General features: G+C 40.2%; 109 protein-coding genes, 1 pseudogene and 1 other annotated feature (1 of these 111 running past the window's edge). Of the genes and pseudogenes, 92 read left to right on the top strand and 18 right to left on the bottom strand.

Translation table 11 applies throughout. From position 1 onward, the window contains the following. The 3 genes from I6N95_RS09100 to I6N95_RS09090 form a co-directional block, all read left to right on the top strand. Positions 1 to 1,009, top strand: the 3' portion of a protein-coding gene (locus tag I6N95_RS09100) for a cupin domain-containing protein (protein ID WP_209526839.1). 155 nt of this gene lie to the left of the window's left edge; only the last 1,009 of its 1,164 coding nucleotides appear in the window; its start codon lies beyond the left edge, outside the window; its stop codon occupies positions 1,007 to 1,009. Positions 1,010 to 1,074: 65 nt separating this feature from the next. Further along, positions 1,075 to 1,704, top strand: coding sequence for a flavodoxin family protein (locus tag I6N95_RS09095; protein ID WP_209526838.1), 630 nt, complete (start codon positions 1,075 to 1,077; stop codon positions 1,702 to 1,704). Between the two features lie 37 nt (positions 1,705 to 1,741). Beyond that, positions 1,742 to 2,443 (top strand): YoaK family protein, encoded by a 702-nt coding sequence (locus I6N95_RS09090; RefSeq protein WP_209526836.1) that lies wholly within the window; start codon positions 1,742 to 1,744, stop codon positions 2,441 to 2,443. Positions 2,444 to 3,340: 897 nt separating this feature from the next. On the opposite strand, the gene I6N95_RS09085 is transcribed toward I6N95_RS09090, so the two are convergent. Further along, a complete protein-coding gene (locus tag I6N95_RS09085; RefSeq protein WP_209526834.1) occupies positions 3,341 to 3,598 on the bottom strand; it encodes a hypothetical protein in 258 nt (85 codons plus the stop codon). Positions 3,599 to 3,934: 336 nt separating this feature from the next. Between I6N95_RS09085 and I6N95_RS09080 the strand changes: the two genes are divergently transcribed. Together I6N95_RS09080 and I6N95_RS09075 are read left to right on the top strand one after the other, a co-directional pair. After that, on the top strand, positions 3,935 to 5,119 hold the full coding sequence (locus I6N95_RS09080; RefSeq protein ID WP_209526832.1) for a choloylglycine hydrolase family protein: 1,185 nt from the start codon (positions 3,935 to 3,937) through the stop codon (positions 5,117 to 5,119). Between the two features lie 535 nt (positions 5,120 to 5,654). Beyond that, complete coding sequence (locus I6N95_RS09075; protein WP_209526830.1) at positions 5,655 to 7,145, top strand: helix-turn-helix domain-containing protein; 1,491 nt, start codon at positions 5,655 to 5,657, stop codon at positions 7,143 to 7,145. 245 nt (positions 7,146 to 7,390) lie between these two features. On the opposite strand, the gene I6N95_RS09070 is transcribed toward I6N95_RS09075, so the two are convergent. Next, entirely contained in the window at positions 7,391 to 7,648 is a 258-nt protein-coding gene (locus tag I6N95_RS09070) for a hypothetical protein (RefSeq protein ID WP_209526829.1), read from the bottom strand. A 557-nt stretch (positions 7,649 to 8,205) separates the two neighbouring features. On the opposite strand from I6N95_RS09070, the gene I6N95_RS27695 reads away from it, so the two are divergent. The 10 genes from I6N95_RS27695 to I6N95_RS09020 all read left to right on the top strand — a co-directional run bounded on the left by I6N95_RS27695 (position 8,206) and on the right by I6N95_RS09020 (position 20,347). Further along, entirely contained in the window at positions 8,206 to 9,369 is a 1,164-nt protein-coding gene (locus tag I6N95_RS27695) for a DUF998 domain-containing protein (protein WP_209526826.1), read from the top strand. Positions 9,370 to 9,884: 515 nt separating this feature from the next. Then, positions 9,885 to 11,405, top strand: coding sequence for a helix-turn-helix domain-containing protein (locus tag I6N95_RS09060; RefSeq protein ID WP_209526824.1), 1,521 nt, complete (start codon positions 9,885 to 9,887; stop codon positions 11,403 to 11,405). Positions 11,406 to 11,981: 576 nt separating this feature from the next. Next, positions 11,982 to 15,326, top strand: coding sequence for an isopeptide-forming domain-containing fimbrial protein (locus I6N95_RS09055; RefSeq protein WP_209526822.1), 3,345 nt, complete (start codon positions 11,982 to 11,984; stop codon positions 15,324 to 15,326). A 13-nt stretch (positions 15,327 to 15,339) separates the two neighbouring features. Continuing rightward, positions 15,340 to 15,648 (top strand): LPXTG cell wall anchor domain-containing protein, encoded by a 309-nt coding sequence (locus I6N95_RS09050; protein WP_209526820.1) that lies wholly within the window; start codon positions 15,340 to 15,342, stop codon positions 15,646 to 15,648. Beyond that, positions 15,638 to 16,441 carry a WxL domain-containing protein gene (locus I6N95_RS09045; RefSeq protein ID WP_209526818.1) on the top strand — a complete coding sequence of 268 codons (804 nt, stop codon included), beginning with the start codon at positions 15,638 to 15,640 and terminating at the stop codon, positions 16,439 to 16,441. The genes I6N95_RS09050 and I6N95_RS09045 overlap by 11 nt, the downstream gene beginning before the upstream one ends. Positions 16,442 to 16,468: 27 nt before the next feature. After that, positions 16,469 to 17,287, top strand: a complete 819-nt coding sequence (locus I6N95_RS09040) for a WxL domain-containing protein (RefSeq protein WP_209526816.1) — start codon at positions 16,469 to 16,471, stop codon at positions 17,285 to 17,287. A gap of 96 nt (positions 17,288 to 17,383) precedes the next feature. Then, positions 17,384 to 18,481: a WxLIP family cell surface protein gene (locus tag I6N95_RS09035; RefSeq protein ID WP_209526814.1), complete on the top strand. Its 1,098-nt coding sequence runs from the start codon at positions 17,384 to 17,386 to the stop codon at positions 18,479 to 18,481. Positions 18,482 to 18,496: 15 nt separating this feature from the next. After that, complete coding sequence (locus I6N95_RS09030; RefSeq protein WP_209526813.1) at positions 18,497 to 19,165, top strand: hypothetical protein; 669 nt, start codon at positions 18,497 to 18,499, stop codon at positions 19,163 to 19,165. Between the two features lie 9 nt (positions 19,166 to 19,174). Next, entirely contained in the window at positions 19,175 to 19,789 is a 615-nt protein-coding gene (lepB, locus tag I6N95_RS09025; protein ID WP_209526811.1) for a signal peptidase I, read from the top strand. Positions 19,790 to 19,819: 30 nt separating this feature from the next. Continuing rightward, positions 19,820 to 20,347 (top strand): hypothetical protein, encoded by a 528-nt coding sequence (locus I6N95_RS09020; protein WP_209526809.1) that lies wholly within the window; start codon positions 19,820 to 19,822, stop codon positions 20,345 to 20,347. Between the two features lie 111 nt (positions 20,348 to 20,458). On the opposite strand, the gene I6N95_RS09015 is transcribed toward I6N95_RS09020, so the two are convergent. From I6N95_RS09015 to I6N95_RS09005, 3 genes are all read right to left on the bottom strand, one after another. Continuing rightward, positions 20,459 to 20,668, bottom strand: coding sequence for a hypothetical protein (locus I6N95_RS09015; protein ID WP_209526808.1), 210 nt, complete (start codon positions 20,666 to 20,668; stop codon positions 20,459 to 20,461). 4 nt (positions 20,669 to 20,672) lie between these two features. Further along, positions 20,673 to 20,867, bottom strand: coding sequence for a hypothetical protein (locus tag I6N95_RS09010; RefSeq protein ID WP_209526806.1), 195 nt, complete (start codon positions 20,865 to 20,867; stop codon positions 20,673 to 20,675). A 630-nt stretch (positions 20,868 to 21,497) separates the two neighbouring features. Next, on the bottom strand, positions 21,498 to 22,262 hold the full coding sequence (locus tag I6N95_RS09005; RefSeq protein ID WP_209526804.1) for a DeoR/GlpR family DNA-binding transcription regulator: 765 nt from the start codon (positions 22,260 to 22,262) through the stop codon (positions 21,498 to 21,500). A 181-nt stretch (positions 22,263 to 22,443) separates the two neighbouring features. Between I6N95_RS09005 and I6N95_RS09000 the strand changes: the two genes are divergently transcribed. The 27 genes from I6N95_RS09000 (at position 22,444) to I6N95_RS08870 (ending at position 51,633) form a co-directional block, all read left to right on the top strand. Continuing rightward, positions 22,444 to 22,833: a hypothetical protein gene (locus I6N95_RS09000; RefSeq protein ID WP_209526803.1), complete on the top strand. Its 390-nt coding sequence runs from the start codon at positions 22,444 to 22,446 to the stop codon at positions 22,831 to 22,833. Between the two features lie 24 nt (positions 22,834 to 22,857). After that, complete coding sequence (locus I6N95_RS08995; protein WP_209526801.1) at positions 22,858 to 25,656, top strand: sigma-54-dependent transcriptional regulator; 2,799 nt, start codon at positions 22,858 to 22,860, stop codon at positions 25,654 to 25,656. A gap of 165 nt (positions 25,657 to 25,821) precedes the next feature. Further along, positions 25,822 to 26,250, top strand: coding sequence for a mannose/fructose/sorbose PTS transporter subunit IIA (locus tag I6N95_RS08990; protein WP_209526798.1), 429 nt, complete (start codon positions 25,822 to 25,824; stop codon positions 26,248 to 26,250). Continuing rightward, positions 26,247 to 26,738: a PTS sugar transporter subunit IIB gene (locus I6N95_RS08985; RefSeq protein ID WP_209526796.1), complete on the top strand. Its 492-nt coding sequence runs from the start codon at positions 26,247 to 26,249 to the stop codon at positions 26,736 to 26,738. Before I6N95_RS08990 ends, I6N95_RS08985 begins: the two co-directional genes overlap by 4 nt. A gap of 19 nt (positions 26,739 to 26,757) precedes the next feature. Further along, positions 26,758 to 27,564, top strand: a complete 807-nt coding sequence (locus tag I6N95_RS08980) for a PTS mannose/fructose/sorbose transporter subunit IIC (RefSeq protein ID WP_209526793.1) — start codon at positions 26,758 to 26,760, stop codon at positions 27,562 to 27,564. Positions 27,565 to 27,581: 17 nt separating this feature from the next. Next, positions 27,582 to 28,412: a mannose/fructose/sorbose PTS transporter subunit IID gene (locus I6N95_RS08975; RefSeq protein ID WP_209526792.1), complete on the top strand. Its 831-nt coding sequence runs from the start codon at positions 27,582 to 27,584 to the stop codon at positions 28,410 to 28,412. Positions 28,413 to 28,427: 15 nt separating this feature from the next. Next, a complete protein-coding gene (gene hxlA / locus I6N95_RS08970) occupies positions 28,428 to 29,063 on the top strand; it encodes a 3-hexulose-6-phosphate synthase (RefSeq protein ID WP_209526790.1) in 636 nt (211 codons plus the stop codon). A 1-nt stretch (position 29,064) separates the two neighbouring features. Next, positions 29,065 to 29,631 carry a 6-phospho-3-hexuloisomerase gene (gene hxlB / locus I6N95_RS08965; protein WP_209526788.1) on the top strand — a complete coding sequence of 189 codons (567 nt, stop codon included), beginning with the start codon at positions 29,065 to 29,067 and terminating at the stop codon, positions 29,629 to 29,631. 179 nt (positions 29,632 to 29,810) lie between these two features. After that, entirely contained in the window at positions 29,811 to 30,131 is a 321-nt protein-coding gene (locus tag I6N95_RS08960; RefSeq protein ID WP_209526786.1) for a PTS sugar transporter subunit IIB, read from the top strand. Then, positions 30,131 to 30,469 carry a PTS lactose/cellobiose transporter subunit IIA gene (locus I6N95_RS08955; protein WP_209526784.1) on the top strand — a complete coding sequence of 113 codons (339 nt, stop codon included), beginning with the start codon at positions 30,131 to 30,133 and terminating at the stop codon, positions 30,467 to 30,469. The genes I6N95_RS08960 and I6N95_RS08955 overlap by 1 nt, the downstream gene beginning before the upstream one ends. Then, positions 30,462 to 31,706: a PTS sugar transporter subunit IIC gene (locus I6N95_RS08950; protein ID WP_209526782.1), complete on the top strand. Its 1,245-nt coding sequence runs from the start codon at positions 30,462 to 30,464 to the stop codon at positions 31,704 to 31,706. Before I6N95_RS08955 ends, I6N95_RS08950 begins: the two co-directional genes overlap by 8 nt. Next, positions 31,707 to 33,158: a glycoside hydrolase family 1 protein gene (locus tag I6N95_RS08945; protein ID WP_209526779.1), complete on the top strand. Its 1,452-nt coding sequence runs from the start codon at positions 31,707 to 31,709 to the stop codon at positions 33,156 to 33,158. It abuts the gene before it with no gap. 64 nt (positions 33,159 to 33,222) lie between these two features. Further along, positions 33,223 to 35,160 (top strand): BglG family transcription antiterminator, encoded by a 1,938-nt coding sequence (locus I6N95_RS08940; protein ID WP_209526778.1) that lies wholly within the window; start codon positions 33,223 to 33,225, stop codon positions 35,158 to 35,160. Between the two features lie 173 nt (positions 35,161 to 35,333). Beyond that, positions 35,334 to 36,344: a LacI family DNA-binding transcriptional regulator gene (locus I6N95_RS08935; RefSeq protein ID WP_245249327.1), complete on the top strand. Its 1,011-nt coding sequence runs from the start codon at positions 35,334 to 35,336 to the stop codon at positions 36,342 to 36,344. A 135-nt stretch (positions 36,345 to 36,479) separates the two neighbouring features. Next, positions 36,480 to 37,418, top strand: coding sequence for a ribonucleoside hydrolase RihC (rihC, locus tag I6N95_RS08930; protein ID WP_209526774.1), 939 nt, complete (start codon positions 36,480 to 36,482; stop codon positions 37,416 to 37,418). A 20-nt stretch (positions 37,419 to 37,438) separates the two neighbouring features. Beyond that, positions 37,439 to 38,812 carry a C4-dicarboxylate transporter DcuC gene (gene dcuC, locus I6N95_RS08925; RefSeq protein WP_209526772.1) on the top strand — a complete coding sequence of 458 codons (1,374 nt, stop codon included), beginning with the start codon at positions 37,439 to 37,441 and terminating at the stop codon, positions 38,810 to 38,812. Between the two features lie 12 nt (positions 38,813 to 38,824). Then, positions 38,825 to 39,313: a GNAT family N-acetyltransferase gene (locus I6N95_RS08920; protein WP_209526770.1), complete on the top strand. Its 489-nt coding sequence runs from the start codon at positions 38,825 to 38,827 to the stop codon at positions 39,311 to 39,313. 29 nt (positions 39,314 to 39,342) lie between these two features. Further along, positions 39,343 to 40,251 (top strand): ribokinase, encoded by a 909-nt coding sequence (gene rbsK / locus I6N95_RS08915; protein WP_209526768.1) that lies wholly within the window; start codon positions 39,343 to 39,345, stop codon positions 40,249 to 40,251. 133 nt (positions 40,252 to 40,384) lie between these two features. Then, complete coding sequence (locus tag I6N95_RS08910; RefSeq protein WP_209526767.1) at positions 40,385 to 41,770, top strand: metallophosphoesterase; 1,386 nt, start codon at positions 40,385 to 40,387, stop codon at positions 41,768 to 41,770. A 47-nt stretch (positions 41,771 to 41,817) separates the two neighbouring features. Beyond that, positions 41,818 to 42,056: a binding site (T-box leader), on the top strand. Between the two features lie 344 nt (positions 42,057 to 42,400). Further along, positions 42,401 to 44,053, top strand: coding sequence for a peptide ABC transporter substrate-binding protein (locus tag I6N95_RS08905; protein WP_209526765.1), 1,653 nt, complete (start codon positions 42,401 to 42,403; stop codon positions 44,051 to 44,053). 30 nt (positions 44,054 to 44,083) lie between these two features. Beyond that, positions 44,084 to 45,310 (top strand): peptidase T, encoded by a 1,227-nt coding sequence (gene pepT / locus I6N95_RS08900; protein WP_209526763.1) that lies wholly within the window; start codon positions 44,084 to 44,086, stop codon positions 45,308 to 45,310. Positions 45,311 to 45,463: 153 nt separating this feature from the next. Continuing rightward, complete coding sequence (gene ispE / locus I6N95_RS08895) at positions 45,464 to 46,321, top strand: 4-(cytidine 5'-diphospho)-2-C-methyl-D-erythritol kinase (RefSeq protein WP_209526761.1); 858 nt, start codon at positions 45,464 to 45,466, stop codon at positions 46,319 to 46,321. 176 nt (positions 46,322 to 46,497) lie between these two features. Beyond that, a complete protein-coding gene (locus I6N95_RS08890; protein WP_209526759.1) occupies positions 46,498 to 47,181 on the top strand; it encodes a metal ABC transporter ATP-binding protein in 684 nt (227 codons plus the stop codon). Next, positions 47,154 to 47,981, top strand: coding sequence for a metal ABC transporter permease (locus tag I6N95_RS08885; RefSeq protein ID WP_209526757.1), 828 nt, complete (start codon positions 47,154 to 47,156; stop codon positions 47,979 to 47,981). The genes I6N95_RS08890 and I6N95_RS08885 overlap by 28 nt, the downstream gene beginning before the upstream one ends. A gap of 225 nt (positions 47,982 to 48,206) precedes the next feature. Further along, positions 48,207 to 49,022 (top strand): pur operon repressor, encoded by an 816-nt coding sequence (gene purR, locus I6N95_RS08880; protein WP_209526756.1) that lies wholly within the window; start codon positions 48,207 to 48,209, stop codon positions 49,020 to 49,022. Positions 49,023 to 49,194: 172 nt separating this feature from the next. After that, entirely contained in the window at positions 49,195 to 50,568 is a 1,374-nt protein-coding gene (gene glmU / locus I6N95_RS08875; protein ID WP_209526755.1) for a bifunctional UDP-N-acetylglucosamine diphosphorylase/glucosamine-1-phosphate N-acetyltransferase GlmU, read from the top strand. Positions 50,569 to 50,658: 90 nt separating this feature from the next. After that, positions 50,659 to 51,633, top strand: a complete 975-nt coding sequence (locus tag I6N95_RS08870) for a ribose-phosphate diphosphokinase (protein ID WP_209526754.1) — start codon at positions 50,659 to 50,661, stop codon at positions 51,631 to 51,633. 146 nt (positions 51,634 to 51,779) lie between these two features. Here the strand turns inward: I6N95_RS08870 and mscL are convergent, their stop codons facing one another. Beyond that, positions 51,780 to 52,235 carry a large conductance mechanosensitive channel protein MscL gene (mscL, locus tag I6N95_RS08865; RefSeq protein WP_209526753.1) on the bottom strand — a complete coding sequence of 152 codons (456 nt, stop codon included), beginning with the start codon at positions 52,233 to 52,235 and terminating at the stop codon, positions 51,780 to 51,782. Between the two features lie 293 nt (positions 52,236 to 52,528). Here mscL and yfmF point away from each other — a divergent pair, with 293 nt between their 5' ends. The 16 genes from yfmF to I6N95_RS08785 all read left to right on the top strand — a co-directional run bounded on the left by yfmF (position 52,529) and on the right by I6N95_RS08785 (position 71,013). Then, entirely contained in the window at positions 52,529 to 53,791 is a 1,263-nt protein-coding gene (gene yfmF, locus I6N95_RS08860) for an EF-P 5-aminopentanol modification-associated protein YfmF (RefSeq protein WP_209526752.1), read from the top strand. Beyond that, a complete protein-coding gene (gene yfmH, locus I6N95_RS08855; protein ID WP_209526751.1) occupies positions 53,791 to 55,089 on the top strand; it encodes an EF-P 5-aminopentanol modification-associated protein YfmH in 1,299 nt (432 codons plus the stop codon). The genes yfmF and yfmH overlap by 1 nt, the downstream gene beginning before the upstream one ends. Beyond that, entirely contained in the window at positions 55,090 to 55,812 is a 723-nt protein-coding gene (gene ymfI / locus I6N95_RS08850) for an elongation factor P 5-aminopentanone reductase (protein WP_209526750.1), read from the top strand. Positions 55,813 to 55,836: 24 nt separating this feature from the next. After that, on the top strand, positions 55,837 to 56,715 hold the full coding sequence (locus I6N95_RS27690) for a RodZ domain-containing protein (protein ID WP_209526749.1): 879 nt from the start codon (positions 55,837 to 55,839) through the stop codon (positions 56,713 to 56,715). A gap of 28 nt (positions 56,716 to 56,743) precedes the next feature. After that, complete coding sequence (gene pgsA / locus I6N95_RS08840; protein ID WP_209526748.1) at positions 56,744 to 57,322, top strand: CDP-diacylglycerol--glycerol-3-phosphate 3-phosphatidyltransferase; 579 nt, start codon at positions 56,744 to 56,746, stop codon at positions 57,320 to 57,322. A gap of 107 nt (positions 57,323 to 57,429) precedes the next feature. Beyond that, the gene (locus I6N95_RS08835; protein WP_209526747.1) at positions 57,430 to 57,921 is read left to right on the top strand and encodes a hypothetical protein; all 492 of its coding nucleotides are present in this window, start codon (positions 57,430 to 57,432) and stop codon (positions 57,919 to 57,921) included. 160 nt (positions 57,922 to 58,081) lie between these two features. Further along, positions 58,082 to 59,335, top strand: coding sequence for a competence/damage-inducible protein A (locus I6N95_RS08830; RefSeq protein WP_209526746.1), 1,254 nt, complete (start codon positions 58,082 to 58,084; stop codon positions 59,333 to 59,335). Positions 59,336 to 59,509: 174 nt separating this feature from the next. Next, positions 59,510 to 60,553: a recombinase RecA gene (recA, locus tag I6N95_RS08825; RefSeq protein WP_209526745.1), complete on the top strand. Its 1,044-nt coding sequence runs from the start codon at positions 59,510 to 59,512 to the stop codon at positions 60,551 to 60,553. A 442-nt stretch (positions 60,554 to 60,995) separates the two neighbouring features. Further along, positions 60,996 to 62,558 (top strand): ribonuclease Y, encoded by a 1,563-nt coding sequence (rny, locus tag I6N95_RS08820; RefSeq protein WP_209526744.1) that lies wholly within the window; start codon positions 60,996 to 60,998, stop codon positions 62,556 to 62,558. 411 nt (positions 62,559 to 62,969) lie between these two features. After that, complete coding sequence (locus I6N95_RS27685; protein ID WP_209526743.1) at positions 62,970 to 63,536, top strand: LysM peptidoglycan-binding domain-containing protein; 567 nt, start codon at positions 62,970 to 62,972, stop codon at positions 63,534 to 63,536. A 188-nt stretch (positions 63,537 to 63,724) separates the two neighbouring features. Beyond that, positions 63,725 to 64,525, top strand: coding sequence for a TIGR00282 family metallophosphoesterase (locus I6N95_RS08810; protein WP_209526742.1), 801 nt, complete (start codon positions 63,725 to 63,727; stop codon positions 64,523 to 64,525). Positions 64,526 to 64,543: 18 nt separating this feature from the next. Further along, on the top strand, positions 64,544 to 64,951 hold the full coding sequence (locus I6N95_RS08805; RefSeq protein WP_245249326.1) for a YlbF/YmcA family competence regulator: 408 nt from the start codon (positions 64,544 to 64,546) through the stop codon (positions 64,949 to 64,951). Between the two features lie 15 nt (positions 64,952 to 64,966). Then, positions 64,967 to 67,534 (top strand): DNA mismatch repair protein MutS, encoded by a 2,568-nt coding sequence (mutS, locus tag I6N95_RS08800; protein WP_209526741.1) that lies wholly within the window; start codon positions 64,967 to 64,969, stop codon positions 67,532 to 67,534. Between the two features lie 56 nt (positions 67,535 to 67,590). Continuing rightward, positions 67,591 to 69,606, top strand: a complete 2,016-nt coding sequence (gene mutL / locus I6N95_RS08795; protein ID WP_209526740.1) for a DNA mismatch repair endonuclease MutL — start codon at positions 67,591 to 67,593, stop codon at positions 69,604 to 69,606. 257 nt (positions 69,607 to 69,863) lie between these two features. Further along, positions 69,864 to 70,250, top strand: a complete 387-nt coding sequence (locus I6N95_RS08790) for a YxeA family protein (protein ID WP_245249324.1) — start codon at positions 69,864 to 69,866, stop codon at positions 70,248 to 70,250. Between the two features lie 322 nt (positions 70,251 to 70,572). After that, positions 70,573 to 71,013, top strand: a complete 441-nt coding sequence (locus I6N95_RS08785) for a GNAT family N-acetyltransferase (RefSeq protein WP_209526739.1) — start codon at positions 70,573 to 70,575, stop codon at positions 71,011 to 71,013. 139 nt (positions 71,014 to 71,152) lie between these two features. Here the strand turns inward: I6N95_RS08785 and I6N95_RS08780 are convergent, their stop codons facing one another. From I6N95_RS08780 to I6N95_RS08765, 4 genes are all read right to left on the bottom strand, one after another. Beyond that, positions 71,153 to 72,265, bottom strand: a complete 1,113-nt coding sequence (locus I6N95_RS08780; protein WP_209526738.1) for a 5-methyltetrahydropteroyltriglutamate--homocysteine S-methyltransferase — start codon at positions 72,263 to 72,265, stop codon at positions 71,153 to 71,155. A 248-nt stretch (positions 72,266 to 72,513) separates the two neighbouring features. Then, entirely contained in the window at positions 72,514 to 73,473 is a 960-nt protein-coding gene (locus I6N95_RS08775; protein ID WP_209526737.1) for an acetylxylan esterase, read from the bottom strand. After that, complete coding sequence (locus tag I6N95_RS08770; protein WP_209526736.1) at positions 73,474 to 74,634, bottom strand: AGE family epimerase/isomerase; 1,161 nt, start codon at positions 74,632 to 74,634, stop codon at positions 73,474 to 73,476. Between the two features lie 10 nt (positions 74,635 to 74,644). After that, positions 74,645 to 75,961, bottom strand: a complete 1,317-nt coding sequence (locus I6N95_RS08765; RefSeq protein WP_245249322.1) for an MATE family efflux transporter — start codon at positions 75,959 to 75,961, stop codon at positions 74,645 to 74,647. 351 nt (positions 75,962 to 76,312) lie between these two features. On the opposite strand from I6N95_RS08765, the gene I6N95_RS08760 reads away from it, so the two are divergent. From I6N95_RS08760 to I6N95_RS08690, 15 genes are all read left to right on the top strand, one after another. Continuing rightward, positions 76,313 to 77,242 (top strand): glycoside hydrolase family 113, encoded by a 930-nt coding sequence (locus I6N95_RS08760; RefSeq protein ID WP_209526735.1) that lies wholly within the window; start codon positions 76,313 to 76,315, stop codon positions 77,240 to 77,242. Positions 77,243 to 77,325: 83 nt separating this feature from the next. Then, positions 77,326 to 78,639: an ABC transporter substrate-binding protein gene (locus I6N95_RS08755; RefSeq protein WP_209526734.1), complete on the top strand. Its 1,314-nt coding sequence runs from the start codon at positions 77,326 to 77,328 to the stop codon at positions 78,637 to 78,639. A 166-nt stretch (positions 78,640 to 78,805) separates the two neighbouring features. After that, positions 78,806 to 79,690, top strand: coding sequence for a carbohydrate ABC transporter permease (locus tag I6N95_RS08750; RefSeq protein WP_209526733.1), 885 nt, complete (start codon positions 78,806 to 78,808; stop codon positions 79,688 to 79,690). Beyond that, positions 79,690 to 80,547 (top strand): carbohydrate ABC transporter permease, encoded by an 858-nt coding sequence (locus I6N95_RS08745; RefSeq protein WP_209526732.1) that lies wholly within the window; start codon positions 79,690 to 79,692, stop codon positions 80,545 to 80,547. The genes I6N95_RS08750 and I6N95_RS08745 overlap by 1 nt, the downstream gene beginning before the upstream one ends. A gap of 13 nt (positions 80,548 to 80,560) precedes the next feature. Next, positions 80,561 to 81,151: a hypothetical protein gene (locus I6N95_RS08740; protein WP_209526731.1), complete on the top strand. Its 591-nt coding sequence runs from the start codon at positions 80,561 to 80,563 to the stop codon at positions 81,149 to 81,151. A gap of 12 nt (positions 81,152 to 81,163) precedes the next feature. After that, positions 81,164 to 83,386 (top strand): alpha-galactosidase, encoded by a 2,223-nt coding sequence (locus I6N95_RS08735; protein WP_347340543.1) that lies wholly within the window; start codon positions 81,164 to 81,166, stop codon positions 83,384 to 83,386. Between the two features lie 17 nt (positions 83,387 to 83,403). Next, positions 83,404 to 84,831, top strand: coding sequence for a glycoside hydrolase family 1 protein (locus I6N95_RS08730; protein ID WP_209526730.1), 1,428 nt, complete (start codon positions 83,404 to 83,406; stop codon positions 84,829 to 84,831). A gap of 79 nt (positions 84,832 to 84,910) precedes the next feature. After that, complete coding sequence (locus tag I6N95_RS08725) at positions 84,911 to 85,624, top strand: GntR family transcriptional regulator (RefSeq protein ID WP_209526729.1); 714 nt, start codon at positions 84,911 to 84,913, stop codon at positions 85,622 to 85,624. Between the two features lie 24 nt (positions 85,625 to 85,648). Next, entirely contained in the window at positions 85,649 to 86,527 is an 879-nt protein-coding gene (locus I6N95_RS08720) for an ROK family protein (protein WP_209526728.1), read from the top strand. Between the two features lie 924 nt (positions 86,528 to 87,451). Then, entirely contained in the window at positions 87,452 to 88,747 is a 1,296-nt protein-coding gene (locus I6N95_RS08715) for an ABC transporter substrate-binding protein (RefSeq protein WP_209526727.1), read from the top strand. Between the two features lie 30 nt (positions 88,748 to 88,777). After that, positions 88,778 to 89,671 (top strand): carbohydrate ABC transporter permease, encoded by an 894-nt coding sequence (locus I6N95_RS08710; RefSeq protein WP_209526726.1) that lies wholly within the window; start codon positions 88,778 to 88,780, stop codon positions 89,669 to 89,671. Next, complete coding sequence (locus I6N95_RS08705) at positions 89,661 to 90,488, top strand: carbohydrate ABC transporter permease (RefSeq protein WP_209526725.1); 828 nt, start codon at positions 89,661 to 89,663, stop codon at positions 90,486 to 90,488. Before I6N95_RS08710 ends, I6N95_RS08705 begins: the two co-directional genes overlap by 11 nt. 15 nt (positions 90,489 to 90,503) lie before the next feature. Next, positions 90,504 to 91,610, top strand: a complete 1,107-nt coding sequence (locus I6N95_RS08700; protein ID WP_209526724.1) for an ABC transporter ATP-binding protein — start codon at positions 90,504 to 90,506, stop codon at positions 91,608 to 91,610. Continuing rightward, a complete protein-coding gene (locus I6N95_RS08695) occupies positions 91,607 to 92,407 on the top strand; it encodes a sugar phosphate isomerase/epimerase family protein (protein WP_209526723.1) in 801 nt (266 codons plus the stop codon). The genes I6N95_RS08700 and I6N95_RS08695 overlap by 4 nt, the downstream gene beginning before the upstream one ends. Before the next feature lie 228 nt (positions 92,408 to 92,635). Next, positions 92,636 to 93,079, top strand: a complete 444-nt coding sequence (locus tag I6N95_RS08690) for a LysM peptidoglycan-binding domain-containing protein (RefSeq protein WP_209526722.1) — start codon at positions 92,636 to 92,638, stop codon at positions 93,077 to 93,079. Between the two features lie 376 nt (positions 93,080 to 93,455). Here the strand turns inward: I6N95_RS08690 and I6N95_RS08685 are convergent, their stop codons facing one another. Both I6N95_RS08685 and I6N95_RS08680 read right to left on the bottom strand, forming a co-directional pair. Further along, the gene (locus I6N95_RS08685) at positions 93,456 to 93,821 is read right to left on the bottom strand and encodes a TnpV protein (RefSeq protein ID WP_209526721.1); all 366 of its coding nucleotides are present in this window, start codon (positions 93,819 to 93,821) and stop codon (positions 93,456 to 93,458) included. A gap of 258 nt (positions 93,822 to 94,079) precedes the next feature. Then, the gene (locus tag I6N95_RS08680) at positions 94,080 to 94,871 is read right to left on the bottom strand and encodes a YusW family protein (protein ID WP_209526720.1); all 792 of its coding nucleotides are present in this window, start codon (positions 94,869 to 94,871) and stop codon (positions 94,080 to 94,082) included. A gap of 307 nt (positions 94,872 to 95,178) precedes the next feature. Here I6N95_RS08680 and I6N95_RS08675 point away from each other — a divergent pair, with 307 nt between their 5' ends. From I6N95_RS08675 to I6N95_RS08665, 3 genes are all read left to right on the top strand, one after another. After that, positions 95,179 to 95,709 (top strand): HdeD family acid-resistance protein, encoded by a 531-nt coding sequence (locus tag I6N95_RS08675; protein ID WP_209526719.1) that lies wholly within the window; start codon positions 95,179 to 95,181, stop codon positions 95,707 to 95,709. Between the two features lie 96 nt (positions 95,710 to 95,805). Further along, positions 95,806 to 96,093 (top strand): hypothetical protein, encoded by a 288-nt coding sequence (locus I6N95_RS08670; RefSeq protein WP_209526718.1) that lies wholly within the window; start codon positions 95,806 to 95,808, stop codon positions 96,091 to 96,093. A 198-nt stretch (positions 96,094 to 96,291) separates the two neighbouring features. Then, positions 96,292 to 97,311 (top strand): YeiH family protein, encoded by a 1,020-nt coding sequence (locus I6N95_RS08665; RefSeq protein ID WP_209526717.1) that lies wholly within the window; start codon positions 96,292 to 96,294, stop codon positions 97,309 to 97,311. A gap of 159 nt (positions 97,312 to 97,470) precedes the next feature. On the opposite strand, the gene I6N95_RS08660 is transcribed toward I6N95_RS08665, so the two are convergent. After that, the gene (locus tag I6N95_RS08660) at positions 97,471 to 98,205 is read right to left on the bottom strand and encodes a histidine phosphatase family protein (protein ID WP_209526716.1); all 735 of its coding nucleotides are present in this window, start codon (positions 98,203 to 98,205) and stop codon (positions 97,471 to 97,473) included. A gap of 172 nt (positions 98,206 to 98,377) precedes the next feature. Between I6N95_RS08660 and I6N95_RS08655 the strand changes: the two genes are divergently transcribed. Beyond that, positions 98,378 to 98,956, top strand: a complete 579-nt coding sequence (locus I6N95_RS08655) for a TetR/AcrR family transcriptional regulator (RefSeq protein WP_209526715.1) — start codon at positions 98,378 to 98,380, stop codon at positions 98,954 to 98,956. A gap of 446 nt (positions 98,957 to 99,402) precedes the next feature. Here the strand turns inward: I6N95_RS08655 and I6N95_RS08650 are convergent, their stop codons facing one another. Both I6N95_RS08650 and I6N95_RS08645 read right to left on the bottom strand, forming a co-directional pair. Beyond that, positions 99,403 to 99,816: a hypothetical protein gene (locus I6N95_RS08650; RefSeq protein ID WP_209526714.1), complete on the bottom strand. Its 414-nt coding sequence runs from the start codon at positions 99,814 to 99,816 to the stop codon at positions 99,403 to 99,405. Positions 99,817 to 99,822: 6 nt separating this feature from the next. Next, complete coding sequence (locus I6N95_RS08645) at positions 99,823 to 100,341, bottom strand: LytTR family DNA-binding domain-containing protein (protein ID WP_209526713.1); 519 nt, start codon at positions 100,339 to 100,341, stop codon at positions 99,823 to 99,825. A gap of 157 nt (positions 100,342 to 100,498) precedes the next feature. On the opposite strand from I6N95_RS08645, the gene I6N95_RS08640 reads away from it, so the two are divergent. The 5 genes from I6N95_RS08640 (at position 100,499) to I6N95_RS08620 (ending at position 105,238) form a co-directional block, all read left to right on the top strand. Beyond that, a complete protein-coding gene (locus I6N95_RS08640) occupies positions 100,499 to 100,648 on the top strand; it encodes a hypothetical protein (protein ID WP_209526712.1) in 150 nt (49 codons plus the stop codon). 22 nt (positions 100,649 to 100,670) lie between these two features. Then, positions 100,671 to 100,841: a hypothetical protein gene (locus tag I6N95_RS08635; protein WP_209526711.1), complete on the top strand. Its 171-nt coding sequence runs from the start codon at positions 100,671 to 100,673 to the stop codon at positions 100,839 to 100,841. 1,312 nt (positions 100,842 to 102,153) lie between these two features. Next, positions 102,154 to 103,341, top strand: a complete 1,188-nt coding sequence (locus tag I6N95_RS08630) for an MFS transporter (protein ID WP_209526710.1) — start codon at positions 102,154 to 102,156, stop codon at positions 103,339 to 103,341. A gap of 15 nt (positions 103,342 to 103,356) precedes the next feature. Then, positions 103,357 to 104,562, top strand: coding sequence for a MalY/PatB family protein (locus I6N95_RS08625; RefSeq protein ID WP_209526709.1), 1,206 nt, complete (start codon positions 103,357 to 103,359; stop codon positions 104,560 to 104,562). Between the two features lie 400 nt (positions 104,563 to 104,962). Then, entirely contained in the window at positions 104,963 to 105,238 is a 276-nt protein-coding gene (locus tag I6N95_RS08620) for a hypothetical protein (RefSeq protein WP_209526708.1), read from the top strand. A gap of 327 nt (positions 105,239 to 105,565) precedes the next feature. Here the strand turns inward: I6N95_RS08620 and I6N95_RS08615 are convergent, their stop codons facing one another. Then, positions 105,566 to 105,670 carry a putative holin-like toxin gene (locus I6N95_RS08615; RefSeq protein ID WP_430727530.1) on the bottom strand — a complete coding sequence of 35 codons (105 nt, stop codon included), beginning with the start codon at positions 105,668 to 105,670 and terminating at the stop codon, positions 105,566 to 105,568. A 648-nt stretch (positions 105,671 to 106,318) separates the two neighbouring features. Here I6N95_RS08615 and relB point away from each other — a divergent pair. Next, on the top strand, positions 106,319 to 106,549 hold the full coding sequence (relB, locus tag I6N95_RS08610) for a type II toxin-antitoxin system RelB family antitoxin (protein WP_209526706.1): 231 nt from the start codon (positions 106,319 to 106,321) through the stop codon (positions 106,547 to 106,549). 43 nt (positions 106,550 to 106,592) lie between these two features. On the opposite strand, the gene I6N95_RS08605 is transcribed toward relB, so the two are convergent. Further along, positions 106,593 to 107,555 carry a 1-phosphofructokinase family hexose kinase gene (locus tag I6N95_RS08605; RefSeq protein WP_209526705.1) on the bottom strand — a complete coding sequence of 321 codons (963 nt, stop codon included), beginning with the start codon at positions 107,553 to 107,555 and terminating at the stop codon, positions 106,593 to 106,595. A gap of 166 nt (positions 107,556 to 107,721) precedes the next feature. Between I6N95_RS08605 and I6N95_RS08600 the strand changes: the two genes are divergently transcribed. From I6N95_RS08600 to lacD, 6 genes are read left to right on the top strand one after another with little or no spacing between them, the layout of a single operon-like run. After that, a complete protein-coding gene (locus I6N95_RS08600) occupies positions 107,722 to 108,498 on the top strand; it encodes a DeoR/GlpR family DNA-binding transcription regulator (protein ID WP_245249321.1) in 777 nt (258 codons plus the stop codon). Continuing rightward, entirely contained in the window at positions 108,491 to 108,934 is a 444-nt protein-coding gene (locus I6N95_RS08595) for a PTS sugar transporter subunit IIA (RefSeq protein WP_209526704.1), read from the top strand. Before I6N95_RS08600 ends, I6N95_RS08595 begins: the two co-directional genes overlap by 8 nt. 15 nt (positions 108,935 to 108,949) lie before the next feature. Then, positions 108,950 to 109,228 (top strand): PTS galactitol transporter subunit IIB, encoded by a 279-nt coding sequence (gatB, locus tag I6N95_RS08590; protein ID WP_209526703.1) that lies wholly within the window; start codon positions 108,950 to 108,952, stop codon positions 109,226 to 109,228. Positions 109,229 to 109,243: 15 nt separating this feature from the next. Further along, on the top strand, positions 109,244 to 110,584 hold the full coding sequence (locus tag I6N95_RS08585; protein WP_209526702.1) for a PTS galactitol transporter subunit IIC: 1,341 nt from the start codon (positions 109,244 to 109,246) through the stop codon (positions 110,582 to 110,584). Positions 110,585 to 110,605: 21 nt separating this feature from the next. Beyond that, a complete protein-coding gene (locus tag I6N95_RS08580) occupies positions 110,606 to 111,646 on the top strand; it encodes a galactitol-1-phosphate 5-dehydrogenase (protein WP_209526701.1) in 1,041 nt (346 codons plus the stop codon). Next, positions 111,646 to 112,620 carry a tagatose-bisphosphate aldolase gene (gene lacD, locus I6N95_RS08575; protein WP_209526700.1) on the top strand — a complete coding sequence of 325 codons (975 nt, stop codon included), beginning with the start codon at positions 111,646 to 111,648 and terminating at the stop codon, positions 112,618 to 112,620. Before I6N95_RS08580 ends, lacD begins: the two co-directional genes overlap by 1 nt. A 65-nt stretch (positions 112,621 to 112,685) precedes the next feature. On the opposite strand, the gene I6N95_RS08570 is transcribed toward lacD, so the two are convergent. Further along, positions 112,686 to 113,669 carry a serine hydrolase domain-containing protein gene (locus I6N95_RS08570; RefSeq protein ID WP_209526699.1) on the bottom strand — a complete coding sequence of 328 codons (984 nt, stop codon included), beginning with the start codon at positions 113,667 to 113,669 and terminating at the stop codon, positions 112,686 to 112,688. Positions 113,670 to 114,067: 398 nt separating this feature from the next. Here I6N95_RS08570 and I6N95_RS08565 point away from each other — a divergent pair, with 398 nt between their 5' ends. From I6N95_RS08565 to I6N95_RS27820, 3 genes and pseudogenes are all read left to right on the top strand, one after another. Next, the gene (locus tag I6N95_RS08565) at positions 114,068 to 114,694 is read left to right on the top strand and encodes an Rpn family recombination-promoting nuclease/putative transposase (protein ID WP_209526698.1); all 627 of its coding nucleotides are present in this window, start codon (positions 114,068 to 114,070) and stop codon (positions 114,692 to 114,694) included. A 151-nt stretch (positions 114,695 to 114,845) separates the two neighbouring features. After that, positions 114,846 to 115,248: pseudogene (tnpA, locus tag I6N95_RS08560) on the top strand (IS200/IS605 family transposase). 19 nt (positions 115,249 to 115,267) lie between these two features. Then, positions 115,268 to 115,343 (top strand): helix-turn-helix domain-containing protein (locus I6N95_RS27820; protein ID WP_209527216.1); only part of this gene is annotated, 76 nt, incomplete at its 3' end.

The raw sequence follows: 115,343 nt of genomic DNA, 5'->3' as shown, positions 1-115,343 counted from the left end.
TTCTGATTCTCATCAACGTTTAGAAGAAGGGGGGTGGACAAGGGAAATCACCAATCGGGACTTCCCGATTTCCGAAGATGTCGCCGGTGTTAATATGAGTCTTGAGCCAGGTGCCTATCGAGAAATGCACTGGCACAAAGAAGCCGAATGGGGACTAATGTTGTATGGCAATGCTAGAGTAACTGGTATTGATGAATACGGCCGGTCATTTATAGATGATATCAAAGCAGGGGACTTATGGAACTTTGAAGCTGGTGTGCCTCATTCTATTCAAGCCTTAGATCAAGGTTGTGAATTTTTACTTGTCTTCAGTGAAGCAGACTTTTCTGAAAATAATACGTTCCTATTATCTGATTGGTTGGCACATACACCACCAGATATTGTGGCTGCTAATTTCAAGAAAACAGAAGCTGATATCGAATGTCTTCCTAAAGAAGAAAAATATATTTTCAAAGCTAATATTCCAGAGTCGATTGCCCAGGTGGAACGACCAAATATTAATGGAGAGATTCCCTCTCCTTTTACCTTACATATGGATACGGTAAAACCAATCGAATCGGAAGCAGGACGCGTCAGAATTGTTGACGTAAATACCTTCCCAGCAGCTACAACAATCTCAGCCGCCTTTGTTGAAGTTGAACCGGGAGGAATGAGAGAACTTCATTGGCATCCTAAAGCCGCAGAGTGGCAGTACTACATTCAAGGAAAAGCTAAAATGACTGTCTTTAATTCGGCTGGGCTTTCACGAACCTTTAATTATCAAGCGGGTGATGTTGGGGTTGTCCCAATTGTTGCCGGACACTATGTTCAAAATATTGGTGATGAACCATTAGTATTCGTAGAGATCTTTAAACACGCAGAATATTCAGATATTTCCCTCAACAAATGGTTAGGTTCTTCACCCTCTCAGATGGTGGCCGATCATTTGAACCTAACGAAACAAATGGCAGAAACCTTACCAAATCCTGATATACCAGAACCAGTTGTCTGGTACCATAAACCAGATTAACCAACTAAATCAGGCAAAATAGAGTATTAGCCGGCTACTCTATTTTGCCTATAGAGGTGAAATAGATGATAAATTTATTATATGTTTTTGATAGTGTTTTTCAAACGAATGTAGAAATTGCAAAAGAAGCAGCTAGTATTTTTGCTAATCAGTCGATTCATTACCGTATCAGGCGTATGGAACAAGTGAGGGGTGAAAGCTCTCAGCTCCCCTTTGCTGCGAAAAATCTGTCACATGACTATGAACTAGTAAGGAAAGAAGACATGGAATGGGCTGATAGCTATGTTATTGCTAGCCCCATTCATACAGGGATGATGTCCGCGGCTACCAAATACTTCATAGATTGTTATCATGAAGACGCAGTAAACGGAATATTTGTGGATAAACCCTTTACTGGGATTGTAACTGGCGGATTAGTTCATGGTGGAACAGAAAAGACCTTGGAACAATTGTATAGCGTGGCAATGCAGTGGGGCTGTTTGATCGTATCAACTAACTTGACATCTGGTTATCAAAATCCCTATGGTGTTAGCTTTATTATGAATCACGAGAAGCCTTACAACACTTTTTTTATCCGCTCCGCGTTAGAGGAGCATCTGATACCATTTATTGAATTAACGAGACATCTAAAGCATCAGAATAAAGACGAGAAGAAGACCAAAATTTTTAGAATTTCAGACGTTTTTGGTTACTAAGTGATAGAAGTAAAAGATACCGAAAGGAGTTATCGAGATGAATAGTATGGAAAAAACAAGATATCCGTTGATGGAAAGGCCGATGATTGCTTTTATTTTGGCCATTGCAGCGGGATCGATGGATGGTTATACCTATTTTACTGCTAAATCGTTTAGTACAGTGATGTCAGGAAATATTATTTTATTAGGGCAGACCCTCACTATGAGAGACATGACAAAGTTTAGTGCCATTGCTTTGACTATTCTTTGCTTTGGTCTAGGGTCAGCAGTGACCGCAATTTTACAAAAAAAATCGGAGAGTCGACATAAAACATGGACTTTTGAAATATTACTGATAGAGGGAGTTATTCTTTTTTTGCTCGGCTTTACAGGGATTAATCAACTTGTTGGTTTAACGTTTGTCTGCATGACCATTTCATTTTTAGCAGGCATGCAAGGGAACGCCTTTCACAAAATAGATGGTATGTTATATGGTAATGTAGCGGTCACTTTGGTCGTTCAATTAGCATTCAGTTATCTAGCGCAAGCCTTTTTTAGAAAAGAAAATGCTTTAAAAAACTCAGGTCTATTCTTTTTAGTCCTGCTAGGTTTCGCCTTTGGGGGATTTTTAGGCACCTTCTTAACTATTCACTGGGCAGAGAAAGCCTTATGGGTGACAGCTGGAATCTTACTTGTTGTAGCCTTAACGATTAAATTGATAAAAAACGAAGAAACACAAGAAGGGGTTGATCCAGTGTAAGTTTTAAGTTAATTTTTTAAGAAAATCAATCATTCGCTCTCAAAGAGAAAGTTGTTTGTTTTAGTCCGAGTTTACGCTTAATCAATTGTGCAGCATAGTCACTTCACTCTATATGGTCAGTCTTAGACTGTCAGTATTCTGGAATGATTGTTATGTTGCTTTTTATTGTGATTTTTAAGTATCCTATTACGTAGGTTTACTCATTAGGCTTACGGCTCAATTTAGTTTGTTTGGGCCATAGTTTCTTAGCGAAATTAGGGTTTGTCAATTTTGTTGGTGGTTCGGCCATTTACATGACCGCTGGCTTTGACATCCTAGCTAGTATTTTTATTTTAGGTAATCGAGCTGCCAAGGAAAATAAAAGATAGCGAGCCCAATAATTTGTTGGTTGTTGCAATCAGCTACTATGGTTGAGGTGGTTTTCGGCAAAAATTGACAAAATTCAATTTTTTGACTAGGTCGGTAGTAAGTTTGGACAAAGAGTCATTATCGGAACAAACCTACGTCGACTAGTTAACAAAAAAAAAGTGGAAATTAAATACGCGCCCTGACCTACTAAGAGGACTATGGCGCTATAAGCTATGGCTAAAAAAAGTATGTGTCATAGATTCTGCTTAAGGAATTGATTAGAACCCATTATTGAAGAGAGGCTGTACGATAAAGAAACAAACTTCATAATGTGGATTCATTAATTGTCCCCTACTAAACATTAGTTTATCCGAAATAATGTTTAATAAATTATTATTAATAGGTGGATTATTGGCTTTTAAAAAAATAAGCTAACCATTTACATCAGTAGTAATGACATGGTTAGGGGACAGGGGACTAGTTTAGGATTAGCAAGTTAAGTGAACTCTTATTTAATAAGAAGGGACAAACCTTTAGCATAAATGAAGTTTAGTTGATGAATATATCAAAATAAGCCTCAGTTTTTTTAAGTTCATTTGGATCATAAGTATTATATTTACCATTGTCATAAAGTAGTCTTTTTAGTTCATGAATGGCTTTTTTTTCTTCGTACCATTTTTTCATTTCCCGAGTTCTAGTAGTTTCCTGATGGGACGTTTCAATTTGACTTAAAGTCTCGTCTAACGCCATGATAGTCTCGGCAATAGACTCTAACACTAGGTTTGTCTTTTTTTCATATTCAGTCATCATAACCCCTCCTTCTTTTTTATTATACACCTTAATTTGACTGAATGATAGCAACGAATTTATATATATATGTTCATTTTTGTTTATTAAATATAGCATTAAAGAGTCTTTTTGACAAGTGTTTGACTGAGGGATTGGGTGAGGGAAAGCCGGTCCAGTTGATGTCAGTTATGGTTGGCAATAGTTAAATGAAGGTTGATTCAAGTTAGAACTACGTTGGTTAAAAACAATTTTAGATGGTTAAATTGTCTTGAAATAAGACAAATAACGGATTTACTGAGAAAATAAAGAGTTATAATTAAGTGTAAGATAAAAAAACAGAGGATGTGTTTAATTATGTGTACAAGTATTTTTACTCAAACAAAGGACAATAAACATTTATTAGCTAGAACGATGGACTACTCATTTCCATTAGACTTCAATGTTGTGTATCTACCTAGAGAATATGATTGGAAATCTGCGGCAGATAATGATGAACATCAAGCTAAATACGGTGTTTTAGGTGCAGGACGATCATTAGGGACTTCCTATTTTTTAGCAGACGGAGTGAATGAACATGGTCTAGCGATTGCAGAATTGTACCTGCCGCAAAAAGCTGTTTATCAAAAAGAGTTGGAGGATGATAAAATCAATCTAGCGCCCCATGAATTTATTACCTGGGCCTTAGGACAATTCAAATCAATCTCTGATTTAAAAAAAAGCTTACCTAAAGTCAATCTATTCAACGTTGCAGCGCCACTTATCGATACGATTACCCCTCTTCATTGGATTGTCACGGATACCACAGGGAACTGTATGGTAATTGAACCCACACAAAAAATGCTTCATCTAAAAGATAATCCTGTTGGGGTGATGACTAATACGCCACTTTTGGAATGGCATATTGAAAATTTAAGTAACTATCTAAATGTTCGACCAAAACAATATGAACCAGAAAAATTTGGTGAGTACATCTCCCATGCTTTTTCTCAAGGGACAGGGACCTTAGGTTTACCAGGGGGTTACACGCCACCAGAAAGATTTGTGCGAGCAGCGTTTTTCAAAGAGCATATTGATCAAGCTAAAACCGAATTAGAAGCTGTTACAAATGCCACTAAAATTTTATCAACCGTTCAAATTCCTAAAGGAATTGTCGTGACCGCGGATGGCAAAGAAGATTATTCGCAATACACAGGGATGATGTGTAATGATAGCAAAACCTATTATTATACCGATTATCACAATACTCGTATTTCAAAAATAGAGATGACAGAGGAACTACTGGCGAGGAGTCTCCCTAAAGTATTTGTGATAGATAAGGCTGAAGATATTAATATCTTGAATAAAAAAGAGAACTCCCCAGTGGAAAAAATCTCTGAGTTGAAACAAAAAAAGGACGTCGGTGAAGCTTTCGTAGACATGTTTAATCAAGAATTATTGATAGGTCTAAAAGCTGCTAAAGACGGACATTTAGATGAGGATGCCCATCAAGTTATTGACCAACTCGTTGAAGAATTAAAACAATTAAAAAGCAAAGGTTAAGCCCTAGAGTCCATAGTCTTAAACGGTACTAGTTTTTGTTTAGGTAGGCAGGATTTTAGTGGCAGTTGAATAAGGACCGACTTAGCTTGGAAGTTAAGTCACTAGAGCATGAGTTGGTGTGAGTATTAAGTGATAACCCGAACAATGCGATTTAGCTAAGTCGTGTTGTTTTTGGGGGTGGTCATTATCTAAGCCCAAATAGTCTTGAGTCAATCAAAATAAAAGGATTGTTAATGAGTAAAACAGCCTAAGATACTCTTTAATCTGAGACACAAATGAATCATTCGGGGGTACGGCTACCTGTTGTTATTCAAATAAACGAGTGAAAACGTTATCTTTGCTTTGGCGCGAATAAAGAAGTTTAAAATTAATAGGAAAGGAACCATCATGGTACAATAGTATAGGAAGCGAGATAATTCTCTTAGTTATCAGCCATAGTGATAAAGAGTTGCGGCTGAAAATTAAAAGAAAGCATCGCGTCTAAATGGACATCACATTATCTGATACTTAGAATGAGATATTTGGAGGAGAGCGTATGCACCATAAATTACAACAATTAGTCACGAATAAACATCAGGTATTGCTTCATATGATTGCGTATATTTCAGAAGAAGAGCGCTGGTATTCCGTACAAGAAATCAGTCAAGAAATCGGCTTAGTCGAGCGAAGTGTTCAACGCTATACTCAACTTTTATACGACCTGATAGCAGAATGTAACGAGGCAAATCAATCTTATTTTGTCCTACAAATGAAAAAAAATAGGGGAGTTAAACTATTGATCAAGCAACCGACAAATGTTCAATGTTTAACTGTCCATATTTATGAATCGGACAATACAGTTAAATTACTAATAGACCTACTATTTGGCTCTTATAATTCAACTCAAGAGTACGTAAGAAAAAAGGACTTGAATGCTCATTCAGTTAGACAATCATTAAGCAAGATTAAGGCGTTTCTACACACTGTTGAGTTAGATGTGTCAGTTAGTGGTTTTCGCCTTCTAGGAGACGAGTCCCAAATTAGAATGATTGGTTATAGTTTGTCTTGGATGCTGTTTCAATCAGAGCCATGGCCAGAAGCTTTTCATAAAGTGGATCCGTTTAAAATTAATTCGGCTATCGATTCACTGATAACAACTTTGCACCTAGATATAAGTCATGTGAGGAAACGAAAGTTATCTTACATGGTCGCGATTAATATTCTAAGGCTGAGACGAGGAGAGACCGTATGTTATCGTGCGGATTGGGAACCATATGTGCCTGTTGATAATATGTTTGAATTAAATAAAGCTGTTGAAAATCTATATCAAACGTTTCATATATACTCTCATGAAGAGGTTCGTTTTCTAGTATTAAATATCATGATGAAATCATTTGTCTATAAGGTTCCTCATTTCAAAAAGAAAATTCTTGAAAACCATAGGTCGACAGAATCAGATGTTTTAACTCTCACTAACTTAGCGATGCGTGAATTCGATGAGAAGATGTGTCCAATCATACCAGAGGATTATGAGTCAATCTATTTATATTTGTTTCGAAGTCACCTATCAGCAAAAGTTTATAAGCAAGCCGATTTTGATTATAGTGGTCACAGTTTTATGGACAGTATCTATGCCGATTTTGTCAACTACCATGAGCGTATGACGGCCTTTATTCATCAATTGTGGTTAATTAGTCAAAATAGTTTGTTTTTAGAAGAACGATATTTGATTCAAGTCTATATTATGGTCGTCTCGTATACACAGATGTCTTTAATCTTCGAGCCTCCCCTCAAAATTTCTTTGCAAACTGATTTATCCGATATTCATGAAATGCGTATCAGAGAATTCATTTGTGAACAATTTAAAAACAATTTTAATTTGAAGTTTTTAGAGACTGACCATTCCCAAATACCCGATCTTATCTTGACTAATTTAACGACAAATATAGTAGCTAACTCGACAATGGTTATTGATTATCCACTGAGTCATAGGGACTTATTTAACTTAAAAACAACCTTGTCTAAGTTAAAGAAACAGACAACTTAAGAGTAGCTCGAACTATCCAATTAAATAAAAGGAAAAAGGAGTCTAAGAAAAAAATTGCCCAGCTTCTGCTAAAAGTTGCTTCTTGTCAGTGACAAGAGGCATTTTCTTAGTGGTGATGACCTTTACCGCTATCATAATGTAGAGCCTGGGTTAATAATTAAAAAGACGATACCTTTTAGGAATCATCTCAAATAGCTATTAATGCTTGTTAATGTTCTTATGATGGTAAGTAAATTATCTAAGCGTCAGTTGATAAGTTTATCAAAATGGGCATCAATAGTTTTTAGCTCACTTTCATTGTAAGAAGAGTATTTTCCAATGTCGTGAAGAAGATGCTTCAGCTCTTGAATAGTTTTTTTTTCTTCATACCATTTTTTCATTTCTCGAGTTCTTAGACTTTCATTATTGGATAACTTGATCTGATCTAAAGCGTTATCTAACGCCAGGATTGCTTTAGCAATAGATTCAAGTACCTCTGTTTGATCATTTCTATCTTCTAGCATAATTAGACACTCCTCAGACTACGTATTTTCTTATCCATTATATGTCATAAATGCACTGAATGTAAGTGGTTACGTCATTTATTTATGATTATATAGTGGATTAGTCAACTTTCAGCCTTCATCAGGAAATGTGTTGTTTGAAACGAAAGAAAATAATTATACAAAAATAAAATATTATGGAAAGTGTAAGGATTTGGAAGAGGTACATTAATTTTTACATTAAGAAATAGCTTTATACGTATGAACTCATGCCTAAAAAAATCATGACAGGAGTTAAGGGATGATTAACTTGTTAATAATCGTTGAGTGAACCCCATTTATTTTAGAAGTTTTCTGCTCAAGGGAACCAGTCAAAGTTAGTTGTCATAACTGATATTAAGGCACAACTTACTATTAATTAGAAGAATAAGTTTTATGAATAGAAGAGGTGCTAAAGGTAATTGTAAAGAGAATAAAAAAATAACTGAATTCAGTCGTGTAAAATGACAGAACAACCCTAATTATGAGACATACAATCCTATATAATAAATAAAAAGTCATAATGGAGGAAGATGAAGGTGAAAAAAATTATTCTAGAGCTCCCATCAGAGCTGTCTAATTTAATCGATATAGACAACAACAATCAAATAAAACTAATGGTTGAAAATAATAAAGCTCAATTATTATTGGAGGATAATCTATATAAGCCGGTAGTCCCAATAATTAGTATTGTTGTACCCTCGATAATGACCAGCATTATTTTTTTCTGCTTTTTTTTCTTTAAGCGATTGCCCCAAATTAGTTTAACAGGCCCATTATCCATCGCGAGTCTAACCCTATCCCTCGGCTTATTAAGTGGGATGTGTAGCTTCATTCTCATTTTTGTGAAAGCAAAAAATAACAAAGTGGTCACTAAAGCAACAGACATATATTGGCGGAATCTTCCTAGTGTCATTTTATCGCTGTCGATTTCATTATGGCTATTTTTATTAGCTTTTTTCAAACTATTAGGATTGATGTTTAAAGAAAGTTCTTTTGATCTCTATACATCCATATTTCTATTTTTTATTTTTGTTAGTATCATCAATTATATCATGATTTATTTTGCTCTAATAATCTCGCCCTCACTTTTAATTAATTTAATGACTGTTGTCTTTATTTCAGGCATAGGTCTATCGATGATTACAAATCGTGATGACTTATGGTGGCGTAATAATTTTAGTTTCTTAGGTACTGCAGCAGCAAAAAATCGATGGGAATTTAATTTGACCCTAATCCTCACGTCCATTCTCATGATTGCTCTTATTGATTACATTTTTGTTTATTTAAATCAAGTTATTGCGACAAAAAAAAGGTTAACGACGTTAAAAATACTCTTGATATTAACAGCAGTCAACTTAGGCGCCGTAGGAACATTCCCATACAGTAGCCAAAGTTTTACTGGACAGGTTCATAACATGGTTGCCGCAAATTTAGTTTACCTCATCGTGCTCTTAATCATCAGTATTCGGTGGTTACTTCCGCAAATAAGTAAACCATTTTTAACGATATCATATTGGTTGGGTGGGTTGTTAGTTCTTTCTTGTGTCTTATTTCAAGTGGCTCATTACTTTTCACTAACGGCGTTTGAATTGATTTCATTTTTAATTGCCTTTACTTGGATATTATTATTACTAAAATCATTACAAAATTTAACATTGACCAATGAATTTAATGTTCCCTTCACTCGAATTGAGGATTAAAGCATAAAAAAATTAAGTGAGCCTGTCGGAAATAGCGAAGTAAGTAGTTATAACAAAAGAAATTTCTTGTTATTTAATTATGAGGTTCATCTTCATTATAAAGGGAGGAATAAAAAATGCATTCTAGTTAGAGAACCTTTAACTTTTTTGATAAGCACCACATCGAATAAGTAGGCTATCTATTTAATAAATTCATTTAGTAGAACTGAATTTATTGGGTATTAATGACAAAAGCAGCAACGGATTCTTTGAGGATATTTTTTGAAGGCCATGTTATCTAAAAAAATATTTCATATCGATATGCAAAAAATGAAAAGACAATCTAATTAGAAGCGTATAGAATTAACTTTGTTAAAAGATTCACATAGATTTGAACAGATTTTTAACGTAAAGTTCACAGACTTTTGTGTTGTAAAAATTCGATTTAATTTAATAATGAAAGATAGTTTTTTGGTTTAGTAGTGCCTTTTTCAGGAAGTTTGTGAACTATTTTATAATCATTGGAGGAGAATATAGTGAACCTTAAGCTACAAGAACTCGTAACGAATAAAAGACAAATACTACTTCAAATTATTAAACTTATTTCAGAGGAAGACCGATGGTACTCTATTCAAGAAATTAGTGTGGCGATTCAACTGGTAGAGAGAAGCGTGCAACGCTATGTAAATGATTTATATGATGTTGTCAACGATTGTAACGAACAGAAAAACGATCATTTTTGCTTGCAAATGAAAAAAAACAAAGGGATTAAATTGATTATAGAGCAGAAGGAAAATGCGGCTGTTTTAAAAAAATTTATCTATGAGTCGGATGAAACTATACAAATACTGATGGCTCTGTTATTTGAATCCTATCATTCAACATTTGATTATTCTAAAAAGGAGGATTTAGGCAGCCATACTATTCTGAATTCTCTTAATAAAATTAAGACATTTTTACAACCCCTCAATTTGACGGTCTCGACTAGAGATTTTTGTATTGTGGGAAGCGAAGCTCAGTTGAGAATTATCAGTAATAGTATTGCCTGGTATTTATTCAATTCTGATACATGGCCCAATATTTTTCATCAAGTCGATCAATCTAAAATTGACTCGGCAATTATTACGATGAGTGATTCGCTACATCTGGATATACCACCTATTCAAAAAAGAGAATTTACCTATATGGTAATTATCAATATATTAAGGTACCGAAAAGGGAAATCAATCGATTTTTTATCTGAATGGGAACAATATGTCCCCGTAGATAATCAATGTGAATTATATCGAATCATTGAATCTATGTATAAGTCATTTCATATTTATTCTCATTCTGAAGTTCGGTTTGTTCTTCTTAACTTAATGACAAAATCGTTTATATACGACGTCTCTTATTTAAAGAAAGAAATCATGGCTAATCTTTTGAAGAATAGTGCTGATGTTTTGACCACCACAGACTTATTTATGAAGGAATTTGACCAATTTTATCCAATACCTTTAAAAGATTATGATGATATCTATTTTTATATTCTTCGTGGCCATCTAGTAGGGAAAATCTATAAACAAGCAGATTTTAATTTTAGTGGTCATAGTTTGAAAAATGATATTCCACTAGAGTTTGCTACTTACTACACTCGAGCCAGTAGGTTTATTAATAAATTATGGTCAATCAGTCATGATGACTTTTTCTTAGAAGTAGACTATTTGATTGAATTATATTTTCTCGTATTATCTTTTACGGAATTAACCTCACTATTTGAGCAGACGGTTACATTATCTTTAGAATCGGATTTACCTGAAATTTGTGAAAAACATATAGAAGAATTTATTTGTAATCAATTTAAACACTACTTTAATGTCGTGTTTACAAAAGATAAAATGTTACAAAGACCTGACCTTATTTTAACCAACATTGCTTTAAACACTCAAAAATCAACACCTTCTTTAGTGATAGATTATCCTATTAGCGATAGAACGATGCTCGAAATAAAAGAAGTCTTGTGCAATTTTAATGATCGGAAAAAAAAGCGTTCTAATTTAATCATCAACATTGTCTAGAGGGGTGTCAATTAAGTGTGTAAATGGGGGAAGTAACACAATATCAAGGGAGGAACAATCACAGCGACAATTGTTCGTTAACGACGGTCTTCCAGCATTGCAGCCGTCACTTAGAAGGTGTTTAAGCGAGTCGTGATTTTATTGAAAAGGGATAGAAAATGTTCAATAAAGAGCCTATCTTTAGGCTAGATTCCCCCAATACCGTAAAGCTAAAGAGTTTAACTTCTTTTTGGCTTTTTTTGTATGCACTGAGAAATCGCTATTCTTTTAAAAGTCGAGGCACATGTTTATCTTAAAAATGACTATGACCATGCTGTACTAACTCTATTTATACTGTCTGATAATGCGTCACATTTCTTACTTAGAAAGTGTATAGGGTGCTTTATAATTAATTTCATGGAATCACTTAAAGGATGATCCTATTTCTTTTCGTCAAGTCCTAAGTTGGACTAAATGAATAGCGGCAATCGTGTGGGGAGTTAATTGAGAGGTGACTTATGTTCATTTAATTATTGATGTTAAGTTATTAGAGAAAGTGGTAATTGAAAGAGTACTCTTGAGAAAAGGAGGAGAACTATGAATATAGTAGTTAGGAAATTCAAGATTGTTTTTTTATCACTCATATGTTCAGTTGTAGTGTTTATTGCAGGTACGCCAAAAGTTGACGCTGTCGAAAAAGAGGTTTCAAATTGGGGAGACTTTCAATCGGCACTCGTAGACACTAGTGTCGATAAAATTACTATAACAGGCTCCTTCTCGGCAGGAACTGCATTAGGAACAGTGAGTCGGAAATTAACAATAGAAGGAAATGATCATTTAATTGGATTTGCTGCAAGAACTATCACCTTAGCTGCAGGATCTGATGTAGTGGTAAACAATCTCTATTTTACGGGGACATCAATGCTTTTTAATGGGCGGAATGCTAACTTGACCTTTACTGGTAATTTGAAAAGTGATCCAACAAATAATGCTAGGATTGCTAATTTTGATAATCGACAAGAAAGTTCAGTTGTTTTTGATCGAGCGAATGTGACTTATGACCAAACATCTAATACCACATCTGGTGTCATGGCTAAGCTGTTTACAATTACTAACCAGAGTGTAGTTAATTCCGACACAACGTCATTTTTTGAAACAACCGCTGATGACAGTGTGATTACTATTAACGAAGGGTCAAAAGTAACAACCAATAGCTATAAGAGTGGTAATAATATATCTGGCCAAGTTTGGAAATTTACAAATAAAGCGACAGCTACTATTCAAGGCGAAGGGACAGAATTTAATTCTTCAGGTAATGTTTATACTAGCGGGAATAACGGAGCGTTATTCACGATGGATTCGGATGATTCTCATATCAATGTTCTTGATGGTGCCAAGATGAATTTATACAGTGAGCGAACGACTGCCCTTGTTATGTATAGTCGTGGCGGTTCATTTAATGTGAAGAATAATGCTGAATTGAAATTTACATCAGACGGAAATTACAATGGATATGGCGGCACAATTCGCTTTAGAATACGTGGACAAAATGAATTTAATGTTGAAAATAAGTCGAAAATTGAGATTGTGAAAACGGGAAAAAGTAACAGCAGTCAAACCACCATTCTTCCACCTGCTATTAGGATGTCCGGTGCAGGTAATAAAGTAAATGTAAGTGGCGGTTCAGATTTTATCTTACGAAATGAAGGGAATCTCAGTGGGTCATACACTAACCCTGGTTCTGATAGTGCTAACCAAGGCATCCTATTTAATGCTGGGGCTGGCAATTCGTTCACACTAGTAGGAGAGGACTCTAGTGTGGACATCCAAGCGGATTATGGTGCTGCAATCGATGCTAAAGGGGCTGATTTGGATATAACGGCAGGAAAGGGAACTTACTTCGTAACACGTGGCGCGACCAATAGTCGAACTGCAGCTATATTTAACGCGGGAGTAATGAATGTGACGATGGATGAGCCCAAATATTTTGATTTTATTAACTATCGCGGTGTAGTTTTTGATAGCGATGCAGGCTCAACTTTTAACTCAACAAATTCAGATTTATCTGTTTGGAACGTCATGGAAAATCTGTCGGGTAATCCCTTTAAGTCTTGGACCTTGATTGATTATTTCTTAAATGGGACAAATTTTTCGAATGTTGTTTCTTCAAGTGACCCTAACTTTAGCTCAGAATTTGGTAATATGAATCACTATGGTAGGATGACTGCAAATAATCAAACAGCCCAGGTAGATAAAATTCGTATTCCAACTAATGCTGATAAATTTGTCTATGCACATGCGATTGTTCCAGAAGGGAAAACAGATGAACCAAGAAATGCCTTTACAGATGAAGTAAACATACGATTAGAAGTTGATAAGGCAGATGGAGCACTTTCTTTTGAAGGAATTGGGAAAACTATCGGTAAAACGGATGATTCTGATGGGGTGGCCATCTATGATGAACCTGCTGAAGCGGGTTGGGTAAAAATTCCAGTACCTAATGATCAATTTATTCAGACTAATGAGACAGTTAAAGTGATGGCAGCGTGGCGTGGAATGGCGGCTGAAAACTCAGGTAAGGTTTATATAAGCTCTCCGGAAGAGTTGACGAAAGAGATTGTAAAAACAATCAATGTCACACCACCTCATAAAGTGAAAACACAAACGGAACTTTCCAATGCGACAAAACAAATTAGTGGCACAAGTGACAGAGAAGGAGCGTCAGTTTTTTTAAAAGTGAACGGTGAGTGGTTGCTTAACAGCGATTTTGAAGTTGTTCAAACAACGGTGAAAGAAGGGAATTGGTTAGTCAATCTTCCTAGTTATCTTGAAAAAGAAGCATCACTAGATATTTATATTAAAGATCATACGGAGTTGCCGACGGATATACCCTATGTTTTACCAACGACTTACACGATGGAGCCAAATAATCAATGGGGAAATATCAGTGTTAATGTTGAGGAATATAATTCGTATGAAGGCTATCATGATGCGATTAAAGAGAGTCGTTTTGATCCAGCCCTGCGTTTAATAACGGTGGATGTTTTGCCCGATGCGCCTAAAATAACAAAAACATACACATCAACGGGAGGCAGTACAGTCCAAGTGGGAGACATATTAACGTACACCTTGACAGTCAAAAATGATAAGCCCGCTACTTTAGTAACGGATTGGAAAAATGTTGTTTTAACAGATCCTTTACCAGAAGGCCTGATTTTTAATAAAGAACAGGCCAATGTGATGATTAATGGTAGTGAGATAGATGATTCGGTCTATGCCTACGATGATGCGACAAGAACACTGACGCTTTCGGTGGGGAATTTAGACTCACAAGTATCAGCGGAAGTTAGCTTTGATGTCCAAGTGGCTATATCGTCAGTGGGCGGAGCCATCGTAAATAAAGCAACAGCTATCGGAAATTCACCAAGAGAAAAGAATTTTATCGTTGGTCCTGAAAATGTCGATCATGAGAAAGCAACCTATTCTGCCTCAAGTGAAGTAACGACGTCTGAAATTTTTGGTACGGTGAAACTTGTATCTGCTCCTAGTTTGTTTGATTTCGGAACAATGGAGTATCACGGTAGAGCCATTGAAAAAAAACAAGCGGAAAATTTAGCGAGTCAAGCGGGATTAGTGGTCTCTGACAGCCGCGCGAATCAATCTCAGTGGTCTCTTTCAGTTAAAGTCGAAACGCCGTTGACATCAACTAAGGATAAAGTTTTAGGAGATGCCTTGAGGTACAGGCGATCTGATTCGGATGAGCTAATCTTAACTGAGTCTGCTCAAGAAATTTATAAACGGGATGAAGGAGGTGATGCCATAATTAGCGATTCGTGGTCTGAAGATGGCAGTGGGTTAGGACTTTATATCTCAGCAAGCGATGCAGTAAATCTAGGTACCTATACTGGAGAGCTAGTTTGGTCATTGGAATCTAGTCCATAGAAGGGAGGAAACGATGAAAAAACTAAATAAATTCGTTTTAAGTAGTTTATTACTGTTCGCTTTCTCTTTCACCGTAAGTGGATTAGTCACGGCTGCATCTGATGCAGGGGGGAGTGCTTCGGTCAAAGGGAAAATTATCTTTTATGAAGGAGATAGATCACAACCTGAGAAACCGACTGACTCAGTTAAACCACCACTGCACCTTCCACAAGCAGGTGAAAAATCGGAAGGTTATCAGCAGTTAGGATTCTATTTGTTAGTTTTGTTAGGAGGCTTTCTGGTCATTAAAAAGTGTAAAGAGGTGGTAACGGATGACTATTAAGTTATATCGCAGAATGAGCCTAGGTCTTCTCCCCTTTTTATTACTCTTGCCAAAGTATATTGTTCAAGCTGATCAATTGACTGAAGACGGAAGTGTGACGGTTAAAGGGGCAGGAACCACGATACCGATGGATCCTGAGAAACCGGGTGAACCGGTGAACCCAGGTCCGGGCCCCTCAACAGAAGGTAGTTTAAGAATAGATTTTATTTCAAATTTAAATTTCGGACGAGCAGAGATAACCGAAAAAAAAAGACAATTTTTTTCTCAAGCACAGCTTTTTTACAGTGATACGAGTCCAAGAGGCTATTACATTCAAATTACAGATGAAAGACAACGTGCAGATGGGTGGACCCTTCAAGTGAAGCAAGAGTATCAGTTTAGAAATACAGTGATTGCACATAAGAGTGAACAAGAATTAAAGGGATCAGTCTTATCATTTGATAATGGCTGGGCCAATTCTCTTGGAGTAAGTGTCATGAAAGCTCCAATTGTGACTCGAGATACGATTGAATTAAATGCGATTGGTGAATCTTATGAAGTTGCGAAGGCAGAAAATAATACGGGAATGGGGATTTGGACCATTGAGTTTGGTGCCTCTGAGACTAATGATACAAATCAAAAAGTTACAATAAGCCCCTTAAAAGATACGAACAACGAACCTATCCTGGATTCTAATTATCAGAAACAGGCATATAGTAATTCAGCGGTAAGTTTGACAGTGCCAAAAGAAACCCGAATCTTCCCAGTAGAATATGAGACGGAGATAACTTGGACATTGGCCAAGTTGCCTTAATAGATAAAAAAATAGGAGGACTTTTAAATGAAAATTCAACAAGTATTAACAACAGTGGCAATAGCTTCTTTAGGACTAGTATTATTAGCACCGAGTGCTTTAGCAGCAACAGGTGTTGTAGGAGGAGATTTACCATCGGCTGGAACAGTGACGGTTAAGGAAGGTGAAGCAGGCGGTGGAGAAGATAAAAAAGATCCAGAAGATCCAGATAAAGAAGTTGAAACCGATCCAGGAGAAGTGACAGAAAATCCGGATACTGGTTCACTCATTATTCAAGCCGTCTCTAATTTAAGATTTGGCGACATCAAAACAGGTGTAACAGCTCAAACACCTTTTGCTAAACCAACGCTGGTAAAACCAGTTGACGACAGTGGTGTTGCAGGAGCCGCTGTTGAGCGTGGAAACTACATTCAATGGGCAGATATTCGTGGTGGTGAAACAAACTTTGGGTATACGCTATCTGCAGCATTAACACAACAGTTTATCAATGACGCCGATGCTGAGTTAACAGCAAGTACCATCTCATTTAATAACGGCATGATGAACTCCTCGGCTACATATGCCAACTGGGGGAATTTAGATAAAACATCATTCGTTTTGAGTGAAGATGGTGGTTCCCAAAATGTCGTAACGGCAGATAAGGGCACTAAACAAGGTAAGGGTGAATACTTTGTAGAATTTGGTCAATCAGCTGGTTGGGATGCGGCGAATCATCCGAATGCTGCGGGAACGGCTGATACAGCGGCAAGCTCTGTTCAATTAACTGTTCCTAAAGCGACAGCTTCGACGATGGCAGTTGGTGACTATGAAGGAATCGTCACATGGACACTAGCGGCAACGTTATAAACAAATTGATTAAAGGAATTAAAGGATATAGGGCGAGAGATCGCCTATATCCTTTATTAAAATAAGTCATTAAGACGAAGTGAAAGGATTTTTTTTATGAAAAATCGTTCAAAAATAACCATATTTTTATTGGTTTCAATTTTTTTATTTCTACTAATGAGTCAGCGGGTTTTGGCAGATAATGCAGAAGGTAATCCAGCAGGCGCTGTTGGTTTTACATACAGCATAGATTATCCAAATAACCAAATCCAAGAAGCAGGTTATTTTGATTTATTAATGACTGCTGGGCAGAAGCAAACTGTTAAAATGAAGTTATCTAATCCAGCAGCAGCAGAAGTAAAAGTTTTAGTAGGACTAAATGGGGCAAAAACAAATAAAAATGGAGTTGTCGAGTTCGGTGATACGGAGATTAAAAATGATAAATCGCTAAAATTTGCTTTTGAAGATATTGTTAAAGGTCCAGATGAAGTTATTTTGGCTCCTGGGGAGAGCAAGGATTTAGAGCTCGAGATAACCATGCCAAAAACAGAATTTGATGGAGTTATCCTTGGTGGCATCCGGTTAATTCGAGATGATTCGGCGGATCAAAAAGCAGGTGTTTCAGGTGCCCAAATTAAGAATAAATATCAATATATTATAGGTATGACACTCCAAGTCAATCAGCATAAAGTCGTGCCAGCATTAGTGCTAAACAGCGTATACGCCGATCAGTTCAATTACCAAAATACGATCTTTATTAACTTTTCAAATAGTAAAGCGGCAATGTTAAGCGACATGTCAATTGAAGTTCAAATTAGTAAACAAGGTGAAGGACAAGTACTATATGAGACGAAGAAAAATGGAATGCGTCTAGCTCCTAATTCATTTATCGATTTTCCCATCAGCATGCAAGGAGAACGAATGGTTGCAGGGAATTATAGTGCTCATATCTTAGTTCAAGGCTCTGATGATATCAGAGAAGAGTGGACCAAAGACTTTGAGATTACCAAAGAAGAAGCGGATAAGTTTAATACTCGTGATGTCGGTTTAGTAGCAGAAAAAGGAATTAATTGGCTGGTGATTGCTCTAATCGCAGGTGGTGCGATACTTGGTATTGGTCTAATTTATTGGTTGCTTTCCTTTGTAAAAATGAACCAAAAAAATAATAATAAAGTGTCAAAAAAAATCTCTAATCATCGAAAAAAATCAAGATAATGAAAAGAGGGAAACATGGTGGAAGAGCTAGAGCTAGTTTTAATCGGATTACTCACTGCCTTGATCGTGATGGTCTTCTTCTCTTTTTGGTTGTTTTTTCGAAATGTTCAAGTGACAAAAGACATTCAGCGTTTGAACGCTCGATCTACCAATAGCGGTCGTAAAAAGAAAAAAATACGCCAAACAATCGTCAAATTGAAAAGGATAAAGCATTCGAGAGTTAAAAAAATGATTATTTTAATGTCTCTTTCAGTGACCTTAATGGCAAGTTCATATGCTTTAAAAACGCACATCTCTAGAAGCCTGTCAGGAGAGAATGGAGATACTATGGCGCAAGCTTATTATCTGATTAGAAATTTTGAAGAACAGGTAGATTTAGCTGCAACAAAAAGTGAAGAAGAAGAGAAAGTCACCCGTAATATCAATTATTTGGCTACAACCATGGCGAGTTATGGCGTTTATACCGCTAGCTATTTAAATTCTGAAGAAGGGCAGCTCGCATTAAATAAGTATTATGATGCTATTAAGGAACTAGGTATTAATAATGCGACGATGGCGAATGAGTTTTATGGCAATTCAATATTAGCCGAGGAAACACAGGAAGATATTAAGCGCCTTAAAGCCTATGAACAAAAAGTTGTTGACTATTATCAAATTGATACCTCTATTTTAGAAAAAAAGTAGTTGATAATTATGAAAAAAAAAAATCATAAAAAGCGGTACAAACGAGTTTCTAAGCGAAAAAAAAGAGGCGAATACTCTCTTATTAAATCCAAACCAATAAATTTAAGAAGACTGATGGTGGCACTCGTGCTATGGCTATTGATTATGTCTGCTATTTTGTCATTTTTTTTCTCAGTAACACGAATAAGAGGTTACAGTATGATTCCTAATTTTCGTGATAAAGATATTGTATTGCTGAATAAAAATAAGCCTGTTAAACGATTTGATGTTGTTAAAAGCGATGTAGGCAGAGAGCAACTAGCTTTTTTTCGTGTCATCGGCTTACCAGGAGATAAGGTGGAATATAAGAATGATAACTTATTTATTAATGATGAACAAATCGATGAAAAATACCTAGTAGATGCTATTAACGACGCCCATAAAAATGGTGGGATTTATACCGAAGATTTCACTAATCAATGGTTAGGTGATTCCCCTGTAGTTCCCTTAGATAGTTATTTACTTTTAGGTGATAATCGTGAGAACGTTAATGATAGCCGTTTTTATGGTTATATATCTGCGGATCAAATAAAAGGAGTTATTACTTATAGGCTGTTACCATTCAATCGAGGTCAACATTTCTGATGACAAAATAAGCAATTAGGAGGCGATCTTATGAATTATCGAGTCTATTTTAATACTGAACTTGGCGATTCGGAACAAACGCAGCTTTTAGCAATCTTGAAAAAAGAAGGGATTACAAATAAAAAAATTATTAGCATGAGGTCACTTAATAATGACGGAAGTATCAACGATTTACTCCATGCTCTTGATTGTTCAAAAGAGCTTTGGGTGTATAATTATCGATCATTGTCGCTAACTATTTTTGAATTTAGTAAGCTATGTACAGTCTTAGAGAAGAATCAAATCGCCTTACGATTCATAAATGAGAAGGACACTTTTTTAGATGTTTTTCAATTAGTAATAGTACAAGAAAAGGCGGTTGCCTCAAAAAGAGTTAAAGCATCTGCCAGAAAAACCAGAAAAATAAATGGTGCCTGGGGGCGCCCGGCTATAGACTCAGACATCAAAAAAAAGATTTATCACCTGTATCACGTGGAGAAAAAAACAATTCGCGAAGTTGCTAGAGAATGTCAGGTATCTGTTGGGACAGCCTCTAAGTACGTGAATTCGGAAGAGTAATATCAAATAAGATATAAGTTGATTAAGGGTAATTACGAATGATATGTCGTTTGTTTTTAGCAGTATTCTCTACGCTAAGGCAATTGTTCACCCTAAAAAATTCAGTACTGCTTATTCGATAGGGTTTTGTAGCCTTTTGGCAAGGCCGAGTAGATCTTTTAATTCGGGATTGACGTGGTAGCTAACCTGAAAATGATCATGAGCCAAACAGCCTAATGCCAACTCCTCAAATACTTCCCGCTCATAGCCCGAGCCACCATCACTATTGCTGAAAACACTCGTTTCTCTGAGGTCATAATGGTTCTCTAAATAACGCGCCATCTGTTCAATGACTTTTTGACGGCAGAAACTGATAAAATAGTGGGGATAGAAGCTCAATCACCTGAGCCACATGGCAATAGACACTTTTGGTGGCTAACCCCGTGACAGCATTTAAAACCAAGGCGGAGCAGTGCTGGTGTTTGACGACTCCCATTTCTTTGGCTAAAAGGTACAGACCCGTTTTTCCCTTTTGCGACATCCATCTTCTTTTGTAAGTAGTGGCGACTTCTTTGTTTAGCTGTTCAAACGCCAGTCGGCCAGTCGGACGCATTCGCAAAAAAAACGAATGAAAAAGTGATACATGGCTTTTCCTTGTTGAATTGGGGTTGCGGATTCCTTTATCATTCTCTTTATTTCTGTTACAATCATTTCCTTGAAGACCATTCCTCTATCTAATATTGGCTACGAAACCTATTAGTTAGATGACTGGTCTACTTTTGTTTTGAAAAGAAATATGGTTTGGCAAGAAGCCTATTAGTCCAATAAATAGTGAATTTTTTAGTCGAGATGACTGTTGTGAGAGATAAAGTGGAAATGTCAACTAGTTGACACCTTAGTGTTTTGGCTAGTTCAGTTTATTTCTAACGTATAAAAATATGGATAAGCCAAAAGAAACAGTTGTGACCGAATGTCTCAGTCTTTGTTTGCTTCATGATTTTTGTGGGAGAGAGGTATTCCAAACAAGTTCTTCGACTGTACCTTGCTGGTATTCGCTATCGTTATTCTTACGAATTGGAGGCATGACAATCTTGGTGCCAAACGACCTTATGTTTCAGACAATAGTAACAAGGCTTATAATTTTTGAAAAAAATACTTATTGTGGGAGAGGTTACGGATAAAAAAGTTCATCTTTACAATAGATGACTTTAATCCCAGCTTTTTCGTATTTTTCAGCATCTGCTGAGGTAGTGACGATTGAATCCAATATAGAAACAGGGCCAATGACATGATTTGATATAGTGTCTAATTTTTCAGATGTTATTAGTCCAATCGTCTCTGCTGAAACTTCCGCCATATATTTTTTCAGCAAGGACTCTTCGAGTGTAGGGACGGTTAAACCCGTGGCGATATCAATGTTATAAACGCCTTCGATATAGAAATCAGCCCGGATCTTGGAAATTTTTTCTGCAAGCTCAATTCCCATTGTCACCATATATTTTCTATTTAATGTGCCACCAAGCAGAATCAATTCAATATTCTCATGCATCTCTAAAGCGATTGCAATTGGTGGACTATTTGTAATGACCGTTGCTCGAAAATCTTGAGGCAAAGCATTAGCAAAGGCTAAATTCGTGGTTCCTCCATCAATTAATATCACCGAATCTTCATGAACCAATTCGACAGCTTTTTTAGCGAGTAACCTTTTTTCTCTGAGATGACGATTTTTTCTATATTGAAACATCGTCTCTGCGGGACCAATTTGAACTGCCCCACTGTGGACCCTCCGAATCAATTTTTTTTGATCTAATTCCCTTAAATCACGTCTAATGGTATCTTCAGAGACATTTAATCTCGTTGCAAGTTCTTTAGCTAATACTTTCTTTTCATTATTGATCAGCTCTATCAAAAGTTGATGGCGTTCAGTTTTTAACATATTTTCCCCTCCCAAAAGTCTGTACGAATGAACTTAATCATTTCCTTCAGTTACATTATAGCAAATTATTCCACTGATGATATAGGTAGATTTTTGCGTTTACAGGCAAAAAAAAATCTTGTTTAGGCCTGTGGCGGTGTTATAATAGGCATATAAAATTATGAAAGAGAGGTGTTTAATTATGGAGTACAGCATAAGTGAATCGGATTTTATTGCGTATATGCACACGCAAAGGCAAAAAAGCGCAAACGAAAGGGGACTGATATTGATTTCTTTAAACATCAGTAATTTGGTACCGGTTACAAACGTTGCGTTTATCTCAAGAGAATTTCTATTTGCTGCAAAGTATAATGACAAGTCAGGCACTTATTCCAATGGTTTTTTTGTTAATCAGCAAAATATTAAAAGGTACAATCTTCAAAAGGGAATTTTTCAAGATGAACTAATGGTTGAAACAGATGTATTAGTGACAGATCAGGAAGAAATGCAACTTAAAATGAGTTTCCCTAAAATTTCTGTCGTCGGATGGCATAAAAGGAATTTGAAAATGCTTAAATCATTCATTTGTTAGGCTCACAATAGAAAGGAAACAATTATGAAACGAATTGAAAAAATAGTTCAATATTTAACTGATTTCTGGGGGAATAAGTCTACCGAGGATATTCAAAAGGAGTTGGGGAGTAATGCCAAGGAAGTGGCAAAAGCACTAGGGATAGCGCGATCTAATGTGAGTGCAGAATTAAATAAATTAGTGAGAGCAGAACGAGTTGTCAAGGTGAAATCTTATCCGGTTAAATACATCCCTTTAGACGTATTGTTAGCACACCATCTGATTGAGAATGGTGAGATAGGATTTGAGATAGATGATTTAGCCAATTTAGATGCTCAATCCTCCCCCCAAAAAAACGAGGTCAAGTTGAAAAAAGAATCTGAGAAAATCGACCCATTTGAAAAAGTTATCGGTCATCATGAAAGCCTTAAAAAAGCTATTTCCCAAGCCAAGGCCGCTATTTATTATCCTCCTGATGGCCTTCATATGTTGTTGTTGGGACCGACCGGATCCGGGAAAACTTTTTTTGCAAATAAAGTGTTTCAATATGGAAAGTATGCGGGCATCATTGAACCGAATGCCCCATTTATTACCTTCAATTGTGCAGATTATTATCACAACCCGCAATTATTAATGTCTCAATTATTTGGTTATATAGCAGGAGCTTTTACAGGCGCAACTGCTGATAAAGTTGGGTTATTTGAGCAAGCCGATGGTGGTATTTTATTATTAGATGAAGTTCATCGGCTGCCCCCAGAAGGCCAAGAAATGTTGTTTTATTTTTTGGATAATAAAACATTTTCTCGGCTGGGGGAAAGTGAAAAGAAGAGGACGGCTAATGTCCTAATTATTTTTGCCACAACGGAAAACCCATCGTCAGTTTTATTGGGAACATTTTCCAGAAGGATCCCAATGACGATTGAGATTCCTGCTCTATCAAAACGCTCTGTTTCAGAACGAATTGAATTAATGAAATATTTATTCAGAGTTGAAGCGAAACGAATTGAAAAAATATTGATGATTGATATTGATGTCATTAACGTTCTTCTGTCAGCCGCTACTTATGGAAATGTCGGCCAATTAAAATCACAAATTCAATTGGTTTGCGCCCAAGCCTTTGTTAATAATTTAAATTCAAAAGAGCGAATGGCTATTCATATTCAGGACTTACCTAGTGAATTAAGTCAAGATTGGCTATCAAGCCGATCGAGTCTAATTGGCACAAAAAATCTGTCGAGTTATCTGGATGTTACGACCACTATTTTTCCAACAAACAGTGAAGAAGAAAATCCAGAAGAGAGCATGGAGCTTAATATTTATGAGTCTATTGAGAAAAAAGCGAGCGTTTTAGCTGAGGAGGGGATATCTCAAGAGGCAATCTATCAACATATTTTGCAGGACCTTCATTTTCATATTCAAAATGTGGTTGAAAAAAACTCACCCAAGTATTCGTTGCAAAAATTTGTGAATCCTAAGGTGAACAAGATCGTCGAAGTGCTAAAAGTAGCAGCTGAAGGACATCTACAACGGAAATTTGATCGCAGATTCAACTATTATGTAGGGATGCACTTGGATGCTTATTTGCAACGTGGAGAAAAAACAACGATTACATTTTCTGCAAGTCACCAAGAGGTTATTGACTCAAATAAAGAGGAATATGAAGCCGCTCAAATAATTTGTAAACTGTTGAAAGAGCAATACACGATCCAGCTTCCTGAGATAGAAGTTATCTATTATACGATGTTACTTGCGTCGCTTATTTCACTGGAAGAAACTAAAAAAGTGGCTGTGCTAGTCGTGACCCACGGCAATTCAACGGCGACATCTATGGTCGAAGTTGCGACGGAATTACTTGGAAATACCTCCATTGAAGCCATCGATATGCCCCTAACGGTTTCTCCGACTGAAATTGTGACTATTTTGTGTGAAAAAGTTATAGACATTGATAATGGCGAGGGAGTGCTTTTATTAGTTGATATGGGTTCTTTGGCAATGATGGATAAGGAAATAAGGAAACGAACAGGCGTCAAAGTGTTGTCAATTTCCAATGTGACAACATCCGTGGTGCTAGATGTGGCAAGAAAGATCAATTACACCAGTTTTGATCTTCACTCTATTTACACCTCAGTAAAAAAAGATTTTATAACGGCTTTTCAATTGCATGAAGAGTATGGACAGAAAAAGCAAGCGGTTTTATCGATTTGTATGTCAGGAGAAGGGACAGCTAAAAAAATGGCCCAACTGATTCATCACATTGTAGCAAAATGTAGCAATGAGCTGATTGAGGTCATTACTGTTTCCGCACTTGACCTGAAAACAAAGGTTTCAAAAATTACTGACCAATATTCTGTGATTGCTTCGGTGGGAACCAGAGACCCACAGATCGGTCGTCCTTTTATTTCATTAGATGAGTTGATAGAAGGGGAGGGGGAACAACTTCTAAGTTCTCTGATTTCAGGTGAGACGAGGGAAGCAGATCAGAAGAATGGTGGAAGTGTTCTGATCAGAGAGCTGTGCGAAGAAACACTGCGAACGTATTTGGTCTATTTGAATCCACTACATATTACGACCTTATTGCTTGAATGGATCGAGGCGTTGGAGGAAGCAGTAACGAGTAAATTTACAAATCCTAGTATATTAAAAATGGTTGTCCACACTGCTTTTGCTTTTGAAAGAATCATTAAAAAAAATCCCTTAAAATATACTGAAGAGGAAGCCAAGGAACTTACGGCCTATCTGGAAAAAATAGAGAGCACGTTGAAAATAGTTGAAACAAAGATTGATTTGTATCTATCTTTAGATGAAAAAAAATTTATTGCCGAGATATTAAGAGAGATCAGTTGAGGTTGTATCATTTTTACCTAATTGAGCAAAGTGTATTAAGTTAGTTTTAATACACTTTGCTTTTTTTGACTAAAACGTGGACTAATAAGGGGCTTGGGTTAATACAACTGTTTTGGCACGGATATTGCTATTAGGAAGGTAACTGGACAAGGAAGGAGCTGAAATATGTCGTTGATTATTGTAAGTGGACACGGGAGCTTTTCGCTGGGATTATTGGATGCCTTTGAAATGGTCTTTGGCGAAGATCAAAAAGTCAAAGCGATCCCATTTCTGAAAGGAGAGGGGATACCTCAATTACAAACAAAGTTTCAAGAGCAACTAGACTCGTTTCCAGATGAGGAAGTTCTGTTTCTTGTAGATGTCTACGGGGGAACACCCTATAACGCTGCCACACAGTTGATTTATGGGCAAGGGAATTGTGATGTTATAACAGGGGTAAATCTGCCAATGTTATTGGAAGCTGCTACTAAAAAAGAGCAAGGGTTAAAAACGCTAATTGAAGTAACGAAAAGTGTTAGTGAAACTAGTACGAAGATTTTTAGCGAAGAAATGAGTCACATCACATCAATTAATTTGGAGGAAGATGAACTATGATAATCGAATTAGCTCGAATTGATGACCGCTTTATACACGGACAAGTCTTAACAAAATGGGTAAAACTACGCCCAGTAGAACGGATCATTATCGTGTCAGATGCTGTCGCAAATGATGAAATGCGAAAAACACTGGTCTTATCAGTAGCGCCGTCAAATATTAAAGCAAGTGCTGTAAGTGTTGATAAAATGGCCCGTGCTTATAAATCGCCCAAATATGCTAACACCAAAGCCATGCTTTTATTTGAAAATCCTGAAGACATTCTCCGTTTAGTTCAACAAGACGTAGATATTAAGGAAGTTAATATTGGCGGAATGCGGTTTGAAACGGATCGTAAGCAAATTACCAAGGCGGTCAGTGTTAAAGAAACCGATATTAAAGCGTTTGAAGAATTAAGTAAATTGGCTATTAAATTAGAACTGAGACAACTACCAGGGGACCAAAGTGTCGATTTTATGAAAACATTGAAAAGTGAGTTAAAAAAATAAAAAGTGAGGAGTTGTTAAGGTGAGTGTCATACAAATTATCCTATTAATGGTAGTGGCTGCAATTACGGGGATTGGGAGCGTGTTAGACGAGGCCCAAACTCATCGCCCATTAGTTGCTTGTACATTAGTTGGCATAGTTTTAGGCGATGTAACCACTGGTGTTATTCTAGGTGGCACATTGGAAATGATGGCGTTAGGTTGGATGAATGTTGGCTTAGCGATGGCTCCAGATACAGCTATCGCATCAGTCATCTCAACCATTCTAGTTATTACTGCAAACCAAGGCGTTGGAGAAGGAATTGCGATTGCCGTTCCATTAGCTGCTGCGGGTCAAGCTCTGACTATTTTTGTTAGAACGACGACGGTCTTCTTTATTCATCAAGCGGATAATTACGCTGAAAAGGGGAATTATCGTGGAATAGAAATCATGCATTATACTGCAATGGCATTGCAAGCCTTACGGGTGATGATCCCAACGTTAATTATTTGTTTAATCAATGCTCAAGCCGTCCAAAATTTTTTAAATCAAATTCCTAAAGTCATTACCGGAGGCTTACAAATAGGTGGCGGAATTATCGTTGTGGTGGGGTATGCAATGGTTATTAACATGATGGATGTTCCTCATCTGAAACCTTTCTTCTATATCGGCTTCTTATTTGCTGCCTTTACAGAATTTAATTTAGTTGGCTTTGGGGGCTTAGGACTTTGTTTAGCTATTATCTACTTACAGTTAAAATATCGAAATGAAAGTACAGGTGCACAGACGATGACAGCATCAACTGTTGGTCAAATCGAGGCCGATCTCGATGATGATTTAGATTTGTAGAAGAAGGAGGAATGAAGATGGAACAAAAAGGATTAACCAAAAAAGATATCAATAGTATGTTTCTTCGTTCAAACTTGTTGTTAGGATCAATGAACTTTGAACGTGTCCAGGCAATGGGGTATTGCTATATCATGATCCCTGCCATTAAACGATTTTATCCGCCTGGACCAGAAAGAAACGCAGCATTAAAACGACACTTGGAGTGGTTTAACACTCATCCTTGGTTAACTGCTCCTATTTTTGGGGTGACAGCCGCAATGGAAGAAGAACATGCAGTAGCAGGAGAAGAACAAATGCCAGGGGCGTCAATTTCAGCAATGAAAATTGGCTTGATGGGTCCCTTAGCAGGAGTGGGTGATCCGATCTTTTGGGGGACGCTGCGCCCCGTACTAGCAGCATTAGGTGCTTCGTTAGCGCTAACGGGTAGTGTAGGTGGCCCCCTATTGTTTTTTATTGCCATTAATGTCGTACGCATAGCGACTAAATATTTTGGATTAAAAGTTGGTTATGAAAAGGGCAATGAGATTATCAAGGAAATGGCTGGAAATCGTGTTAAAAAACTAACTGAGGGAGCTTCTGTAGTGGGACTATTTGTAATGGGAGCTTTGGTGAGCAAATGGACAACGATTAATATCCCAATTGTGGCGACTAGAATCACGAATGACGATGGACAAGTAGTCACTCAAACCGTTCAAAATATTTTGGATAGTATTATGCCTGGTATGCTTGCCTTGCTTTTGACCTTATTGGTTTCTTGGTTATTGAAGAAAAATATAAGCCCATTATTAATTATTTTTGTTATTTTTGGTCTAGGCATTTTAGGAAAGGCATTCGGATTTTTAGGATAAGGTGGAAGAGGAAAAATGAAATTACAACTAGCAATTGATGAATTGAATTTAGAACAGGCAATGACACAATTGGAAGATTTGGTGGAGTATGTGGACATTGTAGAGGTAGGAACTCCTTTTGTGATTGATGCTGGCCGTGAAGCGGTTCGGCAAATTAAAAAAAAATTCCCAGAACTAGCTGTACTTTGCGATGTCAAAATCATGGATGCTGGTGCATATGAAGCACAATTAGCTTTTGATGCCGGCGCAGAATACGTCACAGTCTTGGGTGTAACGGATGATCTAACGATTAAAGGCTGTGTTGATGAAGCGCGAAAACAAGGTCGGCAAATTATGGTAGATATGATTTGTGTAGAAGACTTGGCGACGCGTGTGCCGATAGTCGAGAGCTTAGGCGTAGATGTGATTGCGGTTCACACTGGCGCTGATCAGCAGGCAGCTGGTCGGACACCGTTGGAAGATCTAATCGAAATAAAGAAATATGTAAAAAATGTCAAAGTAGCTGTGGCCGGGGGCATTAGTAGCCAAACGATTAACGCTTATCTGGCGCTGAATCCGGATATTTTGATTGTCGGCAGTGGTATTTTAAATGCAGCAAACCCAGTAAAAGAAGCTCGGTTGATTGCCAAAGCATTGAAAGGAGGTCGTTAGAATGATTGATGTGAAGACAAACACAGAGATGATTCTGAGAGAGTTAACCATCAACTTGGAAAAAGTTGACGGAGCGCAGTTAGATTTATTTGTGAAAGTCGTCTCAAAAGCACAGAAAATTTTTGTGGCCGGAGCAGGTCGATCTGGCCTAGCGATCCGTGGCTTTGCCAATCGCATGATGCATCTAGGGTTTGATGTCAGTGTGGTAGGTGACCTGACAACGACCAGTGCTCAGGAAGGCGATCTCTTGATTATCGGGTCAGGATCTGGGGAAACCCAAAGTCTCGTGGCGATGGCAGAGAAAGCTAAACAGCATCATGTCATCCTTGCATTGAACACGATTAACCCGGATTCAACGATTGGAAAACTGGCTGATGTGAAATTTGTCTTACCCGGTGCTTCACCAAAAGTGGCGGCTGAAGAATTAGTAGGGCAATCGGTTCAACCAATGGGTTCTTCCTACGAACAATTAAGCTTTTTGGTCTATGATGCCATGATCATGTCGCTGATGGAGTTAGTCAATGAGACAACAGATACCATGTTTCCTCGTCATGCAAATTTAGAATAAGGAGCTTGCCTGAAAAAAATTAAATCCCATTGGTATTAGGAATGCTTAGAGTGAGCATTCCTTTTTTGAGTTTGAGATTGATTTTCCTTTTCCTAGCACTAGGAAAGAGAAATAAATGTATCCACTTTGTCCGGTTGCTATGATAAGAGTGTCAACAAAAAGCTTAAGGAGGAATTTTTATGACGGAAAAAATTTTATTAGTATGTGGTGCAGGTGCTTCATCAGGATTTATGGCAGCGGCGGCTAGAAAAGCCGCCAAGAAAAAAGGGCTTGATTACGAGCTTAAGGCACGCAGTGAGTCAGAGCTTTCTGAGAATTTATCTGAGTATGATTTATTGTTGATTGCCCCCCATTTGAAATACATGTTAGACGAAGTGAAGGAAATAGGCGATGCGGAAGGAATTAAATATGGCTTGATTCCCCAACGGGTCTATGGTGCTTTGGACGGTAACGGCTTAATCGAGTTTGCCCAAAAAATATTGGAAGAGGGTGCTGATTAATGGAGGCCGTGGATAGAGACGCGTTAAACTTACTGTCTATGCAAGTTATTTTACATGCAGGGAATGCTCGGGATTACGTGTTTCAAGCTGTCGGGAAAGCCTCTGATCGGGATTTTAGTGAATCAGAGGATTTAATGAAATTAGCAAGCCAAGAGATTACCCGCGCCCATAAATCTCAAACAGAGACCCTGCAAAAAGAAGCGGAAGGAATAACTATTCCCTATTCCCCATTATTTGGTCATGCTCAAGATACACTAATGACAGTCATGTCTGAAATCAATCTAATGAAGGAAATTATTAAAATTTATCAAAAAATTGGAGGGGAACAAAATGGATAAGTTTATGGCTTGGATGACGGATAGCTTTTCGCCTAAGGTCAACAAGATTGCCAAAAATAGTTGGGTGGCATCCATCCAAGATGCAATTTTAACGTCAATGCCGCTCGTGTTTATCGGCTCTTTTGCCACGATTTTTTCAATTGTACATGATTATTGGCAACAATTTCCAGATCTTTCAATGATTAGTACCTTTTCTTTCGGGTTATTTTCATTGTTTTTGGCTTTTTTAATTCCACAATCAGTGATGAAACATAAAAAGCATCCAGATGTTGAAAAGCAAGCTGGGTTAGCTGGTGTGGCTTTCTTTCTCTTAATCACCTTTCCAAGTATTAGCGATGAAGGAATCATTTCATTTGATTTGAATTTATTTGGGACTGGTGGCATGATTGCTGCGTTGATAGCAGGCTTATTTGTTGGCGTTATCATGCACTTATTCTCTAAATGGAAATTGATTGGTGAAGAATCAGCTATTCCTGATTTTGTGGCAGTTTGGTTCAATACGTTAATTCCTATTACGATTATTTTGCTCATCGGTTGGTTCTTTACTTTCCAAATGAAAATTAACCTTTCTGAAGTAATCAATCGTCTGTTTGAACCACTGATCAACTTAGGTGGTGGTTTCTGGGGATTTCTGATTATCAATTTTTTGGCATTTTCCTTTTTATACACCTTTGGTATTTCAAGTTGGGTGCTTTACCCTGTACAAATTGCCATCACGCTTCCGGCTATTGCTCAGAACCAAAGTGCCGTTGCCGCAGGTGGTTCAGCCTCGTTGATTTACACCAGTGAAGCAGTGAATTTATTTCTTATTGGTGGGGGCGGAGCTACCTTGTCTTTATGTATCATGCTGGCATTTATGGCGAAGTCACCAAGACTACGCATGATTGGGAAAGCATCAATCATTCCGTCGCTTTTTAATATAAATGAACCGATTGTGTTTGGTGCACCAATTGCCTTCAACCCGATTTTAATGGTGCCAATGTGGATTAACGGCATACTTGGCCCACTGATTGTCTGGTTTTCAATGAGCCTTGGGCTTGTGCCAATACCATATCAACCCTTTCAATTGTGGTATGTGCCAACAATCATTCAAAGTTGGATCATGACCCGGTCTTTTACAGGGGTTCTTTTAGTTATTGTAATCTTTGTTGTGTCTTGGCTGGTTTATCTGCCATTCTTCAAAATTTATGATAAGCAGGCATTAGCACAGGATCAAGAATTAATGGAGGAAGAATAAATGAGAACAAACCAATACGCTAACTTTCCAAAAGATTTCTTATGGGGAGGGGCGATTGCAGCTAGTCAAGCAGATGGTGCTTATACGGTCGATGGCAAACAACCAAATTCTTCAGATGTCCAGCCTTACTTGAAGGGATTATCCAATGAAGAAATTCAGTTTTTAGAAAAGCAAGGGATGACAGTGGCAATGGTAAAGGAAGGGTTGGCAGACACCACTCACTTTTATCCCAAACGCCATGGGATTGACTTTTACCACACCTATGAAAGTGACTTGGAGTTATTGGCAGAAATGGGACTTAAAGCCTTCCGAACATCCATTGATTGGTCACGGGTATTTCCCAATGGCGATGAAAATACGCCGAATGAAGCGGCGTTAGCGCATTATGAAAAGATGATTGATAAAATTCGAGCAGTTGGCATGGAGCCAATCATCACGATGCTCCATTATGAAATGCCCATTAATCTAACGCTGACATACGGTGGTTGGACCAATAAAGCCGTAATTTCACTGTTTGAACGATATGGGAAATGTTTATTAGATCGCTTAGGTCACAAAGTCAAGTATTGGATCGTGATTAATCAAATTAATATGATTCAGATAGAACCTTGGCTGTCTTTAGGGATTTGCAAGGATCAATATGAGAATATGGCTCAAGCGGAATATCAAGGTGTGCATAATCAGTTAGTGGCGGTGGCGAAAGTAAGAGCTTACGCAAAAACACTCGATGCTGAGTTGCAGATGGGGACGATGGTAGCGGACGGTACGGTTTATCCGTATTCATGTCGGCCTGATGATGTCGTGTTAGCAATGCAACATAATCGCATGCAATATTTCTTTACAGATGTGCAATTTAGAGGTGAATACCCTAAATTTGCTTGGAATTATTTCAAAGAAAATCAGATTTCATTGGAGGTGACGGAAGATGAACTACAACTGTTGCGTGAAAATACCATGGATTATTTAGCGATTTCCTATTACTTTTCTCAAATGGTGGATGCCACTAAAAATACAAATAAAGCCGACGCCATTACGCCTAACCCATATTTGGAAGCCAATCCTTGGGGCTGGGAAATAGATCCCCAAGGCTTATATAACTCATTATCGCAATACTGGGACCGTTATCAAAAACCCATCCTGATTGCTGAAAATGGCTTTGGCATGTATGATAAAATCGAAGCTGGAAAAATCCAGGATGATTATCGTACTAGCTATTTAGGGGATCATATTGAGCAAGTTGGACGAGCAATTTACGATGGGGCAGAAATCATTGCCTATTGCGCGTGGGGGCCGATTGATATTGTTAGCTGTTCGTCACAACAGATGTCAAAACGTTATGGGTTTATATACGTAGACATTGATGATGAAGGAAATGGGACCAGAAAAAGACTGAAAAAAGAAAGTTTTAATTGGTATAAATCTGTAATTGAATCAGACGGTGCACAGCTTTAGAAATATAGGACAGCGAAATAAAATGTAGTGACGGGCGGACTATTAAGAAAAAGGAGGATGCTTGATGACTAAGAGTGAGGCATTGATGAGTTATTTGCGGAAGCAGGAGAGTGGAAATTTTGTGTCAGCTAAGAAGCTAGCGAATATGTTAGGCGTGACAGATCGAACAATTCGTTCTTACATACGGAAAATAAATGCTGAAGATCCACTGTTAATTGAATCTAGTCGTGAAGGCTATCGAATCAACCTATTCAAGAAAACTCATGAGGTTCCTTCTGAAAATAATTCGCTTAACAATCGGCGTTTTCATGTGCTTCGCAGGTTGTTTAAAAGTAGGGATCGAGGGACTGAATTATTCGATTTAGCAGATTCACTTTATGTCTCAGATGCTACCATTCGGTCAGATTTAGCTGCCCTTAGCTTAATGGCAAAGAAGTATGAGCTCAAGATTTCGCAAACGGCCAGTCGCTTTATTTTAACTGGGACAGAGAAGAAAAAGCGTGATTTGATGGTGGACTTGATTAAGGAGCAAAACACTCAGGGAACGTCATTTAAAGAAGATATCCAGAAATTTCTGGGTGATTTAAACTTAAAAAGCGTAGTGGCAATTTCTCGACAGGCCTTCAAAAAATACGAGTTTTCCCCGAATACTTATTTTTTTCAAAATTTTATTCTTCATCTGGCTTTAGCGATTGATCGGTCCAGGGTGAATGTGGTTGAAGAGGATGGATCAGAAGTAATCTCCAAATTAGCAAGTGGTTTTAAGGAGTCTACCGCAGAGAAAGTAATTGCTTTGATTTGTGACGAGTTGAAGGAGAGGTTTGATTTGAAGTTGCATCATCAGGATCGACTGGAATTGACCGTCTTGTGTTATACCGAAATCAAGGATACTCCTCAGGCTTATGATGACTATATTAGTAACGGATTGGAGGCGATATTAGACAGGGTTTTAGAGGAGCTTTCCAGTGTGTATTTGTTGGATTTTTCAGATGCTCAATTTCGCCAAAAATTGATTTATCATGTACAAAATCTGTACAATCGTGCTCAGGAAAATCGCTCGATTCGTAATTTTAGTTTACTTGATATTAAAATCAAATACCCCATTCTGTTTGATATCGCGGTTTATATGGCCTCCTTACTGTCAGAAAAATTGCAAATTGAGATCAATGAAGATGAGATTTCTTTTCTGGCACTGCACATCGGCACGTTTATCGATAATAAGACAGAGGAGGATAAAAAACTTCAAACCGTTATTGTAACGCCGGCTTATTTACATATGGGAAAGATCATGACCTCAAAACTATTGGAGAATTTTGCCCAAGAAATCAGGATTAGCAGCGTTTATGAGGATTTTTCGCAAATTTCTAACTTAGCGGAAGCAGATCTCATAGTGACAACCTTTGGAGGTAACGAGATTCCTGTTGAGTTTCGCCAGAATGAAGGTGTTGTGATGATTAAAGAATTTGTTACTAATAGTGATGTAAATAAAGTGAGAGTGAAGATAGAGACGATTTATCAAGCTAAATACCGGCAATTTTTATGGCAAACACTTCCTGAGTGGATTTCAGAAGACCTTTATGTGCAATTGACTCAGGATTTAGACCGATCAAAGATTTTAGCGAAGATTATGGACCTGTTTCTAGCGAAGAACTATGTGGAAAGTCAATTTAAGGGGGAGCTGGAGGCAAGAGAAACCTTTTCTTCAACGGCATTTCCCAGTAAAATTGCGATTCCTCATGCGGTTAAGTATGATGCGCTCCAAACCGGCATTATGGTGATTCAATCGACTGGGCAGCTGGATTGGGCTGGTAAAGAAGTTGATTTGGTACTGGCATTAGCTGTGAGAAAAAGTGATTCCCAGGTGTTTAATCGGATTTTCCCAAGAATTATTGAGGTTGTGGCGGAAGCTTATCATGTTGAGTATCTGGCAAGAAGCAACAGCAGAGAGAAGTTTATTGAACGATTGATTGATTTGCTTACGAGTGATGGGTATTACAGTTAGTAAAGAGTGGGGAGTGCTCTGTTGAGCACTCTTTTTTGTGTGCACGTTATGTCAATAAACTGCTCAGTGTTCATGGATTCGTCTCATGTTTAGAAAGGAATATTTTTTTCGCTACAAGATAACTGGTATAATAACCATGTGCAGTTTAAAAGAAATGAAATGGGAGATAAATGATGAAAATTAAACTAAAAGATATAGCTAAATTAGCTAGTGTTTCTGAAACGGCAGTTTCTTTGGTATTAAATGACAAACCAACAAGAATATCCCAAGAAAAACAAGCGGAGATTCGCAGAATTGCCAAAGAAAATAATTATCGCCCCAATTTGGCCGCTAAAAATCTGGCAAGTAAAACAACAGGAACTATTGGTTTGATAATTCCTGATTTGGAAAACCCATTTTTTTCAGGTTTAGCAAAGTCAGTAGAGGATGAGTTACGGAAGCATAACTATTTAACCTTTATTGTTAATTCAGATGACAGCCATAGTAATGAAAAAGAGTTGTTGCAGCTTCTGGTTAATAGTGGAGTTGATGGCATGTTAATGACATTGTCAAATGAGTCGTTTCTTCATAAAGAAGAGATGGTTAGCCTATTAAAAGGATTGAATACACCCTATATTTTGGTTGATCGAACCTATCCCAATTTAAAATGTAATAAGGTTTATTATAATAATCGTTTAGGAGGATATTTAGCGACTAAGTATTTAATAGATTTAGGCCATAAAAATATCGGGTTTATTAAATCACCAGAACAAATTTTTAATGGGAATAATCGTTATTTGGGGTATTTGGATGCCATGAGAGAAGCAGAGTATTCCATTGACGAGCAGTGGTCTGTAGAATCTGATTTTAAATATGATGGTGGTTATCTGTCGAGCGAAGTATTATTAGAACAAGCGGATATAACTGCGATTGTCTGTGCGAATGATTTGATGGCTTTTGGTGTGATGAAAAAAGCAAGAGAGATGAGAATAAAAATTCCAGAGGACATTTCTCTTATCGGGTATGATAATCTTTCTTTTGGAGAAATAATGGATACTCAGTTGACAACTGTTAAACAGGATATGAAGGCGTTAGGTGTAGAGGCTGTGCGAATTTTATTATCAGATATGTCAAGCAAAGGGGATAAAATTCAATCTGAGTTAGAACCAGAATTATTAGTAAAAGACACTGTGCGTAATCTTTAAATTTTTGACCCTTGACAATAATAAATGAAAGTGTTATTCTTTGATAAAGCGCTTTACCAAAGAAGGGAAATTCTTTCTTTGGTAAAAAAATATATAGTGATAAAGCGCTTTACCTTTGAAAGGGGAGTTCAATTGATGAATACAAGTGGAATTAACGGAAGTAGAGCAATTATTTTAGACACTGACCCAGGAATCGACGATGCAATTGCAATCGCTTTAGCTTTAAGTTCGAAGAAATTGGATATTCAATTATTTACGACAGTTATGGGCAATGTTAGCTTAGAAAAGGTAACCCAAAATTTACTTAAATTACTGGCTTTTTTCGAAAAAAATATTCCTGTTGCCAAAGGTGCCGCATTGCCGTTGTTGAAAGATGTAATTGATGCAAGTGATATTCATGGCAATAGTGGGATGGACGGATATGAATTTCCAGAAGAGGCGAGTCACTTATTATCAAAAAATCATGCGGTCATTGAGATGCATAATCAATTAATGAAAAATACTGGGAAAACTACTATTGTGGCCATAGGTCCTTTAACCAACTTGGCCTTATTGTTGCGAATGTATCCTGAATCAGTAAAACAGATAGATGAAATCGTTCTTATGGGGGGATCTGTTTCCCGAGGCAATAAAGGTGTTTTGTCAGAGTTTAATATAGCGGTTGATCCGGAAGCAGCAAAAATTGTTTTTGAAAGCGGATTACCGATTGCGATGGTGGGTTTGGATGTTGGATTAAAAGCATTGGTTTATCCAGAAGATAGTGAAAAAATTAAAGCGATGAATAAGACAGGGGATATGATGTACCATCTATTTAAAAAATATCGAGGAGGAAGTTTTAAAACAGGTTTAAAAATGTATGATAGTTGTGCTGTTGCGTATCTCTTAGCCCCAGAAATGTTTGATATTGAAACAACCTTTGTGGGAGTTGAAATTAATGGGACCTATACGAGTGGTGCAACAGTTGTTGATCTAAAAGGGTATTTAGGACAACAACCCAATGCGAAGGTCTGTGTGGACATTGATGAGAATGTCTTTAAGAAATGGTTTATGGAGTCGATTGAAAGATGCATCTAGACAATTAGGAGGGAAAAAATATGATTGAGTCGATATTAGTATTAGGTGTTTTAGGAATTGTTGGTTATTTGATAATTAAAAATTACAATCCTGCACTGATTTTGATTAGTGGTGCTTTAATATTGTTAGTTGTGGCTGTTTTATTGGGTCATCCACTATATGAAGTAGGTGAAGGAACAGGATTTGCATTCTTTGATATCTTTCTTAAATTAAAGGATACAGTCATAAATCAATTAACATCTGCTGGATTAGTTATTATGATTTTATTTGGTTATTCTGCGTATATGAATGCTATTGGAGCTAACCAAAAATCTGTTAACATTTTAGTGAAGCCAATGACAAAAATAAAGTCTAAAGCTTTATTTGTTCCAATTGTATTTTTGCTAGGCAATCTAATGTCTTTGGTGGTGCCTAGTGCCTCGAGTTTAGCAATAATATTGATGGCAATTCTTTACCCACTGTTGCAAGGAATCGGCATTTCATCTTTAACAGCGGCAGGAGTCATTGCTATGACCGCTACGATAATGCCAACTCCTTTAGGGGCGGATAATGTGATTGCGGCTGAAACATTAGGATACAACGTGTTGAGCTATGTTGGGTACCATGCTCGGGTATCAATTCCTGCCTTGTTAATCATTGCTGTTGCACATTTCTTTTGGCAAAAATATTGCGATAAAAAAGAAGGTAGTGCAGCTTTTGTTGAGATTGATAGTGATAAGTTACAACAACAGGAGGAAGTCAATGTTCCTCAGTTCTATGCTGTTCTACCATTATTGCCTCTTATATTAATATTTATTGTGGGAATTGCGGGGATGTTTAACAGTAAAATTTCAATGGATATCTTTGTTTTAACATTTATTTCGTTTTTTGTTACTCTTATTATCGAATCATTCAGAAAAAAATCGTTTAAGATTGCTCAAGAACCAGCTTTAGAAATGTTTAAAGGGATGGGGCAAGGTTTTAGCCAAGTTGTTATGTTAGTAGTTGGCGGCTCGTTGTTTACAACAGCTATCCAATCATTGGGTGTCATTGATTCGTTAATGGCTACTGTCGAATCGTCACAATCAGCCGGAGTGCTGACCACGTTAATATTTAGTGGGGCGACGGCTTTATTTGGAATATTAAGTGGTGGTGGCCTGGCCATGTTTTACGCGGTTATTGAGTTAATACCAGATATTGCTGCTAAAGCAGGAATTGATGGCATACTGATTGCCTTACCAATGCAAATGATTGCCAATTTAGCTAGAACTATTTCACCAGTTGCTGCGGTAGTGATGATTGTGTCGTCAGCGGTAGGTGTGAGCCCTGTCAGATTATTGAAAAGAACCAGTGTGCCAACAGTAATTGGTATTATTGCAGTTGTGGTGTTATCGATGTTGATTTTGCCTTACTAAGATGGTGGAGAGATGATTGTTTCATTTGGAAAAGCAAGGGATGAGGATATTTTACAATTAAATAGGCTCTTACTGGCGAGCAAGAATTTTATGTTTAAACAAGGGATAACTCAATGGAATACACATTATCCGTCAGAGGAAAACATCAAGACAGACATCTTTAAAGGAAAGTTGTACGTTTTAAGGGATGAAGCTTCTAAGATCCAGTGCGCGGGCTCCATTACCTTAGTGAACGAATCAGAGACCATCAAAGCGTATCAGCTACAAAGAATAATGACAAATCCTTTAGAAAGTGGAAAAGGTTTGGCGAGCAGGCTTATTCAAGAAATGGAAGAGCTGGCAAAATTAAATAAAGTAAACAAATTAAATTCATCTACTAGCAAAAAAAATATTATGATGCAAAAAACATTTAAAAAAAATAATTTTGTGAAAATAGGAGAATTTTTTGATCCAACCAGAGAAGTAGCAGGAGTATTTTTTAAGTATCATAAATTTTTATGATGAATGCAGGAAGGTATGAGGAAGACCTTATGGGAAAAATAGTAGTACTAGGAAGTCTAAATATGGATTTGGTGATGGGAACTAATCGTTTGCCACAAATCGGTGAAACAATCTTAGGTGAAAGTATTGATTATATGATTGGAGGGAAAGGAGCAAATCAAGCTGTTGCTGCAGCTAGAATGGGAAATGAAGTAACGTTGCTCGGTTGTATTGGAACAGATACTTTTGGAGATAAATTGTTAAAACACTTGAAAAAAGAATCTTTGGATCTTTCACATATTAACAGAATCGAGAGTATATTTACTGGAATAGCCAATATTTTTAAGTTACCTGAAGACAATGCTATTGTGGTTATTCCAGGTGCTAACTCTTTTGTAGATGAGGATTATCTGATGGAGCATGTTCAAGTTATTGAAGAGGCTGATGTGATACTCTCCCAGTTGGAAATTCCAACTGAAACAGTAGCCAAAGGATTACGAATGGCAAAAGAACAAGGAAAGATAACCATTTTAAATCCAGCGCCTTTTAATAGAAACGTCTTAGGCCTCTTACCTTATGTAGATGTCATAACACCAAATGAAACCGAATTTGAAGGGTTAATTGGCCGTCAGGTTGAATCAGATAGCGATTTGGAAGAAGCGATGCTGGCTTGGGCAAAAGAGAATCGCACGACGCTAATCGTAACAAGGGGAGGCAAGGGATCTTCGTATGTTGAAAATGACCAGCTTATAAGTCTCCCTGCTGCTAAAGCAGACATTATTGATACAACAGGTGCGGGTGATACATTCAACGGGATTTTGGCTTCGGAGTTGTCTTCAGGGGTAAAAATGATGGATGCTGTAGCAATGGCGACAACAGGTGCCTCATTGTCAGTCGCTAAGTTTGGCGCTCAAACAGGAATGCCTACAAGGCTTGAGGTTATTTCAAAATTAACATAATCAGTAAAAAAAGCTGCTATTGAATGCTTATCATTTCAATAGCAGTTTTTGTTTTGAACAGATGCCTTCAGCAGTTCTTAAAAGTATATTATCTATGGTATAATTCTACCTATACAAAAGAATAAACAAGCAGGTGATTTTCATCAAATCCAAAAAAATATACGCTATTGGCGCCGTTAGCATCCTCTTAATTATTGGAGTCTTTAGTTGGTTGATCAATCGTAGCGTGCTCAACAAAGAAGCAGAAACGGCTCAACCGACCCCCTCACAATCAATCAGTAAAAATGATAAATTCTGGGTGATTTCCGATGTTCATTACTTGTCGGACAAACTGCACGACCAAGGAGAGCAGTTTCAATTTATAAAAAAAACCTCCGCAGGCAAAGACTTGGATTATCCTAGAGAGCGTCTGGAAGCACTGCTCTGGCAAATCGAAAAAGAACGTCCTAAAGGGTTGATTGTCAGCGGTGATTTGACATTAAATGGTGAAAAATTAAGCGCAGAAGAGCTGGCAGGCTATTTTAAACGAGCCGAAGAATTGGGAACGCAAGTTTACGTCATTCCTGGCAATCATGATATTTCCGATGGCTGGGCCCGTCGGTATGAAGGGGATCAGATGGAACGAACGGATCAGATTTTACCTGGTGAATTTGCAGAAATTTTCGCAGATATGGGATATCAGGAAGCTTTTTCCCGTGATTCAGATTCCTTAAGTTACGCGGTTCGCCCTTTTAAAGATCTGATGCTAGTCATGATTGACACTAATAAGTATATCAATGACGTCAGTGGCTCAAGTCCGCAAACTAGTGGAAAACTGCGAACAAAAACCTATGAATGGCTTGAGACGATCTTTGCACAAGCCAAAGCAGAAAAGCTACAGGTGATACCTGTCATGCATCACAACTTAACAGACCACAATACACATGTTAACAAGGGGTTTACCATTGATCAAGCTGGCAATGTTCAAGATTTTTTGTTTAAACACCAAATGAGTCTCGTGCTGACCGGGCATATTCACACACAAGATATTGCCTCGATTGTCAAAGGGAAACAGACGATTTATGATATAGCCACCGGCAGTTTTGCGACCCTTTCCAATCCGATTGGGGAGATTAGTCTTGAAAATCAAGTTTTGACGTATCAAAAAAAGCAGTTGTTAATGGATGACTGGGCGCAAGCAACGGATCAAACAGATCCCCAATTGCTGGCCTATTCAACTTATTCCCAAAAGTTGTTTAACGACGACGGTATTGGCATGGCTCATCGGCAGATGTACGAAGAAGGCTGGTACGATGAAACAACGGCTGACTTGGTAGCCGATTTTATCGGCCGGATGAACGTTCGTTATTTTGATGGCGCAGACTATTATGATCAAGGGGAAATGGCGGCCATTGAAGCAGATAAAGGTTATCAACTGTTAAAAAAACAACCCGATAGTTTCTTGCTGGCCTATGTGGAATCGATTTTAGTTGATCAGGACATAGACGATACCCATGTGGAAATTCCAATTGGTTATTGACAATTGGTTAAATTAAAATTATAATCATTTTAATCGTAATTTAATAAATAAATGCAACGAAGAGGAAAGTATTTTTCAAGAATCATTTAAAGAGAGCTCCAGGTGGTGGGAAGGAGTAATGAGCTGGAAAAGAAAATGGCCTTAGAGCATGATCAGTCGAACTCGTTTAGACTGGCACAGGAGCGCCTGTTACAGCGCCACAGCATAGCGGTTTTGTGCTTGAGGATTATTGAAAGATAATCAAATGAAGGTGGTACCACGAAAGTTAACGACTCTCGTCCTTTATCCTAATTTTTAGGATAGAGGGCGGGAGTTTTTTGTGAATATTGGGAAGCTATCACGTTCTCAATATTCTAGTAGGTGTCCAGCTTAGCTCATCAACCTTTCGGAAAGCCTCTACTCTTAACGCTTTAGCGTTTAGAGATAGTGGACAGCACAGCAAGATAAAATAGTGTTAGTGATAAAGGCCTCTATGCTTAATGCTTGAGTATTTAGCGTAGCGGACATCGAAGCAACGCATAGTAGCATCACTAAACTAGTTTGCTATTTTCTTTCAAGGCTGACCAATTCGCGAAGCATTTCTTATTTAAAAAATGAAAACGTCAATTTTTGACAGTAGGGGGAAATAGGATGAAGACAACAGTAAAGAAGTGGGGCTTAGTGATTAGCCTTTTAGGAGTCGTTACCTTGGCGGCCTGTGGCAACCAAGAAGAAAGTACGGGAAGTAGTTCAAAGGGAGCAGAAAAAGTTGAACAAGCCATTGCCATCAGTTTACCGGCAGAGCTTGTTACGTTGGATACCACCCAAACAACGGATAAAAATACCTTTACGATTGCCCAACATTTATTTGAAGGATTATATCGTTTAGACGATAAAAGCGTGCCAGTACCTGGCTTAGCTAAAGAAGAGGCACAGATCAGCGAAGATGGCCTGACTTACACCTTTAAATTGCGGGAAGATGCCAAGTGGAGCAATGGTGACCCGATTACAGCTGATGATTTTGTGTTTGCCTGGAAGCGATTGGTTGACCCTGCCTCAGGAGCGCCGAATGCCTATTTATTGGACAATGTAAAAAACAGCAAAGAAATCCGTCTGGGAGAAAAAGCCGTGGATGACATTGGTATTTCCGCTCCAGCAAAAGATGAGTTTAAAGTGGAATTAATCAACCCTCAAGCGTCATTTTTGACCTTGATTTCAATTGTTTGGTTAGCGCCTCAACAAGAAGCCTATGTGACTGAACAAGGGGCTGACTATGCTTCAGACGGCGACCATCTCTTAGCCAGTGGTCCCTTTACGATTACCGACTGGGAACTAGGGAGCGACACATGGACGCTAAAACCTAACCCGGAGTATTACGATAAAGAGCAAGTTAAATTACAAGAAATCAAAGGCACCACCGTTAAAGAAGAAAACACGGGGATTAATTTATTCTCAGCAGGTGACCTTGATTTAACCCGGATTAGCGGCGCTTATGTGGCCGAAAACGCCAATGATGAAGCCTTTATTTCCCACTCGGATATCTCTAACTTCTTCTTGGACTTTAATAAAAAGGAAGGCACGCCTTTAGCTAATGTTAATCTGCGCAAAGCCATTGCTTATGCCATTGATAAAGAGCCTTTAACTGCCAGCACCCTCAATGATGGGGCTAAACCATTAAATGGCTTAGTGCCAGAAAATCTGTTTGTCAATCAGGAAACTCAAACTGATTTCCGCAAATACAGTGGCGAGTACGCCACCTTTGATCAGGAGAAAGCTAAAAAGTTCTGGAAAGAAGCACAAAAAGAAGTGGGCGACAAAGTGGAGTTAAAATTCTTAGTATCAGATGATGACAACGGTAAAAAAGTTTCTGAATACATTCAAAGTCAAATTGAGGAGACCCTTGAAGGGGTTAAAATCACCATTACCCCTCAACCTAAAAACAATGTTAATCAATCCCGCCGTGACAAAGACTATGAATTATCCTTCTCTGGTTGGAACGCAGGGGACAACAACTTAGGCATGTTCTTTATTTTATACGAGACAGATTCAGCCTATAACTACGGCAGTTATTCCAATCCAGAATACGACAAGTTGGCAGTCGCTGCTAAAACAACCGATGCCAATGACGTGGACAAGCAATTTGCCGATTATAAAGCAGCTGAAAAGATTTTATTAGAAGCAGATGCTGCCCAAGTGCCTTTATATCAAAGTGCTTCGAATTATTTAATCAATCCTAAGATTAAAGACGTAGCCTATCCTACTTATGGGAATTACTTTGGCCTACGTAATGCTTACGTTGAATAGCGGTATTTTTCAGAGAAAGAAGGAAAGTCAGTGAGTTTATTAGAACGATTTATCCGATACACTAAGATCAACACCCGATCAGATGCCAGCAGTCAAACAGTGCCAACGACCTACAGTCAGGTGGAATTCGCAAAGCAACTAGCCGATGATTTACGGGAACTGGGGTTATCAGAAGTGGAATACTTGGAGAAGAACAGTTTTGTAACAGCCACATTGCCTGCCAATGGTCCATCAGCTGGGCCTGTTATTGGCTTGATTGCCCATGTGGACACAGCCGACTATTCAGCAGAGGGCATTTCGCCTCAAGTTCATGAAAATTACGATGGCCAAGATGTGGTTCTTCATGCAGAAAAAGAATTGGTTTTGTCAGTGTCTGACTTTCCCAACTTAAAAAATTACGTGGGTCAAACTTTGATTACTACCGATGGAACTACCTTATTGGGAGCCGATGATAAAGCGGGAATTGTGGAAATTATTGGCGCAGTCGAGTATTTCTTAAAAAACCCTGAAATTCCTCATGGAGAAATTCGTTTAGCCTTTGGGCCTGACGAAGAAATTGGTCGAGGAGCTGATTTATTTGATGCGGAACAATTTCGTGCCAAATACGCCTATACGATTGACAGTGGCACAGTCGGCCATTTGGAATATGAGACCTTTAATGCCGCCCAAGCAGTGATCACCATTGACGGTGTGAGTGTTCATCCGGGAACAGCTAAAGGCAGCTTGATCAACGCTAATAAGTTAGGCAAGCAGTTGGACGATCGTTTGCCACAAGATGAAGTACCAGAGAAAACAGCTGGATATGAGGGCTTTTATCTGTTACATAATTTCACAGGGACCATTGATAAGGCGGAACTGGTCTATATTGTTCGTGACCATGATGCACAGAAATTTGCAGAACGGAAGCAATTTTTAGTTGATCAGGTGGTGGCGATTAATGCCACCTTAGATAAACCTCGTCTACACATTGAACTAACCGATCAGTATTACAATATGGGAGATATCATCAAAGCGGACTTCTATCCTGTGGAGCTGGCCTTGAAAGCCATGGAAAACCAAGGGATCACCCCAATTGTGACGCCTTTTAGAGGCGGAACGGATGGGTCGAAAATCTCCTTTAAAGGCATTCCAACCCCTAACATCTTTACTGGTGGTGAAAACTTCCATGGACAATATGAATTTATTACTTTGGAAGCCATGGAAAAGACCGTGGCTACGCTTGTGGAGCTAATCAAACTAAATACATCGGGGATTTAATTAAAAGCTGGCAGGGGAACTTGCCAGCTTTTTTTAGAGGCTTATCGAAGGAGGACTTATTTTTTCTGTTAAAGACAACCCTCTAGCGTTTCTATTTTCAGTTTAATAAGGTATAATATGAAAGATTATGACTGGAAAAGTTAGGTGAAAAGCATGGAGATAATTGAAAAGGCGCCAGCCAAGATAAATTTAGGGTTGGATGCATTATATAAACGAGACGACGGCTATCATGAATTAAAGATGATCATGTCGAGTGTTGACTTGGCCGATAAATTAGTCTTTCGTGAACTGCCACAAGATGAGGTTATCATTGAAACTGACAGTAGTTTTTTACCTGTGGATAAGCGAAATCATATTTATCAAGCGGCGCAAGTGCTAAAAAAAGCTTACGGCATCGAAAAAGGCGTTCACGTCAGTGTCCGTAAACGGATTCCTGTAGCGGCTGGCTTAGCCGGCGGAAGCAGTGATGCCGCCGCTACCCTGAGAGGGTTGAATCGTTTGTGGCAGCTGGGGTTAAGCTTGGATGAGTTGGCTGTGCTAGCGGTGGATGTGGGCTCAGACGTGCCTTATTGTGTCCGTGGCAATACGGCGGTGGTCAGTGGCCGTGGAGATGTCTTAAAACCACTGCCAGCCATGCCTCAGTGTTGGGTGGTCATGGTGAAACCACGGATTAGTGTCTCGACGCGAACAGTCTTTGGAAGCCTCTCATTTAATGACATACATCATCCCGACATTGACGCCATTGAAGCAGCCGTCGTTGCTCAAGATTATCACGAGATGGTCAAACACTTAGGAAATTCCTTGGAGTCAGTCACCATTCAGAAACACCCGATCGTTCAACAGATTAAAGATAAGATGATTAAATTTGGCGCTGACGCTGCGTTGATGAGTGGCAGTGGCCCGACGGTTTTTGCTTTATGCGAAAAATACTCACGGGCCCAGCGAGTAAGTAATGGCTTAAAAGGGTTTTGTCAGGATGTCCATATTGTGCGGACTCTTAAACAAGGATAATAGTGAAAAAGCTGGGGGGACCTAGCTTTTTTTGAACAATCCATCCGTTAAACTCGAAAAATAAGTGTTTTTTACTTGACGAAGTCTGTGACAAGGTGGTATTCTACATATTGTCTTCAAAGCGTAATCTTTACGTTTTGCATTTAGAGAACAGACCTCGAGAAAGGAGTCAATCAGTGGCACACTATATAGATGTTAACCATTTAACCTTTTATTATGGCGAAGAGCCAGTCTTACAAGATATATCCTATTACGTTGATCCTGGAGAGTTTGTGATTTTGACAGGGGAGAATGGTGCGGCCAAATCCACCTTAATTCGCAATACTTTAGGGCTCTTACAACCAGCTGAAGGAACGGTCAAGCTCGCCAAAAAAAACACTCAGGGGGAACCGTTAAGCATCGGCTATATTCCTCAACAAGTGGCGTCTTTTAATGCTGGTTTTCCAAGTACGGTGTTGGAATTAGTGCAATCAGGTCGTTTTCAGCGCGGAAAGTGGTTTAAGCGTTTCTCGGATAAGGATCACCAGCATGTTGAGAAAGCCTTAAAATCAGTCGGTATGTGGGAGATGCGGGACCGGCGAATTGGCGAATTATCAGGGGGGCAAAAGCAGCGAATTTGCTTGGCGCGGATTTTTGCGACAGACCCTGATTTATTTGTCTTAGATGAACCGACGACGGGCATGGACGAAGGCTCTCGCGGCGATTTTTATGAGTTGTTGCGGCACAATGCCCATGATCATGGCAAAGCTATTTTGATGATTACCCACGATCACGAAGACATAAAAAATTACGCAGATCGCCATATTCGCTTAGTCAGAAAGGAGGACTCAGAATGGAGATGTTTTCATATGAGTTCATGAGAAGAGCCCTTTTAGCGGCGAGTTTTATGGCAGTTATCGCGCCGATGTTAGGTGTCTTTTTAGTTGTGAGGCGTCAGTCATTATTAGCGGACACCTTGTCCCACGTTTCTTTGGCAGGGATTGCCTTGGGGTTTTTCGTCAATCTTAATCCGACCTTAACGACCCTTGTCGTGGTGGTGATTGCTGCTATTATTTTGGAATACTTGCGGATGATTTACAGCACCTACTCAGAAGTTTCAACAGCGATTTTGATGTCTGGTGGTTTAGCCACAGCTCTGGTGCTGATGAATGCGAACAAAGGGAACTCCTCCATGCGCATTCAACAATACTTATTTGGCTCGATTGTCACCATCAGTTGGGATCAAGTGATAATCCTGGGGGTTCTTTTAATCGCTTTAGTCGTGCTTTTTGTGCTCTTTAAGCGACCGATGTATGTCTTAACCTTCGATGAGGACACCGCCCATGTGGATGGCTTACCTGTCCGCTGGATGTCGCTCTTATTCAACGTGATCACCGGGATAGCAATTACCGTGATGATTCCCATTGCCGGTGCCTTACTAGTATCAGCGATTATGGTCTTGCCAGCGGCGATCTCCATGCGGATTGGTCGCAGTTTTAATCGGGTCTTAATGATCAGCGTGATCATTGGCTTGGTCGGCATGTTATCAGGCTTAGTGACTTCTTATCAGGTGGATACGCCACCAGGGGCGACCATCACGTTAATCTTTATTTTGCTATTTTTGCTTGTGATGATCTTAAAAAAGGTCTTGGTGAAAAAGAAAGTGTCCTCTGGAAATTAATCAAAAGCTCTTAGTTGTTGCGAAAAAGTCGACAGCTAAGAGTTTTTTTACATGGAAACGTGAATTTAGTGGAAGTTAACTCAAACAGTGAACGTTTTCAGCTGGCGATTGAGCATAAAATTAGGATTGACGAACGTTTTATAAGAAAATAGAGAAAAGACTAGGATTTTCACGAAATTAATCATATAATATGATGTGAATAATAAAGTAGAAGAGGTGACAGATATGAAAGTTAGAAGAAGTGAGCGATTGATCGACATGACACAGTATTTATTGGAACATCCGCATACATTAATTTCTTTAACTTTTTTTGCAAAAAGATACAGTTCGGCTAAATCGTCAATTAGTGAGGATTTAGGTATTATTAAACGGACATTCAAAACCAGAGGGACGGGCATATTGGAAACAATTCCTGGAGCTGCTGGCGGTGTTCGCTTTATCCCGGAGATTTCGACAGAACAGGCGAAAGAAATTGTTGATGGACTGTGTGAACGTTTATCAGAGCAAGATCGTTTGCTTCCGGGTGGCTACGTTTATTTATCTGATTTACTTGGTGAACCAGATCTATTAAGACAAGTCGGCCAAATCATAGCGTCCAAGTACAAAGATCAAAAAATTGATGCCGTGATGACCGTTGCGACTAAAGGCGTTCCGATTGCCCAAGCTGTTTCTTATCACTTGAATGCTCCGTTTGTGATCGTTCGTCGTGATTCCAAAATTACGGAAGGGTCAACGGTTAGCGTGAACTACGTTTCCGGCTCATCCCAGCGAATTGAAAAGATGGAGCTATCCAAACGCAGCTTAAAACGGGGATCTCGCGTTTTAGTGGTGGATGACTTTATGAAAGGCGGCGGCACGGTTAATGGAATGAAGGGCTTGATTGAAGAGTTTGAAGCGGAATTAGTCGGCATTACCGTCTTTGCTGAATCAACCTTTAGTGGACGCCGCGTGATTGATGAATACAATTCGCTATTGTGTGTGAAAGATGTGGACACCCATACCAAAACAATTAAGGTTGTCCCAGGCACGTATTTTGAGTAAAATAGAAAGTGACAGCTGTAGAGGCATCGTTCTATTGAATGATAGCAGAGGAACGATCTAGCTGAGAATAGCCATCTAGACCAATTTTGTTACCGATTGGTCTGGCTGCTCTGACAAGGATCAGAAGCGGCGGTAACTTGGAATTAATACTCAAAATGAGGGGGAAATAAATGTGAATAAACGATATGCCATTATTTTGGCTGCGGGTCAAGGCTCGCGGATGAAATCCAAAACGTATAAAGTGTTACATCAAATCGCCGGAAAATCAATGGTGGAGCATGTTCTAGGCAATGTGGAACAACTGACACCTGAGAAGGTCGTGACCGTTGTCGGCTTTGGTGCGGAAGAGGTTAAGGCCAAGTTAGGCGAACGTTCGGAATTTGCTTTGCAAGCCGAACAACTAGGAACAGGTCATGCCGTCATGATGACGAAAGACCAATTGGCTGGTAAGGAGGGCACGACCTTGGTCATTTGTGGCGACACGCCGCTCATTACGACTGAGACGTTGGATGCCTTATTTGCAGAGCATGAAGGGACAGGGGCGAAAGCGACGATTTTAACCGCTCACGCGGAAGTTCCTTTTGGCTACGGTCGGATTATCCGCGGGACTAACACTCAAGTCGAAAAAATTGTGGAAGAAAAAGATGCAACGCCAGAAGAACGTCTGACACAGGAAATTAACACAGGGACATTTTGCTTTGATAATCAAGCGTTGTTTGCGGCTCTTGATCAAGTGGGCAATCACAACGCTCAAGGCGAGTATTATCTGCCAGATGTGATTGGTATTTTGCAATCTCAAGGCGAGGTTATTTCGGCCTATAAGATGGCAGATTTGCAAGATGCTATCGGAATTAACGATCGTTTAGCTTTAGCAGAAGCGACGGCGACGATGCGTCGCCGCATTAATCACGGACACATGGTCAACGGAGTGACCTTTGTTAACCCGGAAGCGACATATATCGATGCTGATGTGGTGATTGGCAACGACACATTGATTGAGGCAGGCGTTCAATTGAAAGGTTCCACGACCGTTGGGACAGGCTGTTTTATCGGCGCCAATTCAGAAATTATTGACAGTGTGATTGGTGACGATGTGACGATCCGCTCCTCTCATATTGAAGGCGCACAAGTCGGAGCGGAAAGTGACGTTGGACCATTTGGTCGCTTACGTCCAGGGGCTGTTTTAGCTAAGCGCGTCCATGTTGGCAATTTTGTAGAAGTTAAAAACGCCTCACTTGGTGAAGAGACCAAAGTTGGCCACTTAACCTATATCGGCGATGCTACTGTTGGCAAAAATGTCAACGTTGGCTGTGGCACGGTCTTTGTTAATTATGATGGCAAAGCCAAACATCACTCGACTATTGGCGACGATGTATTCTTAGGATGTCAGACGGGAATCGTCTCTCCAGTTAACGTTGGTGACCGGGCATTTACAGCAGCAGGCTCGACGATTACGGAAGATGTGCCAGCGGATTCTTTGGCAATTGGCCGTGCTCGACAAGTAAATAAAGCGGATTATGCAAAAAAATTGCCTTATTCGCAATAATTTCGCCCTTTACCCTTGATTTTCATCCGGAAAATGACTACTATTTATAAGGAAGCAAATAATTTCTCAAAAAAGAAAGCGGAGGTCCTCATGTCGAAACATTACTTTGATCCAAGACTGAAAATATTTTCACTTAACTCTAACAAGAAGTTAGCAGAAAAGATTGCAGAAGCTGTCGGAGTTGAGCTAGGCAAATCATCAGTAAGTCAATTTAGTGATGGCGAAATTCAAATTAACATTGAAGAAAGTATTCGTGGTGATCATGTTTACTTAATTCAGTCAACGAGCTACCCAGTCAATGATAATTTAATGGAACTGTTAATTATGATTGATGCGTTAAAGAGAGCTAGTGCCAAAACGATTAATGTGGTCATGCCTTATTATGGTTATGCCCGTCAAGATCGTAAAGCTCGTTCTCGTGAACCGATCACAGCCAAGTTAGTGGCCAATATGCTAACAGCCGCTGGTGCTACGCGGGTTTTAACCCTTGATTTGCACGCGGTTCAAATTCAAGGATTCTTTGATATTCCTGTTGACCACTTAATGGCAGCACCGCTTTTAGCTGATTACTTTATTACTCACGGTTACGTGGGAGATGACACAGTGGTTGTTTCACCAGACCACGGTGGTGTGACCCGTGCCCGTAAGTTAGCAGAATTCCTAAAAGCACCGATTGCGATTATCGACAAACGTCGTCCAAAAGCAAATGTGGCAGAAGTGATGAATATCATTGGAAATGTTGACGGCAAAAAATGTATTATTATCGATGACATGATTGACACAGCAGGTACGATTACCTTAGCGGCGAAAGCCTTAAAAGAAGCTGGTGCAGTGGAAGTTTTAGCCAGCTGTACCCATCCAGTTTTATCTGGGCCAGCGATGGAACGTCTGCAAGATTCACCGATTGAAAAAGTCATTGTGACTGATTCAATCTACTTACCTGAGGAAAACCGTATTGAGAAAATTGAAGAAGTCAGTGTGGGCGCATTAATTGGCGATGCCATTAAACGCATCCACGAAAATAAACCGGTTAGCCCGCTGTTTGAACAAAAGCACACGAGCTAATGACAATCGTCAGGCCAATGCCTGCCCGTAAAAAGAACCATGGAAATGAGAGAGGATCTCGTTTTCATGGTTCTTTTAGGTTGGAAAGGGCGTTAAATCGAGGATAGAAAGAAGTTTCTATTGCCATCTTGCCTTGGCTATTTATCCTAATCGATAGGATCTTTTGGTTGTGCCGATGTTGTGCTAGTGCCAGTCGTGCTAGCTTGCTGTGCCAGTAAATCACGAATTTCAGTTAATAATTTTTCTGTTTGTTCAAATTCATCTTCCAAATCCACTTCTTCTACCGGTTTGATAACGGCTTCTCGGGCTTTGTTAACGACTTTAACAATCATAAAGACAACGAAGGCTGTAATTAAAAAGGTGATAATAGCAGAAATAACTAGGTCAAAATCAAAAGTGACACCATTAAATTTGACGCTGAGGCCTTCAATTTTGCCATCTTTACTCTTAGTAATCAATTTAATCACTAACGCAACAATCGGTGTAATCAGACCAGTCACGATGCTGTTAACGATGGCGGTAAACGCGCCTCCAATGACAACCCCTACTGCCAAGTCCAACACATTGCCTCGCATGATAAATTCCTTAAATTCTTTTATCATAACTAAACTCCTTTCAATGTTTATAAGTTAATTATACAAAAAATGACAAAAAAACCAAAGAAATAGGCATTTAATTGATGAAATGTCCGAATATATCACGAAAAACGAACAAAGGTAAGAGTGTCATAATGGTTAAGTTTATGCTATGATTAGTAATGAAACTGTAATTAGATAATTCGGGTTTTCATGCTAAAATTAGTAAGGAAATCCTTAAGATGATGGCAGACCTTTGCCATCGTATTTTTAATCTACTATTATATAAAGAGAGACTAGCGGAAAGTAGGAAGAAATTAATGAGCATTACCTTGAAACAAGGAGTCAATTTACATGTCATCCCCACTGATAAATACAAAACCATTCGCGTGATGATTCGCTTTGCTGCCCCTTTACGAGAGGAGACGATCAGCAAACGGACACTACTTAGCAGTCTTCTGGAAACGAACAGCCAAGCTTATCCAACCCAAACCAAATTAAGTGAAAAGTTGGCCGACTTATACGGCGCAAGTTTTGGTATTAACGTCAATAAAAAAGGCGACAGTCATTATATGAGTGTTATTTTAAACGTCGTCAATGACAAGTTTTTACCGAACGATGAGGCTGTTTTACCAGAAGCGATCGCCTTTTTAAATGAGATTATCTTCAATCCGAACATCACAGCCACTCAATTTGATGAAGCCACATTTAAGCGGGAACAAGAGAACTTAATGGAATACATCGCCTCTATTTATGATGATAAACAGAGCTATGCCGCCTTGGCTTTACAAGCTCTTTATTTTGGCGAAGCGGAGCAGCAAAAAGTACCGAGTTTTGGGACGGCTGAAGCAGTTTCTGTTGAAACGGCCGTGACCCTTAAAGAGTATTATGACAAGATGCTTAAGACCGATGAAGTGGATATTATCGTCGTTGGTGATGTGGAAGAGACCGTTATTGGTCAGCTCTTCCAGAACTGGGATTTTAACGATCGTCCGACTTATGAGCAACCTTTTTATCAACAAGCACTTCTGCCGAAAGTATTGACGAAGGTTGATGTTCAACCTGTTATTCAATCTAAATTAAATTTGGCCTACCAAACGGGAATTTACTACCATAAAGACGCTTATTTTGCCTTGCAAGTCTTTAATGGATTATTCGGTGGTTTCCCTCATTCCAAATTATTTATGAATGTTCGGGAAAAAGAAAGTATGGCTTATTACGCTTCCAGCTCGATTGACACTTTCCGCGGTTTGTTAACGGTGCAGACAGGGATTGATGGGGCGAATAAAGACCGTGTGTTGACTCTTGTGGAAGAGCAACTAACGAGCTTAATCGCGGGGGAGATTGAACCAGATGCTTTAGGGCAAACAAAAGAAATGTTAAAAAATCAATACTTGCTGTCATTGGATAACCCAAGTGCGGTGACAGAAGCGGCTTACATTAACAGCAAGTTTCCTCATTCGCAAATGACGGATGATCAGTGGTTAGCGGCCGTTGAGGCAGTTAGTCTAGCCGATGTTCAAGCGGTAGCGGCCAATGTGACCCTTCAAGCTGTTTACTTTATGGAAGGAGGACAGGCGTAATGGAAAAGATTGACTACCCTGTTTTAGATGAGACTTTATACACTGAGACTTTGGCTAATGGCTTGCGAGTGACCTTGTTGCCGAAAGCTGGCTTTAATAAGACTTATGGCCTGTTCACGACGAATTATGGGTCGATTGACAACCAATTTGTTCCCATTGGAGAAAGCGAATTGACAGAAGTGCCAGATGGGATTGCTCATTTTCTAGAACATAAGATGTTTGAAAAAGAGGATGGGGATGTTTTCCAAACCTTTGGCAAACAAGGTGCTTCGGCAAATGCTTTTACCAGTTTTACACGAACCAGTTATTTATTTTCCAGTACCGGTCAAGTAGCTAAAAATATGGAAACCCTGTTGGACTTTGTCCAGTCTCCTTACTTTACTCAAGAGACAGTTGAGAAAGAAAAGGGGATTATCGGCCAAGAAATTCAAATGTATCAGGATGATGCCAGTTGGCGCTTATTTTTCGGAATTATCAGCAATCTGTATCCAAATCATCCCTTGCATATTGACATTGCAGGGACGGTTGAGAGTATTGCTGAAATTACGGCAGAAGATTTGTACCTATGCTATAACACTTTTTATCATCCTAGCAACATGAATTTATTAGTGGTTGGTAAAATGGATCCTGAAGAGATGATGGCGTTGATCCGTCATAACCAAGAGAGCAAAGTATTTCCTGAGGCGGTACCGATTGAACGCCGTTTTCCAGTGGAAGATACGACGGATATCATCAAAGAGTCTCAGTTGCAGATGCCTGTCAGCCGTCCTAAAGGAATTGTTGGGATCAAAGGAACGTCTGCGTTACCAACGGATGGTTTTGAGTTGTTGCGTTATAAAACGTCTGTTAGTCTCCTACTTGAATTGTTGTTTGGCGACACTTCAGCTAACCAGTTGGCGATGTATGATGAGGGCTTAATCGATGACAGTTTTGGTTATGAGTTTAATTTGGATCGTGAATTTTATTTTGCCGATTTTGGTGGTGACAGCAGTCGACCAGAAGAAATGGTGGCTCGTGTTCGGGAGATTTTATTAACCGCTCAAGAAAGCCCCGAGATTACGGCGGCCAATTTAACGTTATTAAAGAAACAAATGTTAGGGAAGTATTTGCAATCCCTAAATTCATTGGAGTATATCGCCAATCAATTCAGTCAAATGCAGTTTGGTGAAGCCACACTCTTTGATATGGCAGAAGTGATTGAGAGTATTGAATTAGCAGATGTTCGTCGCGTTATTGATCATTTTATTAAAGAAGAGGCCATGAGTAATTTTTATATGTATCCCTCTGAGGATAAGTAGATGAAATACGCCTTAATACTCGGTGCCAGTGGAGATATTGGTCAGGCCTGCGCCCAGTCTTTAGCCGCCTCAGGCTGGTCCCTTTATTGTCATTATCATCAGCAAGCAGAGAAAGTAAAAAACTTGACGAAGGTCCTTGAAAAAGAGTATCCTAAACAAGATTTTTTCTCTCTTCAGTTTGATATGAGGCAAGAGGAGTTGCCAACCTTAGTTGCACCCTTGTTTCAAGTGGATGCCATCGTTTTTGCCAGTGGTGGAACGATTTATAAGCTATTGACAGAGACCAGTTCAGAAGAGATGGAACAATTATGGCAGGTGTCGTTGAAGACACCGATGCGACTTTGTCAGCAGTTACAACCTAAATTAGCTCAAAGCAAACAGGGGCGGATTGTCTTTGTGGGTTCTGTATACGGCAGTGCTGGCAGCGCTATGGAAGTGGTATACAGCACCTTAAAAGGTGGCCAGGAAGCCTTTGCCAAAGCCTATGCCCAGGAAGTCGCAACGTTGGGGATTACCGTCAATGTGGTGGCTCCAGGCGCAGTTAACACACAGATGAATCAGGAGTGGACTCGTGAAGAACGAGCAGAGCTAGTTTCAGACATTCCCTTAAGAAGGCTGGCAGAACCCGAGGAAATCGCAGATTTGGTTGATTTTTTAGTCAGTGAAAAAAGTGCTTATATAACAGGAACAACCATTCCGATTTCAGGTGGTTGGAAAGTTTAACAATACAGAAAAAAAGGTGAGCAAGTGGAATCTATTGGAGAAATATTAAAAAAAGCAAGACTAGCTAAAGGGCTAACCATCGATGAACTGCAACAAATAACCAAAATTCAAAAACGCTATCTTGAAGCAATAGAAGAAAATGACTATGACCAGGTTCCTGGCACTTTCTACGCTCGCTCATTTATCAAGCAATATGCCAATGAGGTCGGCGTTGACGGAGATTACTTGGTCAATCGTTTTGATGGTAAGCCAACCAAGAATATCAAAGCGCCAGAAGTCGTTCGTGGTTCGCGCTCTGAGCTCTATCAGGGGAAGCACGGGAACTCCCGTAAAGGTGGCGTCGAAGGCATGATTCCGATGGTTTTGCTGTTTATTGTCGCGGCCTTGATTATCGGTGGCATTGGTTATTTAACTCTGAGAGAAAATGACAAGAAAAATATGATTGAGAAGCCGAAGGAAGTTGAAGTCGATCAAGGAAGTAGCGAGAGCAAATCTGCTAATTCGTCGACAAGCTCAAGCGAGTCAGCCGAAAGCTCCACCAGTGAAAGCGAGAAAGCGGAGATGGACATCGTCTTTGACAGTGAAGCTGGTAGCGACATCGCCATGACGATCAACGGGGCGAAGAGTCCTTTAACATTCGAATTTGAAGGCATTAATGCCGCTTGCTGGATCGGGATGATAGTTGATGGCAATTACGTTTATGACTACACCCTTAACCCTGGTGAAACGGCTTCGACAGAACTGCCAGCTGATCAAGCCGCAGCGACCTTGACGTTAGGGGCTTCAGGCAACGTTAAAGTGAAAGTCAACGGTCAGGAATTGAATTTTAATCCCAATAACACCGGTTCGATCAAGCGCGACATCAATTTAACAATCAATTACGGCGCAACAGCTGAGAATTAACAAGTAGAAAGTGGAAGGTGTGAGTGGTTTGAATTTACCTAATAAACTAACGGTTATTCGGATTTGTATGATTCCCGTTTTTATCATCGTAGTAGGAATAGATTTTGCGTGGGGGAGTCTCTCAATCGCTGGCACAACGGTTGCTGTTAATCAGTTTGTCGGCATGCTGATCTTTGCCGTTGCCAGTTTGACGGATTGGCTGGACGGGAAAATTGCCCGCTCCCAAGGCTTAGTCACGAATTTTGGTAAATTTGCTGATCCGTTAGCAGATAAAATGCTGGTGATGACCGCTTTTATTATGTTAGTCGCTCAAGGAAAGGCGCCGGCGTGGGTGGTAGCGATTATCGTCTGCCGTGAATTAGCCGTGACTGGTTTGCGTTTATTGCTGGTGGAAGATGGGGAAGTGATGGCCGCAGCTTGGCCAGGGAAAGTAAAAACAGCCACGCAAATGTTGGCGATTATTTTTATCATGATTAACAACGCACCGTTTGAAGCCCTAGGTCTGCCATTGGCTCAAATTTTATTATACGCCTGCTTGGTGTTTACCATTTATTCAGGTGTGGATTATTTCATTAAAAACTCCCATGTCTTTAAAGGGTCGATGTAATCAATTATCTGTAAAACCAAATGAAGAGGCTAGTTTGAGACTAGCCTCTTTAATTTTGCTGAAAAAGCTTGTCGTCAGGGCAATTAATTTACGAGGAGTGATGACCTGTGGACCATCAGAGAACCCTCTTGACAACACCTTTAGGTGAGCTTTACCTGAGGAGTAATCACCCATTTGATTACGCCTTTAAAGAGATTTTCAATCGTGATTACCGAGTGACTCGTCGCTATGAAGTAAAAGTTACCTTAAAAGAGACAAGTGATACTCAGTTTATTGAGTGTGGTGTCTCTGCTCAAGGAGAAAAATTATCTTCTGGCCCATCACTTGGGCAGAACTTAGCAGCCTTGCAGATCGAAGGCGGGGTGACGAATATGCATATTGGCACATTTGGGGATGTGGAGGGACAGACTGATCACTATTTAACCCATGCTTTAAGAATACAGGGGGAACCGAACAGCCGCTTCCAGGAATTTGTGTTTTACGTGGCCTGGTTAACCTTTAAGGAAGCCATTAATATCGATAATATGGAAACCTGGTTGGCTGTTGATCCTTATCTTGAGTGGTATTATGAGGACCAAAACTTGCACTTGCAAAGCTAAGTATATCCATCATGTTAACTAATCAAACAGATAGTTCCCTTGGATGATTATTTAATGGGAACTACATAGCAAAAGAAGGGTCCCAGAAAAAAATATGATATAATAAAACGGAAATAAGGGGAAATTGCGAATACTATACTATGGACGAAAGAGTGATCATGTGAAAGCCGAAATTATTGCTGTTGGAACAGAATTATTATTAGGTCAAGTAGTCAATACCAATGCGACCTTTCTCTCAGAGGAGTTAGCCGCACTGGGATTTGAAGTGTATTATCAAACAGTCGTCGGTGATAACCCAGCTCGCCTAGAGGAATTATTACAATTGGCGGAAACTCGTAGTCAGTTAATCGTACTCTGTGGTGGCTTAGGTCCGACAGACGATGACTTAACTCGTGATGTAGTAGCAAAACACGTTAAGGAAGCGTTGATAACAGATGAAGAAGCCATGGCTAAAATTGAGCAGCACATCAATCGGGCTGGGCATCCGATGACGGCAAACAACCGTCGCCAGGCCTTGTCGATTGAACATGGCCGTGTGATTCAAAATCCCAATGGGTTAGCAGCTGGTACTTTGTATCAAAACGATCAGGCCTCATTTTTATTGTTACCAGGACCTCCGGGAGAACTGATTCCCATGTTCCGCCAAAACGCCCGTCCTCTCTTGGCAGAACTATTACCTCAACAAGAGTTGTTGAGTTCACGAGTGATGCGTTTCTTTGGCATTGGAGAATCCCGCCTAGTGACCGAATTGGCCGATTTAATAGAAGGGCAAACCAACCCGACGATTGCGCCATATGCCCAGCCGAATGAGGTGACGTTGCGTCTGACAGCAAAGGCAGCCACCGAAGCTGAAGCCCAGACCATGTTGGATCACATTGAGCACCAGGTTATGCTGACTGTCGGTGACTACTTTTACGGGTACGGAGATGACAATTCCTTAGTAGCAGAAACGGTCAAGGAACTCAGAGCTGTTGGGTTGACCGTAACGAGCGCTGAGAGTTTAACAGCTGGCTTGTTCCAAAGCACTTTAGGAAGTGTTCCTGGTGTCTCGGAGGTTTACAAAGGTGGGTTTATCACATACAGCAACCAGGCCAAACAAGACTTGTTAGGCATACCTGCCGAATTAATTGCCAAACACGGTGCAGTCAGTCGAGAAGTTGCCATGGCGATGGCAGAGGAAGCGCGTCTGGCTATGGACAGTGACTACAGCATTTCCTTTACCGGAGTTGCAGGACCGGATGAACTGGAAGGTCATCCAGCTGGCACTGTTTGGATTGGGGTAGCCTCTAAAGACTCTGGTGTGTATGCCAAACTATTTCAGTTTAACCGCGATCGTCAGTACATTCGTCACAGTGCGGTGATGGCAGGATTAGATTTATTGCGCAAGCAAATTTTAGGCGAAAAGCTACAATAACAAGCATCTCTCAATCAATTGAAAAATAAAGCGAACAAACATTCGCTTTTTGCTTGATTTTTGTGACAAAAGCAAGTATGATTAATGAAACGCTGATAAAATCATCTTTGTGGTTTTAACGGCAAGACTTACATGTAGTAGTAAAAAGTGTAAACAAACTAGGAGGTTTATATATTGGCAGACGATCGTAAAGTGGCATTAGATGCTGCGTTAAAAAAGATAGAAAAAAACTTTGGTAAAGGCTCAATCATGAAATTGGGTGAAAAAATCGACACCCAAGTGTCAACCATTCCAAGTGGTTCATTGGCTTTGGATGTGGCCTTAGGTGTAGGTGGCTACCCACGAGGACGGATTATTGAAGTCTACGGCCCAGAGAGTTCAGGTAAAACAACCGTTGCTTTACACGCCATTGCAGAAGTTCAACGGGCAGGCGGGACAGCCGCTTTTATCGATGCTGAGCATGCCTTAGATCCTAAATACGCTAAAAATTTAGGTGTTAATATTGACGAGTTACTCCTGTCACAACCTGATACAGGTGAGCAAGGCTTGGAGATTGCTGATGCCTTAGTATCCAGTGGTGCCATTGATATCGTCGTCGTCGATTCCGTTGCCGCTTTAGTTCCCCGTGCGGAAATTGATGGAGAAATGGGTGACGCTCACGTCGGCTTGCAAGCTCGTTTAATGTCTCAAGCTCTCCGGAAATTATCAGGTTCCATCAATAAAACCAAAACCATCGCCTTGTTTATCAATCAAATTCGTGAAAAAGTTGGCGTGATGTTTGGTAACCCAGAAATCACACCGGGTGGACGTGCTCTGAAGTTTTACGCCACCGTTCGTTTGGAAGTCCGTCGTGCGGAGCAATTAAAAATCGGCACGGATATCATCGGTAACCGAACAAAAATTAAAGTGGTAAAAAACAAAGTAGCACCACCGTTTAAAGTGGCAGAAGTTGATTTGATGTACGGCGAAGGAATCTCTCGTGAAGGTGAGTTACTCGATATGGCTGCTGACCGAGACATCGTTGACAAGAGCGGTTCTTGGTATTCATACAAAGAAGAGCGAATCGGTCAAGGCCGTGAAAATGCCAAGAAATACATCAAAGATCATCCGGAAATGTATGAGGAGATCTCCACTCGTGTCAGAAATGAATACGGCATTGGTGAAGCTGTTGAGGTTGAAGAAGAAGTTGGCGAAGTGCCATTAGATTTAGAAGATTAAAACGGAAGGCTCCCATTAATTGGGAGCTTCTTTTGGTTTTTCTGACTTAAATAAAGACGTGGTGATGTTGGTGTTACACCGTGGCAGTTTTACAACAATTTTGCGAAAAAAAGAGCTGCCTCAATGTTCAGAATAACCCAAAAGAACAAAAATTAGATAACAATCACCTCTTTTTGAAAAAAAGGTGATTATTTTTATTCATTTCATCGAAAGTCATCAATCGCTTGCTGTATCAGAGTAATCTGTTCGTTTTATTGTAAAAACCTTGTCTTACAAGTTGCCTACCGTAATTTAAAGTTGACACACCCTGTTTCAAATATTAGAATAAAAGTTGTATAATGAATTATGTTATGCAAATATGCAAGTAGGGCATATTGATAGTAATCAGTGTTTTATCAACTAAAAACTACACATATATACAAGATTATACGGAGGTGTACAAATGGGTACAGGTATTGGTATACTCCTCGGTATCATCGGATTGATTGTCGGTCTCGCAGTAGGGTTTTACATAGCTAAAAGTCGCCATGAAAAAGCGATTGAAGGCGCCCAAAGCTCAGCAACTGGTATTATAGAAGAAGCAAAACGAGAAGCTGAAACCTTGAAAAAGGAAACTTTATTAGAGTCCAAAGAAGAGAATCAGAAGTATCGGCTAGAAATTGAAAGTGAGTTGAAAGAGCGACGAGATGAAGTTAAAGTTCAAGAAAATCGTTTATTACAGCGTGAGTCTAATCTAGATCGTAAAGATGAGACTTTAGTTAAGCGCGAACACTCACTTGAAGACAAAGAAGAAAAACTCGATTCGAAGCAACAATTGATTGATGAACGAGAAAAGAAAGTATCAGAATTAATTGAAGAACAACAAAAAGAATTAGAAAAAGTCGCGGCTTTATCGAGAGAACAAGCCCAAGACATTATTATGAAGACTACGGAAGATGAATTAACACATGAAGTAGCCGTCATGGTCAAAGACAGTGAGCGCAAAGTCAAAGAAGATGCCGATCGAACAGCGAAAAACATCCTATCTTTAGCGATGCAACGCTGTGCGGCTGATCAAGTATCAGAAGCCACGGTTTCAGTGGTTACCTTGCCAAACGATGAGATGAAAGGTCGAATTATTGGTCGGGAAGGACGTAATATTAGAACTCTTGAAACCTTGACGGGAATTGATTTAATTATCGACGACACGCCTGAAGCAGTGGTCTTATCCGGTTTTGACCCGATTCGTCGGGAAACCGCTCGGATTGCTCTAGAAAAATTGATTCAAGACGGTCGGATTCATCCCGCTCGGATTGAAGAAATGGTCGATAAAGCCCGCAAAGAGATGGATGAAACGATTCGTGAGTACGGTGAAAATGCCGCTTTTGAAGTTGGGGCACACACGTTACACCCAGATTTGATTAAAATTATGGGTCGCTTGCGTTTCCGAACAAGTTACGGCCAAAATGTGTTAAATCACTCGATTGAAGTAGCCAAATTAACCGCGGTATTAGCTGCGGAACTTGGAGAAGACGTTGATTTAGCAAAACGAGCAGGTTTCCTTCATGATATTGGGAAAGCCCTTGATCGTGAAGTGGAAGGGTCTCATGTGGAAATCGGCACAGAATTGGCGAAGAAATACAAAGAACATCCAGTCGTCATCAATGCGATTGCGTCACATCATGGTGACACAGAAGCAACATCTGTCATATCGGTCCTTGTGGCCGCCGCAGACGCCCTGTCAGCAGCTCGGCCAGGTGCAAGGAGTGAATCTCTGGAAAATTATATTAAACGCTTAGAACGCTTGGAAGGCATCTCAAATGACTTCCCAGGTGTTGACTCCAGTTTTGCGATTCAAGCAGGACGGGAAGTGCGGATTATGGTTAAACCAGATGAAATCTCCGATGACGAAACGACGATCCTCGTTCGTAAGATTCGCAAACGAATTGAAGAAGAGCTGGATTATCCAGGACATATTAAAGTCACTGTCGTTCGAGAAACTCGCGTGGTTGATTACGCCAAGTAGTTAATAGCTATATACATCCCGTAAAATAATGATGAGCGAAGAGTGGTGCTTTCAGCTTCTCTTTAGCTAGAAGTTTAACGACGGATCGTCATTATTTAATAGGAACTATATATCAGGTGACTAAGCATTATAAACAACAACACAGGTTATCAGCAAGTCATGAAAATGACAGGCTGGTAGCCTGTTTTTGTGAGAGTAACGGTCTTTGTCAGGAGGAGCGCTTTACCTGTGAAAAGGTAACGCTGAAAAGACAAAAGAGACGAGAAAGACATCTAAGTTGAAATTTGAAGTTGTTTGCGTGCTAATATAGTGATAAACTAGTGGGTGTGCATTAATTGTGTTTAAATTTAAAAAATGATCGTTTTTTATATTCCGGTGAAGCGAGTTTAGCGAGAAAGGAAGATTATTGAAGTGAACGAAGAAGAATTAGAACAACTATCAACAGACGAAGTGACTGTCACACGGGCGGCCCGTTCCCAAGCTCGTTTGATGACTAATAATAATGAGCAAGTAAGTCCCCAAAGACCAACAAGCTCAGGAAGTAGCCTCTTAACGACAGTTTTGGTGTTGTTCTTAGTGGTTATCACAGCGGGCATGGGCTTTTTGATCTATGTTACCCTTGGGAATGAACAGAAGTATGCGGACATGGAAAAACAAATCACGGCGATTGAGCAGCGCTTGCCCAATACCGGAGTTCAAGAGTCTGCGGATCAATCCAAAGTGTTAACACCGACAATAGATAGCAGTGGCAGCTCTAATCAAACCGAGGCCAGTGGTGCCACTGAACCTAGCAGCGGCTTGGCTCAGCCCAACCCTAATGGAACTAAAACGTATATCGTTCAGAGTGGGGATACTTTATCAGCCATTGCCACGATTAACGGCATGAACATCGACGATTTACGAAGCATGAACGAGCTGATCGATGACACCCTTTATGAGGGGCAAGTGTTGAATGTGGCCGAAGCGCCCCAACCATGATAGACCCAATCAAAGAGGATGAGACTTTCTGAAAAGACCCTTTTCAGAAGCCTTGTCCTCTTTAATTTCCCTGAGAAGACTTGGTGATTTACTTTCTTTTACTAGTAAAAATTGTTAAAATAGATAAAGGAATTACTAAACAGTATTAGATTAGACAATGGTTTTTACATAGAGAAGAGGAAGCAGTCATGCGTTTATTATTTGTTGGAGATGTGGTCGGGTCAGTAGGTCGGGATACGGTCAGCCTGTATTTGCCCTTGTTAAAGAAAAAGTACCGTCCGCAAGTGACGATTATCAATGGGGAGAACGCAGCAGCTGGGCGTGGTATTACGGAGAAGATTTACAAGAAGTTTTTACAAGACGGTGCCGATGTTGTCACCTTGGGGAATCACACTTGGGACAATCGGGATATTTTTGAGTTTATCGATGAGGCTAAAAAAATGGTTCGTCCAGCCAATTTTCCAGCAGCGACGACACCTGGTCAGGGAATTGTCTATATTAAAGTGAACCAGGTGGAATTGGCGGTTATCAACCTTCAGGGAAGAGCCTTTATGGTGGACATCGATGATCCTTTTGCTGTTATCGATGAGTTGGTAGCAGAAGCTCGTCAGCGGACACCGCTGATTTTTCTGGACTTTCATGCGGAAACAACCAGTGAAAAACAGGCCATGGGTTGGTTTTTAGACGGACGGGTCTCTGCAGTTGTTGGGACTCATACCCATGTTCAAACTAATGACGCTCGCATTCTACCAGAGGGCACGGCTTATTTAACAGATGTCGGCATGACCGGTCCTTACGATGGTATTTTAGGGATGAAGCGGGAAGCGGTCATCGGCAAATTTCGCACCGCATTGCCCCACCGCTTTGAAGTGGTTGAAAGTGGGCGTAACACGCTCTCATACTGTGTCATTGAATTAGACGACGTGACAGGTAAAGCGAAAAAAATCGAAGTAGGACAAATCAATGAGGACAGTCCCTTTAGAGACTAAGGAAGACAGGTAATGTGAATGGAACGAGAAGAATTCGCAATGGACGATGAGGTCCAACGAGCCCTGGACCACCTCCTTGCCATGCTGGACAAGAGCGAGATCATTCAAGAATACAAAAAAATTGAAGCCAAGGTTCAAGATCATCAAGGATTGGTGGCCATGACCGATGAAATAAAGGAATACCAGAAGCAAGCCGTTAAGTTTGCCCACTACGGCAAACCAGAAGCGGAAAAGCAAGCCATTAAAAAAGCGGACGAATTGACCGCTGCTTTTGATGATCACCCATTGGTTATTCGTTACCGTGAAAAACTGATTGAAGCCAATGATTTATTGCAGCATTTGACACACTTGCTGGAATCTCAAGTCAATTTACAATTGGCCTTAACATATGAAGATTTATGGAAGCCCTCAGAGTTAAAAGATTAAGGATGTGAAGAATAGGTGCCACAAAAAACGAAACACACCCCAATGATGGAACAATACTTCGGAATCAAAAAGGATTATGAAGATGCCTTTTTGTTTTATCGTTTAGGTGATTTTTATGAGATGTTTTACGAAGATGCCATTAAAGTGTCCCAGTTGTTGGAATTAACGTTAACCAGTCGCAATCGCAATGCGGATGATCCAATTCCCATGTGTGGCATACCCCATCACGCCGCTCAAGGCTATATCGACACCTTGATAGAAAAAGGGTATAAAGTCGCCATCTGTGAGCAAGTGGAAGATCCAAAGACCACAGTAGGCATGGTCAAGCGGGAAGTGGTTCAACTGATCACACCGGGAACGGTGATGGAATCCAAAGGGTTGGACGCTAAGGAAAACAACTACTTAACCGCCATTGTGGCAGCCGAGCGTCAGCAGGAATTTGGCTTTGCTTATGTGGATTTAAGTACAGGTGAGTTAAAGGTTACCACGCTGTTCGATGAAGAAAGTGTCTTAAACGAAGCCTCGAGCCTGCAGACTCGTGAAGTAGTTCTAGGTAGTGAATTGTCAGAAAGCTTAAAACTAAAATTAAGCCAGCGGTTGGAAGTGGTTTTTTCGGAACAATACACGACCACTGAAAATGCGGAATTTAACTTTATTGCCAGTGAGTTAAGTGCTGATTTAGAGCAAGAGGTAGTCAATAAATTACTGGCCTATTTAAGTTTAACCCAAAAGCGCAGTCTTGGTCATCTTCAAAAGGCGGCGGTTTATCAACCGACTCACTTTTTGAAGATGGATCACTATTCAAAATTTAATTTGGAATTATCTCAGTCCATCCGCACTGGCAAAAAACAAGGCACCCTTTTATGGCTGCTGGATGAAACTAAAACAGCTATGGGGGGACGTTTATTAAAACAGTGGTTAGATCGTCCCTTGATTCAAGAAACTAAAATCAATAGGCGACAAGAGATGGTGCAAAGTTTACTAGATGCCTTCTTTGAGCGAGCCGACTTGCAAACGGCCATGACCAAAGTCTACGACTTGGAGCGCTTAGCTGGCCGGGTGGCCTTTGGTAGCGTTAATGGGCGAGACATGATTCAGTTACGAACCTCGTTGGAGCAGATTCCGCAAATTCGCCAACTGATTGAAGGGATTAACCAAGGGCAATGGAATGAGTTACTTTTGGATCTGGACCCTGTTAAAGATGTAGTAGATTTAATAGAAACGGCCATTATCGAAGAAGCGCCATTAACCATTATGGACGGTGGTGTCATTAAAGATGGCTACAACGAACAACTGGATACTTACCGGGAAGCCATGAGTCACGGCAAACAATGGATTGCTGAAATGGAAGCCAAAGAACGGCAAGACACTGGCATTAAAAATCTAAAGATTGGTTTTAACCGAGTCTTTGGCTATTACATTGAAGTCACCAAAGGTCAACTGGCTAACTTGCCAGAAGGTCGTTATGATCGCAAACAAACCTTAACCAATGCAGAACGCTTTATTACACCAGAGCTAAAAGAAACAGAAACCTTGATTTTAGAAGCCGAAGAAAAGTCGCAGGATCTGGAGTACCAATTATTCCTAGAAGTGCGGGAACAGATTAAAGCGTCGATTGGCCGTCTGCAAAAATTGGCTAAATCGGTGGCAGCGATTGACGTCTTGCAAAGTTTTGCCACAGTCAGTGAGAAGTATCAGTATACTCGCCCAGTTATGAAGGCCAACAGCCATAATTTACAATTAGTTGAAGGCCGTCACCCAGTGGTGGAAAAGGTGATGGGACACCAAGAATATGTTCCAAATAGTGTTAAGATGAACCCTGATACGAGCATCTTTTTGATTACCGGACCTAATATGTCTGGTAAGAGTACTTATATGCGTCAATTGGCCTTAACAGTAGTCATGGCGCAGATGGGGTGTTTTGTGCCAGCAGAGTCAGCAGAAATGCCAATCTTCGATCAAATTTTCACGCGAATCGGGGCCTCAGATGATTTAATCTCTGGCCAAAGTACCTTTATGGTGGAGATGATGGAGGCGAATGAAGCCTTACGTCATGCAACACCTAATAGTCTGATTCTCTTTGATGAGATCGGTCGCGGCACAGCTACCTATGATGGCATGGCTTTGGCAGAAGCGATCATCGAGTACATCCATAAAAAAGTCAAAGCTAAAACGCTGTTTTCAACTCATTACCACGAGTTAACAGAATTGGAACAAAGCCTCCAAGGCTTGGTCAATGTCCACGTTGGGGCAGTTGAAAAAGATGGTGATGTGGTTTTTCTTCATAAAATGATGGACGGACCTGCTGATAAGAGTTACGGGATTCACGTGGCTAAATTAGCTGGTTTACCTATAGATTTATTGGAAAGAGCCTCTACGATTTTAACGTCCCTTGAAGCAGGGGCGACTAAACCTAAAACGCCGGCCCCTTCAGTGGAAGAAGAATCTGGCCAGCTGTCGCTCTTTTCTGAAGTTTCCACAGAAGAATTAAGCGTCATCGACACTGTTAAACGGATGAATTTATTGGAGATGACCCCAATGGACGCCTTAAACACGTTATATGAATTGCAAAAACGAATTTAATCAGAGCTTCACGGGGGAACTCGTGAAGCTATTCTTAAAGAGAGGAGTGTGATGACGTGAGTAAAATTCAAGAGCTATCAGAAATGTTAGCCAATCAAATTGCTGCAGGTGAAGTGGTGGAACGACCGGCTTCCGTGGTCAAAGAGCTGGTGGAAAACGCGATTGATGCCAACAGCAGTCAGATCGATATCTACATTGAAGAAGCTGGTTTGCGGAAAATTCAAGTGATTGATAATGGCGATGGCATTGACAATGATGATGTGTTAAGTGCCTTTAAACGACACGCTACCAGTAAAATTCACAGTCGCGATGACCTCTTTCGCATTCGCACCTTAGGTTTTCGGGGAGAAGCTTTGCCCAGTATCGCTTCTGTCTCAGAGATGACCTTAGAGACGTCTACAGGAGAAGGGGAAGGGAGCTTTGTTCGGTTGGCAGGAGGGAAAGTTTTAGAACATAAACCCAATGCCTTGCGCAAAGGCACGAAGATCACCGTTGAAAATCTTTTTTATAATACGCCTGCCCGTTTGAAGTACGTTAAATCTCTGCAAACTGAATTAGCCAATGTCGGGGATATTATCAACCGACTGGCCATGAGTCATCCGCAAATCGCTTTTCGATTGGTTCATGACGGCAATAAAATGCTGAGCACCACTGGAAATGGCGATATTAAGCAAGCGATCGCCGGCATCTACGGTGTGGGAACGGCCAAAAAAATGCTGCCGATTGAGCAAGAGGATTTGGACTTTAAAATTTCTGGCTATGTTTCATTGCCGGAATTAACCCGTGCCAGTCGCAATTACTTGTCAATCATCATTAATGGCCGTTATATTCGCAACTACTTACTAAACAAGGCCATCGTAGAAGGGTATGGTTCCAAGCTGATGGTAGGCCGTTTTCCATTGGCAGTGATCAAAATTGATATGGACCCTTTATTAGTAGATGTCAATGTTCACCCGACCAAACAAGAAGTGCGCCTAAGTAAAGAACAGGAGCTGATGACGCTGATTGCCTCGGCGATTCAAGAGGCGTTGAGTGAACAACAGTTAATTCCCAATGCTGCCAGTAACCTGGGATTTAATCGCGGTCCTAAAGAAAAGAAAGTGGAACAGATCCGCATGCCTTTGGAAACACCCCTAGCATCGACAGGTATTAGCCGTCACCAAAGTCAGCGTCAACCTACCTTTAAAGAACAGGGCTTGGCTTATGATGCTGCCGAAGGTCGCTTCTACGTCCCTGATAAGGAGTCTAAGGCAGTTGAAGCAGATCTGCCACCAGAAAGGTTGGCAGAACCGAAAGAGCGTCTAACCCCCTCTGAGCCCCCTTCGCTGATCGCTGAACCAACGGCGGAGCTGATCAGCGAAACGCCAGCCAAAATCGTCGATTTGGCCCAAGTTGATGACCAAAAGTTTGAGTTGCCTTTCGGTCCGGAAGTCCCGGAAGTTTTAGACTTGGAAATGGACACTCAAGATCCTGCCAAAGGTCGCTTTCCAGAATTGGAATACTTTGGTCAAATGCACGGCACGTACCTCTTTGCTCAAAGTGTAGATGGCCTTTACATTGTGGACCAACATGCCGCCCAAGAACGGATCAAGTACGAATATTTTCGCGAAAAAATCGGTCAGGTTGGAACTGATTTACAAGAACTATTAGTGCCAATCGTCTTGGATTACCCCAATAGTGACGTTCTAAGAATTCAAGAACATGCCGATAACTTAGCCTCAGTGGGCATTCATTTAGAAAACTTTGGCCAAAACAGTTTTATCGTCAGGGCCCATCCAACTTGGTATCCTAGTGGCAAAGAAGAGACGATAATTCGTGAGATGATCGATTTAGTCCTAACGACAGGTCAGGCGAGTGTTGCTAAATTCCGGGAAGACACGGCGATCATGATGAGTTGTAAACAATCGATTAAAGCCAATCATTATTTAAATGAAGAACAAGCGCGGATTTTATTGGAGGACTTAGCTAAGTGTGAAAATCCTTTTAATTGCCCACACGGCCGCCCTGTCTTAATCCACTTTAATAATACAGACATGGAGAAGATGTTTAAGAGAATTCAAGATTCTCACTAGAAGTTACCCCCCTTTCAGTTTTTGGATGGGGGTATTTGCTGTCTAAAAAATCTTTAAATAACAGATTTTTCGTTTTTTAGAGATGCTTCATATAATGATATAACAGAAAACTAACAGTTTTGTAAGCTGTTTGAGCCTATCTATTAATAACGTTGGATTCTAAGCCTTGAGGTGGATGATGACTTAAGTCTGCAGCTTGATGCCAAGATCGTGATAATCATGAATAATGGGGACATCAACTAAGAGGAGCGACAATCATGAAATTAATCAAAGTAATCATCGCCATGGCAATTTTAGCAGTAGGAGTATTTGTAGTAGGGGGAGCTTTGGCACCAGAAAAGCAGACCAGTGACAATGACATCGCCCAGCAGTTGGATCGTTTTAATCCTTTGATCTCAGCGGAACCAGTCTATCTGTTGACAAACAGTCAATATGGAGAGAAACAAACTCACGGAGTGATCTATTATCAAGACGTTTATAAGGAAGACGGTAGTAGCTATAAATTGTCATTTTTTGCGGGAAGTGAATTGAAAGAAGGGGCCTTTTTAAAATTAGACGCCAAAGGAAAATACGTGAAGTCTTGGGAAGAAGTCACACAGGCTGATCTGCCTGGGAAAGTCAGTGAAAAATTTAACCTCAATTAATTTTAAGGGAACTCAGTGAAACCGTCTGGGTTCCCTTTTCGTTTGTGATGGATTACTCATTTGCTTGGTTAAGCAATCTTAGGCAAAATTACCGTAATTTTCGTCACCATTAAAATTGACAATAAAAAGACGAATCATTATAATTAAGTATGTTACCGTTTGGAAACAGCTGTTAAATCACATTTAGATAAAAGCGCTTACTTGTTTTAGGGCTGACATTTTATACTCTTAACACAGGTGTGAAAGGTAAATACCCTGAAGGTGTAATGTAGATCAACCGATTTTTTAACTGACTTATCGGACAAAAAAAGGAGGGAGAACCGTGGACTTTAATGAAATTAGTATTTTAGATGTCTTTGAGTTGTCAGAATTATATGTCACCATTTTTAACGGTCCTCCTTGGAATGACCAGTGGACCATGATGACAGCTGTTGAAAGAATGAAACAATTGATTCATTCAGAAGGATTTTATGGCTTTATTTGTTCCGTTGACACGGTGCCTTGTGGTTTTATTCTCGGACAGAAGGAAAGTCTCTATAATGAAACTCACTTTCAAATCAAAGAAATGGGGATCCTTGGCATGGAACAAAACCGGGATATCGGTTTCCAGATGATGGCCGAATTAGAGCGTGTCTTAAAGGAAGGTGGCGTCCATAAAATGTATCTCCTGACGGATAAAATTAACGACATAGTGAATTTCTACACAAATAATGGTTTTAAAGAATGGGACAGCATGATGTTGTTAGGCAAAAATATTGTCTAAGATGACCGTGACCTTTTTGATAAAAACAGAACTCCCCTTCTCCCCTGGCAAATTGCGCTTTGAGGAGAGGGGGAGTCTTTGTGTGGAATGCTCACGATGAAAAACGCTCCGTCCTTGGATCGGTCATTGATCACCGCTCTTAAAAACTGCTGATTTCTTTAGCCAAATCCGTGCAAAGCTGGACCTTCGCCCACTGTTCTTCTTCCGTTAGGTGATTGCCTTCTTCTGTTGAAGCGAAGCCACATTGAGGAGAGACACAAATTTGCTCGAGGGGAACAAATTGACGGGCCTCATTGACACGAGCCACCAAATCTTTCATGCTTTCTAATTCAGGGGTTTTAGACGTGACTAAACCGAGCACAATTTTTTGCTGATGAAGCTGTTTTAATACTTGGAAATCGCCAGCTTGTTGGGAATCATATTCAATAAAGAAACCATCAAATTGATCAATCTTAAATAGATGCTCTAAAATAGTGTCAAAACTGCCTTCGTATAACCAAGAAGATTGGAAATTCCCACGACAAGTGTGGAAGGTAATCGCCATATCTGCCGGTTTATTGGCCAGTGAACGACGAGTAAGGTCTTCAAATTTTGCCAATAAGGAGGCTGGTTCAAGATTTAACGCCCCTAACATCTTGTCATATTTTTCATCAATCAAGGCTCCCCAAGCCGTATCATCTAGCTGCAAATAACGGCAACCAGCCTCATAAAAAGCTTGAATCCCATCTTGATAAGTCTGGACGATGTCATTTTCCAAGTCTGCTAAATTGTCATAGACAGGGTTAGCTTGATAGTCTTTTGACAACAGAGCTCCAGAAAAGTAAACCATACAAGGACCAGGAATGGTCTGTTTAGCAATGGCCTCACCCGCATGTTCCTTAAGGAATTTAAAGTCCGCTAAGAAGGGATGATTTGGGTTAAAAGCCAGTTTGTCACTGACATAGTAGCTTTCAACATCCTTAGCTTCAACGCCTTGGAAAATCGTGGCATCGCCCAAAGATAACTTCGTTAAGCCAGTCAAGTTAACGATGTAGTCCAAATGCCACCAACGTCGCCTAAATTCCCCATCAGTCACTGCTTTTAAACCGTATTTTTTTTGTTTTTGAATCAAGTCAATAATGGCCTGATCTTCGATGGCTCTTAGCTCATCATGGGTGATGAGCTGTTTTTTATATTGTTCTCTTGCTTCCTTTAGGGCAGCCGGGCGTAGAAAGCTGCCTACGCTGTCATTTTTAAATGGACCTAGTGTCATTGTCTTCCTCCTTAAGATAGGGTAATAATTTGTCATGTTCCGTCTATGATATCGTTTTGGAATCGCAAAGTCAATTAGTTTTATGGGCAGTTGTTCATTGAAACGCCATTAAATTTTAATCTGAGGTAGGTGGTTTAAGAGACTGAGTTGTAGACACAACGACGAGCTTTGTGTTAATTGATTTCGCCAAAAAACAGACAAGCATGCTTGTCTGTTTGAATGATTATCAGAAAGGTGTGTTGTAACAACTAAGAAAGAAAGCTGTCGCTGTCCATAAAGACGTGACGCAATTCGTCGCTAACCTTCGGTAAGTATTCATGGCCGTATTCGGGCAAACAAATGAGCTCTTTAGGCGACGTTAGTTTATTGTACGTGGCCAGCTGAGTTTCAGGAGGAACGACGCTGTCTTGCATCCCCATGACCCAGTAAACCTCGGCTTTTACCCGACTGGCCAAGTGTTGAATATCAATGTACTCCAATGTATTGAAAAAAGTCTCCTCTTGTTTATGAAGAGGATCACGAAATTGAAACCAGTAAGCCAGCTCTTCAAAAGCCGAGGTCTGGGGAGTTAATTGATAAGCTTGGCGATAATCTGAAAGAAAGGGGTAAGAGACAATGACCTTTTTGATTTCAGGCACTAAGCCTGCGCAAGCCATCGTTAAGCCACCTCCCTGAGAGGCACCTTGAGCGTAAATCTCCGTCTCATCCACATAAGCCAACCCCATTAAAATGTTGGCCGCTTGGGCTGTATCCAAAAAGACTCGCTTAAAGTATAAATTATCTGGTCCTTCTTCGACCCCTCTAATGATCAGACCTTTCATAACACCGCCAGCTGTTTGGGTCCTGTCTTCAGACAATCCGCCTTGACCTCGAGCATCCATTGCCAACACAACAAAGCCTTCGGCGACCCAACCGATCTTATCTTGAAAATCCCCGGCATCCCCATGATAGCCATGAAACTGCAGAAGTCCTTTGTGTTTGCCCGTCAGCTGTTTAGGCGTAATTAACTGGCAATGAATCCGTGCCTGATCGACGCCGATAAAGGTTAAGTCGTAAAAGTTAGCCACTTGTGAGGGAATCGCGACAGGCTCAATCTGAACCTCTTGAGACAAGTCTAAGAGTGCTAAGTTTTTATCCCAAAAGGTATCAAAATCAGCCGGTTTTTGTCCCAGTCCCTGATAATGTTGCCATTCCTTTAATTGTATCATTTAGTGATCCTCCATTCGTTTGATTAATTCCAAATACATTCTAACGGTGTGATAAGGCCCCTTCCAATCATCACTGATATTCGCCTTTAAGGGCTGTTCGTCAACTAAGTAGCCGAACCATTCACTTTGAGGACGAGGGTCTATGAAGTATGTTTGAACATAGTCCCAAATGCTGTGAACAGCGGCGAGATAGGCTGATTCACCAGTTTTTTCATAAGCATTATAAAAGCCGATAATGGCTTCGGCTTGGACCCACCAGACTTTTGTCTGATCAAGGGTTTGAAAGTCAGTTTGATTGTTCATCGCCCCTTTGTCGAGCCCGTGATTAAGTTGGTAGTCTGCTACCTGTTGGGTAATCGCCCTGAGTGAGGGACGGTCAATTCCCAACACGTCCAGACTGCGGTCTAACAACCAAGCACTTTCAATATCATGACCAAAGGAAAGGCCAGCAGTTAGAGGTTGCCAATTAGCATCAAAATATTGGTGGAAATAGCCAGCTGGATGATAGATTTTTTCACTAAAAAGTTGCTGTAAAAAATCTATTTTTGCGCTCAATTGATCATCTGGCCAGACCTGAAAGAGGTTGCTGTAAGCTTCTAATAAGTGGAGGTGGCTGTTAGTGGTAAACCGGATCGTTTTAATGTCTGCCGTCACTTGACTGCTGGTTACAGGTTGCCAATCCTGAGTGAATTCCTCATGATAGCCACCTAATTCAGGCTCAAAAGCCTTGGCTTCTACTAAGTGAAATAACTCAATAGCCAAGCTTAAGGCCAACGGTTCTTGACAAGTTCGATAGTATTCGCTTAAGCCATAAATCGCAAAGGCTTGAGAGTAAAGGTGTTTCAGAGGATTAGTAGGCTGGCCGTCAGCTGTGACAGACCAATAAATACCACCGTAGCGTTTATCCCATAACACCTTCGAGATGAAGTCAAAGGCGTGGTCAGCAGCCTCTTTTAAAAGGGGGGCTTTCAGGCTTTCATAACTAGCCGAAAAGGCCCAAAGATAGCGGCTGTGCATGACGCCACTTTTAGCGAAAGTCTCATCAGGCACTAAATGTTCGTCTACTCTGCCAATAAAGCCACCGGCTTGGTGATCCAGCTGGTTTAGCCAAAAGGGTAAAATCGTCGTGTTTAATTGTTGGATTAATAAGTCTCGGTTCATTTGATTCCTCCTAAATAATCGTTCTGAGCCAGCGCTTGCTTTGGGTTCGTTTAATCCCAATTAGCGCTCGCAAGATATCATGGGAACAGGCGCATAAGTAGATCAGTGGAAAAGGCAGAGCTAAGCGAATACTAAAGTAGGTGATGGGAATGGCCCACAACCAAATAACCAAGGTGTCGAGCCACATGACATATTGAGTGTCGCCACCTACTCTGAGAATGCCCACATTATTCACATAATTGACGTTTTTAAAGGGCAAAATCAAGACATAAACTAATAGAATCTGCTGAACGAGGGTCTCAAGTTCGACCGTTACGGCGTACAATTGCAAAATAAGCGGCGAGCCGATATAAATCAAAACACAGCTTACCAGAGAAAGGCCAATCGTCAGTTTAATAAATTGTTTGGCATTAAATAAAGCGGTTGTCTTATTTCTGGCACCTAATTCATTGCCAATCATCACCGACGAAGCATCACTGATCCCGCTAAAGACGCAGATAAAGACAAAAACCAAAGGGTCGATTAAAGCAATGGCCGCAGTCGGTAAGGTACCAATACGGGTAAACAACCAAAAAATAACCAAGTCACCAAGAGTCCAGGTGAGATGATTGATAATCGATGGCAAGGTAATTCTAAAATAGTTTTTGGTCGTGCCGTTATCTGGTTGAGGTTCAGCCCGTAAAATCCCTTGTTTAACCAGCAAGCCACCTAATAAGAGCGCCTGCATTAGACGAGCGATTAAAGTAGCCAGACCAGCTCCTTTAATTCCCAGTTGTGGGAACCCACCATTTCCATAAATCAGGAGCCAATTTAAGCCTGTGTTCAACAAAAGAGTGGCCAGACTAATAACCGTGGGCCAGCGAACTTGCCCAATCGTTTTGAGCGCGACGGAAAAAACCATGGCTAGCCCAGTAAAAAGGTACCCGATGGCTAGCAACTGCAAAAAAGGGATAGCCTGCTCAGTAACGCCTACATCTTGTGAGAAGAGCATGACAATTTTTTCCGTCCAAATAAGTGTGATACAAGCAAAAGCGACGGAGAAGAGTGTGACCAATTGACTGACGAGAAAGATGATTTTTTTGATGCCGTAAAGATTTTTTTGTCCCCAGAACTGAGCGCAAAAGATCGTTGCTCCGCTGGCAAACCCCTGTAAAATGACAATCAGAAATTGACTGTACTTGTTAGCAATCCCAACAGCGGCAATGGCGTCAACTCCCAGTTTGCCAACCATGACAGAATCAATCATTGACAAGCCAGAAGTGATCAGTAATTGCAAGGTAATCGGGAAGGTGAAGTACCACATTTTGCGATAAAATTCTTTTTTCAACAGGTCACCCCTTTACAAATTGAAGATAATACGTCATAATGAAATCGCAACCAACAATATAAGTATATACTTATAAAATGTAAAGTCAATACATATTTACGAAGTAAAAGAAGGGCCCCTATGCTTAATGCTTTAGCATTTAGCGATAGTGGACACCGGACCCATAAGTAAAAGGAGGGCCCCTATGCTTAATGCTTCACTACGTTGTCCCTCATCTCTAAGGGCTAAAGCCCTAAGAATGACGGCAGCATTTAGCCCTTCAATTCTTGAGATAGGTCTCTAGAGATTGATGAGATCGAAGCTTAGCGTAGTGATAGTGGACACCGGACCTATAAGTAAAAGGAGGACGAGATGGAATTTATTAATGGTGTAACTTTTGGATTTATGAGCCAGCGGGGAGACTGGCAAACTGGTAGCAGTCGCGAATCTCTTAGGCTACTTAAAGAACGATGTCAGGCAGATCATGTGATTTTGGCGATTGTGGCGGAACAGGATACCGCTCAATCTACAATGATTAACTGGCAGGATGAGACGGTTTTAAGCGATCAGGAAGTCAAGGGGATGATTGCTCATGCTCATGACCTAGGGTTGAAGGTGATTTTAAAGCCGATGGTCAATGTTAGCGACGGCACATGGCGCGCTCACATCAATTTTTTTGAGCACGATGTGCCACCAGAGCCTAAATGGTCAGAGTGGTTTGCTTCCTATGGGGAGTATATTAATCACTATGCCCAACTAGCTCAAGAAACGGCTTGCCAGATGTTAATCATTGGCTGTGAATTGGTTAATACCGATCGCAGAGAAAAGGAATGGCGTCAGTTGATTGAAACCGTTCGCTCTAACTATCAAGGCTTGATCAGTTACAACTGTGATAAGTATCAGGAGAACTTTATTGATTGGTGGGATGCCGTGGATGTTATTTCTTCTTCTGGCTATTACCCAATGGATCGTTGGGAAGGAGAATTAGATCGCATTGAGCAAGTGGTTAAGGCATTCGACAAACCTTTTTTCTTTTGCGAAGTAGGTTGCCCCAGCCGACTTAACAGTGAGTATTTGCCAAACAATTGGGAACTCAATGATGGCTTAAGTCTTGAAGCTCAGGCTAATTGGTATCAGTCAATGTTTCAAGCCTGTGAACGACGTCCTTGGGTGGAAGGGTTTGGTTTGTGGGATTGGAAAGCGCAGCTCTATGACCTTGAAGAAGCCTGTCAAAACGATGATTACGCCTTGTATGGCAAACCGGCTGAAAGGGTTGTTAAAAATAATTTTCAACAAAATTAAAGATAAGTATATACTTATCTTTATAAAAGTGATATCATGTTGTTGAAATCGTTTCCGAAAAAACTTTTTAGGAGGAATTATTCATGAAGAAAAAAACTATTTTAGGATTATTAAGTTTGACAGCGATTACTTTAGGAGTCTTGACAGCTTGTGGCAGTAAAGAAAAGGCTTCAGAAAAAGGCGAAACAGAAACAGAAACCATTACCTTTATCAATCATAAGACAGATTGGGAAGGCAATGGCAAATGGGATGAGTACATGGCAGCTTTTAACGAAAAATATCCCGATATTAAAGTGGAGATTCAGACGATTACCGATTATGCTGGTCAAATGAAAACACGGATGAACAGCGACGAATATGGTGATTTATTGATGTTGCCAGGTGACATTAAGCCACAGGATTTCCCGCACTTCTTCGAACCGCTAGGTAAAAAGGCAGAGCTAGCTGAGACATACTTAGGCTTGAATGATCGTTCTTTTGAAGACGTTTCGTATGGGATTCCGACTCAGATGAATGCGACGGGAATGGTCGTCAATATGAAAGTATTTGAAGATGCTGGGATTAAGGAATTTCCTAAAACCGCTGAAGACTTTGTTAAAGCTTTGGAGACCATCAAAAAGAATGACCCAGAAGTTACCCCGCTATACACGAATTATGCGGCCGGTTGGACCTTGTCAAACTGGGATTTCACGCGAGCAGGTGTTTCAGGCGATGTTGATTTTACTAATAAAATGACTAGTGACACGGCCCCCTTCGAAGATGGTAAGGTCATGACCGATATCTATCAATTACTCTTTGACGTCAGTGAGCAAAAGTTAATTGAAGTAGATCCAACGACCACTGATTGGGAACAATCCAAAGTGGACATGGCCAATAATAAAATCGGTGTCATGGTGTTAGGAAGCTGGGCAGTGCCACAGATTCAAGAAGTCGACCCTGATAACGCAGCTAACATCACCTTCCAAGCCTTCCCGATGACGGCTCCGGATGGTAAACAGTATATGGGAGTTGGCGGAGACTACAACTTAGCGATTAACGTTAACAGCAAGCACAAAGAAGCAGCTCGTAAATTGCTTGATTGGTTAGTCAACGATTCTGATTATGCAGTCGATAATGGTGGTTTGCCAACGGTAATAGGTGCTGATTATCCAGCAGCTCTCCAAGCAAGCAAGGATGCGGGTGTGGAATTGATTGAAGAAAATCCAGCCCCAGCAGGCAAAGAATCACTTTTCAGTGATATTAACGATCAATCTGAGCTAGGTATTGGCACCACGGACAATGAAAAACAACGGTTGATTGATGCAGCTATTGGCAATACGAAAGAAAGTTTTGCCGATATTATGAAAGATTTCAACAAGCGTTGGGCCGATAGTATTAAGACAGTTTCCGGCGAATAAATGTCAGTAAGGCTGGACAAGTTCCAGCCTTATCTTGCCTAATTTGACAGGTCCTTCTGATTTTCAAGGAGTGCCTGACGATGGAAGTACCTGTCATCACTTAGCTTTTTAGAGGATGTGACTTGCCGACTAAATGATGGGCATCACGATTGGAAAGGAAGAGAAGATGAGTAAGTTTAAATTAAGTCAAAAAGCTGAAAAACGCTTGTTAATCGTCAGTTTTACGGCGATTCCGGTGTTGTTGTTAATTGCTTTTTCCTACTACCCTTTAGTCAAAATGGTTCAATACAGTGTCACCAACTGGAATGGTTTTAGCCCTAATTCTGATTTTGTTGGCTTGGATAACTATAAGACCGTGTTAACCAATCCCACTTATTTTGCCGTCTTTAAAACCAGTTTATATTATTTTATTGCCACCTTCTTTCAGCTAGGCATCGCCTTGCTGTTTGCCACGATTTTATCTTTTAAAGTGAAGTTTGCCAATTTTTGGAAAGGGATCTTATTTTTCCCTTACTTACTAAATGGCGTGGCCATTGGCTTTATTTTCCTTTATTTTTACAAAGGCGGCGGGACCTTGGACACCTTACTGAGCGCAATCGGGCTAGACAGTCAGATTCGTCTTTGGCTAGGAGATCGGGCGATTAACAATATATCCTTGGCCTTCACCTCTGTTTGGCGCTATACCGGCTTTAATTTCCTAATCTTTTTAGGAGCCATTCAATCAGTTAACCCGGAAGTTTATGAAGCGGCTGAAATGGATGGGGCCAATCGTTGGGATGAATTTCGTTACATCATCTTGCCGAGCATCAAAAACATTATTTTCCTAAACATCGTCTTAGGTGTCAGCGGCTCTCTCAGTGTCTTTGATATTCCTTATATTATGACTGGCGGTTCTAATGGGACGACAACCTTCGTTATTCAGACGATAAATACGGCCTTTAAGTATAACAAAGTAGGTCTTGCCTCAGCAATGGCCCTGATCCTCTTGAGTATTGTGCTAATTGTGACGGGAATTCAACGCTTGACAACACGCGAGAAAGGAACAAACTAATGGAACTATCCCAAGTCAAACCTAAAAAAAGCAAAGCTTTTAACCTTAAGCCGTCGGCAATTTTGAAATATCTGGTGTTGATTATCGGGGCCTTGGCCTCAATCATTCCAATTTTAGTGGTTTTTATCGGCTCCTTTAAATCGAACACGGAGTTTTTAAGCAGCGGTGTCTTGGAGCTGCCTAAAGCCATCGATCTAAGTAATTACAAGACCGCTTTTGTCAACGGCCAAATGTTGCTAGGCTTCAAAAATACCTTGATTATCTTCGTCGCTAGCATGGTTGGCAAACTAACCTTAGGTTCAATGTTTGCCTATGCGATGAATCGCTTTAACTTTAAATTGAAGAAAATTATCATGGCCCTGTTTATGGTGGCCATGTTGATTCCTGGGATTACGAGTCAAGTTGCCACTTTCCAAATTATTAACAGCTTAGGTTTGTTTAATACAATGTGGTCAGTGATTCTGCTTAACCTGGGAACAGATGTTATTTCGATCTACATCTTTTTACAGTATTTAGATGAAATTCCAATTTCTTTGGATGAATCGGCGTACTTGGATGGGGCCTCTTACTTCGGCATATTTTGGCGGATTATCTTGCCTAATTTAAAAGCCCCGATTGTGACCATGTTAATCATCAGTGGTGTGGGTGTCTACAATGATTTCTATAACCCTTTTCTCTATATGCCAGACCGTAGTTTGAAAGTGATTTCCACCGCCCTGTTCGCCTTTAAAGGGCCTTATGGGACTAATTGGCCAGTTATTTTAGCAGGTGTGATTATCGTGATTGTGCCAATTCTAATCGTTTTTGTCAGTTTACAAAAGTATATTTATAACGGTGTCGCTGGATCAGTTAAGTAAGGAGGGGGTCTAAATGGCACAACGAACATCAAAACTAATTCAATTGGTCAATCACTTTTATGACTTAGTCCAAGTTTCTTTGATGATTTGGTTAAGGCTGTTGAAGTCAGGGATCGTCTACGGGTGGCTTGACGGGCTCTATTGTGGTTATGCCAATAGCACAAGAGACAGTCAAACCTTGAGATTTAGGGACCGCTTTAAGGTCAGCTTGCAGTTGAAATACCAGCGTGTGGTGTCGCTCAGTGTGAGTTTTTTATTAGCGGGGGTCGTTTTTTTGTACTGGTACCGCGTGCGCTTTAACCTTGCTGGGAACTTGCTGTTAATTGTTTTGGGATTGCTGGTTCAATTGGTGGTGGTTTATCTCATTTGGTTGGCTTACTTAAGTGCGACAGCTGAGCAACAGCCCTTGCTTTATGCCAAAGCTTTAGACCTCATGCTTAGACGATTTCCCGTTAGCCTCAGTCTGTGGTTTCTTTTAATCGGGGGACTGTTACTGGCTTATACTAATCTGGTGATCTTTGTCTTAGTCGTGCCTGGCGCCTTTTGCAAACTGTCGACTAAGCTGTTAGCTAGTCGTTCTTCCCAGCGACAATTAATCAATTAGAGGAGTGTAGACGTGAAATTAATTCAAATCAATGAAGAGCAGGAGTTTCATTTAACTAATGGCAAAGTCAGTTATTTGTTCCGCGTGATGGAAGCAACGAAGACTTTGGAACACCTCTATTACGGGAAAGCGATTCGTCATCGAGAGGATTTTAGTTATTTGATCGAACGGGAAGTTCGTCCAGCTAACAATCAGTTGGAAGGGAATTTAACAACATCGCTGGAGCATATTAAGCAAGAACTGCCAGTTTTTGGAACGACGGACTTTCGTTATCCGGCTTTAGAAGTGGCTTATCCAGCCGGTGATTCCCTCAGTCAATTTGAGTATCAGGGGTATGATACCTATACCGGTAAACGATCAGTGCCTGGTTTGCCGACAACCTTCGCTAATGACTCTCAAGCAGAAACCTTGGTGGTTTATTTAAAAGACCGTTACAGTGAACTGGAACTCAGTTTATTTTATACCATTTTTACTGATTATCCGGTCATTACGCGGCGGACGGTGATCAAAAATTCAGGGACAGAGAATTTTTTCCTCAAGCAATTGGCCAGTTTAAACCTGGATTTGCCGACTGATCAGTTGGAATGGCTTCATTTAAATGGGGCTTGGGCTCGGGAAACACAACTTGAACGAGATGCTTTAATCAAAGGGGTTCAGGCGATCTCAAGTACTCGTGGTGCCAGCAGTCATGTCCACAATCCTTTTTTAGCCCTTTGTCCAGAGACGACAACTGAATCGAGTGGCGAGGCTTTTGGTTTTAGTTTGATCTACAGCGGTAACTTTAGAGGGCAAATTGAAGTAGATTCTTATGGCATTAGTCGCGTTCAGCTAGGGATTAACCCGTATCAATTTAGCTGGCAACTGGCGCCAGCTAGTCAATTCGACACACCAGAAGCCGTAATGGTTTACAGTGAGACGGGTTTAAACGGCATGAGTCAAGTCTTTCATGACTTTTACCAGCAACAACTCGTCAATCCCCGTTGGGCTAATCAACAACGGCCAGTGCTGCTTAATAACTGGGAAGCGACTTACTTTGATTTCGATGAAGAGAAACTGTTAGCCATTGCCACAGAGGCCGCTGACTTAGGCGTGGATCTATTTGTGTTAGATGATGGCTGGTTTGGCAAGCGGGACGATGACAGTTCATCTTTAGGGGACTGGTTTGTCGACCAAGCCAAACTTCCCAACGGTTTGCCTAGCTTGGCCCGCAAAATCCATGAAAAAGGGTTATTGTTTGGTCTTTGGTTTGAACCGGAGATGATTTCCAAAGGCACGAAGCTTTATGAGGAACACCCAGACTGGCTGATCGGTCAGCCAACTAAACAAATCTCCCATGGTCGCAATCAATTTGTGCTGGATTTTTCTAGAAAAGCCGTGGTCGATCAAATCTTTGCTCAAATGCAAGCCATTCTTGAGACCAGCCAGATTGATTATTTGAAGCTGGACATGAATCGCTATATTTCAGAAGCTTTTTCGACTGACTTACCGGCAAATCGCCAAGGTGAGCTAAGTCATCGGTATATTCTAGGGGTGTATGACTTATATGACCGCTTAGTCACAAACTACCCTGATCTCTTGATCGAATCATGTGCCGGCGGAGGCGGTCGCTTTGACCCCGCTTTGCTCTATTACGCCCCTCAAGCGTGGACAAGTGATGATACAGACGCTGTTGAGCGGTTGAAAATACAGTATGGTGCCTCCATGGTTTATCCTTTAGCGACGATGGGAAGTCACGTTTCCGCGGTTCCCAATCATCAAGTGGCTCGGATGACCAGTTTGAAAATGCGTGGCGATGTGGCACTGTTCGGCACCTTTGGTTACGAGCTGGACCCAACTCAATTAACCGCAACTGAAAAAGCACAAGTGAGGGAACAGATTCGGCAATTTAAAGACGTTCAGCCATTGATTCAACAAGGGACCTTTTATCGCTTACTGAGTCCTTTCGAGTCCAATGAGGTAGCGTGGATGGTCGTGTCTCAGGATCAAAAAACCGCGTTAGTCGGTTATTATCAGGTCTTAGCTAAGCCTAATCCGCCATATGAACGTTTGAAGTTACAAGGATTGAACCCGACGTATTGCTATCAAATCAATCAACAAGAGAAGCGCTATGGGGACGATCTTGCTCAAATTGGCTTGATTTTAGGTGGCAACTATATCGGCCGTGAAAATGATTACTGGAGCCGTGAAATGCCAGGGGATTTTGCCAGCAAGCTCTTTTATTTAAGAGCAGACTAATTAAATGAGGTGTTAGGATGAAAAAACAATTTCCAGAAAACTTTTGGTGGGGAGCGGCTACATCAGGCCCCCAAAGTGAAGGGCGTTTTAATAAACAACATGCCAGTGTTTTTGATCACTGGTATGAGGTAGAACCAGAAGCTTTTTATGATCAAGTCGGACCAGATACAGCTTCTAATTTTTACAATAGTTTTAAAGAAGATATCGCGTTGATGAAAGAAGTCGGCTTAAATTCTGTTCGGACCTCGATCCAATGGTCTCGATTGATTGATGATTTTGAAACGGCGAGTCTTAATCCGGATGGTGTCCGCTTTTATAATGACCTGATCGATGAGTTTATCCGTCAAGGCATTCGACCTGTGATTAATTTGCATCACTTTGATATCCCCGTAGCTCTTTACCAGCAATACGGTGGCTGGGAGTCCAAGCATGTCGTGACATTGTTTGTTAAATTTGCCGAGCAGTGCTTCAACCTGTTTGGTGACCGTGTTACGGATTGGTTTACCTTTAATGAACCGATGGTAGTGGTGGATGGGCAATATTTATACCAATTTCACTACCCTAAACTCGTCGATGGCAAAAAAGCCGTCCAAGTGGCTTATAATATTCAATTGGCCTCAGCTAAAACGATTCAGGCCTTTCGCCGAATCAAGCAACAGCCGGCTAGTCGAATCGGTATTATTCTCAATTTAACGCCTTCTTATCCAGCAACCAATGAAGCTGCTGATTTAAAAGCGGCTGAAATCGCCAATTTGTGGATGAATCAGCTCTTTATGGACCCTTCAACGAAAGGAACCTTTCCGCCAGCCTTAGTCGAGTTATTGGCAGCCGATGGAGTCTTATGGGACAGTACGCCAGAGGAACTGGCAATCATTAAAGACAATACGATCGACGTCCTTGGTGTTAACTTTTACCATCCCCACCGAGTGCAGCAACCAGCAGTTTCCGCCGATAGCTTGGCCGTTGATTGGATGCCTAGTCGTTATTTTGAGGAATACCACATGCCTGGCCGCCGGATGAATGTGGACAAAGGCTGGGAAATATACCCCCAAGCCCTCTATGACATTGCCCTCAATATTCGCGATAACTACGGGAACTTGCCTTGGTTTGTCTCTGAAAATGGCATGGGTGTCTCCCGAGAGGAACGCTTCTTAAACCAAGCAGGGGTAATTGAAGACGATTATCGGATTCAATTCATTCAGGAGCATTTATACTGGCTTGAGAAAGGGATAAGTGAAGGGTCAAATTGTTTTGGTTACCATTTGTGGACCCCTTTGGACTGCTGGTCTTGGGGAAATGCTTACCGCAACCGTTACGGATTGATCGCCACCAATATTCACACACAAGTTAAAACCATTAAAAAATCAGGCCACTGGTTCGCTAAAACAGCTCAGGCTAATCAAGTAGAGATTCCAGAAGCCATGGCATTAAAATTTAAGCCTTAACCAAAGCTAGACAACGGCTGGATTAACCCTTATACTTTTATCAGAAGACGGCTTAGAAAGCAAAAGGACAGGTGACACCATGCAAAAATACATTGTGATATCCAATGATATTCGAAATAGAATTTTAAAGGGAGAATATCAAGCAAATCAACAAATTCCTTTTGAAAAAGACCTCTGTGTCACGTATGATTCTAGTAAAATGACCATCAAGAAAGCTTTGGACATCTTGGTGACAGAAGGGTTAATCATTAAACGCCGGGGGTCAGGCACCTTTGTCAAAGACATTAACCCAAGAGAGATGGAACGGCTCAGCGTGGCTAATCAGTTCAGAGGAACAACCGCCCTGAATCCGAATCGAACTGTCTTGAGTAAAATAATCAATTTCTCAATTATTCCCTGTCCAGAGGTGGCTCAGTCCAAGTTAAACTTGACGAGTGACAGCTTTGTCTACGACATCTATCGCGTGCGTCACATCGATGGACTACCGACCGTTATGGAGAAAATGTACATGCCGATTGATTTAATTCCCGGCTTAAAAGCGCCAACGATTGAACATTCTATTTACGAATACATTGAAGAAGAGTTGCATTTAGTGATTCAAAGCGGGCATCGAAATATTTCGGCGCGCAAGGTCACAGATTTTGAGGCAGAACATCTGCACTTGGAAAAAGGCGATCCTGTGGCAGTGGCCGAGCAAATAGGCTATTTAGACACAGGGGCGGCCTTTGAGTATTCGATTTCGGTTCATCGTTATGACGACTTCTCAATTGACGTGGTACTGACAAGGGATTAGCAAGAGAAAAGAAAGCAGGTTCAGATGGCAATTTTAGCCTTTGATATTGGCGGTACAGCCGTCAAGTACGGCTTGTGGGAGGAACAATTAAGTCAGACAAATGACTTTCCTACACCGGCCACATGGCCAGAGATGCAACAACAATTAATGAGAGTTTTTGAAGACGTTAAAAAGACTCATCAAATCACCGGCGTCGCTTTTAGTGCCCCAGGTGCTGTTAACACTGAAACGGGCGTAATTGGCGGCATTAGTGCCGTGCCTTACGTTCATCACTTTCCGATCGTCAGCCAATTGGCAAGCCTGTTTAATTTACCAGTGACGATGGAAAATGATGCCAATTGTGCGGCTTTGGCCGAAGTTTGGCAAGGAGCGGCTAAAGAGGTGGCCAACAGTCTCTTTTTAGTGATTGGCAGTGGCATTGGTGGGGCGGTGATTCTCAATCGACAATTAGTCAAAGGACCACAGTTGTTTGGCGGCGAGTTTGGTTACATGTTAATGGATCAACAGCGAACCTTTAGTCAAGTCGCCAGTCCGGTTGTCGTGGCCCGTGAATTTGCGGCGGCACATCTGGGAGGGCAACCCCTCTCTGGCAAAGAATTGTTTGCTTTAGCTGATGGCGGCGATCAAGCTGCCCAAAAAGCGATTGATCAGATGTATGATGGATTGGCAAGAGGCATTGTAAATTTGGCGGTGAGTTTTAACCCTGACAAAGTGTTGATCGGGGGCGGTTTATCCAGTCGGTCTGATTTGTTAGCTATTTTGACCTTGAAAGTCGAGGCGCTGATCAACCAAGTGCAAGCCACTGATTTAGTCGTTCCTTTAGGGATTTGTCAATTTAACAATCAAGCAAACTTAATTGGAGCTGTCGCTAATTTTATGACGACCTTACCTGCTCAAGTGTAAGAAGTGTCTTAGCGTAAAGCATTTTTTAATAACGGTGGAGGAGTCGTCCCTTGTTTTGGGGCTGACTCCTCTTGTTATTTTCTAAGCGTTCAATAATTCGGATTATAAGCTTTTTTAAAACAAGGACAGGCAAAGGAAATAACGGATAATTCTGAAGTTAATGTGAAAGCTATCTTTCGTTAGCTAAAAAAATACGGGGAGTTTCAAGAGCTTTCTCTAAATGAGAACGGTGTTTTTAAAGTCTTTTTTTGATTGAGCCTCTTTGTTGCGGTGTTCACAATGCTACTTGTTATTTAAAAAAAGCTAGCGTTGACACCGCTTCCATAACGTCGTACAATGAGCCTGTTAATAGAGTCCCCCCCAACAAAACATAAGTGGCTTCATCATGAAGCTTGACCAGACTAGGCGCTCCAGCTGATCAGTATTACCCTTTGCCAATGATTATTGCAACTTCTTGATGGTCCTTGAATAAAGCGCGTGTCATTTTGTAGCGAAAATTTGAAATGATCTGAAGGTATTTTAGTGAGTTTTCTAGAAGTTTGAATAATCGGTGAGTTTAGTGATTATCTTAATCAGGTAGCTGATAAGCGACGTTAGATGTAGGTTGATGTTGCTTTTTTAGCGTGGGGTTAGCGCTAGTCAACCGTTGAGAATCAAAGTTAAGCCACGAACTGTGATTAAGCAGACTCTATTAATATTAGTTGATGCTGATCGGTGCAGTGAACGGTGTTTTCAAAAGAGAATCAGTGAACAAGCGTAGTTAGCATTTCCCGACAACCAGCAGCTGATCGCTAAGATGGATTGGAATTTGATTAGGCCGCTCACTGCAAGGATGGTCGCCTTCTACCTATCGCGAGGGTAGGAGGTTGCGTCATCCTTTAGAATAATTTTGTTTAAGGAAGCCAGCGCGAAGGAGAGGGAATGATGAAGAAACACCAATGGTTAATCATGATAATCGCGGTTGTTGTAGGGGTAGTTGGTAGCAGTTGTGGCAGTCAGCCAAAGAATGAGAGCTCTCAGGATGAAGTTGTGGAAATTAGTTTTTGGCATGTCTTTTCGGAAAATTTTGGGGCGCCGGTCATTAAGGAGATGGTGACGGCTTTTAATGATAGTCAGGATAAGATTAACGTAACAGAAGTGTATAACCCGGATATGTACCCGGGGCTAATGCAAAATTTACAAGCGGAGGTAGCGGCTGGTGAAGCGCCCTCGATTGCCATGATCGGCTATAACTACTTGAAGTATTTTGCCGCAAATTTTGAGTATATTGACCCGAAAACCTTAATCGCTGAGCAAGTCCCAGACGATCAAGGTTATTTAAGTGAAACTTTTTTGCCGAATATCTTATCTTTGGCCCAAGTGGATGGAGAGCAAATCGGCTTACCTTATGCGATCAGCACGCCAATTATCTATTATAATGCTGATCTGTTTAAAGCGGCAGGCCTAGATTCAGAGCAACCGCCAACGACTTGGCAAGAAGTTCGGCAGATGGCTCAGGTCATCAGCGATAAAACTGGGGAGTATGGTTTTTACATGCAGGAATATGCCGATAATTGGGCAGTTCAAGGATTGTTGGAAAGTAATGGAGCCGAGATGCTAAAGAATGGTAAGGCGACTTTTGCTTCGCAAGAGGCAATTCAAGCTTATGAGTTATTTGCGGATATGGTGCTGAAAGATAAAACAGCCCTCCATATTGGCGCAGATGAAGGGATTCAAGCCTTTAGTAATGGTAAGGTGGGGATTTTTTTAGGCACCAGTGCAAAGATTGACACAATTCAAAGCACTGTTGAATTTGAGTTAAAAGGGGCGGAATTTCCAATTTTTAGTGGAAAAGAACGACGCATTCCTGCCGGCGGGAATTTTTTGCCGATCTTAGCGAAAGAACCAGCAGAGCAGCAAGCGGCTTGGGAATTTATTAAATTTATGATGGAGCCAGAGTGGTTGGCAAAATGGTCAAAGAATACCGGTTATTTGCCGCCGCGAGAGGATGTGGCAAAAGACCCTAATGGCTTGCAAAATTACCTTAAAGAGAATCAGCTTTTTGGGATTGCTTACGAAGAATTGGCGGAAATTTACCCGTGGGCGGCCTTTCCTGATGATGTCGGAGCACAGGCTGAGCAGATCTTTGCCAACACCCGAGACCAGATTTTAGAAGGGACTGTTAGCGTTGAAAAAGCCTTGAAGGATGCGGAAAAAGAAATTAATCAGTTGATGGACTAGTCTGTGTATGATGAAAGGAAGGTGAGGTGGATGAGGTTAACGCAACAAAAACGGGAAAAGGTGTTGGCTTGGCTGTTTATAGCACCAGCTGGTCTGGCTTTTCTCGTTTTTATGTTTTGGCCCGTAATGTACACCTTGTATTTAAGTCTCTTAAAGTGGAACATGGTTGCACCAATCAAAGTACCTGTCGGTTTAGGGAACTACTTGGACGTCTTGACTGATCCGGTGACGCTGAAACTGTTCGCTAATACTGCTCTTTACATGGTGTTGCTGATGGTCCTTAACTTTTTGATTCCCTATGTTTTTGCTTTCGTCAACACCTTTGTCATGAAACGCGGCAAAGGGGTTTATAAAATTCTATTATTTATGCCCAGTTTAATTTCCTTAGTTGTTGGGGCGATTGTGTTGCAGTGGATTTTTAATCCCGTTTCGGGACCAGTCGGGTTACTGCTGGCTAAAATTGGCATAACCCTGCCTGCTTGGTCTAAAACTAAAGGACTGGTCATCGTGGTCATTAGCTTGGTGGCAGTCTTTAAAACCTTTGGCTATAACTTTTTAGTGCTGTTATCAGGGATGAGTAATGTTTCGCCAGAGTTGATTGAAGCGGCTCGCTTGGAGAAAACACCTGACCGTCAGATTTTTCGTAGGATTGTCATGCCCTTAACGTCTTCAACAGCGGTTTACGTCTTAATTATGAGCATTGTTCAAGGTTTGCAATATGTCTTTACTCCGATTAAAGTTTTGACCCAAGGAGGGCCTAATAACGCCAGCTCCAACATTATTTACGGTGTTTATCAGGAAGCCTTCGGTTACTATAATACGGGAAAGGCTTCAGCCTTATCGATTATGACCCTAGTGGTCTTTGTTGTGTTGCTTTTAGTGGAGTTTAAGTACGTGGAGAAGGGTGTTTATTATGAAAATTAAGTTGAAGCCAGAAGTCTTTTGGCATCTGCTATTTATTGTCGTCGTACTGCTGTTTGTCTATCCGCTGATCTTTGCCTTGACGACCTCTTTTAAACAGTTGACGGAGGCCTTTAACAGTGGTTTGCGCTTGTGGCCCAAAGAATTTACGACAGCTGCTTATAGAAATGTTTTGACCAAGATCCCCTTTTTGCGAATTACTGCTAACACCTTTTTAATTGCCACGGTTGTGACCGTCTTTAAATTAGTGACTGGCCTTTTTGCTGCTTACAGTTTTGTTTTCTTTCAATTTCGGGGCAAAAAGTTAATGTATTTTTTGTTGATCAGTACGATTTTTATCCCTTTTACAGTGACCATGGTGCCTAACTTTATGACCATCTCCAAAATTGGTTTGCGGGACCAACTTTTAGGGGTCGCTTTACCGCAACTGGCAGATGCCACAGGGATTTTTTTACTGCGACAACACATGCGTGGCGTACCACAGTCCTTACTGGAAGTGGCAAGGCTAGAAAAGGCTTCTCATTTAAAGATTTTAAGTGGCATTGTGGTGCCTTTGATTAAACCAGCAATCCTCTCTATCGGAATTATCTTTTTTATTAATTCCTGGAATGAATATGTCTGGCCGGCCTTAATTCTCAAAAGTGAGCTGAATTACACCTTATCCCTGGCTTTACAACTGTTTGTCAGTGCTGAAGGTGGAACGGATATTCCAGTGGCGATGGCAATTTCCGTCATGACCATGCTCCTACCATTAGGAATGTATGCGGTCTTTCAACGCCAGATTATCGCCACCTTTAGTCAATCAGGAATTAAGGGTTAGGAAGGATGAAGAAGAATGAACAGTATTGAATTTGTTGGGGTTACCAAAAGTTTTGGGGAAACGGTGATCATCAATGAGTTGGATCTTGCCATAAAAAAAGGGGAGCGCTTGATTTTACTAGGACCTTCCGGTTGCGGCAAGTCAACAGTTTTACGCATGATCAGCGGCTTGGAGTCCGTAAGCAGTGGCAGTTTATATCTAAACGGTGAATTAGCCAATCAGGTGGATAGTGGCGATCGTAGCATTGCCATGGTCTTTCAAAATTACGCCTTATTTCCTCATATGACTGTAGCAGAAAATGTGGGGTATGGCTTGCGAGTGAATAAAGTGCCAAAAGCTCAAACTTATCAACGAGTAGGCGAAGCCATTGCTACTCTTGGGTTGGAAGGACTGGAAGACCGCTTGCCTAAGGATTTATCTGGAGGACAACGCCAACGGGTCGCTTTAGCTCGCGGAGTTGTCAAACGAGCCGATTTTTTCCTGTTGGATGAACCTCTATCCAATTTGGATGCTCAACTTCGTGGCCAGGCTCGAAAAGAACTGGTCAAAATTCATGAGTTGTACGGGCAAACCTTTGTTTATGTCACCCACGATCAAATTGAAGCCATGACCATTGGCCAGCGGATCGCCTTGTTAAATGACGGCGTTTTGCAGATGTTGGATACTCCTTACAACGTCTATCACCGACCGGCAAATATTTTTACGGCCACCTTTATTGGCTCTCCTTCCATGAATATTATGGAGACTCAGATTACCGCTTCTTATTTGGAGCTAGCAGGGGAGAAGATTAAGTTGCCAGGGCCATGGCTGGAGCAGTTAAAAAACTATGGGCAAGTGCCGATTAAACTAGGGGTTCGGCCAGAAGACATTCGCTTAACCAAAAAAGCAAGTGGTCTCTCGGTGCCGATTACCATTAAATATGTGGAAGATTACGGCAATCGGGTTGGTTATTATTTTGATGTCAACGGCCAAGAAATCATCGGGATAATCCCTGAACATCGCTATGAAAAAGGGGCACACATTCACTGGCGGTTAAATTCTCGGAAGTGGCACTTTTTTGACGACACAACCGAACGATCTTTAGGATACCCCCAATGGCCAGAAGAGGAGGGCAAAGAATGATTCTAATCAGTACACTCATAGGTGAGATGACTCAGCTGGCGGAAATTGCCAATTGGATTGATCAGCAGCAAAACCAACATCTGGGCGTAGAGCTCATCGCTTTTACTCATGACGAGGACTATTGGCAAACACTGAACCAACTCTTGCCAACTCTGTCCTGTGGCTGTAGCTTTCACGGCCCTTATATTGACGTCGAGGGGACAGCCTTACCAGGGGATGCTGCTCAAACTCAGCTTTTTGACAGCTATGAACGAGTGCTCAGTTTGGCTGCTCGTTATGAGTGTCGTCACGTTGTCTATCATTATACTCAGAAGGGCTTTAGACCAGCGGACCGAGGGTATTTTCAAGCCGTTAGTCAGGCAAATCTCAGTTACTTGTTAAGACGGGCTGACTATTACGGCGTTGACCTACTAGTAGAGAACTTGGCTCTGCCAGCTCAAGGAGAGCCACTATACACTGTCGAAGACTTTGAGACCTTATTGAGCCAGTTTCCCAGCTTGAATGTCCTAATCGATGTGGCCCACGGGTTTATCACAGGGCTGGATTTAGAAGTTTTTTTAAGTAAACATGGCCACCGCGTAAAAGCCTTCCATCTGAATAATAATGATGGTAAGACGGACCAACATCGCCAGCTATTTGACGGGAAAATTGATTATCAAGCTTTTGCTAAACTTTATCAACGTTATACTCCAGGTCGCGATATCGTCTTGGAATATGAACCCCATGTTAGGCTAAGCAAAGCAGAATTATTGGAACAAGTTGACTGGCTAGCTAATACTATTAGTCAGATTAAGTAAATGTTAAACTCCCCACTTATCGGATTTTATTATAAGGGGGGGTTATTTTATAGTAAGCTTCAGCGTTGCAGTTATTCATAGAGAAAGCTGTGATTCTGACGCTCGACTTTTAGCTTTTAACGTTATATAATAGGTTAGTTAAATGTGAAACAAGTTGATAAAGCAACTGTTATTAGAGTTTATTATCAACTTCGTTAATATAAAAAACGATCGTAAAAGAGGTGTTTTATGGAGTCATCAAGAAGACGTCAACGAGGTCAATCAACAGCCAATAACTCCCATTGGGGTGTTTCGTTCATTGCTCTGTTATTAGTATTGATATCTGGGCTTATGTGTTTTTTAATCCTTACGACAGTCAAACAAAGCGTTAAATTATCAAGTATCCATTCCCAATTAATAAAAATGGAGCAATTGCAACCATCAAGCGGGGAACAAGCCGCCACACAATCAACGACGCCCATTCAAAGTACTGGTAGTTCTACAATGCCTGAGGCTAATCAGGAGCAAGGGGAAGGAACACCATCACCAGAAGCTAGCGGAGTTTATGTTGTCAAAGCAGGCGATAGTTTATCAAGTATTGCCGAGCAACTAGGTACGTCCGTTGAAAGATTAATGAGTGACAATGGTTTATCCTCAAGTATTATCCAAATCGGTCAGGAACTCACTCATTGAGTTGTGATGACTCTGATAGCAAAGCTCAACACTGAAGCACTGTCTGACTGGTAGATTACCAGTTAGACAGTGCTTCAGTGTTATGCGGTATCAAGTGTTTCCGGCATTGCCTTAGGGCGGGCTTTGATTAGCAAAGTCGATATCATATCGACATTCATCATATTATTTCATCACAATGATAAAGAAGAGTGTTTATTTTGGTTACTTTATTATAAGGAAGAGTGGAGTTTGCTCTGTTGTTATGGTCAGTTTGTTTTTTTTAAAACTGAGGCTAATAGATGGATGTAGCAACTGTCTAATAGAAATGTGTTAGGCAGTAAAAAGCAAGAACCAAAAAAGCCTTAACCATTTAGGAGGTCAAGGTCTACTGTCATTTCTAAGGACTGACAAAAGAGGTGGTCTGTATCTTGTTGATTAATTCCATGGTAATGGTTTCTTCCAAACTAGCAGAAATCTTTATATGATGGTCAGCAATTTCTTTAATAGAAGCTTCCTTGGGAAGAGGGGCAGCATCTAAGGCCTTGTTTAATAAGCGCAAGCGATGAGCCGTTAGCCATTCATTGGTTTCGTGAACCCAAGGCGTGAGTTTATTAGTCATGACAAGCTTGACATAAACGTCAGGTGCCTGTTCTTTAAGGCAACTAAGGGCTAAACGACCGTATTTCCCCCAATAGATCGTGGCTTCCTCAGATGAGCTGATTTGATTAAAGGTTTCATAAACAGATAGTTGAGAGTGTTCCATAATACGCATGTCTCCAATCGAATAGTGTGGTTCATTTTTAAGTCTTAGGGGATTACCAACAGACCAGTTAAATAGAACGTTAATAATAGTGTACAATAAACGATTGTGAAAAGGTAATAATAAACATGAAATAGTTCATTTGATATACAAAAAGAATGTTTATTGAAAAAGGGAGGCCATCTCGAACAGCGTCTCCCTTTTTATGTTGGTTTTAATTGTATGATCGTTAGGAATGTTTGTTATTGATGGGGTGATTACTTATTTTAGTTTAAATTTGACTTTGGTATTATCAGTAAATTGACCTTGGAATTGAAATTGTTTGTAATCTGACCCTAGGTTCAATTTAGTTAAGATGTGTGCCACGATATCTGATTGACTCGCTGTTTTAAAATCAATACCAGCTAGCACCTCATTTAATTTAGCTTCTGCTTGGGCACCTTGTAATTGTACTCGGTCTAGTTTATTTTGGTATTGAGCTTTAACCGTACCGTTTGAATTAACTTGATATTGCAATTCAACGTCACCTTGCTTATAATCTAATTCGATTTCTAGCTGTTTAATACCAGTTGTTTCAGCAGGTAATTCGGTACCAGGTGTTTCTTCACCAGGTTCAGAGGTTCCAGGTAATTCCGTACCAGGAATTTCTGAACCAGCATTGCCATAAGACTCCAAACCAAATTCCGCTTTGACATACCCTGTTTTCAGTAAAATTACTTTAAAGTGTAGGTCTTCATTGTTCATCATTTTTGTTAATAAAGCCTCTACTTTATAAGTTTGGTTAGCAAAATCAGCTGCGATCACTTTAGCTTCCGCTGCTTTATAACCTGCCGCTTTCCATGAAGCAGGGGTGGCTAATTTAGTCATTAGTCCCTTGATGTTCTTCTTACCTGTGTACCCCTTTAAGTCGTTCAAACTGTGAGAAATAACTGACTTATAGTTATTCTCAAATTCAACCGTTGCTGCGTGGGCAGAGATAACTGGGACTGCTAAATTAGCCATCCCCAAACTTACTATTAAACTGGCTGTTATTAATCCTTTTGTTACTTTCATCCTGATAACCTCCAAAATATATTCAACTATTATCAATAGAATAATAGTTGTTGAAGCTAGTATAGCTTGAATGATTTTTTTAATCAAATATTATGAGATAGTTCTAATAGTTTGAATTATCACATGTTAGTGAACGATTTATGCTTAATGAGTTTGGAGATATTTGCAAAATAAGACACAATGATCAGTCTGTCCATATTTAAACGCGCCCTTTTTTCTGTGCCTTTAAGCGCCCTTGAAAGAAGCGTATAGTAAAGGTAGTGAAAGAGTTGTAATTGTTAAAAAAACTAAGAAAGAAGGAATTATCATGTTAGCATCAGAAAACAGAAAATTTGGTTGGGGAAACTTTTTATTGGGCCTCTTATTTATTATGACAGCTTTAGTCGCTTTTAGAGATCCAGCAGGTAGCCTTGTCAGTGTGACGGTCTTTATCGGGTTGATGGCAATAGCCAAAGGCTGTTTTGATATTTTCCTCCGCAATAAAGTCAAAGCTTTGACTGGAGCAAAAGCAACGGTTTTAATTCTCGTTGGCGTTTTGGACATTATCCTAGGGCTTATCTTGTTGTTCAACATTAAAATCGGTTTACTTGCGTTACCCTATATTTTTGCTATTTGGTTTATTGCGGATTCAATTAGCGGCTTATTCTCATTGGATTTGGCTAAGGTTGTCAGTCCAGCTTACTATTGGTTTAGTTTTATCCTTAACATTATCGGTATTCTTATCGGCTTTTCTTTGTTATTTAATCCCGTTACCTCAGCGTTGACTCTCAGCTTCCTAGTCGGCTTTTACTTATTGATGTTTGGCATCATGAACATCGTCGAAGCATTCTCGAAGTAAGTCTGTTGACAGCTAGTTTCCTAAGCAAAATAGGTGACAAGACACCTGTAACTGGTTAAAATAAAGCCATCAAATAAATTGAATGGAGGAGTTGTTATGCTAGGTCTTTTTTCGATGACGTTGGTTGCTTGGGTGTGTCATATTAGTTATGCTAAATATGGTGGGCGAATTAAACAGTTTCACGAGTGGTGCATTAAAATTGTATTAGTTCTTTTAGTTGCCATGTTAGGGTTCATTTATCTCTACGTTCTAACTGATCAACAGATCGCCTGGTTTCTCGTTTGGACGAATTTGGTCACCTTAGGTGGTATCTTAGGTTTTATTGGCAGTATTATCATCAGGAAGGGAATTGTTAGTCAAGAGTATGAGTCTAAAGAAAAATAGCATCAGCCAGAAATTAGGAGCCTCAGTTTGATAAGTATTTTGCTTAATCATCAAACGAAGGCTCCTTTTTGTGTGGTAAATTTTGTGATATCAACTATAAGTTTAAATTATATATCAATTATTTATTATAATTTTATTTTATGACAAGACGGTGCTAAACTAAAAGAAAAGAGAAATAAAATAACAGGAGCGTGATTTATGAGTACTGTCATAAGAAAATTAAAGGGGATTGGATTAGGCTTTATGGCCTGTTTAGCAATCGGCATTGTATCACAAGTGATTGGCAATTTTTTACCGAAAGTGGGTGCCTCATTATTTGCCATACTCTTAGGGATTGTTTTGGGAAATACGGTGTTAAATAAGGAGAATTTGGCTTTAGGTGTTAAATTTTCAGAAAGCCGTTTGCTTGAGTATTCCATCGCGTTAACGGGCTTAACCCTAAATTTAACAGATGTGGCCAGTGTCGGAATGAACGGCGTGTTGTTTATTGTCTGTCAAATGCTCTTCACCATTGTTTTGGCGTATCAGTTTGGCAAATGGTTTGGCTTTAACCGCCGTTTTTCCTTATTGATGAGTGCTGGAAATGCTGTCTGTGGTTCATCGGCGATTGGAACAGTTAGCCCGATTATTGATGCCGATGAGAAAGACAAAGGAATCTCGATTACCATCGTCAATTTGACAGGAACTATTTTAATGGTAGCACTGCCCTTCTTAACGAATATTCTTTATCACCATGAAGTCATGCCGACCAGTGCAATGATTGGTGGGACACTGCAATCAGTCGGGCAAGTGATCGCTTCAGGCAAAATGGTAGGAGAAGAAGTTACCCAGTATGGGACTATTTTCAAAATTATTCGGATTATCTTGATCGTGGTAGTGGCTATTTCCTTTTCACGCCTTAATTCTTCTGATCAAGGGTCACTCTTTCAAACCTCAGGGGCTAAAAAGCAATCAAAAATCAGCATCCCGTGGTTTATCACCGCCTTCTTTGGCTTATGTCTCGTCGTCACCTTTGTCAATTTACCTACAGTTATCTCTACGACAGCGAAAACGGTTAGTGGTCAATTTGAAATCATCGCCTTAGCAGGAATTGGCATGCGTGTGAAATTCGCCGATTTAATTAAAGAAGGGCCAAAAGCCATGGCCTTAGGCGGGGTGATTGGCCTTTCACAATTAATCGTGGCGGTTGTCTTGATTGCTTTATTGATTAATCGTTAAAGGGGATGCGAGTAGCAAGTCGTGTCGCTTGAATCGTAGGAAACACCGATTCGTCTGAACATGTCTGTTTGAGCTAGCGAGAATAAACATAGAATCCTCAAAAAGAGAAAAAAACTGAAACATGGCTGTTTAGTAACTGTAGGTTTCAGTTTTTAACGTTTAGGACATTGCTTTTTGAGAAGTTTCAGGATTGTGTATGCCCTCGAAATGAAATTCCTTTTGTATCACGTTATAAGTTAAAGACAAATCCCCACAGTTATCTAATTTTTTCCCAGAATTGAGCCATTGTGCCAGTTCCGTTGGGAATAACAATCCCATCAAAGTGGCAATCGTATGTCCATGGCTAACAAGAAGAATCAAGCTATTGTCTTGTTTTATCGAGTCTGCAATTATCGTCATTAACCCACGTTTTACTCTTGAAAGATAGTCTTCAGTCGTTTCGGAGTACCAGGTGTTGGGCGTTGGTTTCTGGTCTTTATCTAGTTGATTGAGAACATCAAAGATGACAGTAGGGTCCTTTTTCATGGCACGTGCTTTAAACCCATCGTTATTTTTTTCGAATATTTCCGCTTTAATGGCTGTCTCCATCGCCATGTTCGTTTGCCCTTCAAAAATCCCGTAGTTGTATTCTCGTAAGTCTGGCTCAAGAATGATATTTGAGGAGGGAACTTTCAGAATACTGCTAATAATCCGTGAGGTTTCCAACGTTCGGCCACTATCGCTGCTATAAATAGCATCAAAGTACAGTCCTTTAACTAAAAAATCTATGGCTTTTCCTTTGACTCCTAATCTCCCGTTTGGCGTCAAAAATGAGTCACTCCATCCTTGTACCTTTTGTTCACTGTTGAATAAGGTTTCGCCATGTCTAAGTAACACGATGTTAATATCGATCATTTATTTTACCACCTTTATCATCATTTTAACTGAATATAAATTCAGTGAATTTTAATTCAGATTATCATGTATTTGTTGAACTGTCAATCTTTTATCGAGGTAATTGACTTTTAAGGAGTAAAAATCTTATACTGTAAGCAATTGATTGGATGAAATCATAAAGGAGGTTTCCATGACATCACGTGAAGAACAAAAAGTACAGAGCATGTATTTAATTGGTGAAGTAGCGTTAGATTTGTTTTACGACCGCGGTTTTAATAACACAAAAATCAGTGATATTGCAGCGAAAGCAGGCGTGAGTGTTGGCTTGATCTCTTATTATTTTGGCTCAAAAGAAAAATTATTCGAATCAATCATCAACATGAGTCAAAATACACTTCAAACGGTTAATGATCTTTTGGTGCAAACAGGTGACCCATTGGAAGTAATTAAACAGGGATGTGAAGCCCTGTTTAAGAGGATTGGGGAGGATAAACGAGCAGCGAAAATCTTTTTATTAATCTATGATGTTAACTCAAATCCGCAAGCGGATAGACAGATACGTCAATTGATTCCAAGGATTGATTTTTTTGAAAGAACGGCTGAACTAATTCAGGAGGGACAAAAAGTTGGGGATATTAGGGAAGGTAATCCTAAATTCTTAGCTAAATTATTTTGGACGTCTATTTTTTTAGTGATCGGTGGTGTGGTGACAGGAGAGTCAGATGACATCCCACCAATTAGTTGGTTTATCCATATTCTTTCGGTATGACGACGAACAATAATTAGTAAATATTATCATGGTATATGGATAACGAATAAGCAAGTCATCAATTATTTTATAGAGACGGTTCTCTTGGCTGACTTGCTAAGTCATCAGTCCAAATAAGCCACTCATTTTGTGAGGGCTTATTTGGGTTAAGACTCCTAAATTGTTGTCATTTTAATAAATCAATCAATTTCATAATTTCTAACCCTTAGGTTTTTTAAATTAAAAATGCAATAATAAATGACACTAAAAAATAAGGCGTCATAAAAAAACTCCACTCATGTTAATTTATGTGGTAGACAATTAATAGACTATCAAAACTTAGCAAATATAAATGATCTGATAACTCTCATACTAAGGCAGAATCTTAATGTCGGGGAATGTTTTAAACGTAAAAAATGCTACAATTGCTTGTCGGTTTCGGAGTGCTCACTTGGTCATCTTGTCTATTAATGTTCGCCTGTATCTGATAGCTTTTTTTGAAAACGATTTAAATTCTTATTCAATGACCTCGCTTCTTGATGCCAGTAAATAACAACGCCTAAAAATAGAGGGAAGGCAGCTACATTTATCTTTAGTGCAATTAGAAATGACGTGATCGAGACTCCTTTACTAATAAAGGTCATCATTATTCCTATTATGACACCTCCCAAATAAAGTAGCAATAACTGTAACATCGGTCGTTTCTGTAAAAATGAAACGCGTTGTTGAATAATTCTACTTAGGTAGTAAATTAGTACTCCGATCAAATAAAGCACGGCAAACATCCATAGTGATTCATTGTTTTCGATAAGTGAGAAATAGGTATGAAATAGGCTTAATAAGATTATCACTGTTAGGCTGATTTTTAAAAAACGAGTCATCGTTATCTATCCTTTCGTTATCATATTCTTAAATTCTTTCACATAGCTACGGCTAACTTCAATTTCTTGCTGATCTTTCAATGTTAGTAGAAGCTTTCCGCTTATATATGGAATAATTGAATCAACTAGTCTTATATTAACGATGGTAGATTTATTGACTCGACAATATCCTGGAAATGGCTCAAACTCATAAAGTCGTTGTTTAAGTTGGAACCCGTCGTTTTCTGTATAGGCATGAACATCGCGCCCAATTGCCTCAATATAATAAATGGAGGTGAAATCCAACAAGGTTGTTCTACCGTTGTTTTTAAATGCAACTATCATCTTCTTGTTATGGGGAATACGAATACTTTCGTGAAAAAATTGACTAAGCTCTTCAATATTATCCAGTGATACATATATAGCAGTGGCGCTTGATAGCGTGTCCATTCCGTATTCAATGATGTCAATAGGAAGTTCTTTCCACATCACCAGGTGTTCAGAAACCAAAGCTTCAAATTTACGACAGTTACTAATAATTTTCATCTTTTCCCTCCTTCATTTACAAGTATACATGATTCCATTCTGATGGAAAGGTATCTTATGACAGATATTTTACATCTTGTGACCAAAGAGAAGCGTTATTGAAATCTATAGTCTATGATGAAGTCATCAAGTAAATAATCAAAGGAGAGAGAATAACATGGCAAAAAACGAAAGACTAGTTAAAGATAAGGATTCATTAAACGTTTCAGAGAGTCATGCTACAGATAGATGTGAGTTTAAAAAAATTGGCTTATTGGTCCCTTTTATAGGGATTATATGTGGGATTTTAGTTCAATTTTTTTACTAATCGAATCGAGGAGGAAAAGTATATGATGGAAGAAAATATTTATACTAAAATAGAAAAATTAGAAGCGGAGAATGACAAATTGCGATTAAAGAGAGAACAAAGAAGCGTTTGGACGCACTGGTCTTGGTTATGTTATCCAGCTATGTGGGTAGTATATGGGCTTATTCATCAACTATTGTTACTTCTAAAATAATTCTCGTGCTTACTAAGCGCTAATATATTAATTTTGACCTATTAAGAATCAAGGGAATTTAAGAAGAAAGAAATTCAAAAAGGGAATCTATTGAAACCAAAATAAATACATGTTGTAACAATTAAGTTAATCGGTGCAAACTATTGCTACGGGTTGGCTTTTTTAAGGTTGGATTTCAATTCCAGAAGTATTGAAAATTGTTGAAGAAATAGACATTATAAGCAACGTTAAAATATTGCGTAGATGGATACACCAAAATAAATTAGAGACTGTATTCCCTTGAAAATAAGATGAATATCAAATAGAGGTTTTCTCAACGAGTTTATTAACTCAAAACCAGCTGATCAAATTCCAATATCTCAAGTTGTTGTGATAAATAGGTCTGTTGAAATTGCGTGTTTGGGTTTCTTTTGCTAGTTTCAACAGAGCCGTAGGGCAAAGAGACAAGCGTTGAGCTAGCTATCAAGCTAATTGTGGATGTTATGTTTTGAATCTTAAAATTGATGAAATGGAAAAAGAGGAGGTTTCGAAAAAGTTTATTGGAAATAGAATGATCATAGAGTGGCTGCGATAAGAAACAGTCTTGGTAAATGAGGAATCTCAATCTAGTGCTAATCAGTAAGAGGAGAGTGAAGGCACGTTTGATTTTATAAGAGTAGCGCCACCCAAGTGCTCCGTGATATTTTGGAGGTGCTCATATTTTCATGTTATTTTAGAAAAAACTATTGACACCGCTTACCAATCCCTATACAATGGCGGTGAAGTCACAACAACGACAATTAACTAAACTTTATGGCACTCCGCCTTGCGACGGGAATCACAAAACGGAGCCTCGATGAAACAGCTATCACTGTAAAATCAAGTTGGCCAATAGCTAGCAGTAAATCACTAGCTTTGTTTATTGTACCTAATTTAAGCGCTTTTTTCTAGAGCTTTTTCGGATTTTTTAGAAGTAGCTACGGCTTATTTGCGTATCAATAAAAGAAGTGAGTCTGCTAGAGAGTTTTTACTCTAACAACTATTGTAAAACGGTATTGGACAGTGAGTCTGATGCCGTTTTTTGATTTGCCAATGGTTAGTTAGAGAGTCGTAGGAGGACTTCCTGATAGGGGGACTGATAGGTAATAGCGGCATTAGCTACTTTTCGCGAAAGTAAGCAATGACCTTTCAATTCCCCACTATCTGATGGATAAGGCCTTTTCCTTGTTGATGATGTCGGTAAGTAATTTAGCTTTAAATTCGCTAGCAACTAGTTGAACACAGGAGAAATTCTAGACTTGTTTGAATCATTTTTAGAAGAGGAGTGCATCTTGTGGAAAAAAAGAAGTTACAACTGGGCTTAATCATCTTGATCTTTGTGGCAAATATCGCTACTGGAATTACGCCAGCATTGGCTAAAATCGGCAATGCCTTCCCAGAAGTCGGCCGATCTCAGCTACAATTGATTATTTCGATTGCGGCCTTATTGAGTTTTTTAGCCTCACTTGCGGCAGGGAAACTACAATCGCTAGTCAGCCAAAAGACCGTCGTCTTAACCGGGGCTGCCTTTCTGGGGTTAGGCTGTTTGCCGTTAATTGTTCAGTCAAATTTTACCTTTTTGTTAATAGTTTCCGTCTTTCTTGGCGGTGGCAGTGGTTTGATGACCGCCAAGATTCCCGCCTTAATTGCCCGCTATTTTGAGGGAGAAGCTCGGACCTCCATGTTAGGGAAGAAGACCGGCTATCAAGGGTTGGGTACGATGTTAATGACCTTTATCGGCGGTGTTTTAGCTGTTTATGGCTGGCAATACAACTACGCGATTTTTGTGATAGCGATTATTGCGTTTGTCTTAGGGTTGTTTTTACTGCCTAATGACCCCGTGTTAAAAAAAGCCAAAGAAGGAGAACGAACGGCCTTAGAATCTGATGACCAAAAATTTGCCGTGGGAAGTCTGACCGTGATCTTATTATTGACCTTAGCTGTCACCTTAACCATGTTGACGTCTGTCTTGTCCAATAATATGGCCTTACATGCCGATATTAATGGCATTGGCGATTCCTCTGTCTCTGGTTTGGCTTTATCGGTCAATAGTTTGGGCACTATCTTGGCTGGGTTTGTGGCAAGCCAAGTAGTCAAAGTCTTAAAATCGAATACTCTTTGGATTAGTTACCTTTTGATGGCGGGGGGCTTGTTGATCATCGGCGTCCTTCATGCAAAAGTCGGCTTAGTCGGAGGCTCTTTCATTTTTGGCTTGGGCTATGGCACGGTCATGACCCGCTTGTTGTATTTGATTACTTCCTTGCTGAAATCCACCTCAGTCCCGATGGGCATGAGTTTGTTTTCCGCCTTGACCAGTCTCGGTTTTGCTTTCGCTCCGATGTTGATGAATGGGATAGCAGGCCTGCTTTCAGATAATCTGGCAACAGCCTCCTTTATGGTGGCATTAGGTTTTGCTTTAGGAATTGCGGCGTTAATTTTAGTGACCAATGGTGAGAAAAAATTAGTCGAGAAGATTGTTTAGAAAGGAGCAAAAAAAATGACGTATAATTTTGAGTATTTTGATCAAGTAATTGATCGCAGAGGGACGATTGCTGGTAAATGGGATGGCTTGGAGTTTTTATATGGTAACAGTGATTTAATTCCGATGTGGGTGGCCGACACGGATTTTAGACCGCCAAGAGAAGTAGTAGACGCAGTGATTGAGCGGGCTAAGCATGGTATTTTTGGCTACGGGTTTTATGGTTTTCCCTATAAAGAAGCGGTCATTGACTGGCATCAGCGGCGTAATCAGATCACGTATCAGAAGGACAGCGTCTTTTTCACCCCAAATGTTCTGGTCTCGTTAAACAATGTGGTGCGAGCCTTAACAGAGGAAGGGGATCAGGTCTTGTTGTTTAACCCGACCTATGGCCCTTTAGAAAAGGAACCCCTCTTTGCGAAGAGAGAAATTGTTCGAGCCAAGCTGTTGAAAGAAGCGGGCTACTATGAGATTGACTTTAACGCCTTGACACAACTGATTGAAGACCATCAAATCAAGCTCTTTATTCTCTGTAACCCACACAACCCAACTGGGCGAGTTTGGGCCGAAGAAGAGCTGATTCAACTGGTGACCCTCTGTCAAGCCAACAACATTCCGATCGTGTCGGATGAAATTCATTCTGATTTGATCATGCCTGAGCAACACTTTACCCCGTTGATGAAGGTGGCGCGAGCCTTGAACTATGATCAAGTGGTGATGTTAAGTGCGCCGACTAAAACCTTTAATCTAGCGGGCTTGCAAGCATCTTACTATATCACGGACAATCAAGACTTCATCAAGAAAATTGACCAAGTCAAAGCCTACAGTCACACCGGTGATTTGTTAAACAGTTTTGCTTATCTGGCCTTAACCAAAGCTTATGAACATGGGGCCGATTATGTGGATAGCTTAACTGAGTATCTCTTTAGTAATTATGAGTATTTGGTGGAAGAACTGAAGCCTTTTAGCTTTGTGGAAGTGACGAAGCTAGAAGCGACCTACCTTGCGTGGATCGAGCTGTCATCGGTAAACTTGACCGGAAAAGAACTGCGAGCCAAGATGGTGGAAAGTGGCGTGGCCATTCAGTCAGGTGATGACTTTTTCGAGGAAGACGGGTTATTCTTTAGAGTCAATATCGGTTGCCCTCGGGAGACCTTAAAAGCAGGGGTGAAGGCCATTGTCGCTTGTTTGAGTGAGCTGGCAAAGGCTGAAGGCATTGAGTAAGGTTTAAGTGGAAGCAACTGGATAGTGTCTAGCAAAGGAGGGCTTGGTCCTTTTAAGAGGGGTGCCAGAAAAAGGCCAACTCTTAAACTGCTCCTAAGCTAGTTCTATATCGAACCAGCTCTTGTTTTGTGAAGAGTTGGTTTGTTTGTGTTGGGTCGAAAGAGGGGGCTGTAGTGAAATAGTTATTCATAAGTATTTTTTAAAGAAACACTAGTGTTGCGTAGATAATCTCAGAATATTCTGATTTATTAACTTTCAAAATTCAGGTCATGTGCGCTTTTTTTGTTGTTATCACAACAGCTCAAAATGAGCGTTACTCTTTTTGTTTTTAAGTGTTTTACTTTGATTTAATTATATAATGAGCGTATTATAAAAGTGTGAATCTGAAAGGGTGGTAAAAATGAAAGCAGCCTATTTTGTTACTGGCATTGATCGATTTGATACATCAGCTAGTGCGCTAGTCAGTGCTCACTACAATGATAAATATCTAGCTGAGAAAGAAGAGAAAATGAAAAAAGAATTCCCTGAAGTTGACTGGAATATTGTAAAGCTGGGGCAGCTTTATGAAATGGTTCATACAGAGAATCCGCTCATTGCTTTAACTCGAAATGCGAAGCCCTATGAAAAAGCGATAAAAGAAAAGTATCCCACCGCTACGGTGATATCTGTGGATTAAGTTGAGCATTCTTGCCTATCTATAGGTCTAATAGTAGCTCTTGTATGAATGACTCAAAGCGGAGGGGAATGAGAGATTTTTAAAAGGTAAAAGTCATCCGTTAAATTAGTTAACGAAACAAGAAGTAAAGCCATCAAAGAAACGATGGCACTAAAAGTGAAGCAACCTAAATGACGGAAGTAACATTGTAAAAAAGATGGTATCTATGATATACTTAAGTCAACAAAAGAAGGCATGCGTCAACATGCCCTCAATGTAGAGCCGTATTAGACGGTAGCATATTTTATTTCATACTAACCGCTAAACTGGTCAAAGTTTATGAAGCGGTTAGTTTTTTTTGTCGCTATTTAGTATTTTGACAATCAAGGTGACTAAGGCAATGATAAACATACCACCACTTAATACCACTTGAATTGTCTCATATACGGACAAAATGGGCGCTCCTTTCCTAGATTTAGTGCTTATTCTCATAAGCTACCACCTCCATTCAAAGATTGCCACCGCCTGTTAACTTTTCTACTCATTTATCATATCATTGAATAATGGTAAAACCTAGTTAAATAAAGAGGAATTTAACTAGGTTTTGCGTTTTCTTTTAAAATATTGATTAAGTTTTATTTGACAGCAAAAAATCAGTAACATAGCAAAAAGGTGGTATTTATGATATACTCAGTTCAACAAAAGAGGACATGCGTCAACATGCCCTCAATGTAGAGCCATTTTAGGCAGTAGCATCTTTATTTCATACTAACCGCTAAACTTGGGCAAAGTTTACGAAGCGGTTAGTTTTTTTCATTAAATTGTTCCGATCTTTACCGTGTCACAGACGTCACTAGAATGTTTTGATTTTGATGACTTTTAGCCAATTAACCAACAGTCAGTGCTAGCGTAAAGGATGATTGTTTCTGGAAAATTTTCAGAGAGTTAGTTAAAAAAAATAAAAAGGCCTCGACAGTAACGATGCCAGAATGAAATGACCGGCTCTTTGTGCACTTAGTTGTTGCAAATTATTATAAAACGATGTTATAGTGAACTTGTCGATGCTGAGAAAATGGAACAAGAAAAAAAGGGGAATATGACATGCCAACAATTCATGTTGACGTATCTGAAGAAGAACACGAATTTCTGACGGCCATGGCAAAATTAGAAGATAAAGATGTAGCAGAATTATTAAAGACGGCGACATTTGAGCACTTAGAAGATTATTATGACGCGCAGCTTGGCGACAAGCCTTATGAAGATTTTTTACAACACACTAAAATTCGTCCAATCTCAGAACTGCTGAGAGACTGGGTGGCAGAAGAAGACTAAGAAGCACCAATCAAAACAGACACGTTTTGATTGGTGCTTTTTTTTAGTGATTTCCGTTTAATGTGACTTGTTGACAAGTAATAGTTGGCAATAGCTCACTCATTTGCTGGTCGCTGACTTCTGGATACCAGGTCATTGCGTTACAAGTTGAAAATAATAACGCGCTTCGCAACATTTCCTCAGCTGTCTGTTGTGCCACAATTCCCTTTAGTAAACGCCCTAAGAAAAAATCGCCACAAGCGACCGGATTTTTGGCTTCGATGGGGTCAGCAGCCCCAACGTACAACTCGCCTTCTATCCGACCAACAATCCCCATTTTTCCTAAGGTGATAATGAAATTGGGTATTTCCTTCTTAATATCTTCAGCTAATAGTTTTAAGTAATCATCAACGGTGCTTAACTGTTTATCAGGAAATAGCGCCTTTATTTCTTCGTCGTTAATTTTTATTAGGTAAGGGGTTAGCTGTTCGTAAGTTTGGACTAAAGCCTCGCCACTGGTATCCACACATAGTTTTGCTGAAATCTGCTTAGCAACCAATGATTTTTCCAATTGAACAATGTAGTCGTCAGGCATATTTTTCATAAGTGAACCAGAGAAGACAATAATATCGCCGTTTTGAATGGACCTAATCAAAGCGTCTGTGAACTGCTTCAAGGTGTCGCTATCTAAGGAAAAGCCATTTTCATAGACGGGAATAATTGTTTTTTTTGACATGTCAACTAGGATATTACACATTCTAGTCTCCTTGTGAACGGCTGTTGCTTGCACTTGATAACCGCGCTCTTTTGCTAAATTGGCAAGGTGTGTGCCATACAAACCTCCAAGCATGGTATGGATCACAATTTCTTCTTCTAGGTCATCGTAAGACAAGGCATAGGCCACATTAAAACTTTTTCCGCCTGGAAATTCTCTGGTTTCGATCGGCCGATTTGGCACATTAAAGTCAATGGTTTCTAATAAGATGGTTCTATCAATTGCAGGGTTGGGACAAATTAAATGAATCATATTCAACACTCCTAGTTTTTGATAGGTTCATTATACATTAACTTGCTCTGTTTTTGGCAATAACTTTGCAGAAAACAGATATATTTGCAAAGTGCAAATTAAAGTGTTGCAATTCGCCAAAAATATGCTAATATAATGTTAACGATTACAAAGGATGGTGTCAATTATGGCAGACAATCGCCAGGAACAAATTTTAACTATTTTGAAAGAGAAAAAATCTGTGCGGATTTTGGATTTGAGTAAACAACTACGAGTCTCTAGGGAAACCGTTCGTAAAGACATTGTCGAGATGGAAGAACAAGGATTATTGAAAAAAACTTATGGAGGCGCTGTGTTAGACGAAGCCAATATCGAAACGGACTATGAACGGCGACGGGCTGAAAACGAAAGAGAGAAGAGCAAGATTGCTGAGCGAGCTTATCAATTTATTGAGCCAGGAGATACCATTTACCTGGATTACGGGACAAGTTCCTATGCTTTAGCCAAAAAGCTAAAAAACTTTGAGAATTTGACGGTGGTCACTAATAGTATTCCGATCGTCAATGTTTTGATTCATTCTTCTGGGATCAACTTGATTATTTTAGGTGGAAATGTCCGTAAAAATGAAGATTCACTATTTGGAACATTCGGATTGACTAACGCCAAAGAAATTTTTGTTGATTTAGGCTTTTTTGGCTGTGCGGGGGTCGACGTTAATTCGGGCGTCACCAACTATCATATGGGTGAAATTGAAATTTCCAAAGTGATGCTTCACCATAGTAAAACAGTGATTTTGCTTGCAGACGAAACCAAATTGGGCAAGTCAGCGTTGTATAAAACCTCTAATCTGGACGATCTTGATATTATCATTACGACGGATATTAAGGAGCCGGAAATGGAAGAAACATTTATCGCACATAATATTGAATGCATCAAAACGGAAGGGACCCAAACCGATGATTAAAAAAGAATGTTTATTTGACACCTCGTTTACGACAAAAGAGGAATTATTTAAAGGGGCGACAGAATTTCTAATTCATAATGGCAATGTGTCCAATGAATTTGAAAAGGCGCTCAATATTAGAGAGAAACAATTCCCAACGGGCTTACCTACTGTACCATCTGTGGCAATCCCCCATACAGATGGCACATTTGTAATAAATGATACGATCCTATGTATTGTTAATAAAACTGAACTCGTATTCAATGAGATGGGAGGTGACGAGGAGGATACGGTGTTCCCAAGAGTAATTTTTATGTTGGCACTTAGTGAGGGGGAGGTTCATCTAGATCAACTACAAAATCTGGTGACCAAAATTCAAGAGGGGGTCTTAATTGAGAAAGTGTTAAAAGCGAAAAATAGCGCAGAATTTGAAAGTGTTGTTAACACGTATTTATAACGAGGAGGAAACACGATGAAAAAAAGAATTATTGTTGCATGTGGCGGTGCCATTGCCACATCAACCGTTGCCGCAAACGCCATTCGTGAATTGTTAAAAGCAAATGGCATCGATGGGGAAGTAAAACAAACGCGAATTACAGAATTAGAATCTGAAAAAGATGGAGCGGATTTGATTGTTACGACGGCGAAAGTAAAAAAAGAGTTTGGCGTACCCGTTGTTCATGGCGTCGCATTTATTTCCGGTATTGGGATTGAAAAAGTAGAACAGCAGATTTTAGACGCATTAACCTAATAAGGAGGGATTTAGATGGGAGTTATCAAGTATATTGTTGATTTAGGGCCAACGGTAATGTTGCCTTTAATCATCTTTATCATTGGAATTATACTCAAACAAGGAGTGGGAAAATCACTTCGTTCGGGACTGACCGTCGGCATTGGTTTTGTCGGGATCAATTTAGTCATTAGCTTAATGACTGAAAATCTCGGGGATGCTGCTAAATCGATGGCCGATAATTACAACTTAGGATTAAATGTCATTGACCTTGGGTGGCCTGGTACGGCGCCGATGGCTTGGGCATCCAATTTAGGTTTAATTGCGATTCCAATTGCCATCCTAGTTAACATTGTGATGCTAATGACAAAAATGACGAAAGTGGTAAACGTAGACGTTTGGAATATTTGGCATATTGCCTTTACTGGGGCCATCGTGCAAGTAGCGACAGGCAGTTTTATGTGGGGGATTGTTGGAATCGTCGTTCACGCAGTCATTATTTATAAGCTTGGAGACATCTTCGTACCGGTGACAGAAAATTACTTCGATTTGGAAGGCATCGCAATGCCCCATGGCACATCTGCCTATATGGGCGTCATGGCCAAACCGATTGATGATCTGATCGAACGGATTCCTGGCTTAAATAAAATTACCTTAACGCCAGAAAAAATTGAAGAACGGCTGGGCGTTTTTGGACAACCAACCATTGTTGGCGCAATTTTAGGCTTTGCAATTGGCCTGTTAGCTAAATATTCCATCGGACAAGCCGCAACTTTAGCCGTACAAATGGCAGGGGTGATGGTCTTAATGCCGATGGTAGTAAAACTAATTATGGAAGGCCTTATTCCTATTTCAGAAGCTGCTCGAAAAATGTTGGATAAACGATTTTCAGGAAGTGACTTCTATATCGGATTGGATTGTGCTTTGATGCTAGGTGATCCAGCAGTCGTGTCGGCTTCGATGTTATTCGTACCACTGACAATTCTGATTGCTGTCTTATTACCTGGAAATAATATTTTACCCTTTGGCGACTTAGCCACAATTGGCTTTTTTGTCGCCCTTGCAGTAGGTGTTCACAAAGGCAATATTTTCCGAGTGCTGTTTTCAGGAACAGCCATCATGACCATGACCCTGTGGATTGCCAATCAAATGGCCTCGCTGCAACAAGCTCTAGGTCAAGAAGTCGGCTTAACCAAAGCAGGCGAGCAAATATCTTCAATGGATCAAGCCGGTTCGCCCATTACCTATCTGCTAACAAAAGGCATCACTTTAGAAATGGGGCTGGGATTTGTTGTCATTGCGATTCTTTACGGTTTTTGTGTCTTGTACACCTATGCCAAATACAAACAAGGCAAATTATATGTGACATCAAACTAAAAACAGAAAGGTGAGTTGAGAGTGAAAGCACTGGCAGTAACGGGTATTGAAACCTTTGAATTACAAAAGATCGACAAACCGAAGCCATCTAAAAAAGAAGTCTTAATAAAAGTAGCCTATGTAGGTGTTTGTGGCTCGGATTTACCTCGCTATTTTGACGGAGGCGTCCATCAGTTTCCCCAAGTGTTAGGCCATGAATTTTCTGGCACGATTTCGGAAGTTGGTGAAGAGGTTGAATTGCCAAAAGGGGCACGAGTGGCTGTAGCACCATTGGTACCTTGTAACAAATGTGAGCAATGTTATAGTGGCAGCCCTCAATTATGTCCTAATTATAGTTTTATTGGCTCTAGGCAACAAGGGGCTATGGCGGAATATATCGTTGTACCAGAAGCTAACTGCTTAGTAGTCCCCGATGACTTAGCCTTGAAAGTCGCAGCGACCATTGAACCACTGACAGTGGCCATTCATGGAATTGAGCGTGTGCGAACAAAAGCAGGAGACAAAACACTGGTCATCGGTGCTGGCACAATTGGCTTAATGACCGTTCTGGCCTTAAGAGCTCGTGGGGTTGGAGAAATTACAGTGATTGATTTGAACGATGAAAAACTGGCTTTAGCCAAAGAGATTGGGGCAGACGTGACAGTTAACCCTTTAAACGTAGACATAGATCATCATTTTAAGGAGAACGGCTTAGCGAATTTGGTTTTTGAAACGGCGGGAACTAGTATCACTCAAGTTCAATCGATTATTTACGCCAATCGACAGGCAAAAGTTTCCTTTATTGGAACATGTACGCGCCCGATTAATTTTGAAGCAGAGGAATTTGAGTTGATTTTAAGACGTGAACTAGAATTGACTGGCTCGTGGATGTCTTATTCTGCCCCATTTCCAGGGTTCGAATGGCATTCAGCTCTACGCTATTTAGCGACAGGGGTCATCGATACCTTGCCTTTAATTACGAGCATCTATTCCTTAGAAGACCAAGCCTTGCCCTTTGAAAAAATGCGCGAAAAAGCATCGAGAGAAGTAAAAGTTTTATACGAAATTGGAGGCGAAATGTAGTGAGTGAAAGTAAGCATGACCGCTTAAAAAGAACCTTAAACAAGGATGGCATAATTGCTGCCCTAGCGATCGACCAGCGTGGTGCGATGAAAAAAATGATGGCTAAGTACAAAAAAGAAGCCACTCAGGAAGATATAATGGCCTTTAAAACTCTTGTCTCAAAAGAGTTAACACCCTATACATCTTCCATATTACTAGACCCTGAATACGGATTACCTGCGGCTAAACAGAAAGATCCAGCAAGTGGCTTATTACTAGCATACGAGAAAACGGGTTACGATGCAACTGTTCCAGGGCGATTGCCAGATATTTTAAACACTTGGTCAGTTCGCCGATTAAAGGAGGCAGGCGCCGATGCCTGCAAATTTCTACTGTACTACGATGTCGATGAATCAGAAAAAATTAATGACCAAAAACAGGCGTTCATTGAGCGGATTGCGTCAGAATGTGTAGCAGAAGACCTGCCATTTTTCTTAGAGTTACTGTCGTATGATGCCGCTGGCTTAGAACCAGAAAGCCCTGAGTATGCCAAGGTAAAACCACATAAAGTCAATAAGATGATGGCGGAGTTTTCAAAGCAGAAATATCATGTGGATGTCTTGAAAGTGGAAGTGCCTGTCAACATGGCCTTTGTAGAAGGCTACGCTGAGGGCCAAGTGGTCTACTCAAAAGACGAGGCACTCAGACATTTTCAAGAACAAACGGAGGCCACTCAGTTACCCTTTATTTTCCTAAGCGCCGGTGTTTCCGCCGCTCTCTTTCGCGAGACATTACGTTTTGCTAAAGAAGCAGGTTCAACCTTTAACGGTGTTTTATGTGGCCGCGCAACTTGGGCAGAAGGCGTTGGTATCTTCATTCAACATGGCGAAGCAGCAACGAGTGACTGGTTGAGAACATCAGGCAAACAAACGATTGATGAATTAAATGCGGTCTTAGTTGAAACGGCGACTCCTGTGCGGCTTGAGGGGCCATAAAATTAAAATAATCAAAAAAGTATCAGTGACAGTAAGCTGTCGGTGGTACTTTTTTATCTTCAAGTCTACACCTGTGTCTCAATTAATGGCATAATTGTTTGCTGAATAAAACTCAGTCGATCAGTGACATTTTCCTTAAACAACGCGGTAATAGCGATAACGACCTCTTGTTCCTGATCGATGTAAAGAACATTTCCACCGTCCCCCATTGCAGCGATGATCGGTTTCGATTTATCTATAATCCACCATAAGTAGCCATAATCCAGTTGTTCTTTTGCCCAATAACTATGGGGTTGCTGCATCTCATTGAGCCACTCTTCAGGAATAAGTGGCACCCCATGCCACTTCCCTTTATTGAGGATAAGTTGACCGATTTTTAGTAAATCGTCAGTCGCTAGTGTCAACCCCCAACCGCCAGCATTTAGCCCAGTGGCATCGACCACCCACCCACTTGTAGTAGTCGACTTATTGAAAATCACTTGTTCTTTTGCCGTTTTTAAGTAGATGGCTTTTTCCACATGAATACCTAGGGGGGCGAATAGTTTTTTTTGAGCAAATTCCAAGGGACTTTGCCCAGTTGATTGAGCTAAAATAGCCGATAAAATATCCGGCCCCACTAAGGGCGTGTAATTAAACTGGCCAATCTGTTTCCCTGCAAGTCGTTTTAACGTAAATTTCGTCCAATCATGGCTCATAAAGTATCGCAGATAAGTGAAAGGGGGGAAGCCAGATTTATAAGGGGTCGTCATCGTCAGCAGATTTTTGACAGTTATCTTTTGTAGATTTTCATTTTTTACTTGATGGTTTGGAAAATAGCTTAAGATCGAGCCTTCCAGATCCTCAAGATACCCCTCCTGTTGAGCAATCCCAAATAGTAAGGAGAGAATGCTTTTGGAAATCGAGTAGACATGGATGGTACTCCGCTGATGACAATCGTTAAAATAGTGTTCATATAAACGTTTATCCCCTTTTTGGATGATCATTCCTGTGATGTTTGTATGATTTTCTTCTATTTCTTGCTGCACTGACTCAAATAGTCGTTCATTCATTTATTTTCCTCCGCTCTTAAAACATCTTCTAATACTTAGCTTAAGGGCATTAAAAATCATAATCAAGTGTTTTATTGTTGGCTTCTTTCAATGTGGCAAGAATTTAGTGTAGCTAAACGTGATAATAGTATGTCCTTGTTTAAATTAGTTTTATGATCATCAGTCTTTGCTACTGATGAAGGCGAGTTAGACCTTTAAGCCGCTATTCTTGAAATGCTTAAATTTGCAAGGGAAAGTCAGTTTTTTTCCTTAAAATCAACTCTATTTTGTGTTAAGATAGCGGTGAAGAGGGGATGTTGCGCAGTCAATCGTAGAAGTGATCGAGCAGTTTTTTTGTCCGTCGTTGATGAATTAGTGTCAGATGATTGAGGAGCAACATTACCCAAGGAAGTGACTGAATGGTAAGAAAAAATGAGTCATTATTGACCAATGACTTAGTCTTCAAAAAGGTGTTTACGTCGAAAGAAAATCGTCATTTGCTGAAAAAATTAATCGAGACTATTTTAAACATGGAATTCGAGTCAGTTGTCCCACAAGAAACCTACCATATAGACACATATAAAATGAGCACCGAACATGAAAAATTAATGAAAACAGAAGTTGATATTTTAGCGACAACCAAAAGCGGTGAAAAAGTGACCATTGAACTTCAATTACAAAATCATCATTTTTTCGTTGAAAGAACGGTTTATTATGCGATTGAAGCCTATCGGTCGAACTATGGCAATCGAGAGATGATAGAAATGGAGTCGGATAATCTTTATTCTGCCTTAAGAAAAACATATGGCATCAACATCGTTGATTTCCATCTATTTCATCCGAACAGTCAAGCCATCCGAACATTTGAATTGAAAGACAGGCAGAACCATGAGTCCTTAGAAACCGCCTTAAACGTCAGCTTGTTTTCCGTGACCTACTTTAGTTTGAAAAACAAAAATATTGAAGTAGGAAGCGATGCCTACAATCTCCAACAACTGATTGAAACAGGGGAGGTAAATTCGCAGGCATCAGCGTTTATGCAATAGCCGAGAACACTCGCGACTTTAGTCGTGTAGATGAATCGGCTTCGGTTGTGGCATAGCTTTAGCTATGTTGAACAGCCGATATCATATATATTAAACTCTTTTTGGAATTTAACGATGACATATGTTAAACTATGTACAAAGAGGTTTTTTCATGTCAGAAGTACATCATGGTCGTGGATATGTCTATTCCATAAAGTATCATTTAGTTTGGTGTGTGACATATAGACATCATATTTTGCACGGAGACATTGATACATATGTTAAAAAATTATTAAACCAGATTGCATTAGATAATGATAGTCAAATCATGGAAATGGAGTCAGATAAAGACTATATTCACTTACTTATTGAATGAAAACCTCAACATTATATTCCTAATATAATGAAAGCATTTAAAGGCGTGTCTGCACGGTTCCTGTTGAAAGCGCATCCCGAACTTAAAAAGCGTCTGTGGGGGTGGTCATCTTTGGAATCCTAGCTACTTTGTCGCAACAGTTAGTGAAAATACAGACGAGCAAATTAGACGCTACATACAACATCAAAAAAAGAAATAACTAGTAGCAAACGAGGTGAATGGTAATGTTACGACATAAAGCGTATAAATTTAGATTGTACCCGAACGTCGAGCAGGAAATCTTAATCAATAAAA

It is taken from the genome of Vagococcus allomyrinae, assembly GCF_017829975.1.
GTDB lineage: Bacteria > Bacillota > Bacilli > Lactobacillales > Vagococcaceae > Vagococcus_D > Vagococcus_D allomyrinae.
The sequence above is the reverse complement of the archived record's forward strand: the minus strand, read 5'-3'. Positions and strand labels throughout refer to the sequence as shown.

Coding starts and splice junctions, on each gene's coding strand:
- I6N95_RS08680 (WP_209526720.1), bottom strand. CDS start 94,871: ATGAAAGTAACAAAAGGATTAATAACAGCCAGTTTAATAGTAAGTTTG.
- I6N95_RS08725 (WP_209526729.1), top strand. CDS start 84,911: ATGCAAAAATACATTGTGATATCCAATGATATTCGAAATAGAATTTTA.
- I6N95_RS08660 (WP_209526716.1), bottom strand. CDS start 98,205: ATGATCGATATTAACATCGTGTTACTTAGACATGGCGAAACCTTATTC.
- I6N95_RS08985 (WP_209526796.1), top strand. CDS start 26,247: ATGATAATCGAATTAGCTCGAATTGATGACCGCTTTATACACGGACAA.
- I6N95_RS08805 (WP_245249326.1), top strand. CDS start 64,544: ATGGAACGAGAAGAATTCGCAATGGACGATGAGGTCCAACGAGCCCTG.
- I6N95_RS08685 (WP_209526721.1), bottom strand. CDS start 93,821: ATGGAACACTCTCAACTATCTGTTTATGAAACCTTTAATCAAATCAGC.
- I6N95_RS08690 (WP_209526722.1), top strand. CDS start 92,636: ATGGAGTCATCAAGAAGACGTCAACGAGGTCAATCAACAGCCAATAAC.
- rbsK (WP_209526768.1), top strand. CDS start 39,343: ATGGGAAAAATAGTAGTACTAGGAAGTCTAAATATGGATTTGGTGATG.
- I6N95_RS09030 (WP_209526813.1), top strand. CDS start 18,497: ATGGTGGAAGAGCTAGAGCTAGTTTTAATCGGATTACTCACTGCCTTG.
- I6N95_RS09075 (WP_209526830.1), top strand. CDS start 5,655: ATGCACCATAAATTACAACAATTAGTCACGAATAAACATCAGGTATTG.
- I6N95_RS09000 (WP_209526803.1), top strand. CDS start 22,444: ATGGAGTACAGCATAAGTGAATCGGATTTTATTGCGTATATGCACACG.
- I6N95_RS08950 (WP_209526782.1), top strand. CDS start 30,462: ATGGATAAGTTTATGGCTTGGATGACGGATAGCTTTTCGCCTAAGGTC.
- I6N95_RS08600 (WP_245249321.1), top strand. CDS start 107,722: ATGGCAGACAATCGCCAGGAACAAATTTTAACTATTTTGAAAGAGAAA.
- I6N95_RS08675 (WP_209526719.1), top strand. CDS start 95,179: ATGTTAGCATCAGAAAACAGAAAATTTGGTTGGGGAAACTTTTTATTG.
- I6N95_RS08635 (WP_209526711.1), top strand. CDS start 100,671: ATGATGGAAGAAAATATTTATACTAAAATAGAAAAATTAGAAGCGGAG.
- ymfI (WP_209526750.1), top strand. CDS start 55,090: ATGAAATACGCCTTAATACTCGGTGCCAGTGGAGATATTGGTCAGGCC.
- I6N95_RS08955 (WP_209526784.1), top strand. CDS start 30,131: ATGGAGGCCGTGGATAGAGACGCGTTAAACTTACTGTCTATGCAAGTT.
- I6N95_RS08730 (WP_209526730.1), top strand. CDS start 83,404: ATGAAAAAACAATTTCCAGAAAACTTTTGGTGGGGAGCGGCTACATCA.
- I6N95_RS08640 (WP_209526712.1), top strand. CDS start 100,499: ATGGCAAAAAACGAAAGACTAGTTAAAGATAAGGATTCATTAAACGTT.
- I6N95_RS08585 (WP_209526702.1), top strand. CDS start 109,244: ATGGGAGTTATCAAGTATATTGTTGATTTAGGGCCAACGGTAATGTTG.
- I6N95_RS08995 (WP_209526801.1), top strand. CDS start 22,858: ATGAAACGAATTGAAAAAATAGTTCAATATTTAACTGATTTCTGGGGG.
- mscL (WP_209526753.1), bottom strand. CDS start 52,235: ATGATAAAAGAATTTAAGGAATTTATCATGCGAGGCAATGTGTTGGAC.
- I6N95_RS08905 (WP_209526765.1), top strand. CDS start 42,401: ATGAAGACAACAGTAAAGAAGTGGGGCTTAGTGATTAGCCTTTTAGGA.
- I6N95_RS08570 (WP_209526699.1), bottom strand. CDS start 113,669: ATGAATGAACGACTATTTGAGTCAGTGCAGCAAGAAATAGAAGAAAAT.
- lepB (WP_209526811.1), top strand. CDS start 19,175: ATGAAAAAAAAAAATCATAAAAAGCGGTACAAACGAGTTTCTAAGCGA.
- I6N95_RS08990 (WP_209526798.1), top strand. CDS start 25,822: ATGTCGTTGATTATTGTAAGTGGACACGGGAGCTTTTCGCTGGGATTA.
- gatB (WP_209526703.1), top strand. CDS start 108,950: ATGAAAAAAAGAATTATTGTTGCATGTGGCGGTGCCATTGCCACATCA.
- dcuC (WP_209526772.1), top strand. CDS start 37,439: ATGATTGAGTCGATATTAGTATTAGGTGTTTTAGGAATTGTTGGTTAT.
- I6N95_RS08565 (WP_209526698.1), top strand. CDS start 114,068: ATGGTAAGAAAAAATGAGTCATTATTGACCAATGACTTAGTCTTCAAA.
- I6N95_RS08810 (WP_209526742.1), top strand. CDS start 63,725: ATGCGTTTATTATTTGTTGGAGATGTGGTCGGGTCAGTAGGTCGGGAT.
- I6N95_RS09045 (WP_209526818.1), top strand. CDS start 15,638: ATGACTATTAAGTTATATCGCAGAATGAGCCTAGGTCTTCTCCCCTTT.
- I6N95_RS08625 (WP_209526709.1), top strand. CDS start 103,357: ATGACGTATAATTTTGAGTATTTTGATCAAGTAATTGATCGCAGAGGG.
- relB (WP_209526706.1), top strand. CDS start 106,319: ATGCCAACAATTCATGTTGACGTATCTGAAGAAGAACACGAATTTCTG.
- I6N95_RS08700 (WP_209526724.1), top strand. CDS start 90,504: ATGAACAGTATTGAATTTGTTGGGGTTACCAAAAGTTTTGGGGAAACG.
- I6N95_RS08595 (WP_209526704.1), top strand. CDS start 108,491: ATGATTAAAAAAGAATGTTTATTTGACACCTCGTTTACGACAAAAGAG.
- I6N95_RS08975 (WP_209526792.1), top strand. CDS start 27,582: ATGGAACAAAAAGGATTAACCAAAAAAGATATCAATAGTATGTTTCTT.
- I6N95_RS08940 (WP_209526778.1), top strand. CDS start 33,223: ATGACTAAGAGTGAGGCATTGATGAGTTATTTGCGGAAGCAGGAGAGT.
- I6N95_RS08745 (WP_209526732.1), top strand. CDS start 79,690: ATGGAACTATCCCAAGTCAAACCTAAAAAAAGCAAAGCTTTTAACCTT.
- I6N95_RS08780 (WP_209526738.1), bottom strand. CDS start 72,265: ATGACACTAGGTCCATTTAAAAATGACAGCGTAGGCAGCTTTCTACGC.
- I6N95_RS09055 (WP_209526822.1), top strand. CDS start 11,982: ATGAATATAGTAGTTAGGAAATTCAAGATTGTTTTTTTATCACTCATA.
- I6N95_RS08670 (WP_209526718.1), top strand. CDS start 95,806: ATGCTAGGTCTTTTTTCGATGACGTTGGTTGCTTGGGTGTGTCATATT.
- I6N95_RS08705 (WP_209526725.1), top strand. CDS start 89,661: ATGAAAATTAAGTTGAAGCCAGAAGTCTTTTGGCATCTGCTATTTATT.
- rihC (WP_209526774.1), top strand. CDS start 36,480: ATGAATACAAGTGGAATTAACGGAAGTAGAGCAATTATTTTAGACACT.
- ispE (WP_209526761.1), top strand. CDS start 45,464: ATGGAGATAATTGAAAAGGCGCCAGCCAAGATAAATTTAGGGTTGGAT.
- rny (WP_209526744.1), top strand. CDS start 60,996: ATGGGTACAGGTATTGGTATACTCCTCGGTATCATCGGATTGATTGTC.
- I6N95_RS08620 (WP_209526708.1), top strand. CDS start 104,963: ATGAAAGCAGCCTATTTTGTTACTGGCATTGATCGATTTGATACATCA.
- I6N95_RS09095 (WP_209526838.1), top strand. CDS start 1,075: ATGATAAATTTATTATATGTTTTTGATAGTGTTTTTCAAACGAATGTA.
- I6N95_RS08720 (WP_209526728.1), top strand. CDS start 85,649: ATGGCAATTTTAGCCTTTGATATTGGCGGTACAGCCGTCAAGTACGGC.
- I6N95_RS09090 (WP_209526836.1), top strand. CDS start 1,742: ATGAATAGTATGGAAAAAACAAGATATCCGTTGATGGAAAGGCCGATG.
- I6N95_RS08650 (WP_209526714.1), bottom strand. CDS start 99,816: ATGACTCGTTTTTTAAAAATCAGCCTAACAGTGATAATCTTATTAAGC.
- I6N95_RS08710 (WP_209526726.1), top strand. CDS start 88,778: ATGAGGTTAACGCAACAAAAACGGGAAAAGGTGTTGGCTTGGCTGTTT.
- I6N95_RS08770 (WP_209526736.1), bottom strand. CDS start 74,634: ATGAACCGAGACTTATTAATCCAACAATTAAACACGACGATTTTACCC.
- hxlA (WP_209526790.1), top strand. CDS start 28,428: ATGAAATTACAACTAGCAATTGATGAATTGAATTTAGAACAGGCAATG.
- I6N95_RS08605 (WP_209526705.1), bottom strand. CDS start 107,555: ATGATTCATTTAATTTGTCCCAACCCTGCAATTGATAGAACCATCTTA.
- yfmH (WP_209526751.1), top strand. CDS start 53,791: ATGGAAAAGATTGACTACCCTGTTTTAGATGAGACTTTATACACTGAG.
- I6N95_RS08655 (WP_209526715.1), top strand. CDS start 98,378: ATGACATCACGTGAAGAACAAAAAGTACAGAGCATGTATTTAATTGGT.
- I6N95_RS08920 (WP_209526770.1), top strand. CDS start 38,825: ATGATTGTTTCATTTGGAAAAGCAAGGGATGAGGATATTTTACAATTA.
- I6N95_RS09005 (WP_209526804.1), bottom strand. CDS start 22,262: ATGTTAAAAACTGAACGCCATCAACTTTTGATAGAGCTGATCAATAAT.
- purR (WP_209526756.1), top strand. CDS start 48,207: ATGAAAGTTAGAAGAAGTGAGCGATTGATCGACATGACACAGTATTTA.
- hxlB (WP_209526788.1), top strand. CDS start 29,065: ATGATTGATGTGAAGACAAACACAGAGATGATTCTGAGAGAGTTAACC.
- I6N95_RS09035 (WP_209526814.1), top strand. CDS start 17,384: ATGAAAAATCGTTCAAAAATAACCATATTTTTATTGGTTTCAATTTTT.
- I6N95_RS08775 (WP_209526737.1), bottom strand. CDS start 73,473: ATGATACAATTAAAGGAATGGCAACATTATCAGGGACTGGGACAAAAA.
- I6N95_RS08870 (WP_209526754.1), top strand. CDS start 50,659: ATGTCGAAACATTACTTTGATCCAAGACTGAAAATATTTTCACTTAAC.
- I6N95_RS09020 (WP_209526809.1), top strand. CDS start 19,820: ATGAATTATCGAGTCTATTTTAATACTGAACTTGGCGATTCGGAACAA.
- yfmF (WP_209526752.1), top strand. CDS start 52,529: ATGAGCATTACCTTGAAACAAGGAGTCAATTTACATGTCATCCCCACT.
- I6N95_RS08935 (WP_245249327.1), top strand. CDS start 35,334: ATGAAAATTAAACTAAAAGATATAGCTAAATTAGCTAGTGTTTCTGAA.
- I6N95_RS09080 (WP_209526832.1), top strand. CDS start 3,935: ATGTGTACAAGTATTTTTACTCAAACAAAGGACAATAAACATTTATTA.
- I6N95_RS09085 (WP_209526834.1), bottom strand. CDS start 3,598: ATGACTGAATATGAAAAAAAGACAAACCTAGTGTTAGAGTCTATTGCC.
- I6N95_RS08960 (WP_209526786.1), top strand. CDS start 29,811: ATGACGGAAAAAATTTTATTAGTATGTGGTGCAGGTGCTTCATCAGGA.
- I6N95_RS08665 (WP_209526717.1), top strand. CDS start 96,292: ATGAGTACTGTCATAAGAAAATTAAAGGGGATTGGATTAGGCTTTATG.
- I6N95_RS08740 (WP_209526731.1), top strand. CDS start 80,561: ATGGCACAACGAACATCAAAACTAATTCAATTGGTCAATCACTTTTAT.
- I6N95_RS08755 (WP_209526734.1), top strand. CDS start 77,326: ATGAAGAAAAAAACTATTTTAGGATTATTAAGTTTGACAGCGATTACT.
- I6N95_RS09010 (WP_209526806.1), bottom strand. CDS start 20,867: ATGTCGCAAAAGGGAAAAACGGGTCTGTACCTTTTAGCCAAAGAAATG.
- I6N95_RS09050 (WP_209526820.1), top strand. CDS start 15,340: ATGAAAAAACTAAATAAATTCGTTTTAAGTAGTTTATTACTGTTCGCT.
- I6N95_RS08885 (WP_209526757.1), top strand. CDS start 47,154: ATGGAGATGTTTTCATATGAGTTCATGAGAAGAGCCCTTTTAGCGGCG.
- I6N95_RS08760 (WP_209526735.1), top strand. CDS start 76,313: ATGGAATTTATTAATGGTGTAACTTTTGGATTTATGAGCCAGCGGGGA.
- I6N95_RS08715 (WP_209526727.1), top strand. CDS start 87,452: ATGAAGAAACACCAATGGTTAATCATGATAATCGCGGTTGTTGTAGGG.
- I6N95_RS08945 (WP_209526779.1), top strand. CDS start 31,707: ATGAGAACAAACCAATACGCTAACTTTCCAAAAGATTTCTTATGGGGA.
- I6N95_RS09070 (WP_209526829.1), bottom strand. CDS start 7,648: ATGCTAGAAGATAGAAATGATCAAACAGAGGTACTTGAATCTATTGCT.
- I6N95_RS08695 (WP_209526723.1), top strand. CDS start 91,607: ATGATTCTAATCAGTACACTCATAGGTGAGATGACTCAGCTGGCGGAA.
- I6N95_RS09040 (WP_209526816.1), top strand. CDS start 16,469: ATGAAAATTCAACAAGTATTAACAACAGTGGCAATAGCTTCTTTAGGA.
- I6N95_RS08750 (WP_209526733.1), top strand. CDS start 78,806: ATGAGTAAGTTTAAATTAAGTCAAAAAGCTGAAAAACGCTTGTTAATC.
- I6N95_RS09015 (WP_209526808.1), bottom strand. CDS start 20,668: ATGGCGCGTTATTTAGAGAACCATTATGACCTCAGAGAAACGAGTGTT.
- I6N95_RS08790 (WP_245249324.1), top strand. CDS start 69,864: ATGAAATTAATCAAAGTAATCATCGCCATGGCAATTTTAGCAGTAGGA.
- I6N95_RS08645 (WP_209526713.1), bottom strand. CDS start 100,341: ATGAAAATTATTAGTAACTGTCGTAAATTTGAAGCTTTGGTTTCTGAA.